This window comes from Pseudomonas sp. fls2-241-TYG-175 (genome assembly GCF_030209155.1).
In the GTDB taxonomy this organism is placed as follows: domain Bacteria; phylum Pseudomonadota; class Gammaproteobacteria; order Pseudomonadales; family Pseudomonadaceae; genus Aquipseudomonas; species Aquipseudomonas viridiflava.
In genome coordinates, this window is record NZ_JARVSO010000037.1 from 1 (window position 1) to 91,025 (window position 91,025).

Genomic DNA, 91,025 nt, shown 5'->3' on the forward strand with positions numbered 1-91,025 from the left:
GTGACGCGGAGCGTCACGGGAGGCATGCCCACGCGGAGCGATGGGCACGATCAGTATCAGCAACGCCATGATCGTTCCCACTGCGTGGTAACGCCGCCCAGGGCGCTCCGCGTCCGCTCTCGAACGTGGCGCAGAACTTCGTGAGATGCATGCCAACGCGAAGCGATGGGCACGATCAGGCCTCGCGTTCTGTTCACCGCTTGCTCAAATACAACGCCAGCGCTTCAGCCCCCAACTCCACCGTAGAGCTGGTCCCGGCCCAACTGCAGGCGAGCATGAGGTTGCGGGGCAGGGCGAAGTCTTCCACTGAAAAGCCGTTGTCGTCGAACCCGTGATCATCATGCGGCACCAGATCCCGCAGCGAATCCACAGGCTCGAAATACGCCCACACCGGTTTGTCGAGCGCCACCGCCATTCCCACTTCGAACGCCGTACCTGAATCCGGCTCCAGACCTCGAAACACATTCAGGTTGGCGAGCACGGCAGTACAGCGCTGAATCATCGCCACATTCATCGTATAGATCTGCTGCGCGGTTTCATGAGGTGACAAGCCGGGAGGCACTTCGTTGTCGAACGGAAACAATCCTTCCAGACCATGTGCGGTACACAGCGCCTTCAGGTAACGCCCGTGCTCGATGGCGTCTGGACGAAAAACGTCGAAACCTGCGAGGTAAACCAGAGGTGCCTGCATTGTCGTCGCTCCGCTAGTGGACAAATCGCGTGATTCTACGGCGGGTCGCACGCAGGATGAAGAGCGCCATTGATCGGCCTGCGGGTAGAGAGTGGCTTTTTGGGCTGTTATCTGTACGGATAGCCAGTATCCTTGCCCGGTCTGTTCATCGAACCTGTGACCGTTGGCCTTGAATACCTCACCTCTCGATAATCCGTTTTATTACCTGGAAAACTTTCGCCAGGTGCTGGACTGGATCGCGCAGCGTTACGACGACCTGCTCGACGAGTCGGAGCGCCAGTTCATCGAGGCGTTTGCCGGGCTGCCGGTGGCGACGCAGGGTTTGCTGGTGAGAATGGTCATGCGCAAGGGCGCCCTGTTCCGGGCGAGCAAGCTGAGCTACGACGAAATAGGTGACCCTGTCGAAAACGTGGGCCCGCTGCTGGAACTGGGCTGGGTGGACGACCGGCCTGCGCTGGGTCTGGATGAGCTGTTCCAGTTGCTGCGCAAGGACGAGTTGAGCCAGTGCTTCAAGGCGCACGGTGTGAAGGGTTCCGAACGCAAGGAGCTGTGGTTCGAACGACTGCAACCGATCTACACGGAGCCGCAACCTCTTGATCAGTGGCATGGTTCATTGCAGGACATGGTTTTTTCGCTAAAGGTCATGCCACTGTGCGACCGTCTGCGGCTGCTGTACTTCGGCAATCTTTATCAGGAGTGGTCGGAGTTCGTACTCGCCGATCTGGGTATCTATCGCTACGAGAAGGTCGAGTTTTCTGTCGATTCCCGGGCAATCACGGCGCGGGAAGACATCGATGTGTGCCTGCAACTGCATGCCTGCCGCGAAGCGCTGGAAACCAGTCTTGTCCTGCATGATCTGGCTGAGCAGGCCATTGCCATTCACTGTCGCAGTCCCTGGCTGCAGATGCGCCGCGCCAAGCTGCTGTTTCGCATCGGTCAACAGGCCGAGCGGTTGCAGGATTGGCCGCTGGCGCTGTCGGTCTATCGGCAGTCCAGTTATCCCGGCGCCCGCTCGCGACAGATTCGGGTGCTGGAGCGTCACGAACAATACGCCGAGGCCATGGAGCTGCTGCAACAGGCCCGACTGGCTCCGGAGAACGATGCCGAGGTACAGCATCTGGCGCGTGTGTTGCCGCGCCTGCAGCGCAAGCTCGGCCTGACAGCGGAACGTCGTCGGGCGGCAAGGGTGGTCGAGCGCATGGATGTGCAGGTCACGCCGCTGCCTGGCTGCAGCGTCGAATACCTGATCCGCGAGCACTTGCAGCAAGAGGGCGGCGAGGTGCATTACGTCGAGAATGCGCTGATCAATTCCCTGTTTGGACTGCTGTGCTGGTCGGCGATTTTCTCACCCTTGCCGGGTGCGTTCTTCCATCCATTCCACAGTGCTCCGAGCGATCTTTACAGCCCGGATTTCTATCAGCGCCGTGCGCACCTGTTCGATGCCTGTCTGGCCCAGCTCGAATCCGATGCATATCGCGCCACCATTCTTGAGAACTTCGTCGGCAAACACGGCCTGCAATCGCCGTTCGTATTTTGGGGCGCGCTGACGCCAGCCTTGCTGGATCAGGCGCTGGATTGTCTGCCTGCCGAGCATTTGCGCCATTGGTTTCGTCGTTTGCTGCAGGACATCAAAGCCAATCGCACGGGAATGCCGGACCTGATCCAGTTTTTTCCCGAGCAGCGCGGCTACCGGATGATCGAAGTGAAAGGGCCTGGGGATCGCTTGCAGGACAACCAGCTGCGCTGGCTGGACTTCTGTGCGGAGCACGGAATGCCGGTGCATGTCTGCTATGTGAAGTGGACGATGGACTGCGAGGTTGCGACAGAAGAAGGGACGGGCGTTTCGCAGGCGGATTGCATTCAGGTCTGACGGAAGGGAAGGGCGAGGCGGTCCTTGAATGCGCTAAAGCAGGCCGCCGCGCTATGCTGCATTTACAGTTTCGCGATCCAGATCAGCCTCACGGCGCGCTGTCGTCGTCATCGTCCTGATCGTCACCATCGGTGTCCATACCGGCCTTGCCAGCATCATTTTTTTTGTCCATGCCGCTGTTGTTGCCTGGCTGAGGGTCCATGCCCTTGGTTCCCGGGCTGGTGCCCTGAGTACCCGGAGTTGTGCCGTCAGTATTCTTTTCCATCCCGGTGCCCGGTACTTTCGGGCCGCTGCTGTCCGGATTGGTCGGCCCTGTCGAGCCCGCCATGGCCACTGCACTGACGCTGCCCATGATTGCGGCAAGTGTCCATGCGCCAACTGTCTTAAGTTTCATGTTCGAAAACCTCCTGTCAGTGTCCTTCGTGTTGTTGCTAAAGGCATTGAGTGATGATCGACGGTGCAAGTGCCGAACGGCCGACCAGTGGCAGGAGTGACCCGCCACTGTCGTCACACAGATCAGTTGACCTTTGGCTTCTCGGTCACACCGCTCTTGTCGTGGGTGCCGTGGGTGTTCTTGTCGTGCGTCATGGTGCCTGAGCCGTTGTTCATCGACTTGTTGGTCTGCTCACCTTGCTGCGTGCCCTTGGTATTGGACGAATTGCGATCGGCCGGTGCTGAATTGGTGCCCGGCAGCTTGGTCGCGTTGTCGTTAACAGGACTTGCAGGCGTTGGCGACGTTTCAGCAAAAGCTGCGCCCGATGCAACGGCCATCAGGCCAGCGAGAGTCAGGGCAGCGAATTTGGTCTTGATCATGAGGCTTACTCCGTTTTTTAAGATTTTTAACATACCCACGTTGGTCATTGGCCACTTGCCATAGGTGCCAGCGATTCCGACGAACGGTAGCACAATGATTGCGCTTGCTATTAATACCACCCCTTTAAATTCGTTTTTGAATAGCCCTCAAAGAGCGGGGAAGGAGCAGTAATCAGGGGGTGGATTACGCAGTTTTTCAGGCGATCTGGTTATAAGCATTTGCTGCCCGGAAAACCTGAGGGTCTAAAAGGGCACATTTTTTTACACTTTTATAACGGTGATGGCTTTGAGCTATGTAGAGGTGGCTGGCACATGGCTAGCCGTTGAAACAGGCCCTTTGAGCCCCGAAAACATTGGGTCCGATGAATGCTCGGGAAAAAACGCGTGTAGGAAATTGGCCATAAAAAGCGCCTTCATCCGACGTAGTTCGACGGATTGTCATTAAACAGAAACATTTGAGCGTTTAAATCCGCCTCGGGCCTCTTCAAGTGGGCCACCACACAATCTCCTGGACTGAGGTATTACCGTGATTCTGCTGACTAAAAAACGCTTGTCGCTTCTGATCGCTTCGCTGTGCCTGAGCGGTGTAGCCCACGCGACTGATGTTACCGGCGCTGGTTCGAGTTTCGTCTTCCCGGTCATTTCCAAATGGTCCCAGGACTACAGCAAAACTGCCGACAACCGCATCAACTACCAGTCCATCGGTTCGGGTGGCGGTATTGCCCAGATCAAGGCTGCTACCGTTGACTTCGGCGCTTCCGACGCCCCTATGTCCGCTGAAGACCTGCAGGCTGCCGGCCTGGGTCAGTTCCCAAGCGTCATCGGCGGTATCGTGCCGATCATCAACGTTGAAGGCATCGAAAGCGGCAAGCTGAAACTTGACGGCGAAACCCTGGCCAAGATCTTCATGGGCACGGTCAAGAAGTGGAACGACCCAGCCATCGTTGCGCTGAACCCGGGCGTGACACTGCCTGACACCGCAATCACTGTCGTTCACCGTTCGGACGGCTCGGGCACCACTTACAACTTCACCAACTACCTGAGCAAAGCCAGCTCCGAGTGGAATGAGAAGCTGAAGTTCGGTTCGACCGTGCAGTGGCCAGCAGGCGTGGGCGGCAAGGGGAACGAAGGTGTGTCGGCTTACGTGAAGCAGATCAAAGGTTCGATCGGCTACGTTGAATACTCCTACGCTGTAACCAACAAGCTGTCCTACACCCAGCTGAAAAACGCTGCCGGCAAGTTCATCGCGCCGACCGCCAAGTCGTTCGCTGCTGCTGCCGACACCGCTGACTGGGCGAACGCCAAGGACTTCGGTCTGATCATGACCAACGCTCCGGGCGAAGAGGCATGGCCGATCACTGCCACCACCTGGATCATCATGTACAAGAAAGCCAAGAACGCAGAGAAGAGCGCAGCGGCTTTCGACTTCTTCAAGTGGTCTCTCGAAAACGGTCAGAAGCAGGCTGCAGAGCTGGATTACGTCGCCTTGCCGAAATCGCTGGTCGATCGCGTAGAAAACTACTGGAAAGCTGAATTCACCAAGTAAGTGATTCAAGCTTGTACGACCCCTGTCATCGACCGCGATATCGGTCCGATGACGGGGGCTTTTCCTTGCGAGTGGACTCAACATGACTGAAAACACCCAATACCTGTCCGCTGCCGTCAAAGCTGTCGAGACCGAAGGCGAGAAGCGCGCCAAGCGGGATCATCGCCACGACCTGTGGTTCAAGCGTTCATTGCAGGCCGCAGCGATGCTGGTGCTTGCTTTGCTGGGTTGTATTGCCCTGTCGACCCTCTGGGGTGGCAGTCTGGCATTCCAGACGTTCGGGTTTGGCTTTCTGACCAGTACCGAATGGGACGTGAACGCCGGCAAGTTCGGCGCGCTGGTTCCGATCTACGGCACCCTGGTGACCTCTTTTCTGGCTTTGCTGATCGCCGTCCCGGTGAGTTTCGGCATTGCGATTTTCCTGACCGAAGTAGCGCCGCCGTGGCTTCGGATGCCCATTGCCTCGGCCATCGAGCTGTTGGCGGGCATTCCGTCGATCATCTACGGCATGTGGGGGTTGTTCGTGTTCGGGCCGTTCATGGCTGAACACATGTCACCCTGGATCACCGAAAACCTGGGCGCGCTGCCGCTGATCGGCCCGATGTTCCAGGGCCCGCCTCTGGGTATCGGCATGCTGACGGCCGGTATCGTGCTGGCAATCATGATCACCCCGTTCATCACCTCGGTGATGCAGGAAGTCTTCCGCACCGTACCTGTCGCGCTCAAAGAGTCGGCCTATGCGCTGGGCGGTACGACCTGGGAAGTGGTCTGGGACATCGTGCTGCCTTACACCCGTTCGGCAGTGGTCGGCGGTGTGTTCCTCGGCCTGGGGCGAGCGCTCGGTGAAACCATGGCGGTGACCTTCGTACTGGGCAACGCTCACCAGTTCTCGGCGTCGCTGATGATGCCAAGCAGTTCCATCGCTTCGGTCATCGCCAACGAATTCAACGAGGCATACACCGACATTCACCGTTCCGCGCTGATCGCTCTGGGCTTCCTGTTGTTTGTGGTCACCTTCATCGTGCTGGCCCTTGCACGTCTGATGTTGTCGCGTCTGTCGCGTAAGGAGGGGTTATGAGTAAGGACCTGGCAGGCAGCGAGCGCATTTACCGTGTTCGCAATATCAAGAACAAGATCGCCATGGTGCTCAGCTGTGGTGCCACGGCGTTCGGTCTGTTGTGGCTGGTCTGGATTCTGCTGACCACCATCATCAAGGGCATCGACGCCCTGAACCTGCAACTGTTTACTGGCATGACGCCTCCGCCAGGCACTGAAGGCGGTCTGGCCAACGCCTTCTACGGCAGCGTGCTGATGTCCGGCATCGGCCTGCTCATCGGCACGCCGATCGGCCTGATGGCCGGTATCTGGCTGGCCGAGTTCGCGCGCTACACCAAGCTGGGCAACGCAGTGCGCTTCATCAACGACATCCTGCTGTCGGCACCGTCCATTGTGCTGGGCCTGTTCGTGTACACCGTCGTCGTTCTGCCGCTCAACGCAGTGACGGGCCATCAGGTCGGCTTCTCGGCGATTGCCGGTGCACTGGCGCTCGCGCTGCTGGTGATTCCGGTGGTGGTGCGTACCACCGACGAAATGATGCAACTGCAACCCTCGACCATGCGCGAAGCCGCGCTGGCGCTGGGTGTACCTCAATGGAAACTGACCCTGCAGATCGTTCTGCGCGCCGCCAAGGCAGGTGTCGTGACCGGCGTATTGCTGGCACTGGCACGTATCACTGGCGAAACCGCGCCGCTGCTGTTCACCGCATTCGGCAACCAGTTCTGGAGCAGCGATCTGCTCAAGCCAATCGCCAGTGTTCCGGTGGTGGTGTTCCAGTACGCAATGAGCCCGTTCGACGACTGGCACTCCCTGGCATGGGCCGGTGCATTGGTCATGACGCTGTTCGTACTGATACTGAGTCTGCTTTCTCGCTTAATTCTTCTGCGCAATAGGGCGTCCTGATGAACAACCTTTCCCTGGCCAACGAAAAGACCAAGATTCAAGTGCGCGGTCTGGAGTTTTTCTACAACAACCAGAAGTCGCTGAAGTCCATCGACATGACCATTCCCGAGAAGCGCATCACTGCGATCATCGGCCCGTCGGGTTGCGGTAAATCGACCCTGCTGCGTGTGTTCAACCGTATTTACGCGATGTACCCGAAACAGGAAGCGCGCGGCGAAGTGCTGCTCAATGGCGAAAACATCCTGGCGCCGGGCTACTCGATGAACCGCCTGCGCAGCCATGTGGGCATGGTGTTCCAGAAGCCAGTGCCGTTTCCGATGTCGATCTACGACAACATCGCCTACGCCATCAAGCACCATGAAAAACTGTCGCGTCGTGAAATGGAAGATCGCGTCGAGCAGGCGCTGCGTGGTGCCGCGCTCTGGGATGAAGTGAAGGACAAGCTCAAGCAGAGCGCTACCGGTCTGTCCGGTGGTCAGCAACAGCGCCTGTGCATCGCACGTACCATCGCGCTGCGCCCTCAGGTGCTGCTGCTGGATGAACCGACGTCTGCGCTCGACCCGATCTCCACCGGTCGTATCGAGCAGTTGATCACCGAGCTGAAAGAGCAGTTCACCGTGATCATCGTGACCCACAACATGCAGCAGGCCGCCCGTTGTTCGGACTACACCGCGTTCATGTTCATGGGTGAACTGATCGAGCACGGCGACACCGACACCATCTTCACCAAGCCTTCCAAGACCCAGACCGAAGACTACATCACCGGTCGTTTCGGCTGATCAGCCGGCCAGGGCGGGCGCTTCCCGGCGCTCGCCCATGAATGCCTCGATCCTGCTGCGCAACCAGCGTTCGGCAGGGTCGTTGTCCATCACACTCAGCCATGTCATTGACAGGTCCAGCCCCGGCGTGGGGAAGGGCAGCGGCTCGTCGTATACCAACCCCAATGCACTCATGGCACTCGCCGCGTAATCGGACAGCCCCGAAATCAGATCGGTGCCAGCCATCAACGCGGGCAGGGTGGTGAACTGCGGCACCGACAACACCACCTGGCGCTTGCGGCCCAGCGCGGTCAGCCACTCATCAGCGAAACTGCTGACGCTGGCGACGTGCGACACCACCACATGCGGCCGCGAACAGTACTCATCCATCGACATCGGGCCTGACGGCTTGTCGGCCCTCACCAGACGTGGCTGAACGTTGCGTAGCGTCTTGCGTTTGGCGTTGGCGGGGAGCTCGCGGGTCAGGCACACGCCGACCGTGATGTCGCCCGACATCAGGACTTCGGAGATATTCAGGTAGTCGACGTGCTTGACCACGATCACCACGCCCGGCGCTTCCTCGCGGATCGCCTTGAGCATGGCGGGGAACAGGCCGAATTCGACATCGTCGGACAGGCCGATGCGAAAGGTCATCTTGCTCACCGAAGGATCGAAGTCAGTGGTCAGGCTCAGCGCTGTTGACATGGCATCCAGCGCAGGCGTCAGATGTTTGAGGATTTCATGGGCACGGGCGGTCGGCTCCATGCGATGGCCGACGCGGATGAACAGCGGGTCGTTGAGCAGGCCGCGCAGACGGTTGAGCGCCGCGCTGATGGTCGGCTGGCCGAGGAACAGTTTTTCCGCCGCGCGAGTCACATTGCGCTCCTGCATCAGGGTCTCGAAGACCACCATCAGGTTGATATCGGCCTTGCGCAGTTCATTGCGATTCATGTGGGTTCCTTGGCATCAGACATGTTCATCCGGATGGCGCCTGCAAGAGCATGCGCCAGTCTAGGGAAGCGCCGCAGTGGGCGTCCAGCCTTTTGCCTTGCAGCGCAGAAACGTCTTCTTACGTTTCTGTAGGTAGGAAAAGGGCGAATCTGTTGTGGGATCTGGGGTCTACTTGCGGGTCCGGAACGCGTTGTGCCAAGCGCTTCCGGCATTCCCGACCCACACCTTAAGGAGGTGCCCCCTATGCGGGCTGCAAAGATTGCCGGTCTGTTGATGTCGATGGCGTTGCCTTGTGCGGCGCTGGCTGAAACGCCCAGTTATGGTCAGCAACTGGAAGGCTTCACCTATCCCCACCCACTCAAGAAGTTCGACTTCCAGTCTCAGGGCCAAGCGCTGGAGATGGGTTATATGGATGTCGCGCCCACCGGCAAGGCCAACGGCCGCACTGCTGTCCTGATGCACGGCAAGAATTTCTGTGCCGCCACTTGGGAAGACACTATCAAGGGTTTGACCAGCGCAGGTTTTCGGGTGATCGCTCCCGATCAGATCGGTTTCTGCACCTCGACCAAGCCTGGCTATTACCAGTACAGCTTTCAGCAACTGTCGATGAACACCCACGCGCTGCTGGAAAAGCTCGGCATCGACAAGGTGTCGGTCGTGGGTCACTCGACCGGCGGCATGCTGGCCACGCGTTACGCGCTGATGTACCCGAAGCAGGCCGAGAAACTGGTCATGGTCAACCCGATTGGTCTGGAAGACTGGAAAGCACTTGGTGTGCCTTACCGCACCGTGGATCAATGGTATGAGCGGGAACTGAAAACCACCGCCGAAGGCATTCGTGCCTACGAGCAGAAGACCTATTACGACGGGCGCTGGAAGCCTGAGTACGACAAGTGGGTCGACATGCTGGCAGGGCTGAACAAAGGACCCGGTCAGAAAGCCGTTGCCTGGAACTCGGCGCTGATCTACGACATGATTTTCACTCAGCCGGTGTTCTACGAGTTCCCGAAACTGCAGGTGCCGACCGTGTTGATGATCGGTGACGCTGACACCACCGCCATCGGCAGCGACATCGCGCCGCCGGACGTGAAGGCCAAAATCGGTAAGTACAAGGTGTTGGGCAAGCAGGTCACCGAGATGATTCCGGGTGCCAAGCTGGTGGAGTTCAAAGGCATGGGCCATGCCCCGCAGATGGAAGAACCTGCCGCGTTCAACAAGGCGCTGGTCGAGGTGCTTCAGTAGCCATTTGTTGAGCGGTGATCGTGCCGACGCTCCGCGCTCATCGGTATACACAAGTCCTCCTGGAGGAATACGATGATGATCGTTCCCACGCTCTGCGTGGGAATGCCTCCCAGGACGCTCTGCGTCCGCTCTCGAATGTGGCGCAGATGTGTGCCCAAGCTCCAGCGTTTTCCAAGTCATGCGCTCGGCTCACTGAATCCTCAGTCTGTGCCATTTATGACGCTCTGCGTCACATTCGAGAGCGGACGCAACGATCAGCAGCGATCAGCTCAACAACTGTGCAAACGCCTTGTCGGCCTCCAGTACTGCGGGCAGTCCGGCGAACAGGGCGTCCAGGTCGATGCCTTCCATGATTGGTCCGTCGGAAGCCTTCTGTGCTTCAGGCGTTGCGCCGCCGTGGGCTTCCAGTGCGTCGGAAATCACGATGGCTTGGGCGACGATGCGTGGCAAGGGCGCGTCATTGGGGGCTTGCATCGGTTTGGCCTGATACGCGATTGCCTCCTGAATCACCTTGGGCAGTTGCCAGCGTCGGGCCAGCTCGGTGCCCACTTCCGGGTAGCCAAAGCCCAACTGCACGGTTTCATTGGCCGCACGTCCGGCCGTTCCGGCCTTGGTCGCGCTGTTCAGACGTTCGGCCACTTCTGGCGCGCCGGTCTGGATTAACAGCTCGCCGATGTTGTGCATCACGCCACAGGTGAAGGCGATTTCCGCATCCGTACCGCTTTGTTTGGCCAGCATCCGGCAGATTCCGGCCACCTGGAAGCTTTTCAGCCAGAACGCCTTGAGGTCAAAACTCGGCCCGGCCTTGAACGCGCCGGTCACTGCCGAAGCCATCACCAATGTGCGCAGGGTGTTGAAGCCCAGACGCATGGCGGCGTCTTCAATACTCGACGATTCGCGTGAGCCGCGGAAGCGCGCCGAGTTGGCCAGACGCAGGACCTTGGCGGCAATCACCGGGTCTTTCTCGATATTGCGGGCGATGCTTTCCAGGTTGGAGGAGGGGTTGTCGAACTGCAGCATCAGGTCCTGAGCCACCTTGGGAATGCTCGGCAGACTGTGCAAATCGTCAAACAGCTTTTCAATACTCATCATGGCGGGACCATCCTCTGGACGACGGGATGATTTGACCATAGCCAGTTTTTTCCGCTCTGCACGTTTTGCCGTCATTTGTGGGAAGGGTTTCTCACCCGGCTCGAAAATAAAAATAAAAGACTCTTCAAGCCTGGCCGATATACCACCAAGGGGCTGTTTGACTGTTCCGATTCGTGTCCCAGAAGCCCCTTCGAAAAAACGGCACCGTTTCCGAAGTTGACTGGCGTTTTTTGAATCGTCCTTATTGTTTATGCCGTGGAAGTACTCGCTATGATGAAAAGCCTGGGTTTCAGCAAGAAAATCCTCTTGGCCGCCGCTTTGATTGTGATTGTCGCGTTCAGTGTGTTCATTGTCGTCAATGACTATCGACAACGTCAGTCACTGAAATCCAGTGTTCAGTCCGAGCTGCAACAACTCGGCACCTTGACCACGCAGAACATTCAGACCTGGCTGGAAAGCCGCATCCAGTTGCTGCAGTCCATGTCCCAGCAGATCGCTATTGACGGCAAGGGGTTGCCGCAGTTGCAGCGTGCCGTGGGGCTTTCGGTGTACAGCGATAACTTTCAACTGGGTTACTTCGGCACCACCGAAGGCGTGATGCTTTCCAACCCGTCCGCGACCCGTCCGGCTGACTACGACCCACGCGCGCGTGGCTGGTACAAGGCGGCGCAGAACGCGACAGGCACCATCGTTACCGAACCCTACATTGCCGCTTCGTCCGGCAAGCTGGTCATGACCATCGCGACCCCGGTCAAGATCCAGAACCAGTTGGCCGGTGTGGCCGGTGCCGACATCTCGCTGGACAGCGTCAGCAAGATCATCAACTCGTTGAACTTCAACGGCCATGGCTATGCGTTTCTGGTCAGCGCCGAAGGCAAGATTCTCGTACACCCGGACAGCAAGCTTGTGCTGAAAAACATCAGCGAAGCCTACCCGAACAACACGCCGAAGATCGCCACAGGCGTGACAGAGATCGATTCCGGCAACAAGCCGGAAATCATCTCGTTCACCCCGGTGCAGGGCGTTTCCACGGCCAACTGGTACGTGGCACTGGTGCTTGAACAGGACGCTGCCTATTCGATGCTCAGCGAATTCCGCGCTTCGGCCATTACGGCAATGGTCGTCGTAGTGGTCGTGATCATCCTGCTGCTGGGCCTGTTGATCCGTGTATTGATGCAGCCGCTGCACCAGATGGGCCGTGCGATGCGTGACATTGCTGACGGTGAGGGCGACCTGACCAAGCGACTGGCAATCACCTCGCAGGACGAGTTCGGCGCGCTGGCGCAATCGTTCAACCACTTCGTCGAGCGCATCCATGCGTCGATCCGTGAAGTTGCCTCGACCGCTGCTCAATTGGGTTCGGTCGCAACGCAGGTGGTAAAAGTATCCAACGCGTCGATGAGCAACTCCAATCAGCAGGCAAACCGCACCGAGAGCGTGGCGGCCGCGATCAACGAGCTGGGTGCCGCCGCTCAGGAAATCGCGCAGAACGCTGCGCGCACGTCGCAGCAATCCAGTGACGCGAGTGAGCTGGCCGGTGACGGTCAGGCCGTCGTGCAGCAGACCATCAAGGCGATGAACGAGCTGTCCGGCAAGATCAGCGAGTCGTGCGTGAACATCGAAAGTCTGAACGACAAGACTGCCAACATCGGGCAGATTCTCGAGGTGATCACCAGCATTTCCCAGCAGACCAACCTGCTGGCGCTCAACGCCGCCATCGAAGCGGCACGTGCCGGTGAAGCCGGTCGTGGTTTCGCGGTGGTCGCCGACGAGGTGCGCAACCTGGCTCACCGGACTCAGGACTCGGCTCAGCAGGTCCAGAAAATGATCGAGGAACTGCAGGTCGGTGCCCGTGAAGCGGTTACCAACATGACCGAGAGCCAGCGTCAGAGTGAAGACAGCGTGGGCATCGCCAACCGTGCCGGCGAGCGTCTGGGCAGCGTGACCCGCCGCATCGACGAGATCAATGGCATGAACCAGTCGGTTGCGGCTGCGACCGAAGAGCAGACCTCGGTGGTGGAGTCGATCAATGTCGACATCACCCACATCAACACGCTCAACCAGCTCGGTGTCGACAACCTGCGTCAGACCCTGGAAGCCTGCAACTCGCTGGAAGAACAGGCTGCACGCTTGCAACAACTGGTGGGCAGTTTCCGTATCTGATCGCTCAACGACCTGCGCTTATCGCCTCAACACTGATCGTGCCCACGCGATGGGCACGATCATTAACCTTATACCGATCGTTCCCACGCTCATCGTTATACACAAGTCATCTGGCTATCCAGTGAGACAGCGGCACTGCCGTGCTTTTTTGCGCGATAGTGCGGACACCGCCGATTGCGACGTGGGTGAAGGCTGAGTCCTGGCGCTGATTCGGGGGGCAATCGGCATGGATGCCGATTGAGCTGCACTGGGCCATGGATGGCCCATTTGCAGCGACCCCCGAATCAGTGTCAGGACGAAGGAACCCCGGCGAAGCCGGGGCCGGAACCGGAGCGAAGGAGTTTGCTCACTTTGCTCCGTCAAAGTGAGTCGCCGAGGGGCGAAAAGGTGACCTGAGCCGGGCGCTCGGCTCACTGAGTCCACAGTCTGTGCCATTTGTGACGCGGAGCGTCACGGGAGGCATGCCCACGCGGAGCGATGGGTACGATCAGTGTTGGGGCGGACTTGTGTATAACGATGAGCGCGGGGCATAGAAACGATCGGGTACAGATGCCAGCCCTCACACTGATCGTTCCTCACGCTCCGCGTGGGCATGCCTCCCAGGACGCTCCGCGTCCGCTCTTGAATGTGGCGCAGATGCGCGCCCACGCTCCAGCGCTATCCACGTCATGCGCTCGGCTCACTGAATCCGCAATCTGTGCCATGTGTGACGCAGAGCGTCACGGGCGGCATGCCCACGCGGAGCGATGGGCACGATCAGTGTCGGGACGCTCCGCGTCCCGACATCGGTATTGACGCACCTGCAACGCAACCTGCGCAAAACTGTTACGGGTTCGTCATCCTCGCTTCACGTCTCTGCAACACGTCCGGTTCAGTCTGGCTGACAACCGAATACGGCCTGCACCGGGTCGTAGGGCAGACAGAGACAGACCATGAACCCAGCTATCCATGTCGAAGGGCTGAACAAGAGCTTTTCCCGTAAAAGCGCTCTGGTTGGCCTTGAGTTGTCTATACAACATGGCGAGATGGTCGCGCTGATCGGTGCGTCCGGCTCGGGCAAGTCCACTTTGCTGCGGCATCTGGCCGGGCTGGCGTGCTGTGACCGGGAAAACGGTGGTCAGGTCAAGGTGCTGGATCGCGAGGTGCAGGCCTCGGGTCGTCTCAATCGTCATGTACGCCGTCTGCGTGCCGACATCGGTTACATCTTTCAGCAGTTCAATCTGGTCAATCGCCTCAGCGTGCTCGACAACGTGTTGCTCGGCTGCCTCGGCCGCATGCCGCGTTGGCGTGGCAACCTCGCGCTGTTCAACACCGAAGAAAAGCAGCGCGCCATGGCGTCACTGGAGCGTGTCGGTCTGGCGGACCTTGCCGCGCAGCGCGCCTCGACCCTGTCCGGCGGGCAGCAGCAGCGCGTGGCCATCGCCCGTGCGCTGACCCAACGCGCCGAAGTCATTCTGGCTGACGAGCCCATCGCTTCGCTCGACCCCGAATCCGCTCGCCGGGTCATGGAAATCCTCGCCGACATTAACCGCCGCGACGGCAAGACCGTTGTCGTGACCCTGCATCAGGTCGACTACGCGATGCGCTATTGCCCGCGGGCCGTGGCGCTTAAAGGCGGACGTATCCATTACGACGGCCAGGCGCAAGGCCTCAGTGCGTCCTTCCTCGACGATCTCTACGGCGCCGAACAGGGCAGCAGCCTGATCGGCACCGGGAAAAAGCTTCGTCTCGAAAAGCCTGCGCGTCTGGCGCTGGCCAAAGTCTGAACACTTTTGCGTCAGTCCTCTGACATCAACCGCTGTTGCACGAACCTCACCTCAGGAGTGCTTTCATGTTCAACCGTATCGGTCGCGTCCTCGCGTCTGCCGCATTGCTGGCCACTTGCGCAATGGGCACTGCCCAGGCGGAAGAGAAGGTCATCAATTTCGGCATCATGTCCACGGAGTCGTCGCAGAACCTCAAAACCATCTGGCAGCCTTTTCTGGATGACATGAGCAAGAAAACCGGGCTCAAGGTCAACGCGACCTTCGCCTCGGACTACGCGGGCCTGATTCAGGGCATGCGTTTCAACAAGGTAGACGTGGCCTGGCTGGGCAACAAGGCCGCCATGGAAGCGGTGGACCGTTCCAATGGCGAGATCTTCGCTCAGACCTCCGCAGCCAATGGTGCGGCCGGTTACTGGAGCCTGCTGATCGTGCGCAAGGACAGCCCGATCAATTCTGTTGAAGACATGCTCAAGAACGCCAAGACCCTGACCTTCGGCAATGGCGACCCGAACTCTACCTCCGGTTATCTGGTGCCGGGCTATTACGTATTCGCCAAGAACCATGTCGATGCGTCCACCGCATTCAAGCGCACGCTGAATTCCAGCCACGAAGTCAACGCGCTCAGCGTTGCCAAAGGCCAACTGGACGTGGCGACGTTCAACACCGAGAGCTGGGACCGCCTGGCTGTCACTCAGCCGGACAAGGTCGAGCAGCTGAAAGTGATCTGGAAATCGCCGCTGATCCCGGCCGATCCAATGGTCTGGAGCAAGGCGCTGTCGGACGAGAACAAGGCGAAAATCCGCGAGTTCTTTGCCAGCTACGGTGATACCGATGAAGAAAAAACCGTCCTCAAGAACATGCAACTGGGCAAATTCCTGAAGTCCAGTGACGACCAGTTGCTGCCGATTCGCCAGCTGGAACTGTTCAAGCAACGCACTGAAGTCGCGGCCAGCACCACGCTCGACGCCAAGGAAAAGGAAACCCGGCTGAAGGAAATCGACGCCGGCCTGAGCAAGCTGCAGGAGCGCATTACCGAACTGAACCAGAAAACGGCATCCAGCACTGCTGGCTGAACGAGCGGGGCGCGGACCTCCCGTTCGCGCCCCGGCAAATGCCATCAGGACATCGATTGCTATGAACACTCACGTTGCATACACCCAGGTGGCGGGCAAACGCACCTGGCCTCGCTACCTGGGCTGGGGGCTGTTTCTGGTCGCACTGGCCTGGGCCTGGCAAGGCGCTGAAATGAACCCGCTGTCGCTGGTTCGTGACTCGGGGAACATGGCGACTTTCGCTTCCGACTTCTTCCCGCCGGATTTCCGCGAATGGCGCAGTTACCTCACGGAAATGGTGGTCACGATTCAGATCGCCTTATGGGGCACGGTGCTGGCCATCGTCTGTTCCATCCCGCTCGGCATTCTGTGTTCCGAAAACATCACGCCGTGGTGGATTCACCTGCCGTTGCGCCGCTGCATGGACGCCTTTCGCTCCATCAATGAAATGGTGTTCGCGATGCTGTTCGTGGTCGCCGTGGGCCTGGGGCCATTCGCGGGCGTGCTGGCGTTGTGGATCAGCACCACGGGGGTGCTCGCCAAACTGTTCGCCGAGGCCGTGGAAGCCATTGATCCAGGCCCGGTCGAAGGGGTGCGGGCCACCGGCGCCAGCGCATTGCAGGAAGTCATCTACGGGGTGATCCCGCAGGTCATGCCGCTGTGGATCTCCTACGCTCTATACCGTTTCGAGTCCAACGTGCGCTCGGCAACGGTGGTCGGCATGGTCGGTGCAGGCTGTATCGGGGTAATTCTCTGGGAAAACATCCGTGCCTTTGCATTCGTCCAGACCAGCGCCGTGTTGCTGGTGATCATCGTCGTCGTCAGCGTGATCGACATCGCGTCGCAACGCTTGCGCAAGCAATTTATCTGACCGGAGAGGGGTGTCCCGATGGGCACTTTTTTTGACCATGCAGTTGTCTAGACAAACAGAGCCGTTGTACCGCGAACTGGCCGATACGCTGCGCGCCGAGCTGGGTACTTACCGTCCCGGCGACTATTTGCCTGCCGAGTTTCAACTGGCCGAACGTTTCAGCGTCAATCGCCACACGGTTCGCCGCGCTGTCGATGAACTGGTGCGCGAAGGCAGCGTGTTGCGTCGGCAGGGCAAGGGCACTCAGGTGCTGGAACGTCCGTTGATCTACCCGATGCAGGCCGACAGTGCCTACAGCCAGTCACTGTCGGCACAGGGCATCGGGGTCGAGGCGATCCTGTTGCTGCGCCGCGACTGTCAGGCCAATGCCGAGGACGCCATGCATCTGGGCCTGAACGAGCTGGCTCCGATCATCGAACTGCGCACGCTGCGCAAACTCGACGGGCAACCCGTGAGCCTCATTCTGCATCGGTTCAGCGCCGGCTACCGCGAGTTGCTGGCTGATTATGCAGGCGGCTCGCTGCGCCAATACCTGGCCGAGCGCGAACTGCCGTTGACCCGCAAACAGAGCCTGATCGGCGCCCGACTGCCGACCCGCGAAGAGGCGGCGCATTTGTTGATGCCGCGCCATATGCCCGCGCTGACGGTGTTGACCGTCTCCTGCAACCGGTCCGGTCAGCCGGTGGAACTGTCCCGTTCCACCAGCCGCAGCGACCGCTTCCACTATCAAGTGACCACCTGATGCCGAGGTTATCCATGCAATCGTCTCAGCAATCCCCTCAAGCCAATCCTGAAACCGCCGCCCGCCAGCACTGGATGGGCGTCCTCGCCCGGGCGCATGTCGATGAGCACTGTCGCGAGCACATGAAGCGCCATGAAGCCGCCTTGCGCGACACCGATTACCAGATGATCCGTGCGCCGGAAATCGGCATGACGCTAGTGCGCGGGCGCATGGGCGGCACCGGTTCGGCGTTCAATCTGGGTGAAATGAGCGTGACCCGTTGTGTGGTCCGTCTGGCGGACGGACGCACCGGCTACAGCTATCTGGCCGGACGCGACAAACACCACGCCGAACTCGCCGCGCTGGCCGACGCCCATTTGCAGGGCGCTCAGCAGGCATCGTGGCTGGCTGAACTGATCGAACCCCTTGCCCAGGCACAGGCCCGGCGCAAGGCCGCCAAAGACGCAGAAACCGCCGCGACCAAAGTGGAATTCTTTACCCTGGTCCGAGGAGAAGACTGATGAACGCCGTCCTTTTGCAACCTGCCTTCACCGACCCGGTACTCGACGCCCAACGCAGCTTTCGCGCCGCTCTCAAGGCGCTGGCCGGCCCCGGCATCGCCCAGACCCTGAACGCCGCCCATCAACCGCCCGCGTTGTCGGGACTCGACAGCGCCACCCACGCGCTGTGTCTGGCGTTGCTGGACCTGGACACGCCGGTCTGGCTGGCTCCGGCTTTCGACACGCCAGCCATTCGTGCCAATCTCTCATTTCACTGCGGCTGCCCGATCGTCAGCGAGCGGCAGAACGCCCGCTTCGCGCTGCTCGATGCCTCGGTGGCACAGGACCTGGCCGGATTCGACCTGGGTAACGACCGCTATCCGGATCAGTCCTGCACGCTGCTTATCCAGTTGCCAGACCTTGACGGCGGAACCCCGCTGGACTGGAGCGGCCCCGGCATCGAGCACCGCAATCGCGTGGCCTTGCCGCTGGAAAAGGAGTTCTGGACCGAACGGTCGGCGCGCAACGACTTCCCGCGCGGGCTCGATGTGTTCTTTCTGTCGGGCAGCCGGATGCTCGGCTTGCCACGCAGCACCCGTGTGCAGGAGTGTGCCTAATGTATGTCGCCGTCAAAGGTGGCGAACAGGCCATCGATAACGCCCACCGCTTGCTGGCCAGCAGGCGTCGTGGTGATACCGCCGTCGCTGAACTCGATGTCGAGCAGATCCGTCAGCAACTGCCGCTGGCTGTCGCCCGGGTCATGACCGAAGGCTCGCTGTACGACGAGCAATTGGCCGCGCTGGCGATCAAGCAATCGGCGGGCGATCTGGTCGAAGCGATTTTCCTGCTGCGCGCCTACCGCACGACGCTCACGCGCTTTTGCGCCAGTTTGCCCATCAACACCTCGAACATGCAGCTCAATCGTCGTCTTTCCGCCACGTTCAAGGACGTGCCCGGCGGGCAACTGCTGGGGCCGACTTTCGACTACACCCACCGTCTGCTGGATTTCACGCTGCTGGCCGAAGGCGAGCATCCGGGTCCAAGCGTAACGCCTGATGCTGCCTTGCAGCCGTGCCCTCGGGTACTGGGTCTGTTGGCGAAAGAAGGCCTGATGAAGCCTGAAGTCGACAACGATGAGCCGATTGCCGACATCACCCGCGAGCCGCTGGAGTATCCGTCCAGTCGCGCCGAACGCCTGCAGGCTTTGGCCCGTGGCGATGAGGGGTTTCTGCTGGCGCTGGGGTATTCGACCCAGCGTGGCTATGGCCGCAACCACCCGTTTGCAGGCGAGATTCGCATCGGCGAAGTGGAGGTGTGGATCGAGCCGGAGGAACTGGGCTTTCCCATCCTCATCGGCGACATCGAAATCACCGAGTGCGAAATGATTAACCAGTTCGTCGGCTCGGCCACTGTGCCTGCGCAGTTCACGCGTGGTTATGGTCTGGCCTTCGGCAATGCCGAGCGCAAGGCGATGGGCATGGCGTTGGTGGATCGCTCGCTGCGTGCCGACGAGTACAACGAAGAAATCCGTTCGCCAGCCCAGCAGGAAGAGTTCGTGCTGGCCCACTGCGACAACGTCGAAGCCGCCGGTTTCGTTTCGCACTTGAAGCTGCCGCATTACGTGGACTTTCAGTCCGAACTGGAACTGATCCGCAAACTGCGCAAACCCACCGCGACCGGGGAGAACGAGCAATGAGCAGCCTCAAACCGCCCGTTGAGCGGGACACCGCCTACAACTTCGCTTATCTGGACGAGCAGACCAAACGCATGATCCGCCGCGGCTTGCTCAAGGCCGTCGCCATTCCCGGTTATCAGGTGCCATTCGGTGGCCGCGAGATGCCGTTGCCGTATGGCTGGGGCACCGGCGGCATGCAACTGACCGCCGCGATTCTGGGCGCCGAAGACGTGCTCAAGGTCATCGACCAGGGCGCGGACGACACCACCAACGCGGTCTCGATCCGGCGCTTCTTCGCCCGCACGGCAGGCGTAGCCACCACCGAACGCACGCCCGAAGCGACGGTGATCCAGACCCGTCACCGCATCCCGGAAACCCCGCTGCACGCTGACCAGATCATGGTGTATCAGGTGCCGATTCCCGAGCCGCTGCGCTTCATCGAGCCGTCCGAAACCGAGACCCGGACCATGCATGCGCTGGACGATTACGGGGTGATGCACGTCAAGCTCTACGAAGACATCGCCACCTTCGGCCACATCGCGACCAGCTATGCCTATCCGGTGATGGTCGATGAGCGCTATGTGATGGATCCGTCGCCGATTCCCAAATTCGACAACCCCAAGCTGGACATGAGCCCGGCGCTGATGTTGTTCGGCGCAGGGCGCGAGAAGCGTCTGTACGCGGTGCCTCCCTTTACCCGCGTGGTGAGTCTGGATTTCGAAGATCACCCGTTCGAAGTCCAGCGCTGGGAGCAATGCTGCGCAATCTGCGGCAGCCATGATTCCTTTCTCGACGAACTGATTCTCGACGACGCGGGCACCCAGAGCTTTGTCTGCTCCGATACCGATTATTGCGCCCAGCGGGCCAGCCAGCAGGAGAACGCCCGATGATCAGTGCCATGTCGGTCAATCCGACCAACGCGCCACGGCCTGAACTGGACGAAGCGCTGCTCAGGGTCCGCGGTCTGACCCGGTTGTACGGGCCGGAGAAGGGCTGTCAGAACGTCAGTTTCGACCTGTATCCCGGTGAGGTATTGGGCATCGTCGGCGAGTCCGGCTCGGGCAAGTCCACGTTGTTGTCAGTGCTCAGCGGCCGCTCCGCGCCGGAGAGTGGCCGTATCGACTATCGCGGCCAGGACGGCAGCTGGCTCGATCTATACAGCGCCAGCGAGGCGCAACGGCGTACCTTGCTGCGCACCGAATGGGGCTTCGTCGAGCAGAATCCGCGTGACGGCCTGCGCATGGGCGTGTCGGCGGGGGCCAACATCGGCGAGCGTTTGATGGCCCAGGGCGTACGCAATTATCAGCAGTTGCGCGGTGCGGCGCTGGACTGGCTCGGTCAGGTGGAAATCGATCCGCTGCGTATCGATGATCTGCCGCGCACCTTTTCCGGCGGCATGCAGCAACGCTTGCAGATCGCCCGCAATCTGGTTTCCGGCCCGCGGCTGGTGTTCATGGACGAGCCGACCGGCGGCCTGGATGTCTCGGTGCAGGCGCGTCTGCTGGACCTGTTGCGCGGTCTGGTGCGCGAGCTGGACCTGGCGGTGGTGATCGTCACCCACGACCTGGCCGTGGCCCGGTTGCTGGCGGACCGGCTGATGGTGATGCGTCGCTCGCACGTGGTCGAGGCGGGGCTCACCGATCAGATCCTCGATGACCCGCAGCATCCGTATTCACAGCTGCTGGTTTCCTCGGTACTGCAGCCATGATCCGCACAGAGAGATGAGCCTGATGACTACCTTGATCGAGGTCCGTGACCTCTCGAAAAACTTCACGCTGCATCAACACAACGGCGTGGTGCTCAATGTGCTGCGTGGCCTGAATTTCTCGGTGCGCAGCGGCGAGTGTCTGGTGTTGGGCGGGGCGTCCGGTACGGGCAAGAGCACTTTGTTGCGCACGCTGTACGGCAACTACCTGCCTGCTGCTGGCAGCATTCGCGTGCAGCACGACGGCGAGTGGACCGAGCTGGTCGGCGCCACGCCGCGCCAGGTGCTGGAAGTGCGGCGCAGGACGCTGGGCTATGTGAGTCAGTTTCTGCGCGTCATTCCTCGCGTGTCGAGTCTGGACGTGGTCATGGAACCGGCGCTGGCACGTGGCTGGCCGCGCGAACAGGCGAGGGCGCGAGCCGAGTTGCTGCTCACCCGTCTGAACATTGCGCCGCGTCTGTGGCCGCTGGCACCCAGTACGTTTTCCGGTGGCGAACAGCAACGCATCAACATCGCTCGCGCCTTCATGGTGCCCTGGCCAGTGCTGTTGCTGGACGAGCCGACGGCTTCGCTGGATGACGCCAATCGTCAGGTGGTGCTGGAACTGATCGACGAAGCCAAACGTGAGGGCGCCGCGCTGATTGGCATTTTCCATGACCGCGACGCTCGTGAATCGGTGGCCAGCCGTCAACTGGACATGACCCCGGTGGACCTGACCGCCAAGGAGTTGCTGCAATGCTGAACGAACAGATATTCACCAATGCCCGTGTAGTCACTGGTGATGCGGTGTTTTCCGGCACTGTGGTGGTGCGCGACGGCCTGATCGCCGAGGTCGATTCGGGCCGCAGCCCGTTGAGTCAGGCGCAGGACATGCAGGGTGATTATCTGCTGCCGGGGTTGATCGAACTGCACACCGACAACCTGGAAAAACACCTGTCGCCGCGTCCCGGTGTGGACTGGCCGTCAACCTCGGCAGTGATCAGCCACGATGCGCAGATAGTCGCCGCAGGCATCACCACGGTGTTCGACGCGCTGTCGATTGGCGACATCAACCCCAAGGGCAAGCGCATGCAGCAACTGCCCTCGATGCTCGCTGCCATAGCGGCGGCCAGCGATGCAGGCCTGACCCGCGCCGAGCACCTGCTGCACCTGCGCTGCGAAGTCAGTCACCCGGACACCCTGAGTGTGTTTCGCGACCTGGTGGATCAGCCGCTGGTGAAGCTGGTGTCGGTCATGGATCACGCCCCCGGCCAGCGTCAGTTCGCGCTGGAGTCCAAGTACCGCGAGTACTACATGGGCAAGTACCACATGAGCAGTCAGGAGATGGACGGCTTCATCGTCGAGCAAGTGGCCAACTCCATCGAATACGCTGATCGATATCGTCGCGCGATTGTCGAACTGTGCCTGGCGCGCGGGTTGTCCATCGCCAGTCATGATGACGCGACCATGGCCCATGTCGAGGAATCGGCGGGCTTCGGCATGAACATCGCCGAGTTTCCGACCACCCTGGAAGCGGCCCGTGGCTGTCGGCGTCTGGGCATGAGCGTGCTGATGGGTGCACCGAACATCGTGCGCGGCGGCTCGCACTCCGGTAACGTGGCGGCCGCGTCGCTGGCCAAAGAAGGACTACTGGATATTCTCTCCAGCGACTACTATCCGGCGAGTCTTCTGCAATCAGCGTTCATGCTGGCCGAACAAGACAACGACTGTGGGTTGCCTCAGGCGATGAACATGGTCAGCCGCACGCCGGCACTGGCGGCGGGGCTGGCTGATCGCGGTGAAATTCGTATTGGCCTGCGTGCCGACCTGATTCAGGCGCGCAGTCACGGCAATCTGCCGGTTATCGATAAAGTCTGGCGACAAGGCAAGAGGGTATTCTGATGGCAGGCAGGTTGATCTATCTCATCGGGCCGTCCGGTTCAGGCAAGGACAGCCTGATGGACGCGGCTCGCGACACCCTGGCGGAGCGTAACTGCCGGGTGGTGCGGCGGGTTATCACCCGTTCCGCCGAGGCCGTGGGCGAAGCGGCACAGGCCGTGGACGTCGAGCAGTTCGAACACATGCGAGAGCACGGCGCGTTCGCGTTGAACTGGCAGGCCAACGGCTTGCATTACGGCATCCCGATTGTCATCGACCAGTGGCTGCTGGAGGGCCATGACGTGCTGATCAACGGTTCACGGGCGCACCTTGAGCGCTCGCAACGCCGCTATCCCAATCTGCTGGCGGTGCTGCTGACTGTGGATCAGGACGTCTTGCGTCAGCGTCTGCTGGCGAGAGGCCGGGAAAGCCTGCCGGAAATCGAGGCGCGACTGGACCGCAATCAGCAGTTTGCCGGTGATCTGCTGGCCAGCCACCCTGGCGTCTATCCGCTGGACAACTCCGGCGAGCTGCAGCAGACGGTTGCTGCGCTGGTTCGCTATCTGGAGAAACACCCGGCGTGCGCCTGACGCTGCTCGGCACTGGCGACGCTCGGCAAGTGCCGGTGTATGGCTGTCAGTGTCCGGCCTGTCTGGCGGCACTGAGCGACAAAGCGTTGCGTCGTCTGCCTTGCAGTGCGCTGGTCGAGTTCTACGATCAGCGCTGGTTGATCGACAGCGGTCTGACCGACCTCACCGAGCGTTTTCCGCCACGCAGCCTGAGCGGCATTCTGCAGACCCACTACCACGCCGATCACGCTCAGGGTCTGCTGCACCTGCGCTGGGGGCAGGGTCTGGTGATTCCGGTGCACGGTCCGGTGGATCCGGAAGGCCTGGCGGACCTGTACAAACACCCGGGCATTCTGGATTTCAGCCAGCCGTTCGCAGCCTTCGAAACCCGCGTTCTGGGCGCGCTGCAGGTCACTGCGCTACCGCTGCAGCATTCCCGGCCGACATTGGGTTACCTGCTGGAGGGCGACGGGCGACGCATCGCCTACCTGACTGACACAGTCGGCCTGCCCGAGGCCACGTACGACTACCTGCAACGCCAGCCGCTGCACGCCCTGATCCTCGACTGCTCCATGCCCCCGCAACCCCAGACCCCGCGCAACCACAACGACCTGACGCTGGCGCTGGACATCATCGAACGCCTGAAACCGGGCAAAGCCATCCTGACCCATATCGGCCACACTCTTGACGCCTGGCTGATGGAACAACCGAGGCAACTACCGGACAACGTAATGATTGCTCGGGATGGGATGGTGGTTTGAGATACTTGTGATTCAGTCCGAAGACCACTCAATCTCGTTGCCAGCTTCTCTTACCAAACGATCTGTAAACCACTGAAGAAACGCAATTTCGTGGGAGGCGCCAACACGTCTTCGACGTAGCGCTGTCGCGCGGCAAACACCGGGCGTCGTGGGAGCGGACTTGTCCGCGAATGCAGTATTTCAGCCACTGCATATGCGTCGGATGTACCGGCCTTTTCGCGGACAAGTCCGCTCCTACAAAAATCGCGTTTCTTCAGTAAGTTACAGGTAGTTTGATAAGAGCGGACTCGTCCGCGAATACGGTAGCCCAACCGATGCATATTCGTCGGATGTACAGGCCTTTTCCCGGACAAACGGAACGCGCCCGGTCCACTTCCACATGGTTTGCTGTGCGACAGCTCTGTGCCGAGAATGTGGTGAACCTCTCATAGGTTGTCTTTCGCTGAACGCCATAAGCCACACCCATCCGATTCCGTTCGCTGATCGCCCACAACATCAATGTCGCGCCGTTCCAAGCGTGCAGGCAAATTTTGACGTGCTCAGAATCAGCTTTTCAAGCCGAAACAGCCTGCGACAATTTGTCATTATGAACTGGTTAGTACATTCTGCGCGGCTGTAAAAATCCGACAGGTTCGACACATGACTGGTAAACAAGACACAGGGGCGGGGAGCAGGGTGGGGCTGCTCGTATTGGGGGCGCTTATCGCATTGATCGGGCTTGGCCTGGCGGGCGGGGGCGGTTATCTGGTGGCGTTGGGCGGGAGCTGGTTCTTCCTGCTCATGGGCCTGGCGATGCTGATCAGCGGCGCGTTGATTGCGAAGCGGCAGCCCAAAGGTGCGCTGATCTATGGTGTGGCCCTTGTTCTGACTGCGATCTGGGCAGTCTGGGATGCAGGGCTGCATTATTGGCCGCTGGTTTCACGCGTGCTGACGTTCGCCGTGATCGGTCTGGTGGTTGCGCTGATCTACCCGACACTGGTCCGCGCTTCCGGCGCTCAGGCAGGGCGGGGTGCCTATGGTCTGGCAGGCGTGCTGGCCATTGGCGTTGTGGCGACCATCGGCTATATGTTCGTGCCGACTCATGTGGTCAGCGCCAGCAGCGTGCCGGACGTTCTGCCGGTCGCTCCGGGCAGCGAGCAGAAGGACTGGGCGCACTGGGGCAACACCCCGGCGGGCAACCGTTTCGCGGCGCTGGATCAGATCAACAAAGGCAACATCGACAAGCTGCAGGTAGCCTGGACGTTCCACACCGGCGATATTCCGCAGAGTACCGGCGCAGGTGCCGAAGACCAGAACACGCCGTTGCAGATCGGCGACACGGTCTACACCTGTACCGCCTACGGCAAGGTTTTCGCGCTGGATGCCGATACCGGTGAGCAGCGCTGGAAGTTCGACCCCAAGGGCAGTGCGCCCAACTGGCAGCGCTGCCGTGGTCTGGGCTACTTCGCAACGCCTGCCGCCGAGGCGAGCGCTCAGCCTGCCGCCTGCGCCAGCCGTATTTTCCTGCCGACTGGCGATGCACGCCTGATCGCGCTGGATGCCAGAACCGGCGAGGCCTGCACAGACTTCGGCACCCAGGGTGTGGTTGACCTGAAGACCGATATGGGTGAAGTCAAGGAAGGCTATTACCAGCAAACCTCGACACCTCTGGTCGCTGGCAACGTTGTCGTGGTGGGCGGTCGTGTCGCCGACAACTTCTCCACGGGCGAACCGCCCGGCGTGGTGCGCGCTTTCGATGTGCACAGCGGTGAGCTGGTCTGGGCCTGGGATCCTGGCAACCCCGATACCACCAAACGTCCGCCAGCAGGCGAGACCTACACGCGTGGCACACCGAACGTCTGGTCAGCCATGTCCTACGACGAAAAACTGGGCCTGATCTACCTGCCGACCGGCAACGCCACGCCGGACTTCTTCGGTGGCACGCGCACGGGGGCAGATGACAAGTGGTCGTCCTCGGTCGTTGCTGTAGACGTCAGGACCGGTCAGGTGCGCTGGCATTTCCAGATGACTCACCACGACCTGTGGGACTTCGATATTCCGGCCCAGCCGCTGCTGTACGACATCCCGGACGGCAAGGGCGGCACTCAGCCTGCGCTGGCGCAGGTCACCAAGCAGGGCGAGATCTTTCTGCTGAACCGCGAAACCGGCGTGCCGATTTCCCGTGTCGAAGAGCGTCCGGTGCCTCAGGGCAGCGTGCAGGGTGAGCGTTATTCGCCGACCCAGCCGTTCTCGGTGGACATGCCGTCCATTGGCAACCAGACCCTGAAAGAGTCCGACATGTGGGGCGCCACGGCGTTTGACCAGTTGATGTGCCGGATTGCCTTCAAGGGCATGCGACATGAAGGCGTCTACACGCCGCCAGGCATGGACCACGCGCTGCAATTTCCGGGCTCGCTGGGCGGGATGAATTGGGGCAGCGTGTCGGTCGATCCGACCAACAGCTACATGTTCGTCAACGACATGCGCCTGGGTCTGGCCAACTACATGATCCCGCGTGACAAGATCGCTGCCGGTGCCAGCGGCATCGAGATGGGCGTTGTGCCGCAGACCGGCACGCCGTTTGGCGCCATGCGTCAGCGCTTCCTGTCGGCGGTCGGTATCCCGTGTCAGGCACCGCCGTTCGGCACCCTGTCGGCCATCGACCTGAAGACCAAAAAGCTGGTCTGGCAGGTGCCGGTCGGCACGGTCAAGGACACCGGACCGATGGGCATCCGCATGGGGCTGCCGATTCCGATCGGTATGCCGACCCTGGGCGCTTCGTTGTCCACTCAGTCGGGTCTGCTGTTCTTCGCGGGTACTCAGGATTTCTACCTGCGCGCCTTCGACAGCGGCAACGGCAACGAGATCTGGAAGGCCCGTCTGCCGGTGGGCAGCCAGTCGGGTCCTATGACCTACGTGTCACCCAAGACCGGCCGGCAGTACATTCTGCTCACCGCCGGCGGTGCCCGTCAGTCGCCTGATCGTGGCGACTACGTGATTGCCTACGCGTTGCCCAAGTAACGTGTGGCAGGCCTGAGAGGCAATGGCTGCCTCTCGGGTCTTATCCGATCAAGCTCACCAGCCACATCCACAAGGGCAGCGTCGCGGCCGACAGCACCGTGGTCAGGCAGATCGCCGAACTGGTTTTCTGCACATGCGGCACGCTACGGGCAAAGCCCAGCACGTTGACCCCGGCAGGGCCTGCGGCCATCAGCACCAGCACGCCTCGCGACAACCCCTCGATACCCAGCAGCATGCACGCCAGCAATACCAGCAGCGGCATCAGGAACAGCTTGCCGACGGTGATGCCCAGCGCCTGCGGGCTGGGTGTCAGTTTGAAACTGGAAAGGTTGGAGCCCAGCACGATCAAGGCGCAGGGCAGGGCAGCCTGGGCGAGCCAGGTGGTCAGATGATCGGCCCATTCGGGCAGCACTATCCCTGACAGGTTGACCCCAATCCCCAGCAACAGCCCGATGATCAACGGGTTAGCCAGGCTGGCGAACAGCGAGCGGGTGTTGAATGGTTGATCACCGGCCATGCTGTCGTACAGGCTCTGGAAGGTGAACAGGGTCAGGCTGTGTACCGCGATGACCGTGAACAGCAACACCAGCCCCTGATCACCGAACACACCGACCACCAGCGGAATGCCGATCAGGATGTTGTTGGAGAAGCTGGCGGTCAGGCCGAAGGGCGTCGAGGTGCTGCCAGACCGGTGCATGATCAGATTGATCAAGACAAACACGATCAGGGCAGGCACGAAGTACGCCGCAAGCACCCGCAGATCGAGGCCGTCGTGCAGCGGTGCCTTGACCATCCCGGTGAACAGCACCATCGGTAGAAACAATTTGAAGGCCAGCACGCTCAAGGCCTTGGTGCTCTCGACAGTCAGGGTCTTGCGTTTGCCCAGCACATAGCCGAGAACGATCAGTAGAAAAACGGGCAGGATGGCTTGCAGAACGGCCACGGGCTCTGGCTCCTTGAGAACATGGCCGCGCAGTATGAACCAGCGTTGCAACTTTACCTATGCACCGCTGCGTATCAAATGGCTATCACATCGCCCCTATATCCGGCCTGACCGTCTGCGAGCCTTCATGGATCGGCGGATGGGTCACGATATGTTTCAGATCGACAGCCGATGCCAGCAGTTTCTGCAGATCGGGACGCGGGCGACACACACGTGAATCTGCCGAGGTGGCCTGTTCCAGTGCATGAGCGCAGGCCATCAACGCGGCATCGCCCCGGAAGCCGCCAATCAGTTGCAGGCCGAACGGCATGCCGTTGTGATCGGTGCCGCAGGGCAGCGACAGGGCCGGATTGGTGGTCAGGGTGATGGTGTAGCAGAGCGCCAGCCAGCGGTAATAATTGTCCAGTTGCACGCCGTTGACTTCACGCAGGTACAGCTCGCTCCACGGGAACGGCGACACCGGCGTGGTCGGCGCAAGGATCAGGTCGTAACGCTCGAACTGCTTTTGAAAGCTGCGGAACAGACGACTCTGCTCGGCATGCGCTTTTACGCAATCCTGCAGCGACATGGCCGCGCCCATGTCGAAATTGGCGCGGGTGTTGGGGCCGAGTGCGTCGGGATCCTTGTCGTGGGCGTCCTGCAAACCCGCAACGAAGGCCTCGGCGCGAAGGACGTCGAATGTGCGATGCGCAGTGCCGAGGTTCAGGTCGATGGGCTCGCAGGATTTGAACAGCGATTTCAGGACGCCGATCTTTTCCCGGAACACTGCGCGGATCTGCTCGTCCACCGCGCAGGTGCCGAAGTCTTCGCTGTAGCCGATGCGCAATTGGCTCAGGTCGACGGTGCGCGGCGCAAACTCGTTGTCTGCCACTGCATAGCTCAGTGGGTCGGAGTGCGCCAGACCGGCGCTGGCACGCAGCTGCAGCAGCGTATCGGCGACGTTGCGTCCCATGGGACCGACCACCGACAGCGGCGTCCAGCCAAGTTTTTTGCGCTCGCTCGGCACCAGTCCGGGTGAAGGGCGCAGGCCGACGATGCCACACAGCGCCGCAGGGATGCGTAACGAGCCACCCGTGTCCGAGCCGCTGCACAATGGCACCATGTCCACCGCCAGCGCTGCGGCGGAACCCCCGGACGAGCCGCCCGCGTTCAGCTCGGGATTGAACGGGTTGCCGGTTGCGCCCCACACCACGTTGCGGGTGTTGGCGCCTGCGCCCAACTCCGGGACGTTGGTCTTGCCGACCATGATCGCCCCGGCGCTGCGCAGACGCGTCACCAGCAGGTTGTCCTGACGCGGAATATTGTCGCGAAACAGTTGCGAGCCGTAGGTGGTGAGGACGCCTGCGGTTTCTTCCAGGTCCTTGATCCCGATCGGCAGACCATGCAGCAAACCCAGCGGCTTGCCTTGCATCACGGCCTGTTCGGCCTGCACCGCTTCCTCCCGCGCCCGCTCGAAGCAGGTTGCGGCGAAGGCGTTGATCTTTGGGTTTAGGGTCTCAATGCGTTCGATGCTGGCGTTCAGCAGCTCGAGGGGCGACAGCTGTCGATTGCCTATAAGCGTGCGCAATTCGGTGGCAGATTTTTCCAGCAGGTCGGATGAAAAAGGCATGTGGTTTCCTCAAATAATAGGGCCAGCCCAGAGATGACACTGAACGTTCCCGCCCTCGCGCTCAAAGTGGGCGCGCAAGCCTTTGATGATCGTTCCCACGCTCTGCGTGGTAACGCCTCTCAGGACGCTCCGCGTCCGCTCTGGAATGTGACGCAGATGCGCGCCCAAGCTCCAGCGTTATCCACGTCATGCGCCCGGCTCACCGAATCCGCAATCTGTGCCATTTGTGACGCGGAGCGTCACGGGATGCATGCCCACGCGGAGCATGGGCACGATCAGTGTCGAGGCGGAGTTGTGCATAACGATGAGCGCAGAGCTAGGGAACAATCGCCCGATCATTCCGCCAACCCCACGATGGTCGCTACCAGCGCCTGACCGCGCGGCACGAGGGTGTCGAGCTCCAGGTATTCGCGGTCTGTATGCACCTTGCCGCCCACCGGCCCCAGTCCGCACAGGGTCGGGATGCCCAGGCTTGCGGTGAAGCCCGAGTCGGCGCAGCCGCCGGTGAATTCGCCTTCCACGCTGAACCCCAGTTCCGCCGCGACGCTCTGGTAGCGCTGCAACAGGTCGGTGCTGTGCTGCGCTTCCATCGGCAGGAAGGTCGTGGCTTCCAGCAGTCTGGCCGAGGTGCCGGGCAGTTCCTCCGCGTCGACGATGGCCTGAATGGCCGTGAGTATGTCGTCCCACTGACGCAGTTCGATAAAGCGCACGTCGAGTCTGGCTGTGGCGGTCGGTGCCACGGTATTGCTGGAGGTTCCGCCCGACATCAACCCGACGTTGGTGGTGATACCCGCCGCGTAGTCGGTCAGCGCATGCAGCTTGATCACCTTGTGCGCCAGCGCCTCAATGGCGCTGGCACCGTCGGCATGGTTGACGCCGGAGTGCGCAGCCCGGCCGCTGACTTCGATGACCAGCGTCGCGCCGCCTTTGCGGGCGCTGACCACATTGCCGCTGGCCCGGCCCGGCTCGGGATTGAGCACGGCACGGGCGGCTCTGGCGTGTCGTTCGATGTGCACGCGTGCACTGCCTGAGCCGATCTCTTCGTCGCCGGTATACAGAATCTGCACCGGAAACGGCAGCGGACCGGCGCGCTTGAGTGCCTTGAGCGCAAAACAGTTCAGCACCAGACCGCCTTTCATGTCGGCAACGCCAGGGCCATACGCCAGCTTCTCGTCCCGCGTGTAACCACGGGTCGTGGTGGTGCCCTTGGGGAATACCGTGTCGCGATGACCCAACAACAGGACCGGCTTGCCCGGTCCACCGGGCAGTTCAGCCAGCAACACATCGCCAAAGCCCTCGACTGCAATGCGCTCTACACCTATCCCGTCGGCCTGCAACTGCGCCGCAAGCAGGTCGCCGACGGCATCGACACCGGCCTTGTCGTAGCTGTTGGAGTCGATGTCGACCAGTTGTTGCAGTAATGCCTCCATGGCGTCGAATTGCCCGGACAGCCATTGTGTTGCGTTCAGTTGTGCCTGATTCATTGGCCTGTTTCCTGTGCCTGATGTTCTCGGGCCAGACGCGCGCCGTCATTGCCCAGGTCCCAGAATAGACCGGCCATGATCTGCAGGCTTTCTTTCACCACCGGGGCCAGCAGATGTTCATCGGGTGCATGCTGTGAGCAGGCCGGGTAGGAATGGGGAACCCAGACCGTCGGCAAACCGAGCACCTCGGCAAACACGTCATTGGGCAGTGAACCGCCCAGATTGGGCAGCAGCGCAGGTTTCTTGCCGGTGGTTCTGCTCAGCGACTCCAGCGCCCATCCGACCCACGGGCTGTCCGGTGACAGGCGCGTGGCGTGCATGACGTCCATGCGCGTCTGCTTCACCTCCACCTGAGTGAAACCGTGCGCATCCAGATGCGCCCGCACGGCCGGAATGAACGTCGTGTAATCGCTGTCGACCACGAAGCGCATGTGGCACAGCGCATGGGCCTTGCCGGGAATGGCGTGGACCGGAGCATCCGGGTTGCCGGTCTTGAAGGCCAGAACGTCCAGCGTGTTCCAGCCGAAGACTTTCTCGCTCAACGAAAGACCCGGCTCGCCCCAGTGCGGATCGATGACCGGATCGCCAGGCCCGCCGCCCACTTCTATATCGGCCAGTGCCGCGCGCACCGCCTCGGGAATGGCGGTCGGCATCAGCCCCGCAACTTTGACCCGACCGTGCTCATCCACAAGGCTGGCGATGGCGTTAGCCAGAATGATGCCGGGGTTGGCCAACAGCCCGCCCCAGTTGCCGGAGTGATGCGCGCCGTCGCGCAGGTGCACGCTGAGCTCGAAGTTGAAGACGCCACGCGAGCCGAGAAACAGCGTCGGCCTTGCCGCCGCCAGACGTGGTCCGTCGGAGGCGATGAAAATGTCGGCGGCCAGGTCTTCTGCGTGCTGCTGGCAAAACAGGCTCAACCCCGGTGATCCGTCTTCTTCACCCATTTCCAGCAGCAGCTTGACGTTGAAACCCAGCTTGCCGCCCCGCGCCTTGAGCGTCTGCTCAAGCGCCGTCAGGTTGATCAGGTGCTGGCCCTTGTTGTCTGCCGTGCCCCGGCCATACCAGCGCTCGCCGCGCTCGACCACCTGCCAGGGTGACAGGCCCGGCTGCCATTGCGCATCGTAGCCGCGCACCACGTCGCCATGCCCGTAACTGAGCAGGGTCGGCAGGGACGGATCTTCGATCCGTGTGGCAATCATCAGCGGGCCGCGCCCGGCCACCGGGTTGTCGTGAAGGCTGGCCGTGAAGCCCAGCCGCTCGACCTGCGGCGTGATGAAGTCGGTGAGGTAGCGGTACAACTCGGACAGGCTTTCCGGCTCCTGACTCTGGGTCGGGTACGCGACGCTTTCGCCGAGCAGGGCGAAGAACGCGCCGTTGTCGAACTGTTCGGTGACGTTGTCGATGGCGTGCGAACGGCTAGTCATGAGGGAATCAGCTCCAGGGTTTTCGGGGTGTCACGCAAATGACAACGGACGGTTCCGCCTTCCAGCGTGTCGGTGGCGGGATACTGGTTCTTGCAGACCGTCATGCAGCTTGGGCAGCGTGGATGAAACGCACAGCCCGACGGAGGCGACATGGGGTTGGGAAAGGCGCCCTGCAGACCCAGTTCGGGAATGCCCAGATGCGGATCGGGTGTGAGCACCGAGTCCAGCAGCGCCTGGGTGTAGGGATGACCGGGCCGGGCAAACAGTGATTCGCGGGTGCGCTCTTCGACGATCTTGCCCAGGTACATCACAGCCACTCGGTCGGCCAGATGTTCGATGACCGCCAGGTTGTGACTGATCAGCAGATAGGTCAGGCCGAACTCCTGCTTGAGGTCCTGCAACAGATTGAGAATCTGCGCCTGAACCGACACGTCCAGCGCCGAGGTAGGTTCGTCGCAGATCAGCACATCGGGGCGCATCACCAGCGCCCGCGCAATCGCCACACGCTGGCGCTGGCCGCCGGACAACTGGCTGGGGTAACTGTCGATCACCCGCTTGGGCAGACCGACCACGTCCATCATGTCTTCGGTGCGCTTGCGGCGTTCTGCGTTGCTGCCGATGTCGTGCACGATCAGCGGCAGGGTGACGATTTCGCGCAGGGTTTTGCGTGGATTAAGTGAAGAGTAGGGGTCCTGAAAGATCGGCTGTATGCGCCGCGCCATTTCCTTGCGATCGGTGCCCGCCAGATGCTTGCCATTGACCAGTACGTCGCCGCTGCTGGGTGCCAGCAGACCCAGCAGCATCTTCGCCAGGGTGCTTTTACCGCAGCCGGATTCGCCGACCAGCCCCAGGGTTTCACCGCGCATCAGGCGCAGCGACACGCCATCGACGGCTTTCAATGTGGCAGTCGGTTTGAAAAAGCCCCGGCTGATGGTGAACTCGCGCCGGATGTCACACAGCTCCAGGGCGATGTCTTTTTTTACGCTGGTTTTCAGTGCCTGGTTCATGACCGTGCGCCCTCGCGATGAAACACCGGTTCTGCGCCCGGTGCCGCAAACAGGCAGCGGGTCATGTGGTCGTGGCCGTTGATGGCCGGAACGTCGTCGGCGCAGGCTGGAATCGCCTGCGGGCAGCGGTTGCGAAACGCACAACCGTGCTGCTCGCCAACGAGGCTGGGCACCAGACCGGGAATCGAGCCCAAGGGTTGACCCGGTTGAGTACGTCCCGGAATCGGAATGCTCGCCAGCAAGCCACGCGTGTAAGGATGCTGCGGGTTTTCGAACAGCTCGACGGCCGGCGCGGTCTCGACGATCTGCCCGGCGTACATCACCGCCACGCGGTCGGCGATGCGTGCCACCAGTCCCAGGTCGTGGGTGATGAAGATCACCGCCAGCCCCAGTTCTTTCTGGAGGTCGCGGATCAGCCGCAGGATCTGCGCCTGAATGGTCACGTCCAGCGCCGTGGTGGGTTCGTCGGCGATGATCACGTCCGGTTCGCACATCAGCGCCATGGCGATGATCACCCGCTGACGCAGACCGCCCGAAAGCTGATGCGGATACTGGCGCAAGCGTTCGGTGGCGTTGCTGATGCCGACCTTTTCCAGCATCTGCGCAGCCCGCAGCAGGGCGTCCTTGCGTGACACCTTGCGATGCCGGGTCAGCACTTCGCTGAGCTGATCGCCAATGCTGTAGGCCGGGTTGAGCGAGGTCATGGGTTCCTGAAAGATCATCGCCAGGCGGTTGCCGCGCAGGTCGCACATCTGCCGCTCGCTCTGGCCCAGCATGTCGATGCCGTCCAGACTCAATCGGGTCGCGGTGCGCCGTGCCTTGCGAGGCAGCAGGTCCATGAGCGCCAGCGAGGTCAGGGATTTGCCGCAGCCCGACTCGCCGACGATGCACAACATCTCTCCGCGTTCGACCTGAAAGTCCAGACCGCGTACCGCGTGCAGCGTGTCCTGCCCCAGGGGGATGTCGACACGCAGGTTTTCAACATGCAACAGCGCCATGTCCGAATCTCCTCTGTCAGTTGCGCCCGTCGGGCAGGATCAGATCACGCAGGCCGTCGCCGACCAGATTGATGCCCAGTACCAGCACCATCAGTGCGATACCGGGAATGGCGATGACCCATGGGGAAAAGAACATGTACGGCTTGCCTTCGGCGATCATCAGGCCCCAGGACGGAATCGGCGGTTGCACGCCGACGCCGAGGAACGACAGCGCCGACTCCAGCAGGATGGCGTGGGCCATTTCCAGCGTGGCGACCACGATCAGCGCACCGACCAGATTGGGCAGGATTTCACTGGCCAGAATGCGCAGGGTCGAGCAGCCGAGGGCTTGTGCCGAAGCGACGTACTCGGCGTCACGAATCTGTTGCACGGCAGCACGCACCACCACGGCGAAGCGGTCCCACAACAGGCAGCCGAGGAGGATGATCACCACCTTCAGCGAACCGCCGATCAACGAAGCGGAGGCCAGCGCGATCATGACCACCGGCATCGCCAGACGCGTGGTGATCAGGTAGCTGATGACAGCGTCCACCTTGCCGCCGAAGTAACCGGCGAGCAGGCCCATGATGGTGCCGATGACGCCGGAAATCAGCGCCGCCGAGAACCCGATGAACAACGAAATGCGTGCCCCGTACAGCAAACGCGACAGGTAATCGCGGCCCAGTTTGTCGGTGCCGAGTACGTAGTCCCAGGTGCCGCTGGCCATCCACACCGGTGGTTTCATGCGCAGCATCACATCCTGGGTGTAAGGGTCGTACGGCGCGAGCCACGGTGCGAACAGCGCGCCCAGCACGATGATCAGCAGCAATACGGCGCCGATGGCAAAGCCGCGATGGCCAAAGCTCAGGCGCAACGTGCGCAAGACACTTCTGGCGGGCGGCTGGTAATCGTTGATCACCAGCGGCGAAGCGGTGGTTGTGCTCATGGAACCTCCTATTTCACGCGGATGCGCGGGTCGAGCAGTGCGTTGAGCACATCGGCCAGCAGGGTGAGGACGATGTAGATGACGGCAATCAACAGCACCACCGCCTGCACCACCGGGAAGTCGTCACGGGCAATTGCGTCCCAGGCCAGTTGGCCGATGCCTTGCAGCGAGAACACAGTTTCGATGACTACCGAGCCGCCGAGCATGAAACCGAATTCCACGGCGGCCAGCGCCACCACCGGAATCAGCGCGTTGCGCAGCGCATGCTTGAACAGCACTGTGCCGGGGCGCAGGCCCTTGGCGCGTGCGGTACGGATGTAATCGGAATTGAGCACGTCGAGCATCCCGGCACGGGTCAGACGCATGATGGCGGGCGTGGCGTAGTAGCCCAGCGCAATGGCGGGCATCACGAAATGCGCCCAGGTTGAATTACCCGACACGGGCAGCCATTTGAGCGTCACCGAGAACACCACGATCAGCATCAGTGCGAACCAGAAACTCGGCATCGCCTGACCCAGCACAGCGATGCTCAGTGCCAGCCGGTCGATCCAGGTGTCGCGTTTCACTGCCGCCAGAACGCCCAGCGGAATGGCGATCAACAGCGCGATGCTCAGCGCCATGGCACCCAGCCCCAGGGTGATCGACAGGCGAGATGCGATGAGGTTGTAGACCGACTCCTGAAAGAAGAACGAGTCGCCCAGATCGAGGCGCAACACATCACTCAGCCACTCGAAGTACTGGGTGACCAGCGGTTTGTTGAGGCCGTATTGCATGCGGATCTGTTCGATCTGCTCGCTGGTGGCTTCTGGACCGCCAATGGCGGTGGCCAGATCACCGGACAGGTGCAGCAGGGAAAAGCTGATCACCGAGACGGTAATCGCGACGCACAGGGCAATGCCCAGGCGGCGCAGCAGAAATCCAGACATGGCACGTGACCTTGTATCCATGGGATGACGGGGTGAGCCGCGCGGAGGGCGGTCACCCGTTCAGGGCATTACTTCCAGCTCGACAAAACGAAGCGCGGCAACTCGTCCGGGTACGGCTTGAAGTTCAGGTCCGAGACGTAGGCGTAATTCATCGAGTAGTTGAACAGCGGCGCCCAGTAGGCCTGTTCGCTGATGCGCTGCAACGCCTTGCGGTAGTTGTCCTTGCGCACCTGCGGGTCCAGTGCATTGTCGGCGGTCTGCAGCCAGCCCTGGACTTGCGGGTCCTTGATGTTGTCGTCGGGATTGCCCTTGAACCAGGTGCCTGCCGAGGCCGACGTGTCGAGGATCGAGAACGACCCCCATGCCTGGAACGACATCGGCACCTTGCCGCCGCGTTGCTGGTCCCGCAGGGCGGCGTATTTCAGGTAGCGAAGCTTGGCGTTGATGCCGACGGCGCGCAGGTTGCCGATGATCGCCTCGACGTAGTCACGGTCGCGGTAGGCGAAGATCTCGGTTTCAAAACCATTCGGGTAACCCGCTTCGGCCAACAGCGCCTTGGCCTTGGCCGGGTCGTAGTTGTAGACCGTGGCCGCCGTAGTGTCGCAGCCGAACTGGCCTGGATAGCAGGCGACCTGCAGCGGTTTGCTTTCGCCGCCCACCAGTTGCGAGGCCAGACCTTCGCGGTTGATGGCGTGGTTGATCGCCTGGCGCACCTTCAAGTGCTTCATGGGCGAGTCGGCCGTCGATGTGCCGCGGGCATCGAGAATCAGAAAACCAATGCGCATTGTCGCGCCGCTGGTGACCACCAGATTGGGCATGGCCTTGAGGTTTTCGGCCTGATCCGGCGCAACGCGCCAGGTCCAGTCGATGCCGCCGGTCATCAATTCCGCGAGTCGTGTTTCGGCGTCGGCGATTACCCGGAAGTTGATGTGGCTGATCTTTGGCTGGCCCTGCGGGCTGTCCTTGAAGTAGTCAGGGTTCTTGTCCATCTTCACGCCTTCGCCGGTCGCGATGGCGATGACCTTGTAAGGGCCAGTGCCGATAGGTTTTCGACTGAAGCCTGCAAGCCCGACCTGCTCGAAGTACTTTTTCGGAAACATCGGCACCGCGTTGGACAGGTATTCCAGTGCGGGTGGGAAGGGCTTTTTCAGGTGCAGGCGGACGCTGTAGTCACCGAGTTTTTCGGCGCTCTTGATCCAGTCGACGTTCTGCACGGTGACCACTTTGGATTCGGGAGACACAACGTAGTTGAGGGTGAACACCACGTCGTCGGCGGTGAACGGATCGCCGTTGTGGAACTTCACGCCTTCGCGCAGCTGAAAATCGATGGTGGTGTCATCGACCTGCTTCCAGCTGGTGGCGAGCATTGGCTCGTATTGACCGTTGTCGGGGTTGCGATAGACCAGGTTGTCCCAGATCAGGCGACCGAGGATCACGCCTTCGCGCAAGTCGTTGTGATAGGGGCTGATGTTCTCCGGCTCGCTGTCGGAGGCGTAAACCAGTGTGTCGTCGGCCTTGCCGGCGAACGCGGAAAAGCTGCTGAACAGGCCCAACAGCGCAATGCTGCGAGCGAAACCCTTGATGCCCATGCCGTGGTCTCCCTAAGGCAAAGTGATTGGATCAAAGGGCAGTGGGATCGCAAATGCGAGAAGAGGGGTATGTCTTGAGCGGCCATGATTTTCTTTTGGTCTAGCCGACGGCCTCGACACGACTCTAGGCAAAGCGTATCAATGCCACAAGTACAATATTTCGAACCTTTCATTGCCAAAAAGGCAACACAGGAGTCGCGATGCAGCTCTACGGCGTTCAATCCACGGCCCTGCGCTACTTTCTGGAAGTGGCGCGGTGCGGTTCGATCAGCGAGGCTTCAACCCGGCTCAATGTCGCGTCCTCGGCGGTCAGCCGACAGATCAGCAAGCTGGAGCGAGAGCTGGATGCGGTGTTGTTCGAGCGTCAGGCGCGAGGGATGGTGCTCAGCGAGGCGGGTACCCGGCTGGCGGCCTACGCGCGCAAATCGCAGCTGGAAGCCGAGCAGGTGGTGCTAGAAATTACCGAGCTGCAGGGGTTGCAGCGGGGGCATGTGCGGCTGGCCTGTTCCGAAGGGTTTGCCCTCGATTTTCTGCCCCAGTGCATCGCCCGTTTCCGGCAAATCTATGAAGGCATCCACTTTTCCATGGAAGTCTGCGCACCCGCGCAGGCTACCGAGCGGGTGCGCTCGGGCGATGCGGACCTGTGCCTGACGTTCAGTCTCACGCCGCAGAATGAAATCAAGGTCGAGCACGTGCACAGCGGCGCGATCTGTGCGGTGGTCAGCCCCAACCATCCGCTGGCGTCACGCAAGGAAGTGGCGCTGGCCGAGCTGCAGCCCTACGCCATTGCCCTGACCAACACCGATACCACGCTGCGACAATTGTTCGACATCTGCTGCGGCGTGCAGGGCCTGATGTTCGATCCGGTGCTGACCAGCAACTACATCGGCGCGCTGCTGCGCTTTGTGAGTGAGGAGGGCGGCATCAGTCTGTCCAGCGAGATGACCCTGGACAAGCGCGTGCAGGAAAAACAACTCGTTTCCCTGCCGATCAGCGACGAGGGCATGAAGGCGCGGCGCATCGAACTGCAAAGCATGGCAGGGCGCAACCTGCCTGCGGCCGTGTCGGCATTCCGGGACTTTCTGATCGAGGAATTGATGAAGACCTGAAACCTGTCGCCGGATTTTCCGGCGAGTGTGTCCGTTGCGGTCAGGGCGGACCGCGTGTTCGGTTGATGCTGTCGGTATTGATGATGTTATAGTGTAACGAATCTGTGCGGGCTGATGGATGGCCCATGACATCAGGCATCGCGTTCCAAGCGAGGCCAGCCAACGAGACGACCGACTCACATGAACAACTCTCTCCCTGATGTTGCCCTGACGGAAGCGTCTTCGGCCCTGATCGCTCTCGACTGGGTCGGCATGCAAGCCATCGAAGTGCCGATACGTTTGAGCGAAGAGGGTGTCAGCCACTCGGTGCATGCCTTCGTGGACCTGCATGTTGATCTGGCCGACCCGAGTGTCAAAGGCATTCATATGTCGCGGCTGTATCGCCTGCTCGACCGCTTTGCCGAAGAGCGTGAGCTCAACGTCGCGTCCTTGTCGGACCTGCTCGAAGCCATGGTGGAAAGCCACGCCAGTTGCCGCTCCACCCGCTCGCGCATCAGGCTGAATTTCAACCTGCTGTGTCGCCGACCTGCGCTGGTCACCGAAGGGCTCAGCGGCTGGAAATCCTATCCGGTTACCCTTGAAGGCATCTGGGAAGCGGGGCGCCTGTGCCTGGATCTGTCGGTGGGCATTACCTATTCGTCTACCTGCCCGTGCTCGGCGGCGCTGTCGCGACAGTTGCTGGAAAGCGCGTTCATCGCTCATTTCGACCGCCAGACCTTTGTCGACACCATGCAGGTCGCGAACTGGTTGCGCGCCAACGGCTCGCTGGCCACGCCGCACAGCCAGCGCAGCGTAGCGACGGTTCAGGTACGTATTCCGGAACACGCTACCGAGCTTGGTTTGATGGCGCTGATCGACACCACCGAGCGTGCCCTCGGGACGCCAGTCCAGACGGCCGTCAAGCGCGCCGACGAGCAGGCATTCGCTCGGCTCAACGGCCAGAACCTGATGTACGTCGAAGATGCTGCCCGCAAGATCCAGCAGGCACTGGAAGGCCTGTACGCCGCTTCCAGCGTCAGCGTGCGCCATTTCGAAAGCCTGCACCCACACGATGCCGCTGCACAAACGTCCAACTACCTGACCTGAGGCTTGCCACCGTGATCCGTAAAAACCCGTCCGGCCATTTGCCGGTGATTGCCGAATCCGCTTACATCGACAAGACCGCGATCATCTGCGGCAAGGTCATCATCAAGGACAATGTGTTCGTCGGCCCCTATGCAGTGATCCGCGCCGACGAAGTCGATGCCACAGGCGACATGGAACCCATCGTGATCGGCGCCAACTCCAACATTCAGGACGGCGTGGTGATCCACTCCAAATCCGGCGCGGCAGTGACCATCGGCGAGTTCACTTCGATTGCCCACCGCTCCATCGTGCACGGGCCGTGTCAGGTCGGTGACCGGGTGTTCATCGGCTTCAACAGCGTGCTGTTCAACTGTCAGGTCGGCAATGGCAGCGTGGTGCGCCACAACTCGGTGGTTGACGGCCGCGACCTGCCGGAAAACTTTTACGTGCCGTCCACCACCCGGATCGGGCCTAATACCGACCTTTCGCAGTACCCGCCAGTGAGCATCTCGGCTTCGGAGTTTTCAGAAGACGTGGCGCACACCAACATCGATCTGGTGCGCGGCTACAAGGCGCTGCAGAACGAGTTTTAAACAGGGTCGAGGGGCTTCCCGTTCTGGATCGGGAAGCCTGCAACAGCCAGGACAATCGACACTGCCCACCCACCCACGGACCTTGACCCTTCATGACGACAGCTGTTCATCCCTCCCGTGCACCGGCTTCCCGGCTGCGTTCCATCGATGCTCTTCGCGGGCTGATCATTCTTTTCATGCTGCTGGACCACGTGCGGGAAACCTTTTTTCTGCACCGTCAGGTGCTGGACCCGATGGAGGTGGCAAGCACCGAGCCCGAGCTGTTTTTCAGCCGCCTGCTGGCCCATCTGTGTGCGCCGTTGTTTGTCCTGCTGACCGGGCTTTCGGCTTACCTGTATGGCGAGAAATACAGCGGCCGGGCCGACGTATCGGCATTCCTGCTCAAGCGCGGCCTGTTCCTGATCGCCCTCGAGTTCACGCTGGTGAGCTTTGCCTGGACCTTCCAGTTCCCGCCGACCGTGATCTACCTGCAGGTGATCTGGGCCATCGGCCTGAGCATGGTGGCGCTGTCAGCGATGGTCTACCTGCCGCGCTGGGCGCTGGTGGTGATTGGCGTGGTGATCATTGCCGGTCACAACCTGTTGGACTCACTGCACTTCGGCGTCGAGTCGGCGATGCACATTCCCTGGGCCATCCTGCATGACCGTGGCTGGATCGACGTCTCGGACAACCTGCGTTTGCGTACCTCGTACCCGCTGCTGCCGTGGATCGGTATCATCGCGCTGGGTTATGCCGCAGGCCCATGGTTCTCGGCGGGTTATGACGCCGCGTCACGCCGCGCCAAACTGTGGATGTGCGGTCTGGGTGCGCTGCTGGGCTTCCTGGTGCTGCGCCTGATCAATGGCTACGGTGAAAAACCGTGGAGCGTGGGCGAGACCGAACTGCAGACTGTGATGAGTTTTCTGAACATCACCAAATACCCGCCATCGTTACTGTTCATCAGCCTGACGCTGGGCATCGGCATGCTGATTCTGATCGCCTTTGAGCGCTCTCAGGAAAAGGGCTGGCTGCGCCCGCTCGTGGTGCTGGGTTCGGCACCGATGTTCTTCTACCTGCTGCACCTGTACGTGCTGAAGATCCTGTACCTGATTGCACTGGCGATCTGGGGCAAGAATCAGGGCAGTTACTTCGGCTTCGACCACATGTGGGGCGTTTGGCTGACGTCGATCGTGCTGGCGGTGATGCTGTTCCCGGCCGTGCGCTGGTTCGCATCACTCAAGGCGCGGCGTCGGGATATCACCTGGTTGAAGTATTTGTAAGTCAGTGCGGCCGTGACACGGAGCCAACTGTGGGAGGCGCCACTACGTCTTCGACGTGGCGCTGTCGCGCAGCAAACTAGGTGGGAGCGGACTTGTCCGCGAAAAGGCCGGTACATCCGACGCATATGCGGTGGCTGAAACACTGCATTCGCGGACAAGTCCGCTCCCACGACGGCCGGTGTTTGATGCGCGACAGCGCTACGTCGAAGACGTGGTGGTGCCTCCCACAGTCTTTGTTTTGCTGCCAGACAGTGCTGTGTCAGACGTAAAGAAGCATTTCGCAACCCTGTGTTCGCTGCGCATCAGCGCAGCGTGTCAGGCATCAATCGTGATGCGCTTCACCCACGAAAGTCAGCGAGGTAAACAGCCCACGCTCGGCGATATCGGCGTTGTCCTTCACCGGTAGCGTCACTTCGGCTGCGATGATGTTCAAGCCTTCGTTACGCACCACCACAGTGGCCATGCCCTGAGCATCGGTCTCGGCGCTGACCACGTCCGGCGCGCTGCGGTAATCGCCGATCAGCTTGATGCCCGCAGCGGGTTTTCCATCGACCAGAACCTTGACCGGCAGCGGCTTGCCAACGCCGACCTTCAACGGATCAGCCTGCGGCACGATGACGAAGTTCAGCTTTTCGAACGTCGGCAGTTTCGCGCCTTCTTCGTAGATGGCAACGTTGTACTTGAAGGTGTGGATCGAGTCGGTGCCGTTGGGCACCTTGCTGCGTCCCTCGTTGATCCATTTCTTCTCGGCGTTGCGGGTCCACATGCCGTTGTCCAGCGCGACCGACATCACGGCGGGCGGCTTGAGCGGCACCAGGCGCGCGTGATCGTCGAGACGTTGCACGGTCACCGGAATCATCCGGCCCTGAAGGTCATACCCCCAGGCGCCGCTGACTTTTTGCGCCTTGAACGCGTTGTCCTCGGCACCGTGGCCGTAGACCACTTCGATGTTGCCGCGACGCTGTTCGGTCCACAATCCATGGGCACTAACCTGAGCGGCGAACAGTGCGCTGAGCAGGCTCAGGGCCACGAGCGGTTTCGATGAAAGCATGATGCATCCTTGTTGTTTTAGTGATCAGAGATTCAGTGTGAGGCTGACCGTGAAGTTACGCGGCTCGCCTGGTGCGACCCAGTAATTGCTGAAGGAACGCTCGTAATATTTTTCGTCGAAAATATTGTTGAGGTTCAAACCCACGGTCACGTTATCGCTGGCCTTGTAGTGGGCGAGCAAATCGACGGTCTGGTACGCAGGCAGTTCGAAGCGGGTGCCTGACTCGCCGGAACGGTCGCCGACATAGGTGTAGGCGGCGCCCACGTCCGAACCACGCAGCACGCCTTCCTGGAACTCGTAGACACCCAGCAGACTGCCGCTGTGCTTTGCCACGCCGAGGATTCGGCTGCCGGTCGGGATCGTGCGGTCACCCTTGGTGACTTCGGCGTCGATGTAAGCGAAGGCACCGATCACGCGAACCGCTTCGGTTACTTGCCCGGTGAATTGCAGGTCGAAACCCTGGCTGCGCGCTTTGCCCACGGCGCGGTTGGTGTCGGTGGACGGGTCGAGGGCCAGCACGTTTTCCTTCTCGATGTGAAACGCCGACAGCGTGGTGCTCAAACGGTCATCGAACAGTTCACTCTTGATACCCGCTTCGTAACCAATGCCTTCTTCCGGATCGAAGGTGTTGCCTGACGCGTCGAGCCCGTTATTGGGTTTGAACGAGGTCGAGACGTTGGTGAACAGACCGACCTGCGGCGTGAGCTGATACAGAAGCCCCGCACGCTGAGTGAACGCGTCGTGCCGCTGGCCGGAGGTCCGGTTGGTGGTGTAATCGTCGATCTGCTGATCGAAATGTTCGAAGCGCGCACCGATCATCCCGCGCAGCTTGTCGGTGAACACGATCTGATCCTGCAGATTCAACGCACGGCTTTCGACATGTTCGAAGAAGTCAGTGCCTGAGCGGGCACCGTTGGGTTTGGGCTGGCCGTAGACCGGGTTGTAAAGGTCGATGGCATAGCTGGTGCCCGCCACCGGCGCGATGTTGGTGACGCGCTCGTTCTTGCGGTAGTTCTCGTATTCGGTGCCGATCAGCACTTCGTGCTCAAGGCCCATGCCCTCGAACCGGCCACGTAGTTCAAGCTGGGTGATGCTGTCGTGCCAGTTGTTGTCGCGCTCACGATAGCGGCGGTTGACGGTGCGGCCGTCGGCGCTCAGAGGACGCGATTCGCTGGCGTAACCCGACATCTCGCCCTGTTTGTAATGACTGGCCAGGCGCAACGACCAGATGTCATTGAGCTGATGATCTAGCGCGAACTGGACCATGTTGTTGTCGTTATCGATGTCGTCGTCGGGTTCGCCGAGAAAGGTCGAACGCGACACGCCGCTCCATTTGTTGTTGGGCGCGACGACGCCGCGGTCGAAGGTCGACGTATGACGGACGAACTCGGTTTCCACCAACAGGTGAGTGTCAGGATTCAATTGCCAGCTGAAGGAGGGCGCAACGAACACCCGTTTGCTTTCGACATGATCGCGAAAGCTATTGTTGTCTTCGACTGCCATATTGACCTGCGACAGCAGGTTGCCTTCCTCGTCCAGCGGCGTGTTGACGTCCAGCGCCGTGCGATAACGGTCCCAACTGCCAGCGCTGGTCTGCAGGGTAGTGAAGGCTTCACGCTGTGGCTTCTTGGTGACGATGTTGACGGTACCGCCCGGATCGCCACGGCCATACAGGCTGGCGGCAGGGCCTTTGAGGACCTCGATACGCTCGATGTTCGCCGCGTCGGGCGTGGCGGGGTAGCCACGGTTGGCGCTGAAACCGTCCTTGTAGAACTCGGAGGTGGTGAAGCCGCGAATGCTGTACTCGTAGAGCGTCAGACCACCGAAATTGTTCTGCTTCGACACGCCGCCAGCGAAGTCCAGCGCACGGTCGACGCTGTTGCTGCCCAGATCCTTCAGCACCGACGCAGGCACCACACTGATCGACTGCGGGATGTCCTTGATCGCGGTGTCGGTCTTGGTTGCGGTGGCGGAGCGGGTCGCGCGATAGCCCTGTACGGGGCTGGTTGCCGTTTCGTATTGATAGTCGGAGGTGACGTTGACGCTTTCCAGCTCGATGGTTTTTTGTTGTTCTTCCGCAAAACCGGTATTGCCGAGCATCCCGATGGCCAAGCCTGCCAGAGACGCAATTCTACGAGACGACATGTGAGACTTCCTGATAGTTATAGATACAATATAACATCTCTGATGAGAATTGTTTCCATACAGGCATGTCGTGAACGAACAAATTTTGCAGCGCCCGACGCAGCAGAATGCTTGACGATTCAACGCATCAGAACGAGGGGGAGAGGATTCAAGATTCAAACGAACGGAGCGCGGCCCCGTTCGTGTCCTGCCGGGATGAGGGGTGGTTACTTGACGCGGTTGCTGAGCGTGCTGACCGTGCCTTTCAGCGAATTGAGTTCACTTCGCGTGTTGCTGATATCGTTTTTGAGGCTGGAAAGGTCGCTGCTGCTGGCGCTGGAACCGGAATTGCGCTTCAAGTCACTGACCTGACTCTGCAGCGCTGCGAGCGCGCGGCTCTGATCGTCGATCTTGCTTTTAAGGCCGGAAACATCACTGTCGCTGCTGCGCGACTGGCTGCTGTCATTGCGCTTGAGCTCCTCGATCAGGCGCGCCTGGGCCTCGACGGTCTGTTTCAGACTTTCAATCTTTGCCGCATTCTGTTTGGAGTCGTTCAGCAGCGCCTGCAGATCACCCAGGGTGACGTTGGTGCTGCGTACGGAGTAAGCCGAACTGACCGCCTCGTAATGGGTCGCGGCCAGATTGTCCTGACTGGACGCGCTACCAGAGTTGAATTCGAGTGCTTGCGCCTGCGAAAAGGCCAGACTGCTTATCAATAACGCCGCGAAACGAAAGCCCCAACGCGATGAAAAAGAATGACTAGCCATTACCTGAATTTCCTTGTCGGGTGCCGAAAGTGGCACATTGATATGACTGAAATTCAGGTGTCTGGTTCATGACCTGCCAAGGTTTATTTCTGTCCTCAACTGCCCTGTAACGGCTTCTCATCCTGGAAGAAATAGTCCTTCCATGACGCCGGCCTGTTCTTGATCGCGCCGACGCGGTACAGGAACTCGGCCAGTGGATAGGTGTTTTTCGGGGTGATGGTGAACTGGAATTCCGGCTGGTCGATGATCTTGAGCAGCTCGGCCCGGTCGATTTTCGATTTCGTCACGCGGATGTAGGTGTCGGCGGCGGCACCGATGTCCTTGCGGACGAACTGCTCGGCTTCGCTCAGCGCCTCGATGAACGCTTTGTAGGTCTTGGGATTCTCGTTGCGGAATTTTTCGGTGGCAAACAGAACGGTCGGTGAGTTCGGGCCGAACAGGTCGTAAGTGTTCAACACCACGTGCACGTTGGGGTTGCGCAGTTCCTGATCCTGGTAGGGCGGGTTGGAGAAGTGTCCGGTCAGCTCAGTGCCACCGGCAATCAGGCTGGCGGCGGCGTCCGGGTGCGGCAGGCTGATAGTGTATTTGTCGAGCCGCGCGAACTCCTTGTCGCCCCACTGTTTGGCCGCAGCATATTGCAGGTAGCGTGACTGCACCGACACGCTGACGGCGGGCACTGCGATTCGGTCTTTTTCGGTGAAGTCGGCGATGGTCTTCACCTTGGGATTATTGCTCACCAGGTAATACGGAAAGTTGCCGAGTGATGCGACCGCCTTGACGTTCTGCCGACCGTGGGTGCGGTCCCAGATGGTCAGCAGCGGACCGACGCCTGCACCGGCAATGTCGATAGAGCCGGACAGCAGGGCATCGTTGACGGCCGAGCCGCCGGACAATTGGGTCCAGTCGACCTTGATCTCCAGGCCGTCTTGCTTGCCATGTTTTTCGATCAACTGTTGATCGCGCACCACGTTAAGCAGCAGATAGACAATCCCGAACTGCTCAGCGATACGGATTTCCCCTTCGGCCTGCGCCGAGGCCGGAGCCAGCAGTGAACCTGCAATCAGTGTGGCCGCAAGACCGAGGGCAGTGGCGATACGTGAGGTTCGTTTGTCGATCGTTGACATGTGCTGCTCCAGTCACAGGAATATTTTTCGAGATTAACGCTATAAGAAATATTATTTAAATAACGTTAATGAATAACGATAGGCCGCTTGAACAGGTGATTCATGCCAGCTGAAAGTGCCGGTCCCACAGCGGTGATACGTCAATCCGTTCGTTCAGCACCCCCGCTTCGAAAAACACATCAGCCACTTCCTGTTGCGAGGCGATGGCCTGATCGTCAATCGCCCTGAGCTTCCATGGTTGGCTGCGGCTGGCGATCTGATCGGCGAACACGGCCTTGTCGATGCCCAGCAGTTGCCCGGACTTCTCTGCCCATTCCTCAGGGTGATCGTTGATCCATTCCAGCGTCTGGCGCTGACGCGTGAGGTAGTCGGTGATGGCCTGACGACGCAGCGGATCGGCCAGTGCGGCAGGACGGGCGGCCAGCAGGTAGTTGCCGGACAAATAGCCCTGCGCGGTTTTCAGCACCCGCGCACCGCTGCGAAATTTGGCGAGCTGGATGAAGGTGCCGTACGTCACCCAGGCGTCGAGCTGGCCGCTTTGAAAGGCGGTGAAGCCGTCCTGCGGTGTGAGCGCGATGGCCTTGACGTCATCCATGCTCAGGCCCTGTTCCTTGAGCGCCTTGATCAGGAAGTAATGGGCCGTGGTGGCTTTGACATAGCCGACACGCTTGCCCCGCAACCCGGCGACCGATTCGATGCGTGAGTCTTTGGGGATCAGAAACACCTGGTTGTTGACGTCGCCTTCCATCACCGCGATCAGTCTGGGTTGACGATGGCTCTGGATCGAAAAGATCGGCGGTATCTCGCTCATCGAGCCAATGTCGATACTGCCCGAGGCTATCGCTTCGACAATGAGATTGCCGCCCGGAAACTCGGAAAACTGCACCGTGTAAGGCCGTTTGTCGTTGCCGGCGTTTTCATTGAAATTGGCGTCTCCGCCTCGGTAGGTCGCGACCTGTAGGGTCAGGTCAGCCAGTGGATCCTGAGCGAACAGGCGGGGCGTCAGACCCAGTGTCGTGGCACCGAGGGTCACGGCGCTGGCCGTCAGGAAACTTCTTCGGTTGAACGTTTTGCTCATTCGGTCTCGTCCATGCGGTCCGGCTAGCCAGAAAGGAGTCCTGTTTCTGAAGCAATCAGAAACGTCGAGCATCGATGTAAGCATAACGTCGAGTTTTAATATTCTACTTTTTTATAATTAGCTTATAAGTAAATGTGCTTTTTAAATGATTTCTTAGGCGCATAGTCTTGCTCCATCGCCTTCGCATAGTCAGGGACATCATCATGAGCAACGTCAGCGCATTGCCGATTCAGCCGGACACGGCATCTTCGTCCGGCGTCAGCGTGCAGAACAGGGTTTCGCCGCAAGAGTGGGAGGTCCGGGTCAAGCTTGCCGCGGCCTATCGGCTCGCATCCCTCAAACGCTGGACCGATCACATCTACACGCACTTTTCCGCCCGCGTGCCGGGGCCGGACGAGCACTTCCTGATCAATCCCTTCGGCCTGCTGTTCGACGAGATCACGGCCTCCAATCTGGTCAAGGTCGATATCGATGGGACGGTTGTCGATGACCCGACCGGGCTGGGCATCAATTACGCAGGCTACGTGATCCACAGCGCCATTCACGCTGCGCGTCACGATTTGCAGGCTGTGCTGCACACCCATACCCGCGACGGCATCGCGGTGTCGGCGCAAAAAGACGGCCTGCTGCCTATTTCCCAACACGCCATCGCCTTTTCCGGTCGCGTGGCGTACCACGGTTATGAAGGCATCGCGCTGGATCTGGACGAGCGCGAACGGCTGGTGGCGGACCTTGGTGACAAGAGCGTGATGATCCTGCGCAACCACGGGCTGCTGACCGGCGGCGTCAGTGTCGAGCACGCCTTTCAGCAACTGCACAATCTTGAATACGCCTGCAATATCCAGATTGCCGCGCAGTCGGCGGGCAATGCGGAACTGGTGATTCCGCCGCGTGAGGTCATTGCCAAGGTGGAAGAGCAGGCCAAAGTCATCAAGGACGGGCATGGTCCGGGTGTGTCGCGACACTGGAACGCGCTGATCCGTGAACTGGAACGCACCGGCACCGACTACAAGACCTGAATGATGGATCACCCGCACAAGGACGCACAGTAATGGGTTTCACCTATTGGGTCAGAAGCTGCGCCGCCGTGCTGGCATTCAGTGCGCTGATCGGCTGCGGTAATGAAGACCGGCAAGTGGTTTCCAGCAACGAAACCGTGGACTGGTCGAAGGTAAAGCTGGTGCTGGGCGATCAGGCGAAGGGACTGCGCACAGTGGTCGAGGCATCAAAGGCTTTCGACGGCGTGCCCTATCAGATCGAATGGGCCAACTTCCAGGGCGCAGCCCCCTTGTTCGAAGCCTTGCGCGCCGGAGCGGTCGATCTGGCGCCTGCCGGTGACACGCCGGTGCTGGCGGCGGCAACGGGCGGCGCGCCGTTACGCATCGTTGCGGTACGTCGCAGCCAGGCGCGCAGCATTGCCATTCTGGTGCCCAAGGACTCCCCGATTCAGACCGTGGCCGACCTGAAAGGGCGCAACGTGGTGATCTCCTCGGCGCGTGGCAGCATCTCTCAGTACCTGTTGATCCGGGCACTGGCCAATGCCGGTGTCAAAGAAACGGATGTGAACATCGGTTTCGTCATGCCGACTGACGCGCTGCCCGCTTTCAATGCGGGCAAGATCGAAGCCTGGGCAACGTTCGGCGTCTATCAGGCGTTTGCCGAAGAGCAGGGTGCCCGCGTATTGCTCAGCGGCGAGGGCATCAATACCGGCCTGACCTTCATCACCGCCTCGGACGAAGTACTGACCGATCCCGTCCGGCGTCAGGCCATCAACGACGTGCTCAAGCGTCTGGCCAAGGCGTTGGACTGGGCACGCAACAACACCGATCAGTACGCCGAGGTCTTTGCCAGGGTCAACGACATTCCGCTGCCGGTGTCGCGTCGATTGCAGAGCTGGGGCATCGAAGCACTGGAACCGGTCGAGGATCGCGACGTCGACGCCCTGCAGCAGGTCGATGATCTGTTCGTCGAGAAGAAAATCTTTCCTCATGGCGTCAAGGTTGCAAAGCTGGTGGACCGGCAGGCATTCGAGAAGAACCGGGATATCACCTTGCGATGATGCCAGCCGCCTGTTGTTGGTGTAGTGTGCGCACCCAAAACAAGGGGCGCTTAGATGCAAGACCTGCTGAACGAAATCCTCGATGAAGTGAGACCCTTGATCGGTCAGGGCAAAGTGGCCGATTACATTCCGGCATTGGGTGGCGTCAGGCCCGATCAACTGGGCATCGCGGTGTACGGCAACGACGGCCAGATGTTCAGCGCAGGCGATGCCGAAACGCGATTTTCGATCCAGAGCATTTCCAAGGTGTTCAGTCTGGTGCAGGCCATCGGGCACTCGGGCGAGGATATCTGGCAGCGTCTCGGTCACGAGCCTTCCGGCCAGCCGTTCAATTCGCTGGTGCAGCTGGAGTTCGAGCGGGGCAGGCCGCGCAACCCGTTCATCAACGCCGGTGCGCTGGTGATCTGCGACATCAACCAGGCCCGCTTCGCGGCGCCCTCGTTGTCGATGCGTGACTTTGTCCGGCGCCTGTGCGGCAACCCGTCGATCACCTCCGACTCCAAAGTCGCCGAGTCCGAATACCAGCACCGTTCGCGCAATGCGGCAGCGGCGTACCTGATGAAGTCGTTCGACAACTTTCATGGCGATGTTGAAGACGTGCTGCGCAGCTATTTCCATCATTGCGCCCTGAGCATGAGCTGCATCGACCTGGCCCGCGCCTTCGGTTTTCTCGCCAATCAGGGTTTCTGCATTCACAGCGGCGAGCAGATACTGAGCGCCCGACAGGCCACGCAACTGAACTCGATCATGGCCACCAGCGGTCTTTACGATGAGGCAGGCAACTTTGCCTACCGGGTCGGTCTGCCGGGCAAGAGCGGCGTAGGGGGCGGCATTGTCGCTGTTGTGCCAGAGCGGTTCTCGGTCTGCGTATGGTCCCCGGAATTGAACGCAGCGGGCAATTCGCTTGTCGGTATGGCTGCGCTGGAAAAGCTCAGTGCGAGGATCGACTGGTCAGTGTTCTGACGCAGGACACTGAGTCTGGACTCAGAAGAGCACACGTAGCGGGGTCAAGGATTGAATCAAGGTCTGTTCAAATCGCTCACGATGAGCGTCGCATTGATGCTGCTGGCCGCGTGCGGCACGCAGCGCCCACAGGAACCCGAACTGAGCCCTGATCAGGCGCGGACGCGAATCCTGCGCCTGATGCCGACCACGGTCAGCGACCGTAAGGCGTGGGCCACGGACATCCAGGCGGCCTTCACAGCGCAGAAAATCCCCCTGACCACCGAGAATGTCTGTTCAGTACTGGCTGTGACCGAGCAGGAGTCAACCTATCAGGTCGACCCTGCCGTTCCTGACATGGGGCGCATTGCACGCGCCGAAATTGATCGGCGTGCGGCGCGTCTGCATATTCCAAATGCCTTGATCGCCACCGCGCTGCGCGTTCGCTCACCCGATGGCAAGACCTACGGCAAGCGTCTTGATGCGGCCCGCACCGAGAAAGAGCTGAGCGCGATCTTCGATGACTTCATCGGCATGGTCCCGCTGGGGCAGGCGCTGTTCGGCAACTTCAACCCGGTGAAGACCGGCGGCCCGATGCAGGTCAGTATTGCCTTCGCAGAGAAGCGTTCCGAGGATTATCCCTACACGGTCGATGGCACCATCCGACGCGAGGTGTTTACCCGGCGCGGCGGCATGTACTTCGGTATCGCGCACTTGCTGGGCTACCCGGTGAGCTATGACAAAAACCTGTACCGCTTCGCCGATTTCAACGCCGGTTGGTACGCGAGCCGCAACGCTGCGTTTCAGGCTGCGGTTAGTCAGGCGACGGGCATCGATCTGGCGCTCGACGGCGACCTGATTCGTTTCGACTCCACGTCGCCGGGCTCGACCGAACTGGCGGTGCGCACGCTGGGTGACCGGCTGGGCATGAACAAGTCGCAGATATGGAGCCAGCTCAAGCAGGGCGACACCTTCGAATTCGAAGAAACCGAGCTGTACCGAAAAGTGTTTGCGATGGCCGACAGAGCGGCCGGCAAGCCATTACCCCGAGCGATCCTGCCCGGCATCACCCTCAAAAGCCCGAAGATCACCCGCAAACTGACCACCGCCTGGTTCGCCGAGCGCGTGGATGACCGACGTGAGCGCTGCGTACAGCGCGCTCCGGCAGGGATGTAACAAAGCCAAATGCATACCTGTGGGAGGCGGCTTGCCGGCGATTGCGTCAGACCAGCCACCGGCGGATCAACTGAGAAAAAGCATCGCCGGCAAGCCGCCTCCCACAGTCAGATGTCTACTGTGAAAACCGATTCAACCGCCTGCCAGCTTCACCGTCATCGCATCCGGCTCACCATCAAAGAACGTATCCAGCACTTCCTGAAACACCGGCCGGTCAGGCGCTGCGAGTTTGAACAGGGTCATGCTCGAATGCAGCTTCAGGTCGTCAGGCGAACTGAATATTTGTCGCGCCGTACGTTCTACCTGTGGGGCGATGAGGTGGGCGCACTGTTCGAGGCGTGGGCCGAGTAAGGGATGCTGAAGGTAGGCCCGTGCTTCATCGAGGCTGCTGATGGCATAGCGCTGGGCCATGTCACTACGACCCAGGCCACGGATCTGCGGAAACACGAACCACATCCAGTGGCTGCGTTTCTTCCCGGCTTCAAGCTCCGCCAGCACCTGTGCAAATACCGGTTGCTGGGCATCCACAAAGCGTTGCAGGTTGTAAGCATCGTTCACGATGAGCCTCCTGTTTTTGAGCGAGCCTGCGTATGCGGCCGTATGATGGCCGACCTTCAGGGGTTGGTCCGGTATCAAGAGTTCTATTGCGTATGCCCGTTTTCAAGCGTTTTTCGTCGTTCATGCAGCAGGCCTTTCGGGCGATGCAACTGGTCTGGACCACTTCCAGATGGCTGTCGCTGGGCCTGATTCTTGCCACGCTGGTGGCCGGTCTGTTGCCCGCACTGGCCGCCTGGCTGGGTCAGCGCATTGTGGATGCCGTGGTCAGCGCCATGCAATTGCATGCCAGCACCGGCGAAGCGCCGCTCTGGCCAGTGTTGCGCTACGTGCTGTTCGAGGCGGGCGTGCTGGCATTGCTGGCCGCTGCCCAGCGTGGCCTGTCTGTTCAGCAAGCGCTGTTGAGAGTGCTGTTGGGGCAGAAGGTCAACACCCTGATTCTGGAAAAGGCCCAGACCCTGTCGCTTATGCAGTTCGAAGACTCGGAGTTCTACGACAAGCTGGTGCGCGTGCGGCGAGAGGCCTCGACAAGACCGCTGGCGCTGGTCACCAAATCGCTGGGCCTGCTGCAGAACCTGATCTCGCTGATCAGCTTTGCCGTGCTGCTGGTGCATTTCTCACCTTGGGCGCTGGTAATTCTGGTACTCGGCGCATTGCCGGTGTTCTTTGCCGAGGCGCATTTTTCCGGTGATGCATTCCGTCTGTTCACCCGCCGCGCTCCGGAAACACGCCGCCAGAACTACATCGAAACGCTGCTTTCTCACGAGGGCTACATCAAGGAGGTCAAGCTGTTCGGGTTCGCGCCGCTACTGCTCAAGCGCTATCGCGAGACCTTCGAGCGACTGTACGCCGAAGACCGTCGCCTGACCGTTCGCCGCGACGGCTGGGGTTTCTTACTTGGACTGTTGGGCACTGCCGCGTTTTATCTGGCCTACGCCTGGGTGGTGGTCGATGCGGTGCACGGCCGTATCACGCTCGGCCAGATGACCATGTACCTGGTGCTGTTCAAACAGGGGCAGGCCGCCGTCAGCAGCAGCCTCAGCGCGATCAGTGGGCTTTATGAGGACGGACTGTACCTGGCCGATCTTTATGTCTACCTCGCCCAGCCGGTCGTCGTGCCGGCCGGAAGTCTGACGTACGGCGCCTTGCCGGGTGATGGCCTGCGTTTCGAAGACGTGAGTTTCACCTATCCCGGCACCAGCCGTCCTGCACTGGAGCACATCGACTTGCACCTGGCGCCGGGCCGCAGTGTGGCGCTGGTCGGCGAAAACGGTTCCGGCAAGACCACGCTGATCAAGCTGCTGACCCGTCTCTACAAGCCTGATCACGGGCGCATTCTGCTCGACGGCAGCGACCTTCAGGAATGGGATGAAGAGGCGCTGCGTACCCGTATCGGGGTGATCTTTCAGGACTTCATTCGCTACCAGTTTCTGGTCGGCGAAAACCTCGGCGTCGGTGACACTGAAGCGTTTCACGACGAAACCCGCTGGCGCGAAGCCGCAGCTCAAGGCATGGCTGCGCAGTTCATCGAACAGCTCGACAAGGGGTACGAAACGCAATTGGGCCGCTGGTTCGCGGGCGGCCAGGAGCTGTCCGGTGGCCAATGGCAGAAGATTGCGCTGTCACGTGCCTACATGCGCCGCGATGCCGACATTCTGATTCTCGACGAGCCGACGGCCGCGCTGGATGCCGGGGCGGAAGCGGCAGTGTTCGATCATTTCCGTGAGTACGCCAAGGGGCGCATGACCCTGCTGATTTCCCACCGTTTCTCCAGCGTGCGCAACGCCGAACACATTGTGGTGCTGGAACACGGCAAGGTCCTGGAACGCGGCAGCCATGACAGCCTGATCGAGGCGCAAGGCCGCTATGCGGCGCTTTTCGACCTGCAGGCTCAGGGCTATCGCTAAATGAAGACTGTCATGAAAAGCGACAAAAGTCCTTGCAGTGCATCATCGACAGGCGTTTTATAGGGCTCGTTTTTATGGCACCCCTGTGTGCTTTTTTTCTGAAACCGGATGGAGTCATCAATGCAATTTCGTTCATTGGGCAAGACTGACCTGTCGGTCAGCGCCATCACCCTGGGCACCATGACCTGGGGCGAGCAGAACACGCAGGAAGAGGCATTCGAACAGATTCGCATGGCCAAAGAGGCTGGCGTCAACTTCCTCGACACCGCCGAGATGTACCCGGTGCCGCCGCGTGGCGAAACCTACACCAAGACCGAAAGCATCATCGGCGAGTACTTCAAGAAGTACGGCGACCGCAGCGACTGGGTGCTGGCCAGCAAGGTTGCCGGGCCGGGCCGCATGGACCATATCCGCGATGGCAACCCGCGTCTGGACCGCCACAACATCACCGCCGCGCTGGATGCCAGCCTCAAGCGTCTGAACACCGATTATCTGGACCTGTATCAGTTGCACTGGCCGGACCGCAAGACCAACTTCTTCGGCGTTCTGGGCTACACCCACGACCCGGACGATCAGTCGGTCGAGATTGAGGAAACCCTGTCGGTGCTGGGCGATCTGGTCAAGGCGGGCAAGATCCGTCATTTCGGCCTGTCCAATGAAACGCCATGGGGCACCCAGCGTTTTCTGAATCTGGCTGAAAAGCTGGACTTGCCGCGCGCCGTGTCGATTCAGAACCCTTACAACCTGTTGAACCGCACCTTCGAAGTGGGCCTGGCGGAAATCGCCATTCGTGAGCAGATCGGTCTGCTGGCGTATTCGCCGCTGGCGTTCGGTGTTCTGGCTGGCAAATACCTGGACGGCGCACGTCCGGCCGATGGCCGTCTGACCCTGTTCGAGCGCTTCCAGCGTTACAACAACCCGCAGGCCGTCAGTGCAACAGCCAAGTACGTGGCATTGGCCCGCGAGCACGGCTTGGACCCCTCGCAGATGGCACTGGCCTATGTCACCAGCCGGCCTTTTGTAACCAGCAACATCATTGGGGCTACCAAGCTGGATCAACTGGCTGTCAACCTGGCGAGCATCGATGTCACGTTGTCCGACGAGGTGATTGCCGGGATCGAAGCCATACATATTTCGCAACCTAACCCGGCGCCGTAAGCGCAACGGTAATGAACTAACTTTCGGCCTCGCAAGTCAGCATCTAGGGTGCTTACTTCGAGGCTGAAAACCGATGCATATCTCTCTCAAGCAACAAGTCGCACTCGTCACCGGCGCCAGTTCCGGTCTGGGCGCTGCGGCTGCCCGCGCTCTGGCAGATGCCGGGGCGGCGGTCGTGATCAATTACCACTCCAAGGCTGAACCTGCTGAAAAGCTCGCGGAAGAAATTCGTGCGGCGGGCGGGCAGGCAATCGCCATTGGTGCCGATGTTTCCAAGGAAGACGAGGTCGAGCGGCTGTTTGCCCAGACCATCGAGCAGTTCGGTGCGCTGGACATCCTGTTCGCCAACTCGGGTCTGCAAAAGGACGCCGCGTTCGTCGACATGAGCCTTGAGGACTGGAACACGGTCATCAACGTCAATCTTACCGGCCAGTTTCTCTGTGCCCGCGCTGCCGTGCGTCAGTTCATCAGCCAGGGCATGCGCAAGGATGTGTCACGGGCAATGGGCAAGATCATTCACATGAGTTCGGTGCACCAGCTGATTCCCTGGGCGGGGCACGTCAACTACGCGGCCTCCAAGGGCGGCGTCGATCTATTGATGCGCAGCATTGCCCAGGAAGTGGGCGAGCAGAAGATTCGCGTCAACAGCATTGCACCTGGTGCCATCCGCACCCCGATCAATGCCGACGCGCGGCAGGGCGATGCAGAAAAGAAAATGCTCGAACTGATTCCCTATGGCCGCATCGGCGAGCCGGAAGACGTGGCTAATGCGGTGGTCTGGCTGGCGTCTGATGCTTCGGATTACGTGCATGGCACGACGCTGTTCATCGACGGCGGCATGACCCTTTATCCGGAGTTCCGCGGCAATGGCTGACTTTCCAGAAGAGGCGCAGAACGCGATCGAGAACCACGGCATCATCGGCGACATGCGCAGTGCTGCGTTGATCGCCGACACCGGGAGCATCGATTTCTGCTGCTGGCCGGACTTCGACAGCCCCTCGATCTTTACCGCATTGCTGGACACCAACGACGCGGGCATCTTTCAGCTGGCGCCAGACCTGCCCGATGCGCGGCGCCTGCAGATTTATCTGCCGGACACCAACGTGCTGCAGACCCGCTGGATATCCGAAGAGGCCGTCGTCGAGGTCACTGACCTGATGCCCATCGGCGAGGATCAGGACGACCTGCCGCGCATCGTGCGGCGCGTTCAGGTGCGCTTCGGCAAGGCCACGATCCGCATGCGCTGCAAGGTGCGTATGGATTACAGCCGCGCCGAGACCACCGCGCATCAGGACGGTAATGACGTCTGCTTTCAGGCCGATGGCCAGCCCGGCATGCGTCTGTCTGCGGCGACGCCTTTGCATGTGGAACACGACGCAGCGGTCGCCGAGTTCCAGATGGAAAAGGGCCAGACCATCGAATTCATTCTCGGCGGTGTCGATGATCCGCACGTGGCGGCGGGCAAGTGTTCACGCTATTTCGACGACACCCTGGCGTTCTGGCGTCGCTGGGCGGGACAGTCCGAGTACAAGGGCCGCTGGCGCGAGATGGTCATGCGCTCGGCGCTGGCACTCAAGCTGCTGACGTCGCGCAAGCACGGCGGCATCATCGCCGCAGCGACCTTCGGCCTGCCGGAAACCCCCGGCGGCGAGCGTAACTGGGACTACCGCTACACCTGGATCCGGGATGCATCCTTCACTGTGTATGCCTTCATGCGGCTGGGCTATACCGACGAAGCCAACGCTTTCATGGGCTGGATGCGCGGTCGGCTGGATGACAGCTGCGAGAACACGCAAAAGATGGGCATTCTCTATGCCCTGGACGGTCACGATAAGCTGCCTGAGGAACACCTGGATCACCTGACCGGCTACGGCGGCGCGTTACCCGTGCGCATCGGCAACGAAGCCTACGAACAGACGCAACTGGATATCTATGGCGAACTGATGGACGCTGTTTACTTGGCCAACAAGTACGGCGACGCCATTTCCCATGATGGCTGGAAGCACGTGGTGCGTCAGGTGGACTACGTTTGCGAGCACTGGAGCGACCGGGACGTGGGCATCTGGGAAATGCGCGGCGGCGATCAGCACTTTCTGCATTCGCGGCTGATGTGCTGGGTGGCGCTGGACCGGGCGTTGCGCCTGGCGTTCAAACGTTCGCTGTCCGGGCCTTTCGAGCGCTGGACCAAGGTGCGCGAGCAGATTCACGACGACATCTGGGAAAACTTCTGGAACGACGAACTGGGGCATTTCGTGCAGCACAAGGGCAGCCGCAATCTGGATGCCTCGATGCTGTTGATGCCGCTGGTGCGTTTTGTCGGGGCCAGCGATCCCAAGTGGCTGGCGACACTGGATGCCATCGAGCGCACACTGGTGCGTGACGGCATGGTGTTCCGCTATCGCAACGACGACGATCATGACGACGGCCTGGCAGGCGAAGAGGGCGCGTTTGTCGCCTGTTCGTTCTGGTACGTCGAATGCCTGGCCCGCGCCGGGCGGGTCGGTCAGGCGCACCTGGAGTTCGAGCAACTGCTGCGCTACGCCAACCCGTTGGGTCTGTACGCCGAAGAGTTCGACCCGCACGCCCGTCATCTAGGGAATACCCCGCAGGCGCTGAGTCATCTGGCGCTGATCAGTGCGGCCAGTTTCCTCGACCGCAAACTCGGCGGTGGTCAGGCGCTCTGGCAGCCCTGATTCACTTGGTAGCACGGGATTTGCGTTACTTGGTGTGTAACGCAAATCCCACTGACTTGTCCTCCAGCGCGTAATTGTCCGCAATCATCCCGCAGTAGCTCAGGCGCGCCAGATAGACGCCCGGGTTGCCCAGATAGGCGCGGATGTCGATGTTGTCGCCGCACATCGCCAGCCTGCGACCGCGCAACAAACCTACCGCCTGCCCGGAGCGTATCGCGCCCATCGGCGTCCAGTCTGCGATGATCAGCGCGCCTTCCGGCACGGACTGCTCGTACGCGTTCACGAACTGCTCGGCGGACCGGTCGGGCAGGTAAGGCACCATGAAGTAATGAATGTCCTCGCGAAACGGCAGCTTCTCTTTGTGGGTCGGTAAATTGACCACGCCGCTGGCGTAGAGCGACCAAGCCAGCATGATTACCAGTGGCGACGTCAGCACCGAGGCATTGAGCAGCGCAGTGCCAGCTCGATTGCGAGGCAGCAGCGCAGGCAGCTGGATCATGCCGATAACGCTCAACATTGCGATTCCCGGCAGGAAGAAGGTGAAACGGTCGGTGACATTGTAGGAAATCGCGAAGATCAGATTCAGCAACGCTGCGCTCCATAGCAGGCGCAGTCGGCTGTCTCTGGGAAACAACAGCAGTCCGGCGATCTGCGGACCCATCAGCGACAACATCAGCAGCACCACCGAGTTTTTCTCGTGCCACATGTCATCGAAACGAAACAGGCTGCTTTCCCATTCAGGTCCGGCGACAGTGGTCGAGGCGCCTGTCAGGTAGCGGCGGGCGATATCGATCAGGCTCAATCCGGCATTCAGATCGTTGAACACCGCCACGGCGGCGGTGGCGAACCCGAGCGCGAATCCGGGCACGGTCATCAGGATCCGCGTCTTGTGCTGGATCAGCAACTGGATATAGAGCGGCAGCATCACGATGAAGGTCAGTTGATGAATCGACGCGCTTATGCCGGTCAGGACACCGATGACAAACAGCTTCTTCAACGGCGTCCATCGTGAGTGGGCGCTGAACTGCACGGCATAGGCCAAGAGCACGAACAGTGTGTGCAGCAGATACACCTCGGCTTTGGTCGACACCCAGAACACCGCGTGGGCCAGTACCGTGGCGGTCGCCGCAAGCAGCGCCTGACGGGCTGTGGCACCGACGCTGATGGCCAGTCGGTAGATGATCCACGCCAGCGGCAGCAGGAGCAGCGAGTTCATCAGGCTGAGCACCTGAGAGCCAGACAGGGCGTAAAACATCGAGCTGAAGAAGTGATAGAACGGATGATCCAGCGGGCCGAGTGACTGACTGAAATATTCGCCTGTGGTGGCATCCGCCAGAAACACCCCATTGTCCATCCACTGGATCGGGCCGCTGGAAGCGATGAAGCTGGCTGCGATCGCAGCGCATAGCAGCAGCAACGGTATGACGACTGAATGCCTGGCGTTGAATGAACTCATTGAGCGGTTCCTCCTTGAGATGAGCAGTGGGTAGTCCTTTGTTTGCTGCGCGACAGCGCTACGTCGAAGGCGTGGTGGGGCCTCCCACGGCGTTGTTCAGCGGCTATAGCTTGTCGAATCCCTGAACCGTCCCAGCATCACCGCGCCAATCGCGACTGCAAACCACAAGGTCGCGAGACGAATCAGGATGGTGGCGGCAATCGCGTCGGCAGCCGGCATGCCCTTGAACATCAGCAGCCCGATCATCACCGCCTCGGCACCGCCCAGCCCGCCGGGCATGAAGCTCAGGGCACCGGCGAGCATCGCCAGTGCATAGGTGAACACCGCGAAGGTCAGTGGAATCTCTGCGCCCATCCAGCCGAGCACCCAATGAAACGCCAGCGCCTCGGCACTCCAGGCGATCAGGCTGAGCAGGCTGGCACCCAGCAACACATCCAGCCGATGGCATTGGCGAGCGGCCAGCAGCACGTCGAACAGGTGCCTGAACAGTGTCGGCAATCGAATCGCTGTTACCGGAATCATCCCGCGCAGCCATTCCAGCAAGCGCCGCTGGGAAAGGACCAGCAAGCCCAGTAGCACCAGAACCAGACCCATCGCGATCATCGGTTGCGCGGACGGATACCAGGACAGGCCGAACAGCGTCAGCAGGGCAATCGCCAGCAGGTCGGACAGACGCTCACTGACAAACGCCGCAAAACTCTTCGGGTAGGGCACGCCCAGCGGCTTGAGCAGAACCCCGCGCAACGCTTCTCCCGCTTTACCCGGCGTGGTGGTCAGGGCGAATCCGGCGAGATAGGCACCGAGGCTGGGACGCCAGGGCAGCGGATGGCCGAGCACGCGAAGGTAGAGCTGCCAGCGCACGAAACGCAGCCCGTAATTGACGGCCGACATCAACAGCGCAAGGGCGATGCCCATCGCGCCAACCCTTGCTGCGGCCTGCGCTACCTCGTGCCAGCCGCCCCACAGACAAAAAGCCAGATAGCCCAGCGCCGAGCCGATGACCGACAGCACCACGGCCCGGTAGCGCCAGCCGGACAGCCAGGGCGCGGCCGTCACAGGTTCAGCCTCTTGAACAGCGGCTGCGGAATCGAGCGGATCACCAGCATGATCAGCGCCCAGAATCCGGGCGCATACAGGCTGGTGGACTGGCGCGCGATACCGTTGACGATCCGTTCGGCGACCTGTTCCGGCTGCGCGAGCAATGCCGCTGGCAACGACAGGCCCTGAGTCATCGGCGTATCGACAAAACCGGGTTTGATGGTCAGCACATGCACGCCGATCTTGAACAGGCGCGCCTGCAGACCGTCGCAAAAGGTCGAGACCGCAGCCTTGGCCGCCCCATACAGGTAATTGGAAGGGCGGCCCCGTTCACCTGCGACCGACGAGATGACCGCCAGTGTGCCGCAACGCTGGAGCTCGAAATGCTGGGCAAGCAGGGTCAACAGCGCGATCACCGACGCGCTGTTGGTGATGAACTCCTGCAGGGCCAGCCCGACATCCTGCTCGCAGGCTCGCTGGTCAGGCAGGGTGCCATGGGCGATCAGTACCACATCGATCTGGCCGAGTACCTGGAGGCAGTCGGCGAGCATCCTCGGGTGCTCGGCAAAATGCGTGGCATCCATTTCGTGCAGGGTGACGGCCCTGGCGCCGCGCCCCTCAAGATCGGCCGCCGTGACTTGCAGCCTGTCGGCACTGCGTGCCACCAGAAAGAAATCGCAGCCTTGCGCAGCCCAGAGACGGGCGCAGGCATGGGCAATGGCCGAGGTAGCTCCGATGATCAGAATTCGTTTCATGGCAAGACTCGTTTCCAGAAGCGGGACATCAGGGATGGGTCGCGCAGGGCTTCCAGTCGCTCCCAGGCCGGGTAGGCCTGGCGGAAATCGCTCCCGTTCATGTGGGCGTCCTTGGCCGGATACAGACGTCCGCCCGCGTCATGGACAATGGCGTCCAGACGCGGGAACAGCGAGCCGGCAAGGTCACGGTGTTGCGGAAAATCCAGCGCCAGCGAGGTGCCCGGCATCGGGAACGACAGCAACCCCGGCGAGGCAATATCGCCGCAGCGTTTGAGCACCGCCAGAAACGAGCCCTGACCGGACTCGGCGATGGTATCGAGCAGTGCCTGCATGGCGTCCTGCGCACAGTGTTCGGGGATCACGCACTGGTACTGCTGAAAGCCGCTGCGCCCATAGATCCGGTTCCAGTGCAGCACGCGGTCCAGCGGGTAGAAAAAGGGCTCGTAATCGCTGCGCTTCGGCGTCGGTCGGGCAGGGTGGGCATGCCAGTACAGCGAATTGAACAGGCGCAGCGACAGGTTATTGATCAACGACAGCGGCGGGGTGACCGGCACGCTCAGTTTGCTGCGCCGCTCGACCTCAAGCGAGCCGAAGCGTGCATGGTCGCCCACGATGTATACGCCGCGCCCGCTGTTGCTGCCCCGCGCCAGACAATCGACCCAGGCGACGCTGTATTCATGCTGATAGTCGAGTTCCCGAGAGAGGGCGAAGAACTCACCAAGATTGGCGAAACGCACCACCGTGCTGTCGATCTGACTCGTGCGGATCGGCATCAGCTGAATATCTGCCCAGTGAATCACCCCGGTCAGCCCCAGTCCGCCGATGCTGGCGGCATACAACAGCGGGTTTTCCACGGGCGAGCAGATCATCGCCTGCTCACCCTGACGCAGCAGGCCGAAGCGCAGGGTATGGCAGCCGAACGTGCCGCGCAGATGGTGGTTCTTGCCGTGCACATCGTTGGCAATCGCGCCGCCCACGGTAACGAACTGGGTGCCCGGTGTGACCGGCAGAAACCAGCCGTGCGCAATGGCCGCCGCGAGCAGTTGAGCCAGGGTCATGCCTGCTTCGACGCGGACGATGCCGGTTTTCCAGTTGGCAGCGATGAACCGGTCCAGCCGATGCATGTGCAGCACATGGCCGCTGCTGGCCAGGCAGCTGTCGCCGTAGCTGCGGCCATTCCCAAACGGCAGGCTGGTTTCATGCCGGTCCAGTGTGGCCGTCAGGTGCCGTGGCAGGTCATCGATCCACGTGCATGCGTGGCCCTGCTGCGCGACCTGGGGATACCGACCCCACGGATAGAGAGGCACTGTCATGCGGCAATCCAGAACACCAGCAGGAACAGCCCACCGATCCCCTGGCTGATGCGGTCGCGAATGGCGAAGACCACGGGGTCATCGTTCATCAGTCCGCGATGGGTGAGCATCCAGATGCGGGTGATCCAGAACAGCAGCAACGGACACGCCAGCCAGATGACATGCGGGTGCTGATAGAGCGCGACGGTGGCGCCTTCGTGGATGTAAAGGGCCAGAACCATCACCGCGAGATTGCCGGAGGACGCGCCGAGGGAAGCGATCATGTCCAGGTCGCCGGGGTAGTAACCACGGCCGCGAGTCTTGCCTTCCACCTCGCGCACCCGCGCTTCCCGCAGTTCAGCGTAGCGCTTGACCAGCGCCAGGCTCAGGAACAGAAACATGGAGAACGCCAGAATCCAGAACGTCAGTGGCAGATGGAACGCTGCCGCGCCTGCGAGAATGCGTGTGGTGTAGAGCATCGCGAGCACGATGACGTCCACTGCCATGTGCCGCTTCAGGTACAGCGAGTACACCAGCGTCAACAGGTAATAAGCGCCCAGCACGGCCGAAAACTGCCACGGCAGGAACACCGCAGCACCCGCGAAGGCCAGCAGCAATAAGGTCGGTACGGCAATCAGCCCCGACTTGATGGGCAGACGGCCGCTGGCAAACGGGCGATTGCGTTTGCTGCGATGGTGACGATCATCCGCCAGATCCAGCAAATCGTTGAGCACGTACACGCTCGACGCACACAGGCCGAAGAACAGAAACGCCAGCAGGCCATCAATCACCTGCTGCGTTTGCTGAATCTGATGGGCCGCCAGCAGCGGCACGAAGATCAGTGCGTTCTTGAGCCATTGATGCAGGCGCAGCGCCTTGCGCCAGTCCCCGAGGCTTGCTGCGCCCGCATTGAGCACTTGATCGACATTGCCCTGCGCCTGCGCCCGCCGCTGTACGCCAGCGTGCGGATTGGCAACGATGGCTTTTCGCGCTGCCGCCCAGATGCACAGATCGTCCGTGGAATTGCCGATGTAGTCGAAGCCGCTCTGACCGTAGTGATCGATCAGCAGGTCACGCTTGCGATGGGCCGACAGGTTGGTCTCGCCATCGGACGCCCACACCTGATCGAACAGATTGAGGTGCCCGGCAATTCGTGTGGCCAGTGTTTCGTGAGCAGCGGTCGCAAGGACGATCAGTCTTCCTGTGTTGCGCTGCACCTCAATGTACTCGATGACCTCCGCGTCGTAAGGCAGCAGGGCGATGTCGAGCCGGGTGGCCAGCGCGAGCCCGCGCTTGAGGGAGGCTTTGCCCTGTAACAGCCAGAGCAATAATTTGAACACCTGTAGTGGATGTTGCCGGATGAATGCCATGGCGGTTTCAAACAGCAAGTCTGAACGCAACAGTGTCCCATCCAGATCGACCACCAGCGGTGGGTGGGTTTGCAGAACTCTTCCCTGAATTCCCGACATGGACGGTGGCTCCTGTGAAAGTGAGCGCACTATGGAACGAAAACGGACAATCGCCTCTTGAATAAAATTAAACACAATGGAATTTATTGCCGTCGTCATGACGTCAGAAAATGCCCGTTTTATTTAACTATTAGAGCGCTGACTCTATTGTTTCATCGAAGTTACACTTCACCGGGCAGTGCCCGTTATTTGAACACTATAAACGCCCGTGACGGCGGGGTATTGAACGGAATATATGTCTCACTCTCGATACGACGCTGGCGGCATCGGAAGCACGCATGTAAGGCCGCTGAGACAGGTGTCGGGGTGATAGCAAATCGGGTCATAATGACACCTTCGCTTTCACTGTTCTGGAGTCATGATGACCCATCCACTGCTGCGTGCGCTGGTGCCGCTGGTTGCCGATCTGTCCCGTGAACTGCCGGATGAGGAACGGTATCGACGCTTGTTGCAGTCATTGCGTCAGTGGTTGCACTGCGATGCCGCCGCGCTGCTCAGACTGGACGAGGGTGTGCTGATTCCGCTGGCGGTGGATGGCCTTAGCCCTGACACGTTGGGTCGCCGCTTTCGGGTCGAAGAACATCCTCGTTTCAAGGCACTGCTGGAAAGCCCGGTCCCGGTACGCTTCTCCTACGACTGTCCGATGCCCGACCCCTATGACGGTCTGGTGGAGGGGCATGGCCCGCTGGAAGTCCACGACTGCGTTGGCTGCGTGCTGCACTTCCAGGAGCGGCCGTGGGGGCTGATCACGCTGGATTCTCTGGACCCGTCGAGCTTCGGCAAGGTCGATCTGGATAATCTGCAGGCGTTTGCCAGCCTGGCTGCCGCTACGGTCATGGCCAGCGAGCGTATTCAACACCTGTCGCGTGGGGTCGAGGATCAGCGGCAATTGGTCGAGGTCTACAAGCGGGCTGCAGGCGGTCGGGCGCCTCGCGAACTGATTGGCCAGAGTGAGGTGCTGGAGCGCTTGCAGCAGGAAATCCAGCTGGTCGCCAATAGCCCGCTCACCGTGCTGGTGACCGGTGAAACCGGCGTCGGCAAGGAGCTGGTGGCCGAGGCCATCCATTTGCATTCTCCCAGGGCTCACAAGCCGCTGATCAGCCTCAACTGCGCGGCACTCCCGGAAACGCTGGTCGAGAGTGAGCTGTTCGGACACGTCAAAGGTGCGTTCTCGGGCGCGGTCAACGGGCGCAGTGGCAAGTTCGAACTGGCCGATGGCGGCACGCTGTTTCTCGATGAGGTCGGCGAGTTGCCGCTTTCCGTGCAATCCAAGCTGCTGCGAGTGCTGCAGAGCGGACAGTTGCAGCGGGTTGGCTCGGATCAGGAACATCGTGTGGACGTGCGCATTATCGCTGCCACCAACCGCAATCTGGCCGAAGAGGTGCGCTCCGGTCGGTTTCGCGCCGATCTGTATCACCGCCTGAGCGTGTATCCGTTGCAGGTGCCGGCATTGCGCGAGCGGGGCCGTGACGTGTTGCTGCTGGCCGGATACTTTCTTGAAGAGAACCGTCTGCGCATGGGGTTGCGCAGCCTGCGTCTTAACCCCGAGGCGCAGCGGATGCTGCTGGCGCATGCCTGGCCCGGCAATGTTAGAGAACTTGAGCATCTGATCAGCCGTGCCGTGCTCAAGGCATTGTCCGGCCATGCACAGCGGCCGCGTATTCTGACCATCGAGCCTCAATCCCTGGGACTGGATGAGGCGATCGATAGCTTGCCGCTGTTACCACAAGCCCTGGAGGTTGCCGCGGGAGTCGAAGGGCAGGGGCTCAAGGCCGCGGTGGATGCCTATCAACGTGCATTGATTGCCAATGCACTTGATCGACATCAGGGACGATGGACCGAAGTTGCCCGCGAGTTATCGGTAGATCGCGCCAATCTCAACCGGCTTTCGAAACGACTGGGGATCCGCTGATATACCGTGACGCGTGTTATTGGTCGCTGAACGTTGAAAAAGACTGAATTTTTTCATAGTGACTTGGGTCACCTGTTACTCAAGCCACCACTGAAAAAGGATCAGGCTTTCAATGGCACTGCCCAAACACTATCGAATCGATTATCTAATGAACGGCTCTTTCAAGAGTTTCTATATACGAACCGAACATATGGATAACGTTGAGGCCTGGCATTACGCGAGTGTTGATGCTGGCCTTGCGCGTATCCCGAAATACCGTCTGGAGAAAGTGCCCCGCGTCTCCAAACCCTACGCAGAACACTTTGGCGTGACCGATGTGGAGTGGGCTCAGGCCTGAGCCCACTGTCTGCGTGATCTAGCGATGGGCGATATTTTCCAGCGCCAGATTACGGGTACGAGGGCCGAAACCACCGATGGTGATGATCACGATCAGCATGCTGCTGACGATGAACGCCAGAACGCCCGGTGTGCCGAAATGCTCCAGAAATATCCCGATGAGCAGACTGCTGAAAACCGTCGACAGGCGGCTGAACGAATAGCAGAAGCCCACGGCACGCGCACGAATGTTGGTTGGAAACAGCTCACCCTGATAGGAGTGATAACTGAAACTCAGCCAGGCGTTGCTGAAGGTGATCATGATGCCGCAGAAGATCAGCCCTGCTGCACTGGTCTGAAACGCGAACAGCGTGCCGAAGATCATCGAACTCAGGGCGGAACCCACAATCTGCCATTTGTTTTCAAACCGATTGGCAAACTTCACGAACAGCAGCGGACCCAGCGGATACGCCAACGTAATCACGAAGGCGTAGCTCAGGCTGTGGGTCACGCTTACCCCCTGGCCCGATAACAACGCTGGCAGCCAGTTGCCGAAACCGAAGAAACCGATGGCCTGGAAAATGTGGAAGGCGATCAGCATCAAGGCGCGACGTCGGAATGGCGGCTGCCACATATCGGCGAAGCGACCCTTACCCTCGACTGCGACGGTTTGCGGCTCAGGCTGATCCAGCGGCTGTTTGTGATCCTTCAGGCAGCGCGCTTCCAGATCATCCACGACCCGTTCGGCTTCGACGAAGCGCCCATGCTGGGCCAGCCAGCGCGGCGACTCAGGCAGCGAAGAACGCAGCCACCAGATAAACAGTGCAAACACCGCACTGCTGATCACCACCCAGCGCCAGCCGGCATAACCGAGCGGATCCTGCGGCACCAGCCACCACGACATCAACGCCACACTGGGCACGGCCAGAAATTGAATCGAGAAGGCAAACGCGAAGGCCGAACTGCGTATGCGTTTGGGTACCAGTTCCGACAGGTAGGCATCAATAGTGACCAGTTCAACACCCAGGCCGATGCCGACCAGAAAGCGCATGCCGATCACGCCCATTGCCGAGGTCTGCAGGCCCATCATCACAGTCGCCACGGTGTACCAGATCAGCGCGCAGGTGAAGATGGCGCGGCGGCCGAAACGATCAGCGATTGGACTGACCAGACTGGCGCCGAAGAACAGCCCCAGAAAGGTCGCCGAAGCGAAGGCTGCCTGATCGGAGAAGCCGAACAGCCCCTGGCTGCCGGTGGCAAAGATACCTTCGCGAATCAGACCGGGGCTGATGTAGGCCGTCTGGAACAGGTCATAAAGCTCGAAGAAGCCACCGATGGAGAGCAGGGCAATCAGTTTCCAGATGGTGGCGACCGCAGGCAATCGGTCGATCCGGGCCGAGATGAGGGCGGCGCGAGCTGGGTCGGCGTGCGTATTATTGTTTGAGTTGGAAGAGGCCATCGTTGGACCGTCCGGCAGGATAGGGACCGCCATCGTACTGGTTTTACATTTGGTAATAGTTGCGAAATAAAGCGTTTTTAGTGCCGGTTTTGGCGAATTATTGCTTTGAAACTTAGAGTCGCGATTTTTTCTGAAGGCGCGATAAAGATTTTTTTACAAATCCAGTAGCAGCTAATTTTGCCTTGAATGCATGATCAACGGCATATGAAACGACGGGAACCGACCGTTACCGGCCACTCATGTATCAAGATGTGTAACAAAACCTTAGGATAGGCGCATCGATTTTTTGCCTTCCCGGACTCTCGTGACGTACAAACTGCCTACTACGGCGACAGCGCCGTTTTGCCCTTCGGCGACCACCGACAGTGTCGCCATCCCGGCCAATGCTTCGCCGCTGCGCAAGATGATGATGTTCATCGGCCCCGGCTTGCTGGTATCGATCGGCTATATGGACCCCGGCAATTGGGCCACAGCCATTGAAGCAGGGTCGCGCTTCGGTTATTCACTGCTGTTCGTGGTGGTGCTGGCGAGCCTTTCCGGCATGGTGCTGCAAAACCTGTGTTCGCGTCTGGGCATTGCCACGGGCCGGGATCTGGCGCAACTGTCTGCGGCGCGTTACAGCCGCAACGTCGCCAAGGGGCAATGGCTGTTGGCAGAGCTGTCGATCATTGCCACGGATCTGGCCGAGGTGCTGGGGGCCGCGCTGGCGTTTCATCTGCTGCTGGGCGTATCGATCACCGTGGGTGTCGGCCTGACGGCGTTCGACACGCTGATCGTGCTCGCTTTGCAGGGCGCCAATTTTCGTCGCCTCGAAGCCATCGTACTCGGGCTGATCGCGACCATCGCCGCATGCTTTGCTGTAGAGCTGATCCTGATCAAACCGTTCTGGCCGGACGTGGCAGCAGGTCTCAAACCCAGTTGGGATGTGCTGAGCAGCCAGGAGCCGCTGTACATCGCCATCGGTATTCTTGGTGCGACGGTGATGCCGCATAACCTGTACCTGCACTCATCTGTGGTGCAGACACGCGTCAACGGTTCTGATCTGGCGAGCAAGGCCACCGCCATCCGTTACGCCCGCCTGGACACCATCGGTTCGCTGAGCCTCGCACTGCTCATTAACGCTGCGATCCTGATTCTGGCTGCCGCCGCTTTCCACAAGACCGGCCATACCGATGTGGTCGAGATCCAGGACGCCTACCACCTGCTCGATCCACTGGTGGGCGGCGCGATTGCCAGCGTGCTGTTCGGCGTAGCTTTGTTGGCAGCGGGGCAGAGTTCGACCTTTACCGGCACCATCGCCGGACAGGTCGTGCTCGAAGGTTTTCTGCAGGCGAAGATTCCCTGCTGGCAGCGGCGTCTGATCACCCGTGCGCTGGCCCTGATTCCCGCGCTGATCGGTGTGGTCTTGCTGGGTGACAGCTCGGTGGGGCAGATGCTGGTGCTCAGTCAGGTGGTGCTGAGTCTGCAACTGCCTTTTGCCCTGTGGCCGCTGATCCGGTTCACGAGTGACAAAAGTTTAATGGGGCCTTTCGTCAACGGGCGGCTGGTACAGATCGCGGCCTGGGGCCTGTTTGGTCTGATCTCTGCTGCCAACCTGACGCTGTTGTGGTTCTGGATCAGCTGAACTTAGGGTCTCGGGCGCGGCTCTCAATCCTGACATTCAGGTCCGTCGTGAAGGAATCCCGAGATGACAACGATCCAGACGCCGGAAAAGGGCAAGGTGTTCGAGACAGATTTGCCTGCTCGACTGGATCGATTGCCCTGGGGACGTTTTCACACGCTGCTGGTCATAGCGCTGGGCATCACCTGGCTGCTTGACGGCCTGGAAGTCACGCTGGCCGGCTCGGTCGCTGGCGCGTTGAAGGCCAGTCCGGTACTGAACCTCAGCAACAGCGAGATCGGTCTGGCAGGCGCCGCCTACATCGCCGGGGCGGTGCTGGGGGCCTTGTTCTTCGGCTGGCTGACCGACCGTCTGGGGCGGCGCAAGCTGTTCTTCATCACATTGGCGCTTTATATCAGCGCCACTTTCGCCACGGCATTCTCGTTCAGTGTCTGGAGCTTCATGCTGTTCCGGTTTTTGACCGGCATGGGCATCGGTGGTGAATACACCGCCATCAACTCGACCATTCAGGAGTTCACCCCGGCGCGTTATCGCGGCTGGGTGGACCTGACCATCAATGGCACCTTCTGGCTGGGCGCCGCATTGGGTGCGGTCGGCTCCATCGTGTTGCTGGACCCGCAGTGGGTCGGCGCCGAACTGGGCTGGAGGTTGTGCTTTGGCATCGGCGCAGTGCTTGGCCTGTTCATCATGCTGATGCGCCTGTGGCTGCCGGAGAGTCCGCGCTGGCTGATGATTCATGGCCGCTCGGAGGAAGCACGCAAGATCGTCGAGCAGATCGAAGCCGATATGCAGCGCCGCGGACATGTGCTGCCAGCCATCGAAGGCAAGCCGTTGCGATTGCATGCCCGCGACCACACGCCACTGGGCGAGATCTTCCACACGCTGTTCGTGTCGTTCCGTCAGCGCTCGCTGGTCGGCCTGACGTTGCTCACGGCTCAGGCGTTTTTCTATAACGCGATCTTCTTCACCTACGCGCTGGTGCTCACCGATTTCTATGATGTGCCCTCCGAGCGCGTCGGCTGGTACGTGCTGCCACTGGCACTGGGCAACTTTTGCGGGCCATTGTTGCTGGGTCGGCTGTTCGATGTGGTCGGACGGCGGATCATGATCAGCCTGACCTACGGACTGTCGGGCGTCCTGCTGGCGATCAGCGGCTATCTGTTTCAGCAGGGCCTGCTGGACGTCACCCAGCAGGCCATCGCCTGGATGGTGATTTTCTTCTTCGCGTCGGCCGCCGCCAGCTCGGCGTACCTGACCGTCGCCGAAACCTTCCCGCTGGAAATACGCGCGCTGGCGATTGCCGTGTTCTACGCCTTTGGCACGGGACTGGGCGGAATCATCGGGCCGACATTATTTGGTGAGCTGATCGAAACGCACGACCGCAGCAATGTGCTGATCGGTTATCTCATCGGGGCGGGGTTGATGCTGTTGGCGGCGTTCGTGCAGTCGATCTGGGGCACGGCGGCCGAACGCAAATCGCTGGAAGAAGTGGCGCGACCGCTGTCTCAGGCGAAGGATGACTAGCTGAAAACGCCCCGCAGGTCCATGACGGACGCCTTCAGGCCTTGGATCTGCTCGCTGACCGCCTGAGCCTCATTCGACCGTGAATTGTTCTGCAGGTAGGCGAGGTGGCCGGACATGTTGCGCGAAACGCGCTCAAGGTCGTCAGCGGTGCGCTGTACATAAGCCTGAATGTCTTTGAGCTGCTCGATGTGCACGAATGCATTCCTGTAGGTCGCATCCGAGCGCACTGATTGAAGAGGGTTTATCACACTGCTGACAGTCTATCGGCGCTGATGGCGGGTTGCTTTAGGCCAGGCGATAAATAAATCGATGCACCTAATCTTCGTCCTCATCGTCCTGCTCCGAATAGGAATCGAGCAGCTCTGCCAGCGCCAGGGTGCGTTTCAGTCCGCTCATGCTGGACATGATGTCGGCCACTGCTCGTGTCGCCGCAATCCTCGCGGCTTCGCGTTCGGCATCAGTGTTATTGGGCGTGGCATCCTGCGCCGCTTCAATAATCGACTGCTCAAAGGTATTCATGTAGCTCGCTCTTGGTATCCGGCAGACTGTGATACAGACAATGACCTATTGTTTCAAGAGCCATCAGTCCCCTTCGTACGGGAAGTCCTGCAAGGTCTGCGTCAGCGCGACTTCCTGCGGGCCCTGCAGGTCGTCAAGTGCCCAGCAGCCATTGGAGTTCTTGACCAGTCGCAGGCGCGACGTCTGACTCGCGGGCGCCTGTTGCGGCGCATCCTTGTAGCCCAGCAGGTAGGTCATCTCGACCACGGCCTGTTTGTCTTCGCTGGAGACCAGCTTCCATTCGATGGGTTTCTGTACGTCGCCGTCCTGCGCGTCGGTCCATGGATTGGCGGTAATGGCGCACTGATCCCCGCCGGGGCCCTGGCACGTCCAGTCTCGCTTCAACAGACCCAATAGCGGTTTGGACAGATAGTCCGCCGCGCCTTTGCCGTTGATGTAGAAGTCCTGATGTTTCTCATAGATCCATCGGCCCGTATCAGCCGGTGTGGTCGCCGGGCAGGCGGCATGCGCAGTGGAAGAGAGCAGACAGGCAAGGACGAGCGCAAGAGGTCGGGACATGTAGCGGACTCGCAGTGAGATAAGTTGATTGCAAGGTGATGACATCGCATTTGTAGTCCACACGGTCAAAAAAGCAATCGTTTTGTTCTATGCACGGGTTACGTTTGAGAACGTCAAGGAGGGTAATTTCCTTCAATACGCCCATGTTTCGGTCGGCTTACCTTGGCCCGGTCTTTCTGATCGTGGTCGAGGAGCTTTCATGAGCCTGTTCATTTCCATGGCCGCCTTTGCGCTGGCGTCGTCCATCACGCCGGGGCCGGTGAATATCGTTGCCCTGAGCACCGGGGCACATTATGGATTCTGGTCCGGCATGCGCCACGTGCTGGGCGCGACGCTGGGGTTCACCCTGTTGCTGGTGCTGATCGGTTTCGGCCTGCACGAAACCTTGCGCGAATGGCCGTTTCTGACCCGGATCATTCAATCGGCGGGCGTGGCGTTTCTGCTGTATATGGCTGTGCGGCTGGCGATGGACGACGGCCAACTGGCTGTGTCCGGGTCGGGGAAGGCTCCATCGATGCTGCACGGAGCGATCATGCAGTGGCTCAACCCCAAGGCGTGGCTGGCATCCATAGCAGGCATGGGCGTGTTCGTCGCCAATGGCGAGGCATTATTGATCGGCCAGTTTGCAGCGATCTATTTCGTCGTGTGTTACCTGTCTTTGGGCTGCTGGGCTTATGCGGGCAGCTTTTTGAGCCATTACCTGCGCAGTGCCAGAGGCGTACGGGTGTTCAACCGGCTCATGGCATTGATGCTGGCGGGGTGTGCCCTGTATCTGGTGGTCTGAACCCGGTGGCTCAGAAACGGTACTGCCCGGGCGTTGCAGCCAGGTGTTTTTTGAACTCGCGCTGGAAGTGCGCCTGATCGGCAAAGCCGGTTTCCAGCGCCACATCGGCGATCAGTCGGCCTTCACGCAACCGGTTGCGGGCGTGTTGAATGCGGCGATTAAGCAGGTAGGCGTGGGGTGTCATGTGATAACGCTGCTCGAACGCGCGAATCAGGTAGGAAGCCGATAAGTTGGCTGCTTCGCAGATATCGGACAGCCTGATGGCCTTGGTGAAGTGCTCGTTGATGTACTCGGCTGCGCGGGTCACTTTGGGTGAGCGCGGCTCGACGACGGTTGCTTCGCCGCCCAGCGTTTTGTGCATGAGGGCGAAGAATGACACGGCCGTGCAGTGCTTCTGCAGCGTATCGGCCTGCGTATCGATGAGGGTTTCATACAGCGCCGTCAGTGCGGCGAACAGCGCGGGGTCGCGACTGTGGGTCGGTGTCAGCGGTCGAAAGGCCGCGCCGGGTTCGTCCTGGACAGAACCCAGCCAGTCGCTGTCGACGTACAGCATCAGGTATGACCACGGCTGATCCTCGATTGGATTGCAGGCATGCACATCCCCCGGATTCATCAGCACCACGGTTCCCGCAGTCACACGCTGGGAGGTTTTTTCGTGCAGGTAGGTGCTTTGGCCGCGAGTGATCGCGCCAATCGAGAAAATGTCGTGGGAATGACGTGCGTAACACACCTTGCGACCGTCCTGAACCGAACGTGCTTCGATGAACGGCAAGCGCTCGTCACGCCAGAAGAACGGCGTACTGTCAGACGGGCTGAGAGGATGGGTGGTCATGCTGATGGCCCTTCGGCTTGATGTTCTTGTCTGCCGAGGGTAGCTGATTTGGGCCAGGCACGGCCATTGAACCGGATGAAGCGGGAACGACGCTGGGCCGCTCCCGTGCACCTGCTGCTTACTTCTTGACCGGTACGATATCGACGATCTGTCCGTTGACCTTCTGGAAACGCACGTACTTGTCGTTGATCTGTACCCACTCGCTTTCCTTGGCAGGCTCTTCCAGACCCTTGGCTTTCCAGTCCTTGATGCTGGAGTCGCTGCGGCGGTACTTCTCGGGCACGCGCGAACCCATTTCAAGCTCGTGGGTATTGTCCTTGGACTCGGCCACTTTCGGCTCGGGCGCATCGGCAGCGTGAACGGGCAGGGTGGCGACCGAGAAGCAGCCGAGCAGAGTCATGCAGGCGATCAACGATTTGCTTTTCATGTAAAGACTCCCAGTCTTTGTCGTAATGCGATGGCTTTATGCCTCGTAAAGACTGGGACCCTCAGCGGTGAAAATCATTCGATCAGGTTTTCCCGCATCAGCCTTTCAGGGCTTCGGCGATAGTGACGGACAGCGGTGTAGTTGGGCGGCCGATCAAACGGCTCAGCTGGCGGGTGTCGTCGAACAGCGCGCCCTTGGAGGCGGCAACGTCCGAGTCGGCAAACAGATGGGCATAGACCTCGGGCAAACCTGCCTTGACCAGCGCCGCTTCGAAGTCAGCTTGCGAAAGATTCACGTAAGGCACGTCCTTGCCGCTCTGTTTTGACAGTTCGGCGGCGAATTCGGACAAGGTGTAGGTCTCATCACCGGCCAGTTCGTAAACACGCCCTGACTGATCGTCTTTAGACGTCAGCACAATCGCAGCGGCCTGAGCGTAGTCAACACGCGCGGCCGAGCTGATACGGCCCTGGTCGGCGCTGCCGATGAATGCGTCATGAGCCAGTGCGCCGGGGATAGATGCGGCGTAGTTCTCGGTGTACCAGCCATTGCGCAACAGGGTGAACGGCAGGCCGCTGGCGCGCAGGTAGGCTTCGGTCTCGACATGTTCATCGGCCAGCCCCAGCGCCGAGGTGTCCGCACGCAGAACGCTGGTGTAGGCGAGCAATTTGACGCCAGCCTTTTTGGCAGCATCAATGGCGGCGCGGTGCTGGGGGAAGCGTTGCCCTATTTCGTTCGAGGAAATCAGCAGCACTTTGTCAGCGCCCGCGAATGCACTGTCCAGCGTCGCGGGTTGCGAATAATCGCCATGGCGGACATGCACGCCCAGCGCCGCGAGGTCAGCGGCCTTTTCCGGGCTGCGTACCGCCGCGACGATTTCGTTCGCAGGAACGGTTTCGAGCAGTTGTTCAATCACGAGGCGACCCAGTTGGCCGGTGGCAGCAGTGACAACGATCATGGAGAGTGTCCTTGTATTGGTTCGAAAGAAAGGCGAGCATAGCGACAGTGCTTACCTTTCGTAAGTACGTACGAAAAGGTAAGTGCCATGCACGATTCAGATACCCAAACCGCAGTCAGTGCTGGCGAGTCCCTGTTGGCGACTATCCGTCAGGGGCAAGTGCTGGCAAGTGACTGTCCGTCCCGCATCATCCTTAACCACGTGTGCGGCCGTTGGGGTGTGCTGGTGCTGATCGTGCTACGCGGTGGCATGCATCGCTTCAGTGAAGTGCGGCGCAAGATCGGCGGAGTCAGTGAAAAGATGCTTGCGCAGACCCTGCAACAGCTGGAACACGACGGGTTTGTCGATCGCAGGGCGCTGCCGGTAGTGCCGCCCCATGTCGAGTACAGGCTGACTGCGATGGGGGAGGAAGTGGCGTTGCAGGTCGAGACGCTGGCGGTCTGGGTCGAGACGAACCTGCCACGGATCATGCAGGCACGTGCTGCGTCGGAACGGGCCGATACGCACGCACAGGCCGAGCCTGCATGACGCTTCGCTGACAGAATTTTCATCCAGTGACAGTCAGGTCGGCCCCCTGCAATCACTACTTCTTGGTATGGTGCGCGCCGAAACATTCATTTACATGTTCCGTTGTATCGTGACTTTTACCGAGAAGCTGTAGAAATGCCCGAACCGATTCCTTTAAAGGACCATGAAAAAGAGACGCGACTGGTCAATCAGCGCCTGATTGCCTGCGCCATACTGGTCGCCGTACTGGCTGGCTCCCTGATCGCACGGATGTATTTCCTGCAGGTCACCGAATTCGAATACCACTCGACCATTTCCGAAAACAACCGGGTGCACGTGTTGCCGATCCCGCCCGAGCGCGGGCTGATCTACGACCGCAATGGTGAGGTCCTGGCCGACAACCGCCCCAGCTTCAACCTGACCCTGACCCGCGAGCGCGCCGGTGACTGGCACAAGGTCATCGATGAACTGATGACCCTGCTGGAACTGCCCGATGAAGACCGCATCCTGTTCGACAAGGAACTGAAACAGGTTCGTCATCCGTTCGAGCCTGCGACGCTGCTGTACGAATTGACCGAAGAGCAGATCGCCATTCTCGCCGTCAATCAGTACCTGCTGCCGGGCGTCGATGTCGCAGCGCAGTTCGTGCGTCACTATCCGCTGGGTGACCACTTTGCCCATTCCATTGGCTACGTCGGACGTATCAACGAGAAAGAAGCCTCGCAACTGGACAACGAGTATCGCGGCACGCAATCCATCGGCAAGACCGGGATCGAGCGGTTCTACGAGTCCGAACTGCATGGCCACGTAGGCTACGAAGAAGTCGAAACCAATGCCCAGGGCCGTGTGTTGCGCGTTCTGAAGCACACTGATCCGGTACCGGGCAAGAACATCACCCTGAGTCTCGACGTGCATCTGCAGGAGGCTGCCGAGAAAGCGCTGGGTGATCGTCGTGGTTCGGTGGTGGCGCTGGATCCCGAGACGGGCGAGGTGCTGGCGATGGTCAGCAAGCCCAGTTTCGACCCCAACCTGTTTGTGACGGGTATCAGCTTCAAGCAGTACGCCGCACTGCGGGATTCCATCGACCGGCCGCTGTTTAACCGCGTACTGCGCGGTCTGTATGCGCCGGGCTCGACGGTCAAGCCGGAAGTGGCGATTGCCGGGCTGGACAGCGGGGTGGTCAATGCCTCGACCAAGGTCTTCGACCCCGGTTATTTCCAGCTGCCGGACTTCGATCACAAGTACCGCAACTGGAACCACAGCGGCGACGGCTGGGTGGACATGGACACGGCGATCATGCGGTCCAACGACACCTATTTCTACACGTTGGCACACAAGCTGGGCATCGACCGTCTGCACGACTACATGACCATGTTCGGCATCGGCCAGAAGGTCTCGCTGGACATGTTCGAAGAGTCGGCGGGCCTGATGCCGTCCCGCGAATGGAAGCGTGCCACACGCCGTCAGGCCTGGTTCCCGGGCGAGACCGTGATTCTCGGTATCGGCCAGGGCTACATGCAGGTCACGCCGTTGCAACTGGCTCAGGCAACCTCGCTGATCGCCAGCAAAGGCGTCTGGCACCGTCCGCACCTGGCGATGGACGTGGGCCATGTGGCACCGGTGGACGAGCACCCGATGCCCAACATCGTGCTGCACGACCCGCGTGAGTGGGAGCAGGTCAACGAAGGCATGCAGATGGTCATGCACGACCCGCGCGGTATTGCGCGCGATGCGGCCAAGGGTGCGCAATACCGCATTGCGGGCAAGAGCGGCACGGCCCAGGTCGTGGCGATCAAGCAGGGCGAGCGCTACAACCGCCTCAAAACGCTGGAGCGCAACCGGGACAACGCCCTGTTCGTCGGTTTCGCCCCGGCAGAGCATCCGAAAATCGTCGTCTCGGTGACCATCGAAAACGGCGAGGCGGGTGGTCGTGTGGCAGGCCCCGTAGTGCGTGAAATTCTCGACGCCTGGCTGCTCGACAACGACGGCAAGCTCAAACCGCAATACGCCGCACCGACCAAGCCTGCAGGCAATCCGCACGCCTGATCATGCCCAGGCCCCACTGATCGTGCCCATGCTCTGCGTGGGCATGCCTCCCGTGACGCTCCGCGTCACAAATGTCACAGACTGCGCATCCAATGAGCCTGGCACTTGGCTTCTAAGGCACTGGTGCGCCCAATCTGAACACCCCTCAGTTTCCCGGAACTGTCGAGAACGCAACAGGTCGACCACAACAGGCGTAGCAGAGCGCTGCGCAGTTTCTTCCAGTACGGAAGCTGAACCCTATTTGCCTCGACAAGGAACCCCGCATGTCCAAGACCATTGCCGACCATCTCGCGCAAACCCTCGCAGCGGCAGGTGTTTCTCACATCTGGGGCGTTTCCGGTGACAGCCTCAACGGCCTGACCGACAGCCTGGAACGCACCGATTCGATTCGCTGGATGCACACCCGCCATGAAGAAGTCGCCGCCTTCGCCGCAGGCGCTCAGGCTGCCAGCAGCGGCAAACTGGCGGTTTGCGCCGGCAGTTGCGGACCCGGCAACCTGCACCTGATCAATGGCCTGTACGACTGCCATCGCAACCGCGTCCCGGTTCTTGCCATTGCTGCCCACATCCCGTCCTCGGAAATCGGCCTGGACTATTTCCAGGAAACCCACCCGCAGGAGTTATTCAAGGAGTGCAGCCATTTCGTCGAACTGGTCAGCAACCCGGAGCAATTCCCGCGTGTGCTGGAGCGTGCGATGCGCGCCGCGATCAGCCAGAAGGGCGTGGCGGTGATCGTGTTGCCGGGTGACGTGGCGCTGAGCGCAGCGCCCGACGTTCCGGTCAAATGGGTTGAACCCACGCCACCGACTGTCGTTCCCGCTGAAAACGATCTGCAGGCCATGGTCGAGCTGCTCAATGACTCCAAGGCCACGACGCTGCTGTGCGGCGCTGGCTGCGCGGGCGCCCACGAACAGGTCGTTGCGCTGGCCGAAAAGCTCGGCGCGCCCATCGTGCATGCCCTGCGCGGCAAACAGCATGTCGAGTACGACAACCCGTTCGACGTCGGCATGACCGGGCTGATCGGCTTCAGCTCCGGCTACCACGCCATGCTGTCCTGCGACACGCTGGTAATCCTTGGCAGCAGCTTTCCGTACCGAAACTTCTATCCCGAGAAAGCCAACGTCATCCAGATCGACCTGGACCCGACCCAACTCGGCCGTCGCACTCCGGTAACGCTGGGGCTGACCGGCGGCGTGCGGGAAACCCTCGACGCGCTGCTGCCCAAACTCAAGCCGCACTCGGACCGCCGTTTCCTCGACAAGGCCCTCAAGCACTACGCCAAGGCCCGCGAAGAACTGGACGAACTGGCTACGCCGACGCCTGCCGACACGCCGATCCACCCGCAGTACCTCACGCGCCTGATCGACGAACAGGCCGACGCAGACGCCATCTTCACCGTTGACGTCGGCACGCCGACACTGTGGGCGGCGCGCTACCTGCACATGAACGGCCAGCGCAGCCTGCTAGGCTCGTTCAACCACGGCTCCATGGCCAACGCACTGCCCCAGGCACTGGGCGCCAAGGCCGAACACCCGGATCGTCAGGTTGTGGCGCTGTGCGGCGACGGTGGGCTGTCCATGCTGATGGGTGACCTGCTGAGCATTCGTCAATTGAACCTGCCGATCAAAATGGTCGTGTTCAACAACAGCTCATTGGGCTTCGTCGACATGGAAATGAAAGCCGCTGGCTACGTGCCCCACGGCACCGATTTCCACGAAACCAACTTCGCCGGTGTGGCGCTGGGCGCCGGTATTCTGGGCATACGCGTACAAAGTGCCGAAGAACTGCCCGGTGCCTTGCGTAAAGCCTTCGACCATCCCGGCCCGGTGCTGATCGACGTCGTGACCGCCAAGCAGGAGCTGGGCATCCCGCCAAAAATCAAACTTGCCCAGGCCAAAGGTTTCAGCCTGTACATGATGCGCGCCGTGTTCAGCGGCCGTGGCAGCGAAGTACTGGAACTGGCCAAAACCAACCTGCGTTAATCACACAAGGGCAGGGGCTCGTCAGGCCGGTCGGCGGGGTGATTGACCCCGTCACTGGTCTGCACCGGCCCCAGATCGAACGGGTTCACACCTTCCAGGCACGCGACGTTGTAGCCAAACTCATGCGGATTGGAGCGTCGCCGATGGTGCGTATAAACCCCGCACCGGCCGCAGAAATAATGCTCGGCCGTGCGGCTGTTGAACTGATACAGCTTCAGCATCTTCTGGCCGTGAATCACGCGAATACCATCTTCCGCCACCGTCGCCACGATAGCCCCACGCCGTCGACACAACGAACAATCGCAGCGTCTGGGGTCTACAATGCCGTCTGGCAAATCCAGTTTCAATACGACTGCTCCGCAGTGGCAGGATGCGAGATGGATGGGTTTGATCTCGGTTGGGCCGACTGATTTGATCATGGGGGATCCCTCCTTGTTGTTTATTGAGGTTACCCCGCGAGCATCGTTTTACTGACACCTTTGGTCAGGCAAATGACCCGTCGACGCCGATCAGGTACTGCGCCAATCATTCAGGGAATGTGATCACCTCCTTGGCGACACCGGCCCGTAGGAGCGGACTTGTCCGCGAAAAGGCCCGTAGCGCTATTCGCGGACAAGTCCGCTCCCACGAAATCATGCTCCTCAGGAGGGCAGGTTGTTCGATAAGACGCGGACGGCGATTTGATCCTCGAGCTGCCACTCAGCACACCCATACAATCCCCGCGCCCCACATTCGTGCCTACTGACGTCAAAGCCTCGCCTCGCAGGCACTTTGATCATCAGCCCACGGAATCCTTCTCATGAATCGCAACGACCTGCGCCGCGTCGACCTCAATCTGCTGGTGATTTTTGAAGCGTTGATGTTCGAGCGCAATCTCACGCGTGTGGCGGAAAAACTGTTTATCGGTCAGCCCGCGGTGAGTGCGGCGCTGGGGCGGTTGCGTGATCTGTTTGATGACCAGTTGCTGCTGCGCAACGGGCGGGCGATGGAGCCGACTGTGCGGGCGCTGGACATTCTCAAGGAGATACGCCCGGCGCTGGACACCATTTCAGGGGCGGTGAGTCGGGCCAAGGAGTTCGACCCCTCGACCAGTAACGATGTGTTCCGCATCGGCCTGTCCGATGATGCGGAGTTTGGCTTGCTGCCGCCGCTGCTTTCGCGTCTGCGGGAAGAGGCGCCAGGCATCATTGTGGTGATTCGTCGGGCCAACTATCTGTTGCTGCCTGCGCTGCTAGCCTCTGGGGAGATTTCGGTCGGGGTCAGTTACACCGTCGATCTGCCGGCCAATGCCAAGCGCAAGAAGCTGCGGGACATCGGTTGCAAGGTCATCCGGGGCGACGCGCGACCGGAGCCGTTGACGCTGGACGAGTACTGCGAACGGCAGCACGCGATGGTGTCGTTCTCCGGCGATCTGAGCGGCAATATCGATCTGGACCTTGCTCGCGTCGGACGCGCGCGCAAGGTGGTGCTGGCGGTGCCCCAGTTCAATGGGTTGCGGGCGTTGCTGGCCGGTACCGAGTTGATCGCCACGGTGCCGGACTACGCTGCGTGTGCGCTGATCGAAGGCTGTCAGTTGCGCGCTGAAGAGCCGCCGTTTCCGATCGTGCCCGCCGAGCTGTCGATGGTGTGGAGCGGGGTGCATGACAACGACCCGGCCGAGCGCTGGTTGCGTGGGCGTATTGCCGAGTACATGGCAGGGCCGCTGGACATCAAGACGCCGCAGTAAGGCAGGCAAAAACAAAGACAGCACATACGTTCAATTTCTGACGCTGGTTTGACGGCAGTATCGTCGACATCCTGAGCCGTACAGATTCGACTGGCCAGGATCCGAATTCAATTTCTGTTTCTGGAGCCTCTGGCCATGTCCGAACCCATCCGTCTTGATACCGAAGCTCGTGTCGTCGGCAGTGCGGTCTTCAATGAAGTCGTCACCCTGGTGATCAAGCACCGGGTCAAGACCGGGCAGGAGAGTGCCTACGAGAGCTGGCTGCGTCGCATCGTGACCATTGCCAGCGGTAAACCCGGTCACTTGGGCGTCGATGTGATCCGCGCCAAGGAGGGCGGACTGCAGATGTTCACCAGCGTGCTGCGTTTTCATTCGACGCAGGCCATGCAGGACTGGCTGGACTCCGATGAACGGAAAAAGCTGGTGCAGGAGGCCGAGCCGATGCTTGCCGATGGCGACCAGACGCTGGTCAATCCGCATAACGAATTCTGGTTCACCCCGACTACCGAAGAAGGCAGCCCGCCGCCGCGCTGGAAGCAGGCGTGCGTGTCGTTCATGGTCATTCTGCCGCTGACGCTGTTCGTGCCGCTGTTCTGGGGACCGATTTTTGCCCGCGTATCGTGGCTGTCCAGCTACTTCGTCAGCACTGCGCTGGTAACCATCACCATCGTGCTGCTGGTGGTGTACCTGATGATGCCGGCCGCGACCCGCCTGATGGCGCCGTGGCTCAACGCGTCCGCGAAAAAATCACAAGGGAAGTGATCCGATGACAGACGACAAAACCGATCTGCAACGGCGCCGTTTCATTGCCAAAGGCTCTTTGTTGAGCGCGGCTGCGGCAATTCTTCCTTCTCTGTCTTTCTCCGGCCTCGCCGGTGCCTCTCAATCTTCCGCCAAAGGTGTAGCGATGAATGTCGAACTGATTCTGTTCAATGGTCAATTCCATACGGTTGACCGCGAAAAGCCCAAAGCCAGTGCTGTGGCGATCAGCGGTGGCCGGTTTGTTGCGGTGGGCAGTGATGCTGAAGTCATGGCCATGCGCGGCAGTGCGACACAGGTGATCGACCTCAAGCAGCGCACGGTGATCCCGGGCCTCAACGACTCTCACCTGCACCTGATTCGTGGCGGTCTCAACTACAACCTCGAACTGCGTTGGGAAGGCGTGCCCTCCGTGGTAGACGCGCTGCGCATGCTCAAGGACCAGGCTGATCGCACGCCGACGCCGCAATGGGTGCGTGTGGTGGGCGGCTGGAACGAATTCCAGTTCGCCGAAAAACGCATGCCGACGCTTGAGGAACTGAACCAGGCCGCGCCCGATACGCCGGTGTTTGTCCTGCACTTGTATGACCGCGCGTTGCTAAACCGCGCTGCGTTGCGCGTTGCAGGTTATACCCGCGACACGCCGAACCCGCCGGGTGGCGAGATCGTGCGTGATTCGCAAGGCAATCCGACCGGCATGCTGGTGGCCAAGCCCAACGCGATGATTCTGTACTCGACGCTGGCCAAGGGGCCGAAGCTGCCGCTGGAATATCAGGTCAACTCGACGCGGCAGTTCATGCGTGAACTCAACCGTCTGGGCCTGACCAGCGCCATCGACGCCGGTGGTGGTTTCCAGAACTACCCCGATGATTACGCCGTCATCGAGCAACTGGCGCGTGAAAAACAGCTGACCGTGCGTATTGCCTACAACCTGTTCACCCAGAAGCCCAAGGAAGAGCTGGCCGACTTCAAGAACTGGACCAGCAGCGTCAAGCTGCATCAGGGCGATGACTTCCTGCGGCACAACGGGGCAGGGGAGATGCTGACCTTCTCGGCTGCCGACTTCGAAGACTTCCTCGAACCTCGCCCGGACCTGCCGCCTGGCATGGAAGGCGATCTGGAGCCTGTGGTGCGGCATCTGGTCGAGCATCGCTGGCCGTTCCGTCTGCACGCCACCTACGACGAGTCCATCAGCCGCATGCTGGACGTGTTCGAGAAGGTCAACCGCGATATCCCGTTCAATGGTCTGCCGTGGTTCTTCGACCACTGCGAAACCATTACGCCGAAGAACATTGAGCGTGTTCGTGCGCTGGGCGGCGGTATCGCGATTCAGGACCGCATGGCATTCCAGGGCGAGTATTTCGTGGAGCGCTACGGCGCCAAGGCTGCCGAAATGACGCCGCCGATCAAGCGCATGCTGTCCGAGGGCGTGCCAGTCGGCGCGGGCACCGATGCCACGCGGGTGTCCAGCTACAACCCGTGGACTTCGCTGTACTGGATGGTCAGCGGTCGCACGGTCGGCGGTCTGGAGCTCTACCCCGAAGGGCTGCCACGCGAGACAGCGCTGGAACTGTTCACCCACGGCAGCGCCTGGTTCTCGTCGGAACAGGGCAAGAAAGGCCAGATCAAGGTCGGGCAACTGGCCGACGTAGTGGCGCTTTCTGCGGACTACTTCAGCGTCGAGCCGGAAGCCATCAAATGGATCGAATCGGTGCTGACCGTGGTTGACGGCAAGGTCGTATACGGCAGCGGCGATTTCGAAACCCTCGCGCCGCCAACCCTGCCGGTGTTGCCGGACTGGTCGCCGGTGGCCAAGGTTCCGGGTCACTGGCGTCCGACTTCGCCGATGGTCGCCCAAGTGCATCAGTGCAGCGGCCCTTGCGCCGTGCACTCCCACAGCCATGAGCGCGCGCGACTTTCCAATGCGCCGGTCAGCGATTTCCAGGGTTTCTGGGGCGCATTCGGCTGTTCCTGCTTCGCTTTCTGATCGGATTACCCAGGACGCACGGGGCCGCCGCGCCCCGTGCCATTAGCGACAACCTTAAAGGAGTCAACCATGAGCACCGCAACCCCTTACAACCGTTTGAACAAAGACGACGCCGCCGTTTTGCTGGTCGATCATCAGACCGGTCTGATCTCGCTGGTGCAGGATTTCTCGCCCAACGAATTCAAGAACAACGTACTGGCACTGGGCGATCTGGCCAAGTTCTTCGACCTGCCGACCATCCTGACCACCAGCTTTGAGTCCGGCCCGAACGGTCCGCTGGTGCCTGAGCTGAAGGAGATGTTCCCGGACGCGCCTTACATCCCGCGTCCAGGCCAGATCAACGCCTGGGACAACGATGATTTCGTCGCAGCGGTCAAGGCGACCGGCCGCAAGCAATTGATCATTGCCGGTGTCGTGACCGACGTCTGCGTAGCGTTCCCGACCCTGTGTGCGCTGGCTGAAGGCTTCGAAGTGTTTGTGGTGACCGATGCTTCCGGCACCTTTAACGAAACCGTTCAGAAAGCGGCCTGGGCACGCATGAGCGCGGCCGGCGCACAACTGGTCAACTGGTTCTCGGTGGCCTGCGAGTTGCAGATTGACTGGCGCAACGACATGGAAGGCCTGGCCAACCTGCTGTCCCAGCGTATCCCGAACTACCGCAACCTGATGAACAGCTACAGCGCTTTTACCGCCAAATAACCTGCGGTTCCAGGCGGCACAGTGACTATACGGTCACTGTGCCGTTTTTTTTTGCCTTGTCGGACAATTATGTAGTGCGTGAAAATAATCACTACATAATGATTGACGACCCCGGTTTCCTTTTGCATTATGCAGCTGTCTCCCTGATCGGGAGCGCCGCAAAGATGTATTGAACAGGCTCGGCAAGCCGTCGAGATGTTCCCGGATGTAGGCTGCCCACAAGGCAGATTGATGAAGCTGAACTGGCATGATCGTCCTGATGAGCAGGCGAGAGGCTGGCGAAACGTTCTCATGAAGCTTGTGGTTGATCGTTCGATGATCATCAGGCCTTTGGGTTTCGCGACTTCTTCTCTCTTCGATGACGCTGCCATGTAGCGGCTTTACATCAAGGCTACCTGCAATTCCTTGAGGGCTGGATCTGCATTCGACGAACACTCCATCGTGTTTCGTGCATGAATCGTCTGGCACATGAACTTGATGTATCAACCATTGAACTGCTTACGAGCGAAGGAGCATCAACATGAACATGAACAATCAACCGAACATTGATGAACTGGCTCGTCTGTTTGCCGCCCGCAAAGATACGCTGGATAACCACATTGCATGGATTACCGATTCCGGCGAAGTTCATGTGGACCCCATGACGCCGCACACTCAGGAAGATGAGTTCCGCGACGCTCATCCCGAGTTGCGCGCCGCGCTGGGCATGTTCCGCCGGGGTCTGGGCTACGTCGGCAAGAAGGCGGCCGCTGACCGGTCCTACATGGAAAGCACGCTGCAGGCGCTGAAGAACGAGTGGCAGAACAGCCGCCGTCAGGCGCACAGTCGGGTGGCCTGAAACGATTGAAGTTTCGAACGGGAAGTTTTACCGGTAAACGTTGCCAACTGAAGAACAGGTCCGCTTCCTTGTCAGGCAGGGTGGCGGACTTGTCGCTGATCAGCCAATTAACTAACGACGCTTTGACAGGGAACATTTCGTTCAACTGAAAGAGTGTTCTTCTCCACGTTGTACATCCCCAATCCTTGTCTAACTTCCTTGCGAGGTGGTTGCTGCCGGTCGCGATTGTCGTCGGTTTTTTGCGTTTATCGCTTCCTCGCCGTTTTTTCACGGTCCAGACACGTTGCAGCAGCGGAGCCTGCCAATTTCCGGTGTTTCCAGCAGTCTCTTTGTACCAGCCCGGCTAACTGCCTGTTTCAAATCTGAAAAAAAATCTTGTCTTATTGTTGTACAAAGCGACATCACTGGTATAGATTTTTACCACGAGTCAGCGTGTTTGGCGCTGTTTTTGCCGGTTTCGGTATAGACCACACCGCTGACTCTACTGATTTTCTTCACCCGCTGGCGTCCTTGCCAACGGTCCTGCAAGAGGCTGACGATGGTTGCGCCGAGATGGTTATTGATCGTGGTGCTGCTGCTCAGTGGCAGTGTTCAGGCCAGTTGGCGTGAAGCGCTGCCGAATGCTCAGGTCGTCGGTTCCGGCGAGCTCACCCTGTTCGGGTTCCGGATCTATACCGCCAGACTTCTGAGTCCCGCCACGCCTTTCACAGTCAATTCGCCCATGGCGCTTGAACTGACTTACCACCGCGACATCGACCGGCAAGATCTGGTCGACGCCAGCATCGATGAAATCAAGCGCATTTCCGGAAAGTCTGTCACGGCCGAGCAATTGGAAGCCTGGCGGCAGCAGATGAGTCAGGCGTTTGTCGATGTCCAGCCCGGCATGAAAATTACCGGTGTCTATCTGCCTGGACGCGAGGCGCGGTTCTACGTGGGCGAGAAGCTTCAGCACGTTGTGCCGGACAGTGCGTTCGCCAAAGCGTTCTTCGACATCTGGCTCGACCCGAAAACCCGCAATCCGGAACTCCGGGAACGTTTGCTGGGCAAGGCGCAATCTTGAGAATTCATGGAGGGCTCATGCTCAGAAAATGGTTAGTGTTGTTGTGCCTCGGTTCAGTCCTCGCGGGCTGTGGCGGCGTTCCGGTCACCCGATACAGCCAGGAAACGCCGAAGCTTGATCTTCGTGAATATTTCACCGGTCGCACGGAAGCCTGGGGCATGTTTCAGAAACGCTCGGGCGAGGTCACCAAGCGCTTTCACGTGATCATCAATGGCCACAGTGAAGGCGAAGTGCTCGTGATGCATGAGGCGTTCAGCTACAGCGATGGCACGACGCAGGTTCGCGAATGGCGCCTGCGTCCGGACGGGCCGGGGCGCTGGACGGGTACGGCGGGTGATGTAGTGGGGGTTGCCAGCGGCGAGGTGTCCGGCAACAGCTTTCATTGGCGCTACGTGCTGAGACTGCCGGTGGACGGCACCGAGTATGACGTGAGCCTGGATGACTGGATGTACCTGATCGACAAGCAGACCATGGCCAATCGTTCATCCATGACGAAGCTGGGCGTGGAAGTCGGTCAGATCACTCTGTTCTTCCGCAAGCAGGATATGCCGAAATAATCGTGAACCGGCGTTAACCGCCGGTCATGTTCATGAAGCGCACCACCTGTACACCATCGTCATGGGTGAAGTTGTGGCTCCACGGCTTGATCTGCATAGCATCGATGATTACCTTTTCCAGCTTGTGCGGCTGACCCGGATTGGCTCTTAACACTGACTTCAGGTCAACCGAGTGCTCGTTGCCCAGGCACAGCAGCAAACGACCTTCAACCGTCAAACGAACCCGATTGCAGGTGCCGCAGAAGTTGTGGCTGTGCGGAGAGATAAAGCCGATACGAATGCCCGGCGCCTCGGCCAGTCGCCAGTAGCGTGACGGGCCTTGCGTCGAGTCTGTGGAAGGCACCAGCGTGTAGCGTTCGGCAATGCGTTCACGCACCTGATCGCTGGAGCAGAAGGATTCAGCGCGGCTGTGCTCGCTGATGATACCCAGCGGCATTTCTTCGATGAACGACACATCCAGATTGCGATCGATGGCGAAGGCCAACAGATCGTTGACCTCATGATCGTTGCGACCCTGCATCACTACACAGTTGAGTTTGGTGTGGGTGAAACCGGCGGCGTTCGCTGCATCGATACCGGCGATGACGTTGTTCAGGTCGCCGGTCCGGGTCAACTCACGAAAACGGGCCGGGTCCAGGCTGTCGAGGCTGATATTCAAACGCGTAACGCCCGCGTCGAACAGCGGCTTGGCCAGTTTGTCGAGCTGCGAGCCATTGGTGGTCATGCACAGTTCGCGCAAGCCGGGCAGGGCAGCGATGCGCTCGCACAGGCCCACCACACCGGCGCGTACCAGCGGCTCTCCACCGGTCAGACGAATCTTGCGCGTTCCCAGCGCAACAAAGCGCTCGGCCACCTGAAGGATTTCTTCCAGCGAAAGGATCTGTTGCCGAGGCAGAAACGTCATCTCTTCGGCCATGCAATACACGCAACGGAAATCGCACCGGTCGGTCACCGACATGCGCAGATAATCGACTTTGCGGGCAAAGCGGTCCATCAGGACGGGTTCTGACATTTAACCTTCTTACTTGATCGATCAATGAAGTGGCTGCCCGATTTGGACGCCACTGCACGGAAGGAGTTTGATTTTTCGAGCGTGCCGTACAGACCCATAGTAGCCACAGGTCCCGATTATTGCACTGCTATTGAACTGGCTTCATGCCAGCAACGCTACCGAGTCGAAATGCCGCAGTCCAATCGCTTGTTCCAATGGCCTGATCGACTTGATCTATGGCATCCCCCGTGTCCTTTATTCCGGGGCAATACTGGCCTTGGAACTGCGCTCGTAGCGCTCCAGCAGTGGCTGGATACTGATGCCGTGTACCAGAATGCTCAGCGCCACGACTGACAGCGTCATGCCGATAACCAGATGGCCTACATCTTCAGCCAGGCCGTGGGACAGGGCAAAACAGAGGTAATACAGGCTGCCGATGCCGCGGATCCCGAACCAGCCGACCAGCGCTTTCTGTCGTTTATTGAGCAGGCGTTTGCTGATCAGCAACCAGACACTCACAGGCCGGATGATGCAAAACAGCGCCAGCCCCAGACCGATGGCGCGCCAGTCCCAGTAAATGGCCAGCGCTGCGCCCAGCAGGGTGATCAGCAGCACTTCCATGGCCCGCTCGACGAGACTGCCGAACGCCAGCATGTCGCCCATCATGACGCCTGCAGCCAGTTGTGAGTCGCTCAGTTCCTCGGCTTCAGCCACCGTGCCTTTCTCGATCGAACCGGTCATGTGCCCGAGCACCGGTTGCGCGACGTGTTCGGAAGGCACCTCCGAGCGAGTGATGCGCGCTTCTGCCTGACGCAAGCCAACCCCGGCCGCGAACACCGAGAGAAAACCGAAGGCGTTCACGCTTTGTGCGACCACGTAGGACAACGCGATAAGGGCCAGCGCCAGATAGTCGTTGGGCGAGGAGGTGCTGTCCGAATTTCTGATGCGCAGAAAAATCATCAAATGCCCGACGCCACGACCCATTCCGTAACCAATCAGCAAGCCGGCAGGGACGGCCCATATCAGGTGCTTGAAGAACCACAGTTGCACCCAGTCTGCCGTGCTCTCGCCAGAGCTCAGGTACAGCAGCGCGAAGATCACGAACGGGAACGCCGTGCCATCGTTCAGCCCCGCCTCGCCGGACAACCCAAAGCGCAGGCGATCCTGGTCCTGAGCATTATTGACCTGCACCATCCCGGCCAGTACCGGGTCAGTCGGCGACAGCACCGCGCCCAGCAGCAACGCGATCCCCCACGTCAGGCCGAACAGGTAATGGGCCGCGATGGAAACACCGGCAATGGACGCCAGCATCACCGGACCTGCGAGCCAATACGCCGAATGCCAAGCCTTGCCGCGCAACGGCAGGCGTAATTTGATGCCGGTGCTGAACAACGAAAACAGCACCGCGGCTTCGGTGAGGCGTTCCAGCCATTCGTAGGACTCCTTGAAGTCCAGATCCAGAACGCCAAGCCCCATGGGGCCAATGCCGAAGCCAAACGCCAGGCACACCGCCGAGGTGGTGACCGGCATCCAGCGCAAATAGGAAGACGTTAATGCCAACAGCATCAACAGCGCGCCAAGCACGCTCATGCAGACAATGAAACTCATAATGGAAGGTTCGCCGTGAAAGCGCCTTGAAAAGAGGGCGTAACCTTGGGACTGCACTCAGGGGAAATAAGTTGAAATAATTTGTCCACGGATGGATGAGCGTGCTTTTCGCTGATCAGATCACTCTGATCGTTCCCACTTTTGCGCTCATCGTTATACACACGTCAGCCTCAACACTGATCGTGCCCATCGCTCCGCGTGGGCATGCCTCCCGTGACGCTC

At 60.3% G+C, this 91,025-nt stretch carries 83 protein-coding genes and 1 pseudogene; 49 read left to right on the plus strand and 35 right to left on the minus strand.

Going from position 1 to position 91,025, the window contains the following annotated elements:
• Positions 1 to 193 precede the first annotated feature (193 nt).
• Positions 194 to 691, minus strand: a complete 498-nt coding sequence (locus QRN20_RS21795; RefSeq protein WP_122423725.1) for a nucleoside 2-deoxyribosyltransferase — start codon at positions 689 to 691, stop codon at positions 194 to 196.
• Between the two features lie 169 nt (positions 692 to 860).
• On the opposite strand from QRN20_RS21795, the gene QRN20_RS21800 reads away from it, so the two are divergent.
• Complete coding sequence (locus tag QRN20_RS21800) at positions 861 to 2,561, plus strand: VRR-NUC domain-containing protein (protein ID WP_163000386.1); 1,701 nt, start codon at positions 861 to 863, stop codon at positions 2,559 to 2,561.
• Between the two features lie 88 nt (positions 2,562 to 2,649).
• On the opposite strand, the gene QRN20_RS21805 is transcribed toward QRN20_RS21800, so the two are convergent.
• Positions 2,650 to 2,955 carry a hypothetical protein gene (locus QRN20_RS21805; RefSeq protein WP_025992972.1) on the minus strand — a complete coding sequence of 102 codons (306 nt, stop codon included), beginning with the start codon at positions 2,953 to 2,955 and terminating at the stop codon, positions 2,650 to 2,652.
• Positions 2,956 to 3,077: 122 nt separating this feature from the next.
• Positions 3,078 to 3,374: a hypothetical protein gene (locus QRN20_RS21810; RefSeq protein WP_004883970.1), complete on the minus strand. Its 297-nt coding sequence runs from the start codon at positions 3,372 to 3,374 to the stop codon at positions 3,078 to 3,080.
• Between the two features lie 526 nt (positions 3,375 to 3,900).
• On the opposite strand from QRN20_RS21810, the gene pstS reads away from it, so the two are divergent.
• From pstS to pstB, 4 genes are all read left to right on the plus strand, one after another.
• A complete protein-coding gene (gene pstS, locus QRN20_RS21815; RefSeq protein WP_025992971.1) occupies positions 3,901 to 4,920 on the plus strand; it encodes a phosphate ABC transporter substrate-binding protein PstS in 1,020 nt (339 codons plus the stop codon).
• A gap of 82 nt (positions 4,921 to 5,002) precedes the next feature.
• A complete protein-coding gene (gene pstC, locus QRN20_RS21820; RefSeq protein ID WP_029244210.1) occupies positions 5,003 to 5,998 on the plus strand; it encodes a phosphate ABC transporter permease subunit PstC in 996 nt (331 codons plus the stop codon).
• Positions 5,995 to 6,879, plus strand: coding sequence for a phosphate ABC transporter permease PstA (pstA, locus tag QRN20_RS21825; protein ID WP_004883967.1), 885 nt, complete (start codon positions 5,995 to 5,997; stop codon positions 6,877 to 6,879). Before pstC ends, pstA begins: the two co-directional genes overlap by 4 nt.
• The gene (gene pstB / locus QRN20_RS21830) at positions 6,879 to 7,658 is read left to right on the plus strand and encodes a phosphate ABC transporter ATP-binding protein PstB (protein WP_004883964.1); all 780 of its coding nucleotides are present in this window, start codon (positions 6,879 to 6,881) and stop codon (positions 7,656 to 7,658) included. Before pstA ends, pstB begins: the two co-directional genes overlap by 1 nt.
• Here the strand turns inward: pstB and QRN20_RS21835 are convergent, their stop codons facing one another.
• Positions 7,659 to 8,588 (minus strand): LysR family transcriptional regulator, encoded by a 930-nt coding sequence (locus QRN20_RS21835; protein WP_029244209.1) that lies wholly within the window; start codon positions 8,586 to 8,588, stop codon positions 7,659 to 7,661. It abuts the gene before it with no gap.
• A gap of 243 nt (positions 8,589 to 8,831) precedes the next feature.
• On the opposite strand from QRN20_RS21835, the gene QRN20_RS21840 reads away from it, so the two are divergent.
• Entirely contained in the window at positions 8,832 to 9,830 is a 999-nt protein-coding gene (locus tag QRN20_RS21840; RefSeq protein ID WP_029244208.1) for an alpha/beta fold hydrolase, read from the plus strand.
• Between the two features lie 264 nt (positions 9,831 to 10,094).
• On the opposite strand, the gene QRN20_RS21845 is transcribed toward QRN20_RS21840, so the two are convergent.
• Complete coding sequence (locus QRN20_RS21845; RefSeq protein WP_025993125.1) at positions 10,095 to 10,922, minus strand: HDOD domain-containing protein; 828 nt, start codon at positions 10,920 to 10,922, stop codon at positions 10,095 to 10,097.
• Positions 10,923 to 11,195: 273 nt separating this feature from the next.
• Between QRN20_RS21845 and QRN20_RS26960 the strand changes: the two are divergent.
• The 16 genes and pseudogenes from QRN20_RS26960 to QRN20_RS21920 all read left to right on the plus strand — a co-directional run.
• A pseudogene (locus QRN20_RS26960) lies at positions 11,196 to 12,230 on the plus strand (HAMP domain-containing protein); the annotation flags it as partial.
• Positions 12,231 to 12,320: 90 nt separating this feature from the next.
• On the plus strand, positions 12,321 to 13,085 hold the full coding sequence (locus tag QRN20_RS26965; RefSeq protein WP_502942227.1) for a methyl-accepting chemotaxis protein: 765 nt from the start codon (positions 12,321 to 12,323) through the stop codon (positions 13,083 to 13,085).
• 932 nt (positions 13,086 to 14,017) lie between these two features.
• The gene (gene phnC, locus QRN20_RS21855; RefSeq protein ID WP_029242104.1) at positions 14,018 to 14,851 is read left to right on the plus strand and encodes a phosphonate ABC transporter ATP-binding protein; all 834 of its coding nucleotides are present in this window, start codon (positions 14,018 to 14,020) and stop codon (positions 14,849 to 14,851) included.
• A 65-nt stretch (positions 14,852 to 14,916) separates the two neighbouring features.
• Positions 14,917 to 15,924, plus strand: a complete 1,008-nt coding sequence (phnD, locus tag QRN20_RS21860) for a phosphonate ABC transporter substrate-binding protein (protein ID WP_004888370.1) — start codon at positions 14,917 to 14,919, stop codon at positions 15,922 to 15,924.
• A 61-nt stretch (positions 15,925 to 15,985) separates the two neighbouring features.
• The gene (phnE, locus tag QRN20_RS21865) at positions 15,986 to 16,774 is read left to right on the plus strand and encodes a phosphonate ABC transporter, permease protein PhnE (protein ID WP_285361172.1); all 789 of its coding nucleotides are present in this window, start codon (positions 15,986 to 15,988) and stop codon (positions 16,772 to 16,774) included.
• Between the two features lie 37 nt (positions 16,775 to 16,811).
• On the plus strand, positions 16,812 to 17,516 hold the full coding sequence (gene phnF / locus QRN20_RS21870; RefSeq protein ID WP_122467397.1) for a phosphonate metabolism transcriptional regulator PhnF: 705 nt from the start codon (positions 16,812 to 16,814) through the stop codon (positions 17,514 to 17,516).
• Positions 17,517 to 17,530: 14 nt separating this feature from the next.
• Complete coding sequence (gene phnG, locus QRN20_RS21875; protein ID WP_029242101.1) at positions 17,531 to 18,016, plus strand: phosphonate C-P lyase system protein PhnG; 486 nt, start codon at positions 17,531 to 17,533, stop codon at positions 18,014 to 18,016.
• The gene (phnH, locus tag QRN20_RS21880) at positions 18,016 to 18,612 is read left to right on the plus strand and encodes a phosphonate C-P lyase system protein PhnH (protein ID WP_058431731.1); all 597 of its coding nucleotides are present in this window, start codon (positions 18,016 to 18,018) and stop codon (positions 18,610 to 18,612) included. Before phnG ends, phnH begins: the two co-directional genes overlap by 1 nt.
• A complete protein-coding gene (locus tag QRN20_RS21885; RefSeq protein WP_004888380.1) occupies positions 18,612 to 19,691 on the plus strand; it encodes a carbon-phosphorus lyase complex subunit in 1,080 nt (359 codons plus the stop codon). Before phnH ends, QRN20_RS21885 begins: the two co-directional genes overlap by 1 nt.
• Positions 19,688 to 20,560: an alpha-D-ribose 1-methylphosphonate 5-phosphate C-P-lyase PhnJ gene (locus tag QRN20_RS21890; RefSeq protein WP_025995407.1), complete on the plus strand. Its 873-nt coding sequence runs from the start codon at positions 19,688 to 19,690 to the stop codon at positions 20,558 to 20,560. Before QRN20_RS21885 ends, QRN20_RS21890 begins: the two co-directional genes overlap by 4 nt.
• 8 nt (positions 20,561 to 20,568) lie before the next feature.
• Positions 20,569 to 21,378 (plus strand): phosphonate C-P lyase system protein PhnK, encoded by an 810-nt coding sequence (phnK, locus tag QRN20_RS21895; protein ID WP_057410955.1) that lies wholly within the window; start codon positions 20,569 to 20,571, stop codon positions 21,376 to 21,378.
• Positions 21,379 to 21,400: 22 nt separating this feature from the next.
• Positions 21,401 to 22,117, plus strand: a complete 717-nt coding sequence (phnL, locus tag QRN20_RS21900) for a phosphonate C-P lyase system protein PhnL (RefSeq protein WP_029242098.1) — start codon at positions 21,401 to 21,403, stop codon at positions 22,115 to 22,117.
• A complete protein-coding gene (locus QRN20_RS21905; protein WP_029242097.1) occupies positions 22,111 to 23,256 on the plus strand; it encodes an alpha-D-ribose 1-methylphosphonate 5-triphosphate diphosphatase in 1,146 nt (381 codons plus the stop codon). The genes phnL and QRN20_RS21905 overlap by 7 nt, the downstream gene beginning before the upstream one ends.
• Positions 23,256 to 23,822 (plus strand): phosphonate metabolism protein/1,5-bisphosphokinase (PRPP-forming) PhnN, encoded by a 567-nt coding sequence (phnN, locus tag QRN20_RS21910; RefSeq protein WP_004888387.1) that lies wholly within the window; start codon positions 23,256 to 23,258, stop codon positions 23,820 to 23,822. Before QRN20_RS21905 ends, phnN begins: the two co-directional genes overlap by 1 nt.
• The gene (gene phnP / locus QRN20_RS21915; RefSeq protein ID WP_122605924.1) at positions 23,813 to 24,562 is read left to right on the plus strand and encodes a phosphonate metabolism protein PhnP; all 750 of its coding nucleotides are present in this window, start codon (positions 23,813 to 23,815) and stop codon (positions 24,560 to 24,562) included. Before phnN ends, phnP begins: the two co-directional genes overlap by 10 nt.
• A 639-nt stretch (positions 24,563 to 25,201) precedes the next feature.
• Complete coding sequence (locus tag QRN20_RS21920) at positions 25,202 to 27,562, plus strand: glucose/quinate/shikimate family membrane-bound PQQ-dependent dehydrogenase (protein WP_122605922.1); 2,361 nt, start codon at positions 25,202 to 25,204, stop codon at positions 27,560 to 27,562.
• Positions 27,563 to 27,602: 40 nt separating this feature from the next.
• On the opposite strand, the gene QRN20_RS21925 is transcribed toward QRN20_RS21920, so the two are convergent.
• The 9 genes from QRN20_RS21925 to QRN20_RS21965 all read right to left on the minus strand — a co-directional run bounded on the left by QRN20_RS21925 (position 27,603) and on the right by QRN20_RS21965 (position 38,467).
• Complete coding sequence (locus QRN20_RS21925) at positions 27,603 to 28,505, minus strand: AEC family transporter (RefSeq protein WP_029242094.1); 903 nt, start codon at positions 28,503 to 28,505, stop codon at positions 27,603 to 27,605.
• An 85-nt stretch (positions 28,506 to 28,590) separates the two neighbouring features.
• Entirely contained in the window at positions 28,591 to 30,114 is a 1,524-nt protein-coding gene (locus QRN20_RS21930) for an amidase (RefSeq protein ID WP_088235458.1), read from the minus strand.
• A 335-nt stretch (positions 30,115 to 30,449) separates the two neighbouring features.
• Entirely contained in the window at positions 30,450 to 31,598 is a 1,149-nt protein-coding gene (locus QRN20_RS21935) for a M20 family metallopeptidase (RefSeq protein WP_058431739.1), read from the minus strand.
• The gene (locus QRN20_RS21940; RefSeq protein ID WP_122411961.1) at positions 31,595 to 33,022 is read right to left on the minus strand and encodes a M20 family metallopeptidase; all 1,428 of its coding nucleotides are present in this window, start codon (positions 33,020 to 33,022) and stop codon (positions 31,595 to 31,597) included. The genes QRN20_RS21935 and QRN20_RS21940 overlap by 4 nt, the downstream gene beginning before the upstream one ends.
• Positions 33,019 to 34,029, minus strand: a complete 1,011-nt coding sequence (locus QRN20_RS21945) for an ABC transporter ATP-binding protein (RefSeq protein ID WP_057408071.1) — start codon at positions 34,027 to 34,029, stop codon at positions 33,019 to 33,021. The genes QRN20_RS21940 and QRN20_RS21945 overlap by 4 nt, the downstream gene beginning before the upstream one ends.
• Positions 34,026 to 35,027, minus strand: a complete 1,002-nt coding sequence (locus QRN20_RS21950; RefSeq protein WP_058431741.1) for an ABC transporter ATP-binding protein — start codon at positions 35,025 to 35,027, stop codon at positions 34,026 to 34,028. The genes QRN20_RS21945 and QRN20_RS21950 overlap by 4 nt, the downstream gene beginning before the upstream one ends.
• A gap of 16 nt (positions 35,028 to 35,043) precedes the next feature.
• Complete coding sequence (locus QRN20_RS21955) at positions 35,044 to 35,952, minus strand: ABC transporter permease (protein ID WP_122415206.1); 909 nt, start codon at positions 35,950 to 35,952, stop codon at positions 35,044 to 35,046.
• Between the two features lie 8 nt (positions 35,953 to 35,960).
• On the minus strand, positions 35,961 to 36,878 hold the full coding sequence (locus tag QRN20_RS21960; RefSeq protein WP_088235454.1) for an ABC transporter permease: 918 nt from the start codon (positions 36,876 to 36,878) through the stop codon (positions 35,961 to 35,963).
• 68 nt (positions 36,879 to 36,946) lie between these two features.
• A complete protein-coding gene (locus QRN20_RS21965; protein WP_004885230.1) occupies positions 36,947 to 38,467 on the minus strand; it encodes an ABC transporter substrate-binding protein in 1,521 nt (506 codons plus the stop codon).
• Positions 38,468 to 38,667: 200 nt separating this feature from the next.
• On the opposite strand from QRN20_RS21965, the gene QRN20_RS21970 reads away from it, so the two are divergent.
• From QRN20_RS21970 to QRN20_RS21985, 4 genes are all read left to right on the plus strand, one after another.
• Positions 38,668 to 39,576, plus strand: coding sequence for a LysR substrate-binding domain-containing protein (locus tag QRN20_RS21970; protein WP_004885231.1), 909 nt, complete (start codon positions 38,668 to 38,670; stop codon positions 39,574 to 39,576).
• 180 nt (positions 39,577 to 39,756) lie between these two features.
• Positions 39,757 to 40,662 (plus strand): GTP cyclohydrolase FolE2, encoded by a 906-nt coding sequence (folE2, locus tag QRN20_RS21975; RefSeq protein WP_122411963.1) that lies wholly within the window; start codon positions 39,757 to 39,759, stop codon positions 40,660 to 40,662.
• Positions 40,663 to 40,673: 11 nt separating this feature from the next.
• A complete protein-coding gene (locus tag QRN20_RS21980; RefSeq protein WP_004885233.1) occupies positions 40,674 to 41,234 on the plus strand; it encodes a gamma carbonic anhydrase family protein in 561 nt (186 codons plus the stop codon).
• Between the two features lie 92 nt (positions 41,235 to 41,326).
• Positions 41,327 to 42,493, plus strand: a complete 1,167-nt coding sequence (locus QRN20_RS21985; RefSeq protein ID WP_029242084.1) for an acetyltransferase domain-containing protein — start codon at positions 41,327 to 41,329, stop codon at positions 42,491 to 42,493.
• Positions 42,494 to 42,815: 322 nt separating this feature from the next.
• Here QRN20_RS21985 and QRN20_RS21990 read toward each other — a convergent pair whose 3' ends face one another.
• From QRN20_RS21990 to QRN20_RS22010, 5 genes are all read right to left on the minus strand, one after another.
• Complete coding sequence (locus QRN20_RS21990; protein WP_122411965.1) at positions 42,816 to 43,544, minus strand: DUF4198 domain-containing protein; 729 nt, start codon at positions 43,542 to 43,544, stop codon at positions 42,816 to 42,818.
• A gap of 24 nt (positions 43,545 to 43,568) precedes the next feature.
• Positions 43,569 to 45,689, minus strand: coding sequence for a TonB-dependent siderophore receptor (locus tag QRN20_RS21995; RefSeq protein WP_285361186.1), 2,121 nt, complete (start codon positions 45,687 to 45,689; stop codon positions 43,569 to 43,571).
• A gap of 206 nt (positions 45,690 to 45,895) precedes the next feature.
• Positions 45,896 to 46,435: a hypothetical protein gene (locus QRN20_RS22000; protein WP_240999065.1), complete on the minus strand. Its 540-nt coding sequence runs from the start codon at positions 46,433 to 46,435 to the stop codon at positions 45,896 to 45,898.
• 95 nt (positions 46,436 to 46,530) lie between these two features.
• Positions 46,531 to 47,559, minus strand: coding sequence for an ABC transporter substrate-binding protein (locus QRN20_RS22005; RefSeq protein WP_122430635.1), 1,029 nt, complete (start codon positions 47,557 to 47,559; stop codon positions 46,531 to 46,533).
• 100 nt (positions 47,560 to 47,659) lie between these two features.
• Positions 47,660 to 48,637: an ABC transporter substrate-binding protein gene (locus QRN20_RS22010; protein ID WP_088235450.1), complete on the minus strand. Its 978-nt coding sequence runs from the start codon at positions 48,635 to 48,637 to the stop codon at positions 47,660 to 47,662.
• A gap of 203 nt (positions 48,638 to 48,840) precedes the next feature.
• Here QRN20_RS22010 and QRN20_RS22015 point away from each other — a divergent pair, with 203 nt between their 5' ends.
• The 4 genes from QRN20_RS22015 to QRN20_RS22030 all read left to right on the plus strand — a co-directional run bounded on the left by QRN20_RS22015 (position 48,841) and on the right by QRN20_RS22030 (position 52,814).
• A complete protein-coding gene (locus QRN20_RS22015) occupies positions 48,841 to 49,656 on the plus strand; it encodes a class II aldolase/adducin family protein (RefSeq protein WP_088235449.1) in 816 nt (271 codons plus the stop codon).
• A gap of 32 nt (positions 49,657 to 49,688) precedes the next feature.
• The gene (locus QRN20_RS22020; RefSeq protein WP_122509885.1) at positions 49,689 to 50,696 is read left to right on the plus strand and encodes an ABC transporter substrate-binding protein; all 1,008 of its coding nucleotides are present in this window, start codon (positions 49,689 to 49,691) and stop codon (positions 50,694 to 50,696) included.
• A gap of 54 nt (positions 50,697 to 50,750) precedes the next feature.
• On the plus strand, positions 50,751 to 51,659 hold the full coding sequence (gene glsB / locus QRN20_RS22025) for a glutaminase B (protein WP_004885243.1): 909 nt from the start codon (positions 50,751 to 50,753) through the stop codon (positions 51,657 to 51,659).
• Between the two features lie 81 nt (positions 51,660 to 51,740).
• Complete coding sequence (locus QRN20_RS22030; protein ID WP_285361194.1) at positions 51,741 to 52,814, plus strand: DUF1615 domain-containing protein; 1,074 nt, start codon at positions 51,741 to 51,743, stop codon at positions 52,812 to 52,814.
• A gap of 132 nt (positions 52,815 to 52,946) precedes the next feature.
• On the opposite strand, the gene QRN20_RS22035 is transcribed toward QRN20_RS22030, so the two are convergent.
• Entirely contained in the window at positions 52,947 to 53,372 is a 426-nt protein-coding gene (locus QRN20_RS22035; RefSeq protein ID WP_088235447.1) for a DUF1810 domain-containing protein, read from the minus strand.
• 92 nt (positions 53,373 to 53,464) lie between these two features.
• Between QRN20_RS22035 and QRN20_RS22040 the strand changes: the two genes are divergently transcribed.
• From QRN20_RS22040 to QRN20_RS22055, 4 genes are all read left to right on the plus strand, one after another.
• Entirely contained in the window at positions 53,465 to 55,276 is a 1,812-nt protein-coding gene (locus QRN20_RS22040; protein WP_122559612.1) for an ABC transporter ATP-binding protein, read from the plus strand.
• Positions 55,277 to 55,396: 120 nt separating this feature from the next.
• On the plus strand, positions 55,397 to 56,434 hold the full coding sequence (locus QRN20_RS22045; RefSeq protein WP_122559611.1) for an NADP(H)-dependent aldo-keto reductase: 1,038 nt from the start codon (positions 55,397 to 55,399) through the stop codon (positions 56,432 to 56,434).
• A gap of 73 nt (positions 56,435 to 56,507) precedes the next feature.
• Entirely contained in the window at positions 56,508 to 57,308 is an 801-nt protein-coding gene (locus tag QRN20_RS22050) for a glucose 1-dehydrogenase (protein ID WP_004885259.1), read from the plus strand.
• The gene (locus tag QRN20_RS22055; RefSeq protein ID WP_122559610.1) at positions 57,301 to 59,127 is read left to right on the plus strand and encodes a glycoside hydrolase family 15 protein; all 1,827 of its coding nucleotides are present in this window, start codon (positions 57,301 to 57,303) and stop codon (positions 59,125 to 59,127) included. The genes QRN20_RS22050 and QRN20_RS22055 overlap by 8 nt, the downstream gene beginning before the upstream one ends.
• 25 nt (positions 59,128 to 59,152) lie before the next feature.
• Here QRN20_RS22055 and QRN20_RS22060 read toward each other — a convergent pair whose 3' ends face one another.
• From QRN20_RS22060 to QRN20_RS22080, 5 genes are all read right to left on the minus strand, one after another.
• Entirely contained in the window at positions 59,153 to 60,583 is a 1,431-nt protein-coding gene (locus QRN20_RS22060; protein ID WP_122559609.1) for a DUF2723 domain-containing protein, read from the minus strand.
• Between the two features lie 96 nt (positions 60,584 to 60,679).
• Complete coding sequence (locus tag QRN20_RS22065; protein ID WP_029242729.1) at positions 60,680 to 61,639, minus strand: lysylphosphatidylglycerol synthase transmembrane domain-containing protein; 960 nt, start codon at positions 61,637 to 61,639, stop codon at positions 60,680 to 60,682.
• Positions 61,636 to 62,376 (minus strand): SDR family oxidoreductase, encoded by a 741-nt coding sequence (locus tag QRN20_RS22070; RefSeq protein WP_029242730.1) that lies wholly within the window; start codon positions 62,374 to 62,376, stop codon positions 61,636 to 61,638. Before QRN20_RS22070 ends, QRN20_RS22065 begins: the two co-directional genes overlap by 4 nt.
• A complete protein-coding gene (locus QRN20_RS22075) occupies positions 62,373 to 63,689 on the minus strand; it encodes an FAD-binding oxidoreductase (RefSeq protein WP_122559608.1) in 1,317 nt (438 codons plus the stop codon). The genes QRN20_RS22070 and QRN20_RS22075 overlap by 4 nt, the downstream gene beginning before the upstream one ends.
• Positions 63,686 to 65,137, minus strand: coding sequence for a UbiA family prenyltransferase (locus QRN20_RS22080; RefSeq protein ID WP_122559607.1), 1,452 nt, complete (start codon positions 65,135 to 65,137; stop codon positions 63,686 to 63,688). The genes QRN20_RS22075 and QRN20_RS22080 overlap by 4 nt, the downstream gene beginning before the upstream one ends.
• 358 nt (positions 65,138 to 65,495) lie before the next feature.
• On the opposite strand from QRN20_RS22080, the gene norR reads away from it, so the two are divergent.
• Together norR and QRN20_RS22090 are read left to right on the plus strand one after the other, a co-directional pair.
• Positions 65,496 to 67,049, plus strand: coding sequence for a nitric oxide reductase transcriptional regulator NorR (gene norR / locus QRN20_RS22085; RefSeq protein ID WP_240994208.1), 1,554 nt, complete (start codon positions 65,496 to 65,498; stop codon positions 67,047 to 67,049).
• Between the two features lie 112 nt (positions 67,050 to 67,161).
• On the plus strand, positions 67,162 to 67,386 hold the full coding sequence (locus QRN20_RS22090; protein WP_004885276.1) for a DUF6555 family protein: 225 nt from the start codon (positions 67,162 to 67,164) through the stop codon (positions 67,384 to 67,386).
• Positions 67,387 to 67,404: 18 nt separating this feature from the next.
• Here QRN20_RS22090 and QRN20_RS22095 read toward each other — a convergent pair whose 3' ends face one another.
• On the minus strand, positions 67,405 to 68,823 hold the full coding sequence (locus QRN20_RS22095) for an MFS transporter (protein WP_043305892.1): 1,419 nt from the start codon (positions 68,821 to 68,823) through the stop codon (positions 67,405 to 67,407).
• Positions 68,824 to 69,139: 316 nt separating this feature from the next.
• On the opposite strand from QRN20_RS22095, the gene QRN20_RS22100 reads away from it, so the two are divergent.
• Both QRN20_RS22100 and QRN20_RS22105 read left to right on the plus strand, forming a co-directional pair.
• Positions 69,140 to 70,447 carry an Nramp family divalent metal transporter gene (locus QRN20_RS22100; RefSeq protein WP_163003509.1) on the plus strand — a complete coding sequence of 436 codons (1,308 nt, stop codon included), beginning with the start codon at positions 69,140 to 69,142 and terminating at the stop codon, positions 70,445 to 70,447.
• Between the two features lie 63 nt (positions 70,448 to 70,510).
• Positions 70,511 to 71,968 (plus strand): MFS transporter, encoded by a 1,458-nt coding sequence (locus QRN20_RS22105; RefSeq protein WP_088235439.1) that lies wholly within the window; start codon positions 70,511 to 70,513, stop codon positions 71,966 to 71,968.
• Here the strand turns inward: QRN20_RS22105 and QRN20_RS22110 are convergent.
• The 3 genes from QRN20_RS22110 to QRN20_RS22120 form a co-directional block, all read right to left on the minus strand.
• Positions 71,965 to 72,162 carry a hypothetical protein gene (locus QRN20_RS22110; protein ID WP_004885282.1) on the minus strand — a complete coding sequence of 66 codons (198 nt, stop codon included), beginning with the start codon at positions 72,160 to 72,162 and terminating at the stop codon, positions 71,965 to 71,967. The genes QRN20_RS22105 and QRN20_RS22110 overlap by 4 nt on opposite strands.
• Before the next feature lie 121 nt (positions 72,163 to 72,283).
• Positions 72,284 to 72,487, minus strand: coding sequence for a hypothetical protein (locus QRN20_RS22115; protein ID WP_043305894.1), 204 nt, complete (start codon positions 72,485 to 72,487; stop codon positions 72,284 to 72,286).
• Positions 72,488 to 72,550: 63 nt separating this feature from the next.
• Positions 72,551 to 73,045, minus strand: a complete 495-nt coding sequence (locus QRN20_RS22120) for a DUF3828 domain-containing protein (protein ID WP_122418824.1) — start codon at positions 73,043 to 73,045, stop codon at positions 72,551 to 72,553.
• A 199-nt stretch (positions 73,046 to 73,244) separates the two neighbouring features.
• On the opposite strand from QRN20_RS22120, the gene QRN20_RS22125 reads away from it, so the two are divergent.
• Positions 73,245 to 73,829 (plus strand): LysE family translocator, encoded by a 585-nt coding sequence (locus QRN20_RS22125; protein WP_058431754.1) that lies wholly within the window; start codon positions 73,245 to 73,247, stop codon positions 73,827 to 73,829.
• Between the two features lie 10 nt (positions 73,830 to 73,839).
• Here the strand turns inward: QRN20_RS22125 and QRN20_RS22130 are convergent, their stop codons facing one another.
• The 3 genes from QRN20_RS22130 to QRN20_RS22140 all read right to left on the minus strand — a co-directional run bounded on the left by QRN20_RS22130 (position 73,840) and on the right by QRN20_RS22140 (position 76,043).
• Entirely contained in the window at positions 73,840 to 74,661 is an 822-nt protein-coding gene (locus QRN20_RS22130) for a helix-turn-helix transcriptional regulator (RefSeq protein WP_122411977.1), read from the minus strand.
• Between the two features lie 118 nt (positions 74,662 to 74,779).
• Positions 74,780 to 75,088, minus strand: coding sequence for an RcnB family protein (locus QRN20_RS22135; RefSeq protein ID WP_004885291.1), 309 nt, complete (start codon positions 75,086 to 75,088; stop codon positions 74,780 to 74,782).
• Between the two features lie 97 nt (positions 75,089 to 75,185).
• A complete protein-coding gene (locus QRN20_RS22140; RefSeq protein WP_043305898.1) occupies positions 75,186 to 76,043 on the minus strand; it encodes an SDR family oxidoreductase in 858 nt (285 codons plus the stop codon).
• Between the two features lie 87 nt (positions 76,044 to 76,130).
• Between QRN20_RS22140 and QRN20_RS22145 the strand changes: the two genes are divergently transcribed.
• The 3 genes from QRN20_RS22145 to poxB all read left to right on the plus strand — a co-directional run bounded on the left by QRN20_RS22145 (position 76,131) and on the right by poxB (position 80,578).
• A complete protein-coding gene (locus tag QRN20_RS22145; protein WP_029242741.1) occupies positions 76,131 to 76,571 on the plus strand; it encodes a winged helix-turn-helix transcriptional regulator in 441 nt (146 codons plus the stop codon).
• A 135-nt stretch (positions 76,572 to 76,706) separates the two neighbouring features.
• A complete protein-coding gene (mrdA, locus tag QRN20_RS22150; RefSeq protein ID WP_025996107.1) occupies positions 76,707 to 78,596 on the plus strand; it encodes a penicillin-binding protein 2 in 1,890 nt (629 codons plus the stop codon).
• A gap of 263 nt (positions 78,597 to 78,859) precedes the next feature.
• Positions 78,860 to 80,578, plus strand: a complete 1,719-nt coding sequence (gene poxB / locus QRN20_RS22155; protein ID WP_043305900.1) for a ubiquinone-dependent pyruvate dehydrogenase — start codon at positions 78,860 to 78,862, stop codon at positions 80,576 to 80,578.
• On the opposite strand, the gene QRN20_RS22160 is transcribed toward poxB, so the two are convergent.
• Positions 80,575 to 80,997, minus strand: coding sequence for a GFA family protein (locus QRN20_RS22160; RefSeq protein ID WP_029242743.1), 423 nt, complete (start codon positions 80,995 to 80,997; stop codon positions 80,575 to 80,577). The two genes, poxB and QRN20_RS22160, sit on opposite strands and share 4 nt — an antisense overlap.
• Positions 80,998 to 81,377: 380 nt before the next feature.
• On the opposite strand from QRN20_RS22160, the gene QRN20_RS22165 reads away from it, so the two are divergent.
• The 7 genes from QRN20_RS22165 (at position 81,378) to QRN20_RS22195 (ending at position 88,204) form a co-directional block, all read left to right on the plus strand.
• Positions 81,378 to 82,304, plus strand: coding sequence for a LysR substrate-binding domain-containing protein (locus tag QRN20_RS22165; RefSeq protein ID WP_004885300.1), 927 nt, complete (start codon positions 81,378 to 81,380; stop codon positions 82,302 to 82,304).
• A 135-nt stretch (positions 82,305 to 82,439) separates the two neighbouring features.
• Entirely contained in the window at positions 82,440 to 83,066 is a 627-nt protein-coding gene (locus tag QRN20_RS22170; RefSeq protein ID WP_029242744.1) for an antibiotic biosynthesis monooxygenase, read from the plus strand.
• 145 nt (positions 83,067 to 83,211) lie between these two features.
• On the plus strand, positions 83,212 to 85,050 hold the full coding sequence (locus QRN20_RS22175) for an amidohydrolase (RefSeq protein ID WP_029242745.1): 1,839 nt from the start codon (positions 83,212 to 83,214) through the stop codon (positions 85,048 to 85,050).
• A 69-nt stretch (positions 85,051 to 85,119) separates the two neighbouring features.
• The gene (gene ycaC / locus QRN20_RS22180; RefSeq protein ID WP_285361203.1) at positions 85,120 to 85,749 is read left to right on the plus strand and encodes an isochorismate family cysteine hydrolase YcaC; all 630 of its coding nucleotides are present in this window, start codon (positions 85,120 to 85,122) and stop codon (positions 85,747 to 85,749) included.
• Between the two features lie 520 nt (positions 85,750 to 86,269).
• Positions 86,270 to 86,587, plus strand: coding sequence for a hypothetical protein (locus tag QRN20_RS22185; RefSeq protein ID WP_029242746.1), 318 nt, complete (start codon positions 86,270 to 86,272; stop codon positions 86,585 to 86,587).
• Positions 86,588 to 87,125: 538 nt separating this feature from the next.
• Complete coding sequence (locus tag QRN20_RS22190; RefSeq protein WP_122415226.1) at positions 87,126 to 87,647, plus strand: chalcone isomerase family protein; 522 nt, start codon at positions 87,126 to 87,128, stop codon at positions 87,645 to 87,647.
• A gap of 17 nt (positions 87,648 to 87,664) precedes the next feature.
• The gene (locus QRN20_RS22195; protein ID WP_032651876.1) at positions 87,665 to 88,204 is read left to right on the plus strand and encodes a DUF3833 domain-containing protein; all 540 of its coding nucleotides are present in this window, start codon (positions 87,665 to 87,667) and stop codon (positions 88,202 to 88,204) included.
• 13 nt (positions 88,205 to 88,217) lie between these two features.
• On the opposite strand, the gene moaA is transcribed toward QRN20_RS22195, so the two are convergent.
• Both moaA and QRN20_RS22205 read right to left on the minus strand, forming a co-directional pair.
• Positions 88,218 to 89,216: a GTP 3',8-cyclase MoaA gene (gene moaA, locus QRN20_RS22200; RefSeq protein WP_058432994.1), complete on the minus strand. Its 999-nt coding sequence runs from the start codon at positions 89,214 to 89,216 to the stop codon at positions 88,218 to 88,220.
• A 234-nt stretch (positions 89,217 to 89,450) separates the two neighbouring features.
• Positions 89,451 to 90,803, minus strand: a complete 1,353-nt coding sequence (locus tag QRN20_RS22205) for a cation:proton antiporter (protein WP_004885313.1) — start codon at positions 90,801 to 90,803, stop codon at positions 89,451 to 89,453.
• Positions 90,804 to 91,025: the final 222 nt, after the last annotated feature.

What these genes read in the sequence shown, in the direction of transcription:
- QRN20_RS21795 (WP_122423725.1), bottom strand. Translation starts at nt 691, where the DNA reads ATGCAGGCACCTCTGGTTTACCTCGCAGGTTTCGACGTTTTTCGTCCA.
- QRN20_RS21805 (WP_025992972.1), bottom strand. Translation starts at nt 2,955, where the DNA reads ATGAAACTTAAGACAGTTGGCGCATGGACACTTGCCGCAATCATGGGC.
- QRN20_RS21810 (WP_004883970.1), bottom strand. Translation starts at nt 3,374, where the DNA reads ATGATCAAGACCAAATTCGCTGCCCTGACTCTCGCTGGCCTGATGGCC.
- pstC (WP_029244210.1), top strand. Translation starts at nt 5,003, where the DNA reads ATGACTGAAAACACCCAATACCTGTCCGCTGCCGTCAAAGCTGTCGAG.
- pstA (WP_004883967.1), top strand. Translation starts at nt 5,995, where the DNA reads ATGAGTAAGGACCTGGCAGGCAGCGAGCGCATTTACCGTGTTCGCAAT.
- pstB (WP_004883964.1), top strand. Translation starts at nt 6,879, where the DNA reads ATGAACAACCTTTCCCTGGCCAACGAAAAGACCAAGATTCAAGTGCGC.
- QRN20_RS21835 (WP_029244209.1), bottom strand. Translation starts at nt 8,588, where the DNA reads ATGAATCGCAATGAACTGCGCAAGGCCGATATCAACCTGATGGTGGTC.
- QRN20_RS21840 (WP_029244208.1), top strand. Translation starts at nt 8,832, where the DNA reads ATGCGGGCTGCAAAGATTGCCGGTCTGTTGATGTCGATGGCGTTGCCT.
- QRN20_RS21845 (WP_025993125.1), bottom strand. Translation starts at nt 10,922, where the DNA reads ATGATGAGTATTGAAAAGCTGTTTGACGATTTGCACAGTCTGCCGAGC.
- QRN20_RS26965 (WP_502942227.1), top strand. Translation starts at nt 12,321, where the DNA reads ATGAGCAACTCCAATCAGCAGGCAAACCGCACCGAGAGCGTGGCGGCC.
- phnC (WP_029242104.1), top strand. Translation starts at nt 14,018, where the DNA reads ATGAACCCAGCTATCCATGTCGAAGGGCTGAACAAGAGCTTTTCCCGT.
- phnD (WP_004888370.1), top strand. Translation starts at nt 14,917, where the DNA reads ATGTTCAACCGTATCGGTCGCGTCCTCGCGTCTGCCGCATTGCTGGCC.
- phnE (WP_285361172.1), top strand. Translation starts at nt 15,986, where the DNA reads ATGAACACTCACGTTGCATACACCCAGGTGGCGGGCAAACGCACCTGG.
- phnF (WP_122467397.1), top strand. Translation starts at nt 16,812, where the DNA reads ATGCAGTTGTCTAGACAAACAGAGCCGTTGTACCGCGAACTGGCCGAT.
- phnG (WP_029242101.1), top strand. Translation starts at nt 17,531, where the DNA reads ATGCAATCGTCTCAGCAATCCCCTCAAGCCAATCCTGAAACCGCCGCC.
- phnH (WP_058431731.1), top strand. Translation starts at nt 18,016, where the DNA reads ATGAACGCCGTCCTTTTGCAACCTGCCTTCACCGACCCGGTACTCGAC.
- QRN20_RS21885 (WP_004888380.1), top strand. Translation starts at nt 18,612, where the DNA reads ATGTATGTCGCCGTCAAAGGTGGCGAACAGGCCATCGATAACGCCCAC.
- QRN20_RS21890 (WP_025995407.1), top strand. Translation starts at nt 19,688, where the DNA reads ATGAGCAGCCTCAAACCGCCCGTTGAGCGGGACACCGCCTACAACTTC.
- phnK (WP_057410955.1), top strand. Translation starts at nt 20,569, where the DNA reads ATGTCGGTCAATCCGACCAACGCGCCACGGCCTGAACTGGACGAAGCG.
- phnL (WP_029242098.1), top strand. Translation starts at nt 21,401, where the DNA reads ATGACTACCTTGATCGAGGTCCGTGACCTCTCGAAAAACTTCACGCTG.
- QRN20_RS21905 (WP_029242097.1), top strand. Translation starts at nt 22,111, where the DNA reads ATGCTGAACGAACAGATATTCACCAATGCCCGTGTAGTCACTGGTGAT.
- phnN (WP_004888387.1), top strand. Translation starts at nt 23,256, where the DNA reads ATGGCAGGCAGGTTGATCTATCTCATCGGGCCGTCCGGTTCAGGCAAG.
- QRN20_RS21920 (WP_122605922.1), top strand. Translation starts at nt 25,202, where the DNA reads ATGACTGGTAAACAAGACACAGGGGCGGGGAGCAGGGTGGGGCTGCTC.
- QRN20_RS21930 (WP_088235458.1), bottom strand. Translation starts at nt 30,114, where the DNA reads ATGCCTTTTTCATCCGACCTGCTGGAAAAATCTGCCACCGAATTGCGC.
- QRN20_RS21935 (WP_058431739.1), bottom strand. Translation starts at nt 31,598, where the DNA reads ATGAATCAGGCACAACTGAACGCAACACAATGGCTGTCCGGGCAATTC.
- QRN20_RS21940 (WP_122411961.1), bottom strand. Translation starts at nt 33,022, where the DNA reads ATGACTAGCCGTTCGCACGCCATCGACAACGTCACCGAACAGTTCGAC.
- QRN20_RS21945 (WP_057408071.1), bottom strand. Translation starts at nt 34,029, where the DNA reads ATGAACCAGGCACTGAAAACCAGCGTAAAAAAAGACATCGCCCTGGAG.
- QRN20_RS21950 (WP_058431741.1), bottom strand. Translation starts at nt 35,027, where the DNA reads ATGGCGCTGTTGCATGTTGAAAACCTGCGTGTCGACATCCCCCTGGGG.
- QRN20_RS21955 (WP_122415206.1), bottom strand. Translation starts at nt 35,952, where the DNA reads ATGAGCACAACCACCGCTTCGCCGCTGGTGATCAACGATTACCAGCCG.
- QRN20_RS21960 (WP_088235454.1), bottom strand. Translation starts at nt 36,878, where the DNA reads ATGTCTGGATTTCTGCTGCGCCGCCTGGGCATTGCCCTGTGCGTCGCG.
- QRN20_RS21965 (WP_004885230.1), bottom strand. Translation starts at nt 38,467, where the DNA reads ATGGGCATCAAGGGTTTCGCTCGCAGCATTGCGCTGTTGGGCCTGTTC.
- QRN20_RS21970 (WP_004885231.1), top strand. Translation starts at nt 38,668, where the DNA reads ATGCAGCTCTACGGCGTTCAATCCACGGCCCTGCGCTACTTTCTGGAA.
- folE2 (WP_122411963.1), top strand. Translation starts at nt 39,757, where the DNA reads ATGAACAACTCTCTCCCTGATGTTGCCCTGACGGAAGCGTCTTCGGCC.
- QRN20_RS21985 (WP_029242084.1), top strand. Translation starts at nt 41,327, where the DNA reads ATGACGACAGCTGTTCATCCCTCCCGTGCACCGGCTTCCCGGCTGCGT.
- QRN20_RS21990 (WP_122411965.1), bottom strand. Translation starts at nt 43,544, where the DNA reads ATGCTTTCATCGAAACCGCTCGTGGCCCTGAGCCTGCTCAGCGCACTG.
- QRN20_RS21995 (WP_285361186.1), bottom strand. Translation starts at nt 45,689, where the DNA reads ATGTCGTCTCGTAGAATTGCGTCTCTGGCAGGCTTGGCCATCGGGATG.
- QRN20_RS22000 (WP_240999065.1), bottom strand. Translation starts at nt 46,435, where the DNA reads ATGGCTAGTCATTCTTTTTCATCGCGTTGGGGCTTTCGTTTCGCGGCG.
- QRN20_RS22005 (WP_122430635.1), bottom strand. Translation starts at nt 47,559, where the DNA reads ATGTCAACGATCGACAAACGAACCTCACGTATCGCCACTGCCCTCGGT.
- QRN20_RS22010 (WP_088235450.1), bottom strand. Translation starts at nt 48,637, where the DNA reads ATGAGCAAAACGTTCAACCGAAGAAGTTTCCTGACGGCCAGCGCCGTG.
- QRN20_RS22015 (WP_088235449.1), top strand. Translation starts at nt 48,841, where the DNA reads ATGAGCAACGTCAGCGCATTGCCGATTCAGCCGGACACGGCATCTTCG.
- QRN20_RS22020 (WP_122509885.1), top strand. Translation starts at nt 49,689, where the DNA reads ATGGGTTTCACCTATTGGGTCAGAAGCTGCGCCGCCGTGCTGGCATTC.
- glsB (WP_004885243.1), top strand. Translation starts at nt 50,751, where the DNA reads ATGCAAGACCTGCTGAACGAAATCCTCGATGAAGTGAGACCCTTGATC.
- QRN20_RS22030 (WP_285361194.1), top strand. Translation starts at nt 51,741, where the DNA reads ATGAGCGTCGCATTGATGCTGCTGGCCGCGTGCGGCACGCAGCGCCCA.
- QRN20_RS22040 (WP_122559612.1), top strand. Translation starts at nt 53,465, where the DNA reads ATGCCCGTTTTCAAGCGTTTTTCGTCGTTCATGCAGCAGGCCTTTCGG.
- QRN20_RS22045 (WP_122559611.1), top strand. Translation starts at nt 55,397, where the DNA reads ATGCAATTTCGTTCATTGGGCAAGACTGACCTGTCGGTCAGCGCCATC.
- QRN20_RS22050 (WP_004885259.1), top strand. Translation starts at nt 56,508, where the DNA reads ATGCATATCTCTCTCAAGCAACAAGTCGCACTCGTCACCGGCGCCAGT.
- QRN20_RS22055 (WP_122559610.1), top strand. Translation starts at nt 57,301, where the DNA reads ATGGCTGACTTTCCAGAAGAGGCGCAGAACGCGATCGAGAACCACGGC.
- QRN20_RS22060 (WP_122559609.1), bottom strand. Translation starts at nt 60,583, where the DNA reads ATGAGTTCATTCAACGCCAGGCATTCAGTCGTCATACCGTTGCTGCTG.
- QRN20_RS22070 (WP_029242730.1), bottom strand. Translation starts at nt 62,376, where the DNA reads ATGAAACGAATTCTGATCATCGGAGCTACCTCGGCCATTGCCCATGCC.
- QRN20_RS22075 (WP_122559608.1), bottom strand. Translation starts at nt 63,689, where the DNA reads ATGACAGTGCCTCTCTATCCGTGGGGTCGGTATCCCCAGGTCGCGCAG.
- QRN20_RS22080 (WP_122559607.1), bottom strand. Translation starts at nt 65,137, where the DNA reads ATGTCGGGAATTCAGGGAAGAGTTCTGCAAACCCACCCACCGCTGGTG.
- norR (WP_240994208.1), top strand. Translation starts at nt 65,496, where the DNA reads ATGATGACCCATCCACTGCTGCGTGCGCTGGTGCCGCTGGTTGCCGAT.
- QRN20_RS22090 (WP_004885276.1), top strand. Translation starts at nt 67,162, where the DNA reads ATGGCACTGCCCAAACACTATCGAATCGATTATCTAATGAACGGCTCT.
- QRN20_RS22095 (WP_043305892.1), bottom strand. Translation starts at nt 68,823, where the DNA reads ATGGCCTCTTCCAACTCAAACAATAATACGCACGCCGACCCAGCTCGC.
- QRN20_RS22105 (WP_088235439.1), top strand. Translation starts at nt 70,511, where the DNA reads ATGACAACGATCCAGACGCCGGAAAAGGGCAAGGTGTTCGAGACAGAT.
- QRN20_RS22115 (WP_043305894.1), bottom strand. Translation starts at nt 72,487, where the DNA reads ATGAATACCTTTGAGCAGTCGATTATTGAAGCGGCGCAGGATGCCACG.
- QRN20_RS22120 (WP_122418824.1), bottom strand. Translation starts at nt 73,045, where the DNA reads ATGTCCCGACCTCTTGCGCTCGTCCTTGCCTGTCTGCTCTCTTCCACT.
- QRN20_RS22125 (WP_058431754.1), top strand. Translation starts at nt 73,245, where the DNA reads ATGAGCCTGTTCATTTCCATGGCCGCCTTTGCGCTGGCGTCGTCCATC.
- QRN20_RS22130 (WP_122411977.1), bottom strand. Translation starts at nt 74,661, where the DNA reads ATGACCACCCATCCTCTCAGCCCGTCTGACAGTACGCCGTTCTTCTGG.
- QRN20_RS22135 (WP_004885291.1), bottom strand. Translation starts at nt 75,088, where the DNA reads ATGAAAAGCAAATCGTTGATCGCCTGCATGACTCTGCTCGGCTGCTTC.
- QRN20_RS22140 (WP_043305898.1), bottom strand. Translation starts at nt 76,043, where the DNA reads ATGATCGTTGTCACTGCTGCCACCGGCCAACTGGGTCGCCTCGTGATT.
- QRN20_RS22145 (WP_029242741.1), top strand. Translation starts at nt 76,131, where the DNA reads ATGCACGATTCAGATACCCAAACCGCAGTCAGTGCTGGCGAGTCCCTG.
- mrdA (WP_025996107.1), top strand. Translation starts at nt 76,707, where the DNA reads ATGCCCGAACCGATTCCTTTAAAGGACCATGAAAAAGAGACGCGACTG.
- poxB (WP_043305900.1), top strand. Translation starts at nt 78,860, where the DNA reads ATGTCCAAGACCATTGCCGACCATCTCGCGCAAACCCTCGCAGCGGCA.
- QRN20_RS22160 (WP_029242743.1), bottom strand. Translation starts at nt 80,997, where the DNA reads ATGATCAAATCAGTCGGCCCAACCGAGATCAAACCCATCCATCTCGCA.
- QRN20_RS22165 (WP_004885300.1), top strand. Translation starts at nt 81,378, where the DNA reads ATGAATCGCAACGACCTGCGCCGCGTCGACCTCAATCTGCTGGTGATT.
- QRN20_RS22170 (WP_029242744.1), top strand. Translation starts at nt 82,440, where the DNA reads ATGTCCGAACCCATCCGTCTTGATACCGAAGCTCGTGTCGTCGGCAGT.
- QRN20_RS22175 (WP_029242745.1), top strand. Translation starts at nt 83,212, where the DNA reads ATGAATGTCGAACTGATTCTGTTCAATGGTCAATTCCATACGGTTGAC.
- ycaC (WP_285361203.1), top strand. Translation starts at nt 85,120, where the DNA reads ATGAGCACCGCAACCCCTTACAACCGTTTGAACAAAGACGACGCCGCC.
- QRN20_RS22185 (WP_029242746.1), top strand. Translation starts at nt 86,270, where the DNA reads ATGAACATGAACAATCAACCGAACATTGATGAACTGGCTCGTCTGTTT.
- QRN20_RS22190 (WP_122415226.1), top strand. Translation starts at nt 87,126, where the DNA reads ATGGTTGCGCCGAGATGGTTATTGATCGTGGTGCTGCTGCTCAGTGGC.
- QRN20_RS22195 (WP_032651876.1), top strand. Translation starts at nt 87,665, where the DNA reads ATGCTCAGAAAATGGTTAGTGTTGTTGTGCCTCGGTTCAGTCCTCGCG.
- moaA (WP_058432994.1), bottom strand. Translation starts at nt 89,216, where the DNA reads ATGTCAGAACCCGTCCTGATGGACCGCTTTGCCCGCAAAGTCGATTAT.
- QRN20_RS22205 (WP_004885313.1), bottom strand. Translation starts at nt 90,803, where the DNA reads ATGAGTTTCATTGTCTGCATGAGCGTGCTTGGCGCGCTGTTGATGCTG.